The sequence below is a fragment of the Phyllobacterium sp. CCNWLW109 genome (assembly GCF_037203905.1).
In the GTDB taxonomy this organism is placed as follows: domain Bacteria; phylum Pseudomonadota; class Alphaproteobacteria; order Rhizobiales; family Rhizobiaceae; genus Phyllobacterium; species Phyllobacterium ifriqiyense.
Window position 1 is genome coordinate 854,545 of sequence record NZ_JBBCBK010000002.1, and the last position, 115,343, is coordinate 969,887.

The following is a 115,343-nucleotide window of genomic DNA, read 5'->3' on the forward strand; positions in this document are numbered from 1 at the left end:
CAGCGCAACGGCCACGATCGCCATGATGATGATCCGCAGGCGAAACAACGGGCTGGGGTTGTGAATGAACAGCAGCAGCGCCATCCCGGCAATGATGAGCAGCGCCATGCCCCACGCCGCCCGTGAAAATGAGAGAAAGATTGCCAGTGTCAAAATCAGAATTGGTACGAGGCGCAAGGGCAGGGCGCGCAAACTTCCCGCCAGTATGCCGTGCAATAACCAGGCAAAGGGCAGCATGAGAAATGGCCCGAAAACATTCGGATCCTGAAAAGCACCCATCGCCCGTCCGTAGCGCGTAAAGAGCTCTGAACCGGGAAAGGCATTGAAATAGCCGAGAATGCCGAGCAGCGAGGTACATATCGCTGCCAGCACATAACCGCCAAAGATGATGTTGAGCACGCGGTAGTCGTTTTTAACGATGGCAGCGAAGAAGACGGACGTCAGCGACAAGAACAGCGATACGGCGAGATACATGGGTGCGGTTTTCAGATCGGACATCTGTCCCATCGAGATAACGCCGCCAATATTGAAGATCACCAATATGGCAAGAAGCGCGCCGCTAACCTGCGAGAGCCTGAGGCCGAACAAGGCCCAAATCGCGATCAGGCCCGCCATGTAAAGTTCGTATGGAGCAGGTTCGTCGATGACGAAACCACTCAGGAATACACCGAAACCCACCGCAAAATTCGAAATGAGCCGGATGAGCGCGCGGTTCTTGGTGGCGCGATCTATCCCGCTTGGTAAGTCGCGATGCGTAACAGTGCTCAATAGGCGTTGTCCGTATTCAGCAGGCGGATAGGGGTAAGCAGCAGAATTTTCAAATCAAACCAAAGCGACCAGTTTTCGATATAATAAAGATCGAACTCCGTGCGCATCTTGATCTTGTCGTCCGAGTCGATCTCTCCGCGCCAGCCGTTGATTTGGGCCCACCCTGTCACGCCTGGTTTAACCCGGTGCCGGGCAAAGTAGCCATCCACCACATCATTGTAGAGAAGATTGTGGGAGTGGGCCGCTATGGCGTGAGGACGAGGCCCGACAAGCGACAGGGTCCCCATCAGCGAGTTGAAAAATTGGGGCAGTTCATCGATGGAAGTCTTGCGGATGAAACGGCCCACACGAGTGACACGCGGATCATTTTTGACAACTGCGTTGCGCGCCGTCGGGTCGCACATTTCCGTATACATGGAACGGAATTTCCAGACCTCGATGATCTCATTATTGAAGCCGTGGCGCTGTTGCTTGAAAATGACAGAACCCTTGCTTTCCAGTCTGATCGCAAGCGCTGTAGCCAGCATGATCGGGCTGAAAACGAGAATGCCGAAGAGACTGAAGAAGATGTCAAAAGCGCGTTTGGCGACCGAGTCCCAATCATTGATCGGCTTGTCAAACAGATCGATCATCGCCACTGAGCCGATATAGGAATAAGCGCGTGGACGGAATTGCAAATGGTTGTTGTGGGCCGATAGTCTAATGTCGACCGGCAGCACCCAGAGCTTCTTCAAAAGCGAGAGTACGCGCTCTTCAGCCGTTATAGGCAGGCAAACGATGAGCATATCGATATGCGCTATCCGCGCAAACTCGATGAGCTCTGAAATATTGCCAAGCTTCGGGTAACCAGCAACAATAGGCGGTGAACGTTTTGCGTCGCGATCGTCAAAGACCCCGCAAATGCGAATATCATTATAGGGTTGCTGCTCGATGGAACGGATGAGGTCTTCGGCGGGTTTGCCGCCACCGACGAGAACGGCCCGCCGCTCCATCTTGCCATTACGTGCCCAGCGCCGGATCAACCGGGACATGATGAGCCGAAATGCAACAAACAAAACCAGTCCGCAAAGAAACCAGGCGCCAAACCAGACACGCGAATAGTCTTCGGATATTTTGAGGAAGAAGGCTGCCAGCGACATCATCGCGAAAACGCCCGACCATATGATGACAAGCCGCCCGAACTTGCTGAAAGGATCGCGCATCGTAGCAAGCTGGTAACTGTCGCTCAGCTCCAACATGAAAACAGTCGCGGTTGCGGTGACCACGACTGCCAGCAAATAGTGCAGAAACAAGCTCGGCGATGCGCCCACATAGAAAATATAGATCGCGATGCCCGTAACCGCCACGATCATGAACTCGATGATCCGCATGATGCCGCTGATCATTACCGGCGAGTTGGTTGATTGCGCATATTGTGACGCAATCGTGTAGGCGACAGGGCTCAGGCTGCTTTTGCCCGTTGAAGCTTCTTCATCGGACACCAGATTACGAACGGACTCGCGAGTGAGCTTCGGTTTTGCGTTGTTATCTCTCATAATACTACCTTAGGTAGCATATAGGCACTAAGAAAGGTTTGATAATTAGTGACCAAGTGAAACGAAATATTCGGTTTCCAACCGGGCTGCCATACTGCTGGCGCTGAAGTTCTTTTTCAGATCGTCCATATCCGGCAGGACGGTGCGATAGGCTGCAACATCGCCAATGGCAGTCAGTATTTTCTGGGCAAGTTCGGTTGCGTCGGGCCTGACCAGTGCCAGCGATTGATCGCCCAGAATTTCTGGAATTCCACCCACCCGGCTGGCGATCAAAGCCTTTCCAGCTGCCAATGCCTCCAGAACAATATAGGGCAAGGCTTCAGCGCGCGAAGGCACCACCACAATTTTTGCAAGGCGGAAAGCGTCTCTGGCCTTCATGGGAGGCAGGAACCTTATATCGGTCTGCTCCCGTATCAATACGGCCTGTTCCACCAGTGATGCGCGGTCTCTCCCATCACCAACAATAACGGCAGTAAACTTCCGCGCGCTTGCTTTGCTGGCCTTTGCAAGAGCCTCAATGAAAATATCGGGCCCTTTCAGCGCGCGTAATTCTCCGATGAAGAGAAAATCTGCGGCATTGTCGTTCTCGACGACCGGATCAAACTCTTGTGCGGACAGCCCATTATGGATCAAAGCATTGGGGCAGTGGGGCTCTCCAACTTTCCGCACATAGGTTTCGCGCTCGAACTTTGAAACAAATATAATGCGATCCGTCATTCGCTCCATCAGCCGCTCGATCCGGAAAATCAGTTTTCCGGAAAGTTTCGTCGGATCGTAATGGAGACTACCGCCATGCGGCGAATAAAAACGGGCAACGCTTGCACCAGATACCCGTAACAGCGAGCCGAATATTCTTGCATAGGTGCCGCCTTTGGCGCCGTGCCCATGCAGAATCTCAGGCTTCAATTTCTTGATTGTCTTGTATGTCCTGAATGCCGCTACGGCATCGCGTAACCCAATCTGCCTTTGCATTGGAATACGCGTTAGTCCCAAAGCCAGCCCGACGCCAAGTTCGGCGAGGAGTTGTTCCTCGAGTTCGCTTCCAATTGTTGCGTCGCAGATTACGCCAACTTGATGCCCCGCGGCATTCTGCGCAGCAACCAGATCGCGGACATGCCGAAAGACGCCACCTACGGGAGCCCTGAAGCAATGAACAATACGGAGTGACCGGCTGGTCTTCATGTGCGCCGATCAGAAAAAGCGTTCGCGCACGTAGATCGTGTCGCCGGGCAATACCTGATCTGAGATAGTCACACGCCCTGTGAGGCTTTCACCATTAAATTGCCGCGTAATATCGACGTCGCCTTGATTGGCGCGAGCGCTAAATCCACCCGCGGCAGCAATGGCTTTCTGGGCGGTCATGCCCGGAACATAAGAATATTGGCCTGCAGCGCCCACTTCGCCCATGATGAAGATGGGCCGATAGCGATCAATCTCGACGGCAACATCGGGCTCGCGCAAATATCCCTGCTTGAGCTTGGCTGCCACTGCTGCCTCGATCTGCTGGATGGTCTTGCCGCGCGCTGGCACGCTGCCAATCAGCGGAATGGAAATATAGCCGGCCTGATCGACACTATAGGTGTTGGTAATGCCGTCCTGCTCAAAGACCGTCAGGCGGATTCGGTCACCCGCATCGAGCATATATGGCTTGTTGATCGCCTCGTTAAATGCAGGCGGCGCTGGGCGATAACTGGCGCAACCACCAAGCGTCATGCAGGCAATGCCGATTGATACCAGAAATATCTGCTTGCTGAACACGATTCGGACCCTAACTTGGCAACGCGCTTGTCGATTCTCTGGGTGCATTATCAATTCATTAGGGTTAATGGCTGGTAAAGCTCGCGATATGAGAAGGCTGTTCTGGGCGCAAAAGTCTTAACTTGGTGGTTACCATAAGTCTTTACCCTTAAGGCATATGGTATGGGGTGATCGCATGGCTCAGGCCAAATCCACAGGCACTGATGTAGACATCGATATGGGTGCGCTGTTTGCCAGTCTATGGCAAAACAAGCGTCGCATCATCATTGGTACATTGCTTGTCACCGTTCTGACCTTCATCGCTCTCTCTATGGTCTCGCCGAAATATCGTGCTGAAACACGTATCCTTATCGAAGCGCGTGAATCCGTATTCACTCGTCCGGCCAATCAGCAGACTGATGATCGTCCTGTGGTTGATCAGGAAGCGATCAAAAGCCAGGTTGAATTGATCGGTTCATCCGATGTTTTGCGCAACGTCATCACCAAGCTTGATCTGGCAAAAAATGCCGAGCTGACCGCAAGCGCCGAACCCTCAATGTTGTCCAGGCTTCTGGATAGTGTGGGGCTGGGCCGTAACTTGAGCGATGAAACGCGTGCAGACTATATTCTTCAGGCACTGCGCGACCGCCTGCTGGTTTACAGTGTTCAGGCGTCCCGCGTTATTGTCGTCCAATTTTCGTCGAAAGATGCGGATTTGTCTGCCTCGGTCGCCAATGCTATCGCAGATGAATACATGGCTATGCAGCAGGCGGCGAAGTCCGAAATAAATACGGATGCCACGGGCTGGCTACAGCCAGAGATCGCGGACTTGAGCAAGCGGGTCAAGGATGCGGAGGCCAAGGTTGCGGCCTATCGCAGTTCGTCCGATCTCTTGATTGGGCAGAATAATGCGGTGCTGGCGACCCAGCAGCTTTCGGAACTTTCCAGTGAATTGTCACGCGTTCGCGCCAACAGGGCCGCAAGCGAAGCGCGCGCAGCAAGCGTACGGGCAGCATTGCAAAGTGGCGCGCAGGCGGAAACCCTGCCGGATGTCATTGCTTCGCCTTTGATCCAGCGGCTGCGCGAACGCCAGGTCCAGCTTAACAACGACATTGCTGACCTGTCAGCTTCACTGCTTAGCGGACATCCCAGAATAAGGGCATTGCGCTCGCAGCTTGCCGACTTGAACAATCAGATACGCCTCGAAGCGCGCAAGGTGCTGGCAAGCCTTGAAAACGAAGCAGAAACTGCGCGCTTGCGTGAGGCAGAGCTGAATCGTTCCCTGAACCAGCTCAAGGCGCAGTCATCGCGGGCCGGTGAGGAAGAAGTGGAGTTGCGGGCGCTGGAACGCGAAGCGACGGCCCAGCGCCAACTGCTCGAATCCTATCTTACGCGTTACCGCGAGGCATCGTCGCGCACAGATCGAGGCTACATGCCTGCTGATGCTCGCATTTTCTCTCGCGCCGATCGCCCAATCGAACCTTACTTCCCCAAAAAGGTTCCGATGACGCTCGCTGCCTTCGTGGCTTCATTGTTGATCTTGAGCATTGGGACCCTTCTCCACGCGCTGTTCAGTGGCCGGGCCTTGCGTCCTGTATCGGGCGCTTATGAAGTGCCGGCGCGGCCCATCGATCAGCCCGCAACCATGTCCCCACCTGTAGCGGCAGTGGCTGCTGTACCGGCCACAGAAGAGATTCAATCTGCATCAGACAAGTCTGCTCCGCTGCCGATCATGCCGGAGACGCTTCAGTCGATAGAAACCGATCATACCAGTGTCGCCATTGTCGCTGATCGAATCATGGCAAGTGGCGCGGCGAGGGCTGTCATCGTCTCGCCAGAGGGCGATGAAGCGTCCGCCTTGACGATCCTGCTGGTGCGCGAACTGGCGGACAGGGGCGTACGCGTGATTCTCGTTGATATGACCGGTTCACCGGAGATCGGGCGTTCCATGCTGGATAATGGTAGCTTACCCGGCATCACCGATCTGCTCGTCTCTGAAAAACACTTCAGCGATGTTATTCATCTCGATCACTACTCACAGGCCGAAATTATTCCGCTCGGCAATCATGATCCGGTAAAGGCTATGCAATCGGTCGGGCGTCTGCCAATGATTCTGACCGCCTTGCAGTCTGCCTATGATCTGGTTGTCGTCGATAGCGGCCCGTCTACCGTTTCCGAGCTGAAGCATTTGCTGGCTGAGGGCACAGAGCTTATTCTCGGCGTGGTCAATCCGGATGATCCGGACGTGACTGCCACTGCAAAAGCCGTTTATGATGCGCGCTTTCTTGAGCCAAATCTGCTGACGCCCTTCCATCCTGGCGAGTTGTGGCTGGAAGCTGGCAGACTCGTGCGCCGGGCTTAACTTCGGCGCGCGCCGCGCAACATTGAGCGCAATTTTTTCACCTTTGCCCAGACAAATTCATTCTGCTTCATCATGCGCACCAGCTTGCGGCGAACCTGAAGCCATACCTGGAAAATCCTGCCCTTTGCCGTAAGGCTGATATCGGTATCATAGGTCGGCAGCTCAATATCACACCAGCTGCGCTTATAGGGTTCATCCCCGATGCCAAAACTATAAATATCCAAATCGGTCTGGCAGCTTGCAGCAATATCTTCAAAGAATAGAAACTTGCCCGGACTTGCGCTAATCAGGTCGTCTTCAGCAATTCCGACGAAATCGATGAAAGTCTGACGTGCAGCATAAGATTTTCCAAGGACTGCACGATATTGCCCGGCAACCTTCAAGGCTTTCAGCTGAAAACGCGGCGAGGGCGCGGCGGCTTCCTCCGCAAAAAGCTGCTTGAAGAAGTCCTTCACGCCCGCTGGTTCATAAGTGTTTTTAATCCCCGCCTGTGCCAACCGCGTTGCTTTATGCTCGAAATAATTATCGAGCATCGCATTGGTCTCTTCCGGCGTTGTCGCAGTGATGATGCTGAAGCCCCCTGCATCCTCAAACCGGCGCATATCGTGCCCGTGTTTTTTCTTTTTGCGCTTCGCATTGCCCCTGGCGAGAACCGTCTCGAAATTTCTATTCAGCGTGATGGCAAGGCTTATATTTGCGTTAACCCTGCTTGGAATTTGCATCAGGGGATTTGCAACGCCGCCAAGTTCGCCCATCTGACGGGTCAGCGACACAAGGTCGATATCGGGACGCGCATGATGCAGGGCGTCGAAGAGCGAACGAAGCGCGTCCACCGTGATGTTTTGCCCTGGCGACATAGCGGGAAAATTGCAATTCGCATGAGGACCGCCAGCATATATCGCGATACGTAGCGGCCCGGTTTGCCGGATTTCCAGCGGCAGGATAAGGACTGGTTGCTCCTCGCGATAAAGCGCCGCGACAAGGCAATCGCGATTGACCAGAGATTGCCAGAGCGTGAGCCAACGCGCCGTTTGCGAGGCTCCCGAGATGAGATCCGCACCAAGTTTAAACCAGGCAGCCTCGACATCACGGCCATCGATCAGTATTTTTGCTTCAAGCTGCCGATGGTTCATTCTTGCGTTCCACGAAAAGACGATTTACGACGAAGGTATTCGATATATCATCAGCATTCACTATGCTCTATTGGAGCAATAACTATCCTGTTGCTTCTACATAAATCAAAGTTGGTGAAGGAATGGTCCACGCGGCCGATTTAATACGCAAGGCCGTGATGAGGCTGGCTTGGCATAGCGGCTTTGCATCGCGGTCACGCGCGCGTCTTGGCGGTCTCGGTTCAATCATCATGCTGCACAGGGTGCGGCCGGACTGCACAAGTCCGCTCGGCGTCAATCGTTCGCTCTCAATCTCTCCAGCCTTTCTCGATACAATACTGGTATCCCTCAAATCGGAAGATACTGAGCTGGTTTCCATGGATGAAGCCGTCGCCCGCATTGCATCCGGCTCAAAGGGCGAGCGCCGTTTTGCGGCGGTTACGCTTGATGATGGCTATAGTGATAATCTCCATCATGCCTATCCGGTCTTTCAAAAACACCGTGCGCCTTTCACGGTTTATGCAACGCCCGGTCTTATAGAAGGCGCGGCTGTTTTGTGGTGGGAGGTGCTGGAACTTCTCGTCGCCAAGGCTAGCTTCATCAAGGCACCGAACGGCCAGGAATGGCGTTGCGCAACAATGTTCCAGAAGCGCGCGACATTTCACGCCTTGATGCGCTATTTCACCGAAACACTGACCGAACTCCAGCAAATGCCTGTCTTGCGGGAAATGTGTGACGCCCAGAACATGATTTGCGGTGTCGCTGCCGATCGCGATGTTATGAACTGGAAGGAATTGCGTCAGATCGCCACCGATCCGCTATGCACAATCGGCGCGCATTCCGTTCATCACTACAATCTCAAGCGATTGACACCTGAGATGGTTTCTTTCGAAATGCGGCAATCCGCAGATATGCTGGAAGAAAAATTGGGCAAACGACCGCAGCATTTCGCCTATCCTTATGGCTCGGTGAGAGCGGCGGGTGATCGTGAGGCATCATTGGCGGCGCAGGAAGGTTTTGTTTCGGCAGTGACAACCCGTCACGGCACCATCCAAGCCGAACATCGGGCTCACATGCATATATTGCCGCGCATTTCGATCAATGGGCGTTTCCAGAAGTTGGTTTATGCGAAAACCATGATGAGTGGTGCGACCACACCTATCGCCAATGCGGGCAGGCGGATTATTCAGGCTTGAGTGCCTAGATTTTGGTCTTGGGCGCCTTCTCCATCCAGCTGATGATGAACATCGCCGGGACCACCCACAATATGCCTGTGCCGAAGAAGTAGAGCAGGTGGATCCACGGGCTGGCATTGCCAAGGAGAGCCACAGCAAAAATTGTCGCGACAATGGCGTAGACGCAGACCAGCGCGACCAGGAAAAATGTTCCGATGAGTTTCTTCAGCCTTACGGGCATTTTGCTATCCAATTGAGCGTTAGGTTGATCTATCTGTTAAATCCTCACTCGAAAAGCGAAAAAGCCACGCGAGGCTTGCAAACGCGACGGCGTGTCGCGTAAGCGCCGCTTGTCATGCACCGCAAGATGCTTCACCTATCCGGCTCTAAGGAGTTTTTGCATGGCCGCCCATATTACGTCCGAAGACGCGCTTGTCTTGGTGCAGGATCGCGAAGCGAGAAATCGCCAGCATATCCGTATCTGGTTGTATGTGGTGCTGGTGGTGCTGGCGACCATCGTGTTCGTGGGTGGTGCCACGCGTATGACGGGTTCGGGCCTCTCCATCACCGAATGGAAGCCGATCCACGGTATTATTCCGCCTATTGGATATGACCAGTGGATGGAAGAGTTTGATAAATACAGGCAGATTCCGCAGTATCAACAATTGAACAAAGGCATGAGCCTGTTTGAGTTCAAGCAGATTTTCTGGTGGGAGTGGTCTCATAGGTTCCTTGCTCGGGGCGTTGGTTTTCTTGTTGCCCTGCCGCTGGCTTTCTTCTGGCTTACGGGCCGACTCGAGCGACGCCTCAGATGGCCCATGATTGGTATTTTGGCGCTAGGCGGTCTGCAAGGTGCCGTAGGCTGGTGGATGGTCGCCTCAGGGCTGGCTGTTCGGGTCGATGTCAGCCAATACCGTCTCGCTACACATTTGACTTTGGCTTGCATTATTTTCGCAGCCGTCATGTACGTGGCAAGAGGTTTGGCGGTCTATACTGAAAAACCGGCAGATCGCCCCATTCAGCGCTTTTCCGGCTGGCTGGTCGTGCTTGTATTCATTCAGATTTATCTTGGCGCCCTCGTTGCTGGCCTTGATGCGGGGCTGTCCTATAATACCTGGCCGCTAATGGATGGCTCAATCATCCCGGGCGACATGTTTCCTATTCAGCCGATTTGGCACAATTTCTTTGAAAACCCGAAGACTGTGCAATTCGTCCATCGCATCTTTGCTTATTTCGTCTTTGCCATGGCGATCTGGCATGCTTTCTCAACCACGCGCATGGCGCCTGAGACGACGCATGCCCGACGTGCAGTTTTCTTCGCGCTGCTGGTCGCTGCTCAGGCCGCAATCGGCATTACCACGTTGCTTATGCAAGTGCCGATCGGGCTCGGATTGCTTCACCAGCTTTTTGCAATTGTTCTGCTTGGCTTTGCTGTGGCGCATTGGCGCGCAACAAAAGGCGCATATCCGCTTGAAACGAAGATTGTACAAGGAAACTGACTGCTTACAGTGAGAGACTCAGTTAGTTTGCAGGTCCTGACGCTAACCCTGTTAAGCATGCATATCGGAAACTAAAATTATGATCATCAGTGCGAGGCGGTCGCTGGCTACGGTAGTTGGCCTCGGTATCACGCAGATCATCGGTTATGGTACGCTTTTCTATAGTTTCAGTATTCTGGCTCCGGTTGTAGGGCAGGAGTTTGCTCAGACCCGAGAATGGCTGTTTGCGGCGTTTTCCGGAACGCTGTTGATTGGCGGCATTGTATCGCCATGGTCAGGTCGCTGGGCAGACAGGTTTGGGGCAGGGCGCGTCATGACCCTCGGCTCACTGGCTGCGGCGCTCTCCCTTGTTTTTTGCGCTGTCTCAACCAATTGGTGGATGTTTGCGGCCGCTTTGGTCACAACAGGCATAGCCACGCCTTTCATCCTTTATAACACTGCCTTTGCCGTACTGGTACAAGTAGACCCACAGCTCGCGCCGCGCCGGATAACCTATTTGACGTTGATGGGCGGTTTCTCGTCGACACTGTTCTGGCCGCTTGCCACAGCACTTTTGGACACCTTCACCTGGCGCGAAATCTTCCTGTTTTACGCCGTTTTGCAAGTCGCAGTCTGCTTCCCCATCCACTTCTGGCTGTCACAAATGACACGGCGCTCGGCGAAGATGACGCACAATGCTTCGCCTCAACCGCCCCATGCGATGGAGGCTGGCGGCTCGCTACAATATGATGATCGCAAAACTGCTCTTGTTCTTTTGGCAATGGGTTTTTCGCTGACGAGCTTCTCGCTTTCATCAATGCTTATTCATTTTGTTCCAGTGCTCGGCGCGGTTGGGCTAGGCGCTTCCTCCGCAGTCTTCGTCGGGACGATGTTTGGACCGGCGCAATTTGCAAGCCGCCTCATCAATATGCTTATGGGTGGCCGGTTCTCTGCGATGACCATCGCAATCGTTTCCACGGTAATGATCCCACTCGCATTCATGATGTTGCTGCTGCCAGCACCCATACCTTTAGTTGCCGGAGCGGTCATGTTCGCTATTCTGTTTGGCATGGGATCGGGATTGAACAGCATCGTGCAGGGCACATTGCCGTTAGCGTTGTTCGGTCATCAGGGCTATGGCGAAATTCTCGGCAAAATCACCTCGTCTCGCCTGATCGTTTCTTCGGTGGCGCCTTTCATTTTTGCATTTCTGCTTGAGCATTTCGGGCCGACGGCAGCGCTCGTTGTCGTCGCCATTATCGCTATGCTGGGGGTCATGACATTCGTCGTGGTGGCAAGACTCGTAAAACGTTCAGGCGGCTGAGGCGAGCACCTCGCGGATAGTCGTCGCCACGGCAAGGCTGCGATCTCGCTCTTCGTGGTTCTTGTCTTCATCATGCCATGAAGCAGATAGGCATGCATGCGCCATGCCGAATTCCAGATAGTCTTTGCGATCACGCCTGAACACGTCTTCGAAAATCTTCGCCATGGTGGCCACGCGTTTCGGATCAGTACGCAGGTCGGTCCGTTCCACCGGATTGTAAAACATATTGGCGGCATCATAGGCCGGGTCGCCCAGCAATGCCTGCGGATCGATAACCAACCAGCCACGTTTGCCAAAAAGAATGTTCTCATGGTGTATGTCACCATGCAGCGGCTGAATATCACGTTGGTTGTCGAGCAACCGGTCTGCAATTGCGGCCACGTCTACAAATATACTTCGCTCACCGGCCTTGCGGTCCTTCTCTGCCTTCTTGAAAAGGCTGGAAAATTGTTTCCGCAATGGCACGAAATCCGGTGAAACCGGTTTCTGACTGCGAAAGGTTTCCTGCAATCGCTGGAATAGATCAGTGAAGATCAATGTTGCCGATGAATCGCCATGTTCATTCAGATGATCGAGCAGGGTGCGCGAGCCGCCATATTCCAGCAGGAGATTATTGTCTTGTTGCTTGAGCACGCGCACGCACCCATGGCCATCGTGCCATTCAAGATAGTGCGCGCCACGTAACTCATTTTCCATGCCGGTGGCATTCAACTGCTTAACCACAGCCTGCTCACCATTTTCCAACCGCACCATAATGATGCGGCTGGTATGGGTTTCTGTGAACAGTTCGGGTTCAGAAAGATACCATTCGGCTGGCAGGCTTTGCAGAAGATTGTCAGCCATGACCCAACATGAGATCAAGGTTCTGCACTGCCGCGCCCGAAGCGCCTTTGCCGAGATTGTCCAAAAGGGCTACAAGATTGACCTGTCCGGAGCCTTCCGTGCCAAATACGTAAAGCTTCATGATGTCCGTATCGCGCAGTTCTTCAGGGTCGAGACGGGGCAGGGTGGCGCTTGTTTCAAGCGATACGACCTGAACAATATTCTGGCCGTTATAATGAGCGGTCAGCGCAGCGTGGATATCCGCCATCGAAGCATTGCCGTTAAGATCGCTCGTATAGATAGGCACCTGAACAATCATGCCTTGGGCAAAGCGGCCAACGCTCGGGCTGAAGATCGGCTTGCGGTCAAGGCGACCATGCAGCTGCAGTTCCGGAACATGCTTGTGCTTGAGTGGCATTGCATAGAGGAAATGATTGGACGCGATATGGTCTGGTGCGTCAGGGTTTTCCATCTGCGCGATCATCTGCTTGCCACCGCCCGTATAGCCCGAAACCGCATTGACCGAAATTGGATAATCGGCCGGCAATATGCCAGCATCACGCAATGGGCGGATCAGCGAAATCGCGCCGGTGGGATAGCAGCCCGGATTGGCGACAAGCCGCGCTTTGGCGATCTTTTCGCGCTGCGCATTGTCGAGTTCCGCAAAGCCATAGGCCCAGTCAGGGTGAACGCGGTGCGCTGTCGCCGTGTCGATAATCTTGGTGGAATTGTTTCCTTCGAGAATAGCAACGGCTTCCTTTGAAGCTTCATCCGGCAGGCAAAGAATCGCCACATCCGCAGCCTTCAGAAACTCCTCGCGCAAATCCTTGTTACGCCGTTCGGCTTCAGGAATGGAGATGACTTCTAGATCATCGCGCCCCGCAAGCCGGGTGCGAATTTGCAAACCTGTGGTGCCGTGTTCGCCGTCGATAAATATTTTAGGTTTCATCAAAATACCCTTGGAAGCTTTGAATTCAGATAGTTAGCGAGAAAAGCGGATTCAATGTGGGAGGTTGCCGAAAATCAAATTTAAACTGATGAGTTAGCTGGGGTGATTTTCGAGAACCGGAGCGCAGTGGACGTTCTTGTCCATGAGCACCGGAAGCACAGAAAATCGCATCAGATAGCCATCAGGTTGGATTTGATCGGTTGGCCTTCTGTTCGGCCAATATACCTAAATAATACATCGCTATTGTGGCACCTGCGATTGCCGTCACATCCGCATGATCATAGGCAGGGGCGACCTCCACCACATCCGCACCGATAATATTTAGATCGGTCAGATGGCGCAGAACCGACAGAATCTTTGCCGATGACGGGCCGCCTGCGACGGGCGTTCCGGTTCCCGGTGCAAAGGCCGGATCAAGACAATCAATGTCAAAGGTCAGGTAGACCGGCTTGCCAGCGGTGCGAGCGATGATCTGCCTGGCAATTTCCGCCGCCGAAAGCTCCTCAACCTCGTAGCCATAAACGATCTTCAGTCCGCAATCATCCGGCGCATGCGTACGGATACCGACCTGAATCGAATGGGCAGGATCGATAACACCATCGCGTGCCGCACGGCCAACAAATGAACCATGATCAATACGCTTGCCATCATCGAACCAAGTGTCCTGATGCGCGTCGAACTGCACGAGAGCAACCGGTCCATGTTTTGCCGCATGCGCCTTCAGGATCGGCCATGTGACGAAATGATCGCCGCCAAGCGAAAGCAGGAACGCCCCGGATTTGATTATTTTGGCCGCTTCCCGTTCAATCGTGGCCGGTGTCTTTTGATGATTGCCATAGTCGAGCAGGCAATCGCCATAATCAATCACGGCCAGATCTTCGAACAGATCGCGCTGGAAGGGATATTGCGGGTCATTGTCAAAGATTGCCGAGGCCCGGCGGATTGCCTGCGGACCAAACCTTGCGCCAGGGCGATTGGAAACTGCAGCATCAAATGGAATGCCCCAGACAACAGCCTCTGCCCCATTGAGATTCTTGGTATAGCGCCTGCGCATGAATGAGAGCGCGCCCGCATGTGTGGGATCAGTCGCTGCGCTGGTCAGCGTGCGAGCTGTAAAGGCATGATCGATGGATTTCGAGGGCATTGGTTTTCCAACTCCGGGAGTTCTGGCATTTCTGTTGTACGTGGTTCGACAAGCTCACCATGAGGAAGGGAGACGCCTGAACCGGCGATCTTGTAGGATATCCCGAAGAGTTCCCATCAGATGAAGGCAACCCAGATTCCTCATGGTGAGCTTGACGAACCACGCACAGCGGCGAAGCTATCTCAAGTATATCTCAGCGCAACAAAAAAGCGGACCCGAGGGCCCGCTTTCTGTTCTGTCCGTATAAAGCGATATTAGCGCTTCGAGAACTGGAACGAACGACGGGCTTTCGCCTTGCCGTACTTTTTGCGTTCTACAACGCGGCTGTCGCGTGTAAGGAAGCCGCCCTTTTTCAGAACGCCGCGCAGTGCAGGTTCGAAATAGGTGAGGGCCTTGGAAATGCCGTGACGAACAGCACCGGCCTGACCGGAAAGACCACCACCGGCAACGGTAGCGATGATGTCATACTGGCCAGCGCGGTTAGCAGCAACGATTGGCTGCTGCAGGATCATCTGCAGAACCGGACGAGCGAAATATGCGCCATATTCCTTGTCGTTGACAACGATCTTGCCGGAACCTGGCTTGATCCAGACGCGGGCAACCGCATCCTTACGCTTGCCGGTTGCATATGCACGGCCCTTGGCATCGAGCTTCTGGACATGAACAGGTGCAGCAGCCTGCGTCGATGCAGCAGCTGTACCGAGTTCTGCGAGCGAGTTGAGCTCAGCCATTCTTATGCGCTCCTTTTGTTCTTGGAATTCAGCGCGCCAACGTCGAGGACTTCAGGTGCCTGCGCTTCATGTGGGTGGTTGGAACCGGCATAAACGCGCAGGTTCTTCATCTGGCGACGGCCGAGCGGTCCACGTGGAACCATGCGCTCAACTGCCTTTTCGACAACACGCTCAGGAAAACGGCCGGAAAGCAGCTGACCAGCTGTACGTTCCTTGATGCCGCCTGGGTGGCCGGTGTGCCAGTAATAAATCTTGTCCGAAAGCTTCTTGCCTGTGAAGGCAACCTTGTCGGCATTGATGATGATGACATTGTCGCCATCGTCAACATGCGGGGTAAAGGTAGCTTTGTGCTTGCCGCGCAGGATGTTTGCGACGATGGTGGCGAGACGGCCGACGACGAGATCCGTCGCGTCGATCAGGATCCACTTTTTCGTCACATCTGCCGGCTTCTGTGTGAAGGTAGCCATTTGTGTTGTCCTTGAGATCATCCTTCATAAAAGAAGGCTTTTCTTGTTGCTTGGGTTGTGAAGATCATAAAATCCGCACAACAATGAAAAACGGCGGGAAGCCCCACCGCAGTCATGGGTCTCAATAAAGGCTCAAATGGAGAGCGTCAAGTCGTTAATTTCGACATATAATATAAATAAATAAGCAAAATCAATAGTTTGTGAGAAAGGTATTATATTACCACATCTTGGCGCATTGTTTTTGCAGCTTGCAACCAGACGTTGGTTGCGATATGTGATCTATTACATCACATTCGAGGAATGATCAGAAGTTTTCGCCATAAGGGACTTGAGGTTTTCTTTGAAACGGGTTCCGCCCGGGGATCAATGCTGCACATGTGAAGCGATTGTCTCGAATACTGGCCTTTCTCGACCGCGCTTCCGTACCTGAGGATCTTTCTATTCCAGGCTGGAGACTTCACCGGCTTCAAGGGGTCTCTGGAAGGTTTTTGGTCGATTTCCGTCAGTGGAAATTGGCGGATCATTTTCCGGTTTAATGATGTCGAACTCGTCGATTATCTGGATTATCATTGAGGAATAACGACATGGGACAGTTTAATGCCCCGCATCCCGGTCAAACCCTCCTGGAGGATGTTTTACCAGCGCTTGCCATATCGGTGACCGAGCTTGCGCGCAGGCTAGGGTTTGCGCGTGAAACCCTGTCCCGCATTATGCATGGTCATGCGCCCATAAGCCCAGACCTTGCTGTACGCTTGGAGCGTGCAGGTATTGGCAGGGCAAAGGTCTGGCTTGGCGTGCAGGCTGATTACGATTTATGGCAAGCGGAGCATCGTGAGCAACCGCCTATCGAACGTTTCACCAATCTGTCGTTAAAGCGGCACCCCTAAAGTTCGCCAATCTCTCCCTTGAAGGGAGCGATTGGTGGTTTTCATGAGCCATCCAGCCCGTCAAATAGCGCTGTTGAAAGATAGCGTTCGGCAAAGGAGGGGATGATCACAACAATATTCTTGCCCTTGTTTTCCGGGCGCTTGCCAACCTCGATCGCTGCTGTCAGCGCCGCGCCTGAGGAAATGCCAACGGGCACGCCTTCAATACGCGCGACCAGTCTTGCATTGGCAAAGGAATCCTCATTGGAAACCTGGACCACCTCATCGTAAATATGTGTGTCGAGCACGCTCGGCGCAAAACCGGCGCCGATTCCTTGAATCTTGTGCGGTCCGGGATTGCCGCCTGAAAGCACGGGCGAATCTCTAGGTTCGACTGCAATGATCTGCACACTTGGTTTACGCTGCTTCAGCACCTGACCGACGCCGGTGATCGTGCCGCCCGTGCCGATGCCGGAAATGAGAATATCGACCGCACCGTCCGTATCGTTCCAGATTTCCTCGGCTGTCGTCTTGCGATGAATTTCAGGATTGGCCGGATTGTCGAACTGGCCGGGAATGATTGCGCCCGGCGTTGTTTCAACGAGTTCATTGGCTTTGGCGATAGCGCCCTTCATGCCCTTTGCGCCTTCCGTTAGCACCAATTCGGCACCAAGCAGCTTGAGCATCTTGCGGCGCTCGACGGACATGGTTTCCGGCATGGTAAGGATAAGGCGATAGCCCTTTGCTGCGGCGGCAAAGGCGAGTGCAATGCCTGTATTGCCGGATGTCGGTTCCACAAAAACCGTCTTTCCCGGCACAGCTTTGCCCTGATCTTCCAATGATTGGATCAGCGCAACACCGATACGATCCTTGACGCTGGAAATCGGATTGAAAAATTCAAGCTTAGCCAGAAGATTTGCAACGACGCCGTTTTCCTTGGCGAATTTGTCGAGACGCACAAGCGGCGTGTCGCCAATAGTATCGACAATAGAGTTGTAGATACGGCCACGGCCCGGCTTGCGTAGCGTGTCGCTGCTCATGATATTCTCCCGAATTGAAATTGTTCTGGCTGCGATCTTATGGCTCTTGGCAGAAAATTCATAGTCGGGTACGTGCACAAAGGCGGGGAGGAATGGAAAATTAAACTAATAATCCATCCCTGTTAGAATATGAATCCAAGTCAGCCAGCGCGACCAGCGATAGCCAATGCCGCGCCAGCCATAAAAGCGGCTGCTGTACGATTAAGACGCTTGAGAGCGCGGGGAGAGGCGAGCAGACCGCGTGCCTTGGCGGCCAGCGCAAGATAGGGCACGAGCACAATCATCAGCACAATCACCGTTAAGACAGCGAGAATGGAATAGTCAGCCAGAGTAATGGATTTCAGATCAACCAGCGTCGGTGTCAGCGCGATGTAGAAAAGCATGGTTTTTGGATTGCCTAGTGTCAGCGTCAGTCCAGCTAGAATAGCTGAAATATTGCCGCTGCGGCTTTTACTCGCTTCGATTCTCTCGGTCGAAATGCCAGTCGTCCACAGCTTCCAGGCCAGATAGGTGAGGTAGGCAACGCCAGCCCACTTTATGATCAGGAACAACGTACCGAACGTTTGCGCCACAACTGCAAGGCCCAGTACGACCGCGGTAAGATAGGTAAGATCACCAAGGACAAGCCCGATGGACATGAACAGGGAAGAGCGGAAGCCAGAGCCCAGCGCGCGGGCGACAAGGGCAGTTACGCCCGGTCCAGGAATGGCTGCGGCAATAGCGAGTGCGCCCGAATAGGCGATAAAACCTGTAAGTGTCATGAAGAAATCCGGCACTGGTAATTGAATGGTGCGCAACATACTCCCGCGCCTGCACCGTGTCTATCGGGCCTTTTCAACAGTGTTTATCAATTTTATTGATGATTGTGGTCAAGTTAATCGGCACACTGCGGTTGTACGGCTACCCAACTCTTACCTTGAAATTTTTGATCAAACGCTCTAGTTTAGAATTATTCTAATTTAGGAATATCCCATGTTTAGCCGTTTTTTTGGTCACCGCCGTTACGACCTTGCTTCCTTGTCGGAACAGCAGATTTTAGCCCTCGCCATTTCCTCCGAAGAGGATGATGCGCGCATCTATCTCTCCTATGCGGATGGTTTACGGGAGGATTTTCCGCAAAGCGCCAAGGTGTTTGAAGACATGGCGGAGGAGGAGAACAGCCATCGCCAGGCGCTGATTGATCTTCATGTTCAGCGGTTCGGCAACCGCATTCCTTTGATCCGCCGCGAACATGTGCGGGGCTATATCGAGCGTAAACCTGACTGGCTCCTGCGCCCACTCGGAATCGATAAGGTCCGTGAGATGGCGGAAAAAATGGAGGAGCAGGCCTATCGCTTCTATATGGAGTCGGTAAAACTCGTTAGCGATGCTTCAACCCGCAAGCTGCTTGGTGATCTGGCCGTCGCCGAAAAAGTCCATGAATCGTTGGCGCATCGCCTTGGTGTGCAACATACGCCGTACGATGTGCAGCAGGAAGAGAAGCAGACGGAGCGCCGCCAGTTTCTGTTGACCTATATCCAGCCTGGTCTGGCGGGTCTTATGGATGGTTCCGTTTCCACGCTCGCGCCAATTTTCGCAGCCGCCTTTGCAACGCAGGACACTTGGCAAACTTTTCTCGTCGGCCTGTCCGCATCGCTTGGTGCGGGTATTTCCATGGGCTTTACCGAGGCTGCGCATGATGATGGCAAGCTGTCCGGACGCGGGTCACCGCTCAAGCGCGGCCTTGCCAATGGTCTGATGACAACAATCGGCGGGCTCGGCCACGCCTTACCTTATCTGATCACCAATTTTTGGACCGCAACAACAATTGCTGCGCTGGTAGTTTTCGTCGAGCTTTGGGCGATTGCATTCATCCAGCACAAATATATGGAAACGCCCTTCTTCCGCGCTGCCATACAGGTTGTGCTTGGTGGCGGATTGGTGCTGGCGACAGGCATTTTGATCGGCAATGCCTGACGCTTATACGTTGGCATGAACGCTTTGCGCGCTTCGACAAGCTCAGCATGAGGGACGTGGATTGATCGCATGGAGGTGTTATTCCGTTGCGTGGAGGTAATGCAATCATTACCCCCACTCATACTGAGCTTGTCGAAGCACGCAGAGAAGAAATGCAATCTGCTTTGCGGCGAATATCAGCTTCTTGGCGGGATGGAATAGGTTGCTGTTGCATGGGCAACCAGTTCGCTGCTGGCCCCGCTGGTAATGGCAATGTCCACCACGGCAAGACGCTTGCCAAGTTTTAAAAGCGTAGCCCTTGCCTCCAGGGGACCAATTTCAGGCTTGCGCAGGAAATTGATGTTCAGATTGGTTGTAACAGCCAGCGCGACAGGGCCGATTTGAGCAAGAATGGCCATATAGGCAGTAATGTCCGCCAATGCGAACAGGGTTGGCCCTGACACCGTGCCTCCGGGGCGCAAATGTTTCACAGTCGGCTCCAGACGCATCACAGCATAGCCAGCGCCGGCATCAACAACAGTGTAAGCAATGCCGTCTGCGTTAACCTGCGGAAACTCCTCTTCAAGAAACGCTGTCAGGGCTTTTGCGCTCATTAATGCAGCCATTATCGCTGTTCCCTTGCTGTTTTGTTTACACTTAGACTGTTACTATTGACGCTGCTTGGTCTTTACAAGGATGGGGCCGTTTTATGAAACCGCCAGGAATAGTTGTCACCTCTGTTTTGCTCACCGTTGGGTATGCGGGTTTTTTCGCCACGCGGCCCGCGCCGCCCTTGGCGCCTGTTATAGAACGCTACCAAATGCCGGATCGGGCCGTGGCTTTGAATGAAGAGATCGTGACGCGTTTCCTTTATGGCTATGCGCCAGTCGCCGCCGCACAGCGCGAACTTGATGAGGACGATGAAGCATCCGTCCGGACCGCTATACTTGACGCGAAGGCGCGGGAATTCGGCTTTGCCAGCTATGCCGATTGGCTCGATACAAACAACACGATCATGGTCACCTATCATTGGGCCACCCATCCACAACCCCAACAGGAAGTGGAAAAAGCCATCGCCTCGGTTCCCACAATGGTTGCTCTCTCGCCCGAGCAAAAAGCAGAAGCAATCAACGGCTTGAAAAGCGGTCTGGCCCAGATTCAAAATGCCAGACCGTCGCTGGAAAATATCGTAATCGTAGAGCGTCATTTGCGCTCATTGAAGCCATTCTATAATCAGTGGGTACGGCAGCAATAAGCAACGAGGCCACATAAGTACGAGGAATGCCATGGGAGAAGTTCACGCCATCCGCAAGGAAGGGCAGGTTAGCCCTATTGTCGGTCATGAGCTGTTGGACGGCATATTGCGTCTGACATTGCAAAACGCTCCGGCCAACGCTTTGTCGATTGCGATGATGCAATTGCTATTGGAACACCTTCGATCGGCAAGAGAAGACAAGGCAGTTCGCGTTATCATTATCGATTCATCGCTGAAATTGTTTTCGGCAGGCCATGACCTCAAGGAATTGTCGAGCCATCGCTCCGACGAAGATCGTGGCCGTGCCTTTTTCGAACAAACCATGCGCTTATGCGCGGAATTGATGCAGGCTATCGTCAGCCATCCAAAACCTGTGATTGCTGGCGTTGACGGGCTTGCAACCGCCGCCGGATGTCAACTGGTTGCCTCTTGCGATCTGGCAGTTTGTTCAGACAAATCCACCTTCTGTACGCCGGGCGTAAATATCGGTCTTTTTTGCTCGACGCCGATGGTCGCGCTGTCGCGCAATGTGTCGCGCAAACAGGCTATGGAAATGCTGCTGACCGGCGAAACCATTGATGCTTCAACTGCGCGCGAGTTTGGACTGGTAAACCGGGTTGTGCCACAGGAGTATCTGAATCAGATTGTCAGAAAATATGCTCAAGCCATTGCAGCCAAATCACCTTTGGTACTGAAAATCGGCAAGGAAGCATTCTACAAACAGGTAGAAATGGACCTTGCCAGCGCCTATGATTACACGGCGCAGGTTATGGTTGAAAATATGCTGGCCCGGGATGCCGAAGAGGGCATCGGTGCCTTTATGGAAAAACGCAAACCCGAATGGACGGGCGAGTGAGCGGCATGGATCACGACCACTACCCCGACGATTATATTCGCGACATTCTCTCGTCTGTTAAAATTATCGCCATGGTTGGCGCTTCGGCCAATGAGGTGAGGCCGAGTTTCTTTGTGATGAAATATCTCCTTGCAAAAGGCTATCAGGTTATCCCCGTCAATCCGGGACAAGCCGGGAAAAACATTCTCGGGCAACTGACTTATGCACGTTTGGCGGATATTCCGGAGCCCATCGATATGGTCGATGTGTTTCGCGCTTCCGATGCTGTCCCTGCCATTGTCGATGAAGTTCTGGCGCTCAACCCTTTGCCGAAAGTCATCTGGACCCAACTTACGGTACGCAATGATGAGGCTGCGCGAAAAGCGGAGGCGGCGGGAATTCAGGTGGTCATGAACCGCTGCCCGAAAATTGAATATGCGCGTCTTTGTGGCGAAATCGGATGGAGCGGAGTGAACTCGCGGGTTCTTTCTTCCAAAAAGCCAATTCTTGGAAAAGGCTTTCAGAGTTTCGGATTGAACCGTCTGAAGTAAGCCGAGGCTTGAATCAAATTCATCGATATTCGGACCGCATTTCAACGAAACCACGCTAATTTCCTGCAAAGCACAGCAATCTTACCCAAAAACTGCCGAAAATTGCTCTAAATTTGAAATCTGGAGATGCAATTTAATTGTGGCCGGTTGAGTCTGGCAAACTTTGCCGATTGAAAAATCTTTCCTTGGCGGGGGCTCAACTATCCCCTAGCTTGCCTCCATCACTTGCTTTGGAGGAATTGGAATATGGCAAATCGTGCACCCGGAATTGAAACATTGGCAGTTCACGCCGGAGCACAGCCAGACCCGGCGACCGGGGCGCGGGCAACTCCAATCTACCAGACGACCGCGTTCGTCTTCGACGATGCCGACCATGCCGCTTCTCTTTTTGGTCTCAAGGCTTTCGGCAACATTTATACGAGAATTACAAATCCAACCAATGCGGTACTGGAAGAACGTGTTGCAGCGCTTGAAGGCGGTACGGCCGCATTGGCGGTTGCATCGGGTCATGCAGCGCAACTTCTGGTGTTTCATACGTTGATGCAGCCTGGCGATAATTTTGTCGCTTCCAACAAGCTGTATGGCGGTTCGATCAATCAATTCGGCCAGTCGTTCAAATCTTTTGACTGGCGTGTTCGCTGGGCTGACGGCACTGATCCCACGGCTTTTGAAGCGCAGATCGATGAAAGCACCAGAGCCATTTTCATCGAGAGCATTGCCAACCCCGGCGGTATCATTTCTGATATCTCTGCCATTGCGGAAATTGCCCATAGGCATGGAATTCCGCTCATTGTGGATAACACTTTGGCATCACCCTATCTCATCCGGCCAATCGAGCATGGTGCTGATATTGTTATACATTCTGCTACGAAGTTTCTGGGCGGCCATGGCAATTCCATGGGCGGGATCATTGTCGATGGCGGCACGTTTGACTGGTCGAAATCCGGTAATTACCCGCTGCTTTCCGAGCCTCGTTCGGAATATAACGGCATTGTTCTCCACGAAACTTTTGGCAATTTCGCCTTTGCCATTGCAGCGCGCGTTCTTGGTCTTCGCGATCTTGGCCCGGCTCTTTCGCCGTTCAATGCATTCCTGATTGCCACCGGTATCGAGACCTTGCCGCTGCGTATGCAGCGTCATGTGGACAATACGCTCGAAGTCGCGAAGTGGTTGAAATCTCACGCGAAAGTCAGCTGGGTCAGTTATGCCGGTCTCCCGGACGATCCCTATAATGCGCTTCAGAAGAAATACTCCCCTCACGGCGGTGGTGCTGTTTTTACATTCGGTCTGAAGGGCGGCTATGATGCTGGAGTGAAGCTCGTTGAAAACCTTGAGCTTTTTTCCCATCTGGCAAATATCGGCGATACCAAGTCACTGGTTATTCATCCGGCTTCAACCACCCACCGTCAGTTAGGTGATGCGCAGAAGATTGCTGCCGGTGCGGGCCCTGATGTTGTGCGCCTGTCTATTGGCATTGAGAACGTCGCCGATATTATTGCTGACCTCGATCAGGCCTTGGCGAAAGTGTAAGCCTATGACAAACCTAGTGAAAATAGACTTTGGCGATATTGATCCGGAACATGGAGCACCCAATCCAGACCGCATTATTGCCGGAGATCCGCAATTCCGGACTTGGAACTGTGACGAATCTGATGGCGGCATCTATGCCGGAATCTGGGAAGCAACGCCCGGTAAATGGCGCATTGCTTATGATGAATGGGAGTATTGCCACATCCTTTCGGGCCGCTCGATTATTACCGAGGATGGTGGGGACGAGCGTCATATTCAGGCTGGTGACAGTTTCGTGTTGCGTCCGGGTTTTCGGGGAACATGGGAAGTGATCGAAACTACAAGAAAAGAATATGTGATAAGACTTTGACGAATGATGACATGTTCGTTAGCCTTGCAGAAGGTCAGTAAAAACAGAGTCTTATCATGAAAATCATTATTGTTGGGGCTGGTATTGGCGGCCTGTCTTCGGCTTGGTCTTTGACGAAGGCGGGGCATTCCGTCACGCTTATCGAACAGGGAGCCATTCCCAATCCACTGGCAGCTTCAGGCGATCATCACCGTATCATAAGACGCGCCTACGGTGCTGCGGGCGGATATGCCAATGCTATCTCCGAAGCTTATGAGGCATGGGGGGAACTTTGGGCGGACATTGGTGCTATTCATCTGGATTCGCGTGGTTTTATCGCTGTATCGCGCGAGGCTGCAGACGAAGCGGACGAATATCGGGAAGGCCTCGAGAATGGTGGCTATCCCCTTGAAATTTATGATTCTATTGAAGCCCTAAAGCGCTATCCATACCTTGAAGAAGGAAGCTTTCGATATGCGTTCTTCTCGCCGGAAGGTGGTGCTTTGCATTGTAAGAAAATTGCGACCGATATGCTGCGCTGGCTGCGCGAAAATGGTGCAGAAGTCCTTGAAAATACCCAAGTTATTGCCGTCGATACTGAAAATGGTTCGGTTACCATTGCTGATGGCACAAAGTTGACGGCGGACAAGGTCGTCGTGACTGCCGGCGCTTGGGTTACAAAGCTTTTTCCGGACATCACTAAAGATTTGACAACCTATCGCACTGCCGTTGTTTATCTCGATCCACCGGCAGATTTGAAGGCCGCATGGGATGCGTCACCTGTGGTTCTTGATGTGGGTGGGCGTACAGACGGCTATATTCTCCCGCCTAGCGGTGGCGGTGGTTTGAAGTTTGGTTCCGGCCTCCACAAGCGCAAAACACCCAGTGCCGATCTTGATCGCGTCCCGGTCGAGGGGGAAGGTGAAACCATCCGCGATCTTTTCGCTCCACCTTTAAAGCGCATCAACGAATATCGCGTCACGAATGTTGTGACTTGCGCTTATACTTTCACCTCCGATGAACGTTTTTTTGCGACAGAAATGGGTAAATGCATCATCGTTTCGGCCTGTTCGGGCCATGGGTATAAATTTGGCGCTGCCGTTGGCCGCCGTGTCGCACAAACCGTCGAAAACGGTGATGTTCCGCTATTAAAGCGTTGGCTGAGGGCAGAGACTTATTAATCTCGGGCCATTCACCTTCATATTGAACCGGCATCCTGACGCGAACATCTTGCGGAAACGGGTGCCAACACCCTATGTAACGAATCCTTGTTCCACGAATCTGAGGCGCTTCCAACCTCACATTCTCTTAAAAGCTGAGGCCCACCGATGAGAGATCCAATCGAAACAGCTATGAATCTTGTTCCAATGGTCGTCGAGCAGACCAATCGGGGCGAGCGGGCCTATGATATATTTTCGCGCCTGCTGAAAGAACGCATTATTTTCATTACCGGACCAATCGAAGATGGAATGGCGACGCTGATCTGCGCGCAGTTGCTGTTCCTTGAGTCGGAAAATCCGAAGAAAGAAATTAACCTGTACATCAACTCGCCTGGCGGTGTGGTAACATCGGGCATGGCGATTTACGATACGATGCAGTTCATTCGTCCTGCCGTATCAACCCTTTGTTTCGGTCAGGCCGCATCCATGGGTTCGCTGCTGCTGACTGCTGGCGAAAAAGATATGCGTTTCGTCCTCCCAAATGCCCGCATCATGCTTCATCAGCCATCGGGCGGCTTCCAGGGGCAGGCTTCCGATATTGAGCGTCACGCGCAGGATATCATCAAGATGAAGCGCCGCCTCAACGAGATTTATGTTAAACATACAGGCCAGGATTACGAGACAATCGAGCGTACTCTGGACCGCGATCACTTTATGACGGCACAGGAATCACTTGATTTCGGATTGGTCGACAAGATGTTTGAATCGCGTGCTGCGGTCGAAGGCGACGCAAAGTAACCGGCTAAATTGCCCGCATGGGTCGAAAATGAACTTTTTTTGACCCATGTGGGGACTTTCTGCCACATAAGCGGCTTGCATAGAGACGAGCAGACGCTACGTTAAGTTATTGGTGAGTTTGCAGAGCTTATTCTACCAATAATTGATCGAATCACTTCCAACTAACGGAAGTGGCGGCCCCCGCAAGAGGAGGGGCCGATACTGAAAGGAAACTGCAATGAGCAAAGTCAGCAACGGCGGCGGCGATTCAAAGAATACGCTTTATTGCTCGTTTTGCGGGAAGAGCCAGCACGAAGTTCGCAAGTTGATTGCGGGCCCGACTGTTTTCATCTGTGATGAATGCGTCGAATTGTGCATGGACATCATCCGCGAGGAAAACAAATCCTCGATGGTGAAATCTCGTGAAGGCGTCCCGACGCCGCAGGAAATCATGGCTGTTCTGGATGATTATGTCATTGGCCAGAACCATGCCAAGCGTGTTCTATCTGTCGCGGTCCATAACCACTACAAGCGGTTGGCCCACGCATCGAAAAACAATGAAGTCGAATTGGCGAAGTCCAACATTCTTTTGGTTGGTCCAACTGGTTGCGGCAAAACCTATCTGGCGCAATCGCTCGCCCGCATCATTGATGTGCCGTTTACGATGGCAGACGCGACGACGCTGACAGAAGCCGGCTATGTCGGTGAAGATGTTGAGAACATTATCCTGAAGCTGCTTCAGTCCGCCGACTACAATGTCGAACGGGCGCAGCGCGGTATTGTTTACATCGATGAAGTCGACAAGATCAGCCGCAAGTCGGACAATCCTTCGATCACGCGCGACGTATCGGGTGAGGGTGTTCAACAAGCTTTGTTGAAGATCATGGAAGGCACTGTCGCTTCCGTGCCGCCGCAGGGTGGTCGCAAACATCCCCAGCAGGAGTTCCTGCAGGTGGATACGACGAACATCCTCTTCATCTGTGGTGGTGCATTTGCCGGGCTCGACAAGATCATTTCCGCTCGTGGTGAAAAGACGTCGATTGGCTTCAGCGCGGCAGTCAAGGCACCGGATGATCGCCGTGTTGGCGCAATCTTCCGCGAACTTGAGCCGGAAGATCTGCTGAAATTTGGTCTTATCCCCGAATTTGTTGGTCGTCTGCCTGTTATCGCAACGTTGGAGGATCTCGACGAGGTTGCTCTGGTGCAGATTTTGTCCGAACCAAAGAACGCCTTGGTAAAGCAATATCAGCGTCTGTTCGACATGGAGAATGTCGAGCTGACCTTCCATGAGGATGCATTGAAGGCAATTGCAAAGCGCGCGATCGCACGCAAGACCGGTGCTCGCGGCTTGCGCTCGATCATGGAGAAAATCCTGCTTGATACGATGTACGAACTGCCGACGTTGGATGGCGTTCAGGAAGTCGTCATCTCGGGCGATGTGGTAGAGGGCAATTCACGTCCGCTCTATATCTATGCTGAACGCAAGGAAGAAAAAGGCAATGTTTCCGCGTAATCCTTCGGAAATAGCGCAAAATAACGAGGAGCTCCGCGTTGTGCGGAGCTTTTCTGTTTTCAAAGCTGTGTACGGCGTCGCAAAAGATTGCGCTCCACCCATCCGGAGCGCAGGATAGATTACGATTCTGTGAAGACGCTTGGAGCCCGGTGACTTGAAACAGGAGGGTTGCCACTCCAAGTAATAGGTAAGCCGCATAACTGGTAGTACGCCGCTCTAGCATGGCTCCGGGATTGGAGTTTTCTCCCATCCATTTTCGGAAACTCATGCAACCAAAAGGGTGCCCGGACGCGGTGATCTGACCGAATGGTCTGAGAAAGGACATTGAAATGACGGTTGCAAGCAAGAAGACTCCGGCGGGTGGCGAGAACGGGCTTTATGCCGTTTTGCCGTTGCGCGATATCGTTGTCTTCCCTCACATGATCGTCCCGCTCTTCGTTGGACGCGAAAAGTCAATTCGCGCCCTTGAAGAAGTAATGGGCGTCGACAAGCAGATACTGCTTGCCACACAAAAAAACGCGGCGGATGACGATCCCCAAGCCGACGCAATCTACACGGTGGGCACAATCGCTAATGTCTTGCAATTGCTGAAATTGCCAGACGGAACGGTGAAAGTACTTGTCGAAGGCATTGCGCGAGCTGAAATTACGAGTTTCAACGATCGTACCGACTATCACGAAGCCAATGCAACAACGCTGGCTGAACCGGAGGAAGATCCGGTTGAGGTCGAGGCGCTTGCCCGCTCGGTGGTGTCGGATTTTGAGAATTACGTAAAGCTCAATAAGAAGATTTCGCCTGAAGTTGTTGGTGCTGCGGGTCAGATCGAGGACTATTCGAAGCTGGCGGATACCGTTGCATCGCATCTGGCAATCAAGATTCCTGAGAAGCAGGATATGTTGTCCATTCTGTCCGTGCGTGCACGGCTGGAAAAGGCGATGTCGTTCATGGAATCCGAAATTTCGGTTCTTCAGGTGGAAAAGCGTATCCGCTCGCGCGTTAAGCGCCAGATGGAAAAGACCCAGCGCGAATACTATCTGAACGAGCAGATGAAGGCCATTCAGAAGGAACTCGGTGACGGCGAAGATGGCCGTGACGAGGCCGCTGAACTGGAAGATCGCATCAAAAAGACGAAGCTTTCGAAAGAGGCCCGTGAAAAGGCCAATGCCGAGCTCAAGAAGCTGCGTCAGATGAGCCCGATGTCCGCTGAGGCGACGGTTGTTCGCAACTATCTCGACTGGTTGCTGTCCATTCCATGGGGCAAAAAATCTAAGGTCAAGAACGATCTCAACCTTGCCGATGAAGTGCTGGATGCCGAACATTATGGTTTGGATAAGGTCAAGGACCGAATTGTCGAGTATTTGGCGGTGCAGGCACGTTCGACCAAGATCAAGGGCCCTATCCTCTGCCTCGTTGGTCCTCCCGGCGTCGGCAAGACGTCACTGGCTCGTTCGATCGCCAAGGCAACTGGACGCGAATATGTCCGTATGTCACTGGGCGGCGTGCGTGACGAGGCCGAAATCCGCGGCCATCGCCGCACTTATATCGGCTCTATGCCCGGCAAGGTCATTCAGTCGATGAAGAAGGCGAAGAAGTCAAACCCGCTGTTCTTGCTCGACGAAATCGACAAGATGGGGCAGGATTTCCGCGGCGATCCGTCTTCCGCATTGCTCGAGGTGCTCGATCCGGAACAGAACTCAACCTTCATGGATCACTATCTTGAGGTCGAATATGATCTCTCGAACGTGATGTTTGTGACGACCGCTAATACGTTGAACATTCCGGGTCCTTTGATGGATCGTATGGAAATCATTCGTATTGCCGGCTACACCGAAGATGAGAAGCTGGAAATCGCCAAACGGCACCTGTTGCCCAAGGCAATTCGGGATCATGCGTTGCAGCCTAAGGAGTTCTCGGTCTCTGAGGATGCTATCCGCGCCATTATCCGCAGCTATACGCGGGAAGCGGGCGTGCGTAGTCTTGAGCGCGAGTTGATGAAGCTTGCTCGTAAGGCGGTTACGGAAATTCTGAAGTCCAAGAAGAAATCGGTGAAGGTGACGGCAGCCAACATTGATGATTATCTTGGTGTCGAGAAGTTCCGCTTCGGCCAAATCGACGGTGAAGATCAGGTTGGTGTCGTTACCGGGCTTGCCTGGACTGAGGTGGGCGGCGAATTGCTGACCATTGAAGGTGTCATGATGCCCGGCAAGGGCCGCATGACCGTTACAGGTAATCTCCGTGATGTGATGAAGGAATCAATTTCGGCGGCGGCATCCTATGTCCGTTCGCGCGCCATTGATTTTGGAGTTGAGCCACCATTATTCGATCGCCGCGATATCCACGTGCATGTGCCGGAAGGTGCTACGCCTAAGGATGGACCGTCGGCCGGTATTGCGATGGTGACTGCCATTGTGTCGATATTGACCGGTATTCCGGTTCGCAAAGATATCGCTATGACTGGTGAGATTACCTTGCGGGGCAGGGTGCTGCCTATCGGTGGGCTGAAAGAGAAACTGTTGGCTGCTCTGCGTGGTGGTATCAAGACGGTTCTGATTCCGGAGGAGAATGCCAAGGATCTGGCAGAGATTCCGGATAATGTGAAGAATGGCCTTGAGATCATACCTGTCTCACATGCCAATGAAGTTCTCAAACACGCCTTGATTCGCCAGCCGGAACCTATCGAGTGGACTGAACCCGCTCATGTTCCAACTCCGGCTGTCGAAGATGACGCCGCTGCGCAGATCGCCCATTAGCATCTGACACGTTCAAAGATGGCCGGGTAAGCGATTACCCGGCCATTTTGATTCCATAGCCCCTCTCTAAGCTTGATGCTTGCTGACGGTCTTGCTTCGCATTCCGTTAAAGATGGTCATAGGGGTGGAAGTGATATGATTCTGGTGATCGCAACACAAAATACCCGACCAGCGCTATAAGGGGTGCGCATCGCCGGTTAAAGGGCACTGTCCGGTAGATGATTGCTTCAAGAAGGCAGAATACTGCCAGAACACACATGCGATCAGGCCGGTAGGCCGTGTGCAACATTTCTTATCTTGGAAAGGAATGGTGGGCGATGAGAGACTCGAACTCCCGACATCTTCGGTGTAAACGAAGCGCTCTACCAACTGAGCTAATCGCCCCTCACAGGGTGTGTTCCGGAGCGTTTAGGCGTTTCGAACGACATTGGCAAGAGGGGATGTAGCACTTTTATGAATTGTTTGAAGAGTTTTTCACAATCGCATTTTTCATGGCTACTTGCGCTTGACACTCTCCCGCGAACCCCTTAAACGACCGCTCACGCCGGACAAATTGTTCGGTACGAAAGTGCGCGGGTGTAGCTCAGTTGGTTAGAGTGCCGGCCTGTCACGCCGGAGGTCGCGGGTTCGAGCCCCGTCACTCGCGCCACTTTTCCCTTAGACAAATCAAATATTGTTTGACTACTGGAAAAGTGGCGGGCCCCGCCGCATTCGATACTTCCCGGACTTCTAAAACACCAATTTGAAAAATGGCTGATCGCGTGGCCGGCGTCGATTCCCGCTCGTGCTCAATATATTTTAGCTGGGCCGCAAGCAGTCTTGCTTTAGAAGCTCCTCAAGCCAATCCGCAAAAACCTTTAATCGCCGCGAGAGGTGTTGGCGATGGGGATAGAGCAAGGTCATGGGCATGGGAGCTGCTCGATATTCGGGTAAAACTTCGACAAGATCACCAGCATTAATATGGGCACGGACATCATAGGCTGGTATCTGAATGAGTCCGAGGCTTGCTAAACAACAGGCTATGTAGGCCTCAGCGCTGTTTACGGTGACGCGGCTGGGCATTTGCAAAGCAAATTGCTCGCCATTTTCAGTCCATTCCCACTCCGTCGTACGCCCGGAGGACGGAGATGCGTAATTTACGGCCCAGTGAGAATGTAGTTCGGCTGGAGAATCAGGAATGCCAAACCGCTTCAGGTATTCCGGGGTTGCAACATTTATCAGCGGCAATGCGCCGATGGTCCGGCCTATCAAGCTTGAGTCTGAAAGCGGTCCAACGCGGAGCACACAATCGATATTATCTTCTACAAGATTGACCGCGCGATCCGTAACACCGAGATCAATGTGGATTTGTGGATATCGATCAAGAAAGTCCGGAAGTGCAGGCGCGATAATCAATCGCCCAATCCGACCTGGCACATCGATTCTGAGCTTTCCCGACGGCTGAGCTGCTGTTTGTTTGAAAAGGTTTTCGGCGTCTTCTACGTCGGAAATGAGCCTTTGACAGCGATCATAGAAAACAGTGCCGTCCTGAGTAGGGGATACCTTGCGCGTGGTCCTATTGAGGAGGCGGGCGCCGACTCGTCCCTCAAGTTCTGCGATCGCCGCTGAAACCGAAGATCGCGGAACGCCAAGCGTGTCTGCCGCGCGTGTGAAGCTTGAGCATTCTACGACCCGAGAAAAGATACGGAAGAGGTCAATACGATCCAAATTGCTGTCGCCCCATTGTGTGGAAATTCTGACAGGTGATGTCCAATTCTCCAGCTTTATCCAGAAAACCTAGCCTATATTCTGGTTACCTGAAAGCGCCCGCATGATGTGAGCGCACCAAAAGGAGCCGACACATGCCTGATCACGGGATCAAAGGAAAAACTATCATCATCGCAGGTGGCGCAAAGAACCTCGGTGGGTTGATCGCTCGCGATCTGGCTGCACATGGAGCCAAATCAATCGCTGTGCACTATAACAGCTTGGCGACGAAGACAGATGCGGAGGCAACCTTGGCTGCAATCAAGGCTGCGGGTTCGACAGGGGTGGCGTTTCAAGCCGACTTGACGACTGCAGGCGCCATGGAAAAGCTTTTCGATGATGTGGTCAATGCGATAGGGCGTCCAGATATTGCTATTAACACCGTGGGCAAGGTGTTGAAGAAGCCTATCGCAGAGATTTCAGAATCTGAGTATGATGAGATGAGCGCAGTTAACGCCAAGACCGCTTTTTTCTTCCTCAAGGAAGCAGGCAAAAATCTCAACGATAACGGAAAGATTTGTACGCTTGTCACTTCGCTGCTGGGAGCGTTTACGCCATTTTACGCAGCCTATGCGGGGACTAAGGCGCCCGTTGAGCAATTCACGCGGGCAGCCTCAAAGGAATTTGGTGAGCGAGGCATTTCGGTGACGGCGATTGGTCCAGGCCCAATGGACACGCCGTTTTTCTATCCCGCTGAAGGTGAAGATGCTGTCGCTTATCACAAAACGGCTGCTGCGCTCTCAAAGTTCTCCAAGACAGGACTCACCGACATTGAAGATATCGTGCCCTATATCCGCTTCATGGTGTCGGAGGGCTGGTGGATGACCGGACAGACTATTCTCGTAAATGGCGGCTATACGACGAAATAAAGCCCGCTTGGTTTCGGCGTATGCAGGCCGACCTGATTATTCCTCCGGAATCCGATGGATGCCGGAGGATTTGCCAAGCGCAACCATTTCAGCAGCGAATTTTAATTAGATTTAATCATGCGCAGTAAAGGCCGATTAAGCAATAAAATCAGATAGTTTTTGGTAACCATCTCCATTAATGCGTGCTCAATTCCTGTCACCCTATGTTCACGACGGTTCAACGAAACCAATTATATTTTAAAACAGGACAGGCACATGACAACTCTCATCACACGTTTCCTCAAGGACGAATCCGGCGCGACTGCAATTGAATACGGTCTTATTGCAGCTCTAATCTCCGTCGCCATCATCGGCGCAGCAACAACATTGGGTGGCAATATTTCAAAAACCTTTGGTTTTGTTAGCGACGAATTGGGTAAGGCACCGGTAAAAGCCCCATAATAATCTGAAGGCCTGAAGTTCGCCTTTTACCAAAATGTTCTAAGTTAGAGCCAGACCACCTCCGGGTGGTCTGGCTTTTAAGTTTTTTGATAGACCGCCATCCCCCGTTTCGTGATGAGATGAACGAGCGTCTCATCACAATGATCTCTCGACCGTGGTTCCGTTTAGGTGTATAGCGCACGCCCATTGCAGCTATTTTTAACCGGACCCAAAAATATGGAAGAATTTCATAAAGTTCGCCGCCTCCCGCCTTATGTTTTCGAGCAGGTTAATCGCCTGAAGGCCAGTGCGCGAGCCGCGGGTGCGGACATTGTTGATCTTGGTATGGGCAATCCCGATCTTCCAACTCCTCAGAGTGTTGTAGATAAATTGTGCGAGGCTGTTCAGGATCCGCGCACGCATCGATATTCGTCATCAAAGGGTATTCCAGGTTTGCGCCGCGCACAGGCCGCCTATTATGAGCGCCGTTTCGGAGTAAAGCTTAATCCGGACACGCAGATCGTAGCGACCCTCGGCTCGAAGGAAGGTTTCGCAAATATGGCGCAAGCCATTACTGCGCCCGGTGATGTCGTTCTTTGCCCAGATCCCACTTATCCAATCCATGCATTCGGTTTCATCATGTCCGGCGGTGTTATTCGCTCGATTCCTGCAATGCCGGACGATCATTTCATCCCGGCTCTGGAACGCGGTATCCGCCATTCCATTCCAAAGCCGCTGGCATTGATCCTGAACTATCCGTCCAATCCTACGGCTCACGTTGCTTCGCTTGATTTCTACAAGGACGTGGTAGCTTTTGCCCGGAAGAACGAAATCATCATTCTTTCGGATTTGGCATATTCGGAAATTTACTTTGACGATGCGCCACCGCCATCCGTATTGCAGATTCCAGGCGCTATTGATGTCGCCGTTGAATTTACTTCGATGTCGAAGACATTTTCCATGCCCGGTTGGCGTATGGGATTCGCGGTTGGTAATGAGCGGCTGATTTCAGCGCTGACGCGGGTCAAATCATATCTCGATTATGGTGCTTTCACCCCTATTCAGGTCGCAGCCGCCGCTGCGCTGAACGGTGATGGCTCAGATATTGCTGAGGTTCGCGCCATCTACAAACATCGCCGCGATGTTCTGGTGGAAAGTTTCAGCCGCGCTGGTTGGCCCATACCAGCTCCTGCAGCGACAATGTTTGCTTGGGCACCAATACCGGAGAAGTTCCGCAGCCTTGGTTCGTTGGAGTTTTCCAAACTTCTGATTGAGCATGCGGATGTAGCCGTCGCGCCTGGTATCGGCTTTGGCGAACACGGGGATGATTACATCCGCATCGCCCTGGTGGAGAACGAGCATCGTATTCGTCAGGCCGCCCGTAATCTGAAGCGTTTCCTCAGCACAGCTGACGAAAAACTACATAATGTTATTCCGCTGAATGCGCGCCGTTAAGTTGGCGTAGACCGAAGCGGAATCAGCGGCGCTGTCTGGCGCCGCTTTAATGAAAATCCAAGGAAGTGAACGATGAGTGAAGCACTGCGCGTAGGAATCGCCGGATTGGGTACTGTTGGTGCCTCGGTTCTGAAAATTTTGCGGGACAAGGGTGAAATGCTCACCCGTCAGTGCGGGAAGCAGATTATCGTCACGGCAGTATCAGCGCGTGATGCCAAGCGTGATCGTGGTGTGGATTTCTCAGCGGCGACCTGGTTCGATGATCCGGTTGAGCTGGCCAAATCGAATGAGATTGATGTCTTTATCGAGTTGATCGGCGGCGACGAGGGGCCGGCTCGGGCAGCTGTTGAAGCAGCCCTTAAATCGGGACGGCACGTCGTCACTGCAAACAAAGCGCTATTAGCAAAGCATGGTGTCTATCTCGCCAAGATCGCTGAAGAAAAAGGCGTGCTGTTAAACTTTGAAGCTGCCGTAGCAGGCGGTATCCCGGTCATTAAAGCGCTTCGCGAATCATTGACGGGCAATACGGTTTCGCGCGTTTACGGCATCATGAACGGCACCTGCAACTATATCCTTACAAGGATGTGGGACGAGGGTATCTCTTTTGAGGACTGTCTCGCCGATGCACAACGCCTTGGCTATGCGGAAGCTGATCCGACATTCGACATCGAAGGAAATGACACAGCACACAAGCTCGCAATCCTGACGAGCCTCGCGTTTGGAACGCAGATCGCAGCAGATGACATTTATCTGGAAGGTATCAGCAATATATCATTGGCAGATATCAAGGCTGCCGATGAACTTGGTTATCGCATCAAGTTGCTTGGCGTTGCGTTGAAGACTGAAAGCGGCATTGAACAGCGTGTGCATCCCACGATGGTGCCGGTTGAATCGGTTATCGCACAGGTCCACGGCGTTACCAACGCCGTCGCTATCGAAACAGATCTCCTGGGTGAACTGTTGCTATCCGGCCCTGGGGCTGGTGGAGCGGCAACGGCATCTGCGGTTATCGGCGATTTAGCTGATATCGCGAAAAGCCGACCTGGTTTTCAGCATGGCCCTGTTTTTGGCACACCTGCGAAAGCGCTAGCACCCTATAAGCGTGCTAAAATGCGTGCCCATGAGGGGGGGTATTTTATCCGCCTGACTGTCCATGACCGGGCAGGTGTGTTCGCTGCGATCGCAAAACGCATGGCAGATAATGATATTTCGCTTGAATCGATTGTGCAGCGGCAAAGTGCCAATAGCCAGGCAGAGGCGACCAAGACAGTCATTCTGGTAACACACGAAACGACGGAAGCCGCGGTTAAAAAAGCTCTCGAAGGAATCGTCAAGGATGGTCACGCAACCGATAAACCCCAGATGATTCGTATTGAAAGAGCGGGTTAAAAACCGGCATAGTGTGTTTAATCGATTAGCTTTTTCGGCAAGTGGCTTTTCTTCGGCTCAAGCCCTTGCCGCGTGGTTGCGACTTTGACAAAAGATTTGCATAGCGATGCTACTAAAGCCGCATTGCTGATCTTGAAATGCGGCCATATCCACAAAAGCAGGAAAAACTATGCCGAAAACTTCCGACCAGACTGATGTAGGCCTCGATCGTATTTTGACCCTTGAGCTGGTTCGTGTAACCGAGCGTGCAGCCGTTGCCGCCGCTCGCCTGCGCGGGCGCGGTGATGAAATGGCAGCCGATCAGGCTGCTGTAGATGCAATGCGTCAGGAATTGAATCGCCTGCCCATCGCGGGAACTGTTGTTATCGGCGAAGGCGAGCGCGATGAAGCACCAATGCTGTACATTGGTGAGGAAGTTGGAACACGCAGTGGGCCTGAGGTTGATATTGCGCTCGATCCACTGGAAGGCACGACTATCTGCGCCAAGAACTTGCCGAATTCCCTGGCAGTTATCGCGATCGCCGAAAAAGGCAACCTGCTCTATGCACCGGATGTGTACATGGAGAAGATTGCCGTTGGACCGGGTTATCCAGCCGGAATCATCAATCTCGACGCGCCTGCCATTGAGAATATTATGGCAGTTGCCAAAGCGAAGGGCGTGCCCGTCAGTGAGATAACAGCCTGCATTATGGACCGTCCACGCCATGCACGTTTGATTGAGGAAGTCCGCGCCACGGGCGCTTCCATTCGTCTGATCGGCGATGGTGATGTCGCTGGCGTTATCCATACAACTGACCCCGACGAAACTGGCATTGATATTTATATTGGCATTGGTGGCGCGCCTGAAGGTGTTCTGGCTGCTGCTGCGCTTCGCTGCATTGGCGGGCAGATGCAAGGGCGGCTCCAACTCAACAGCGATGACAAAATCGCCCGGGCAGCCAAAATGGGCATCAGCGACCCCAAGAAAATCTATACGATGGAAGAAATGGCCAAAGGTGACGTGCTTTTTGCCGCAACCGGCGTGACCGATGGCAATATGCTTTCCGGCGTCAAGTTCGCCCGCGACTATATTCAGACCCACACGGTGGTGATGCGCTCACATTCTCAGACAGTTCGCGAAATCAAAGCGAAGCATCAGGATATGAGCAAGTTCCAATAATAGAATGAACTTTCGGGGCATTGCATTCCGGGCCGCCGAGTGATTGAACGCTCAGATGACATCTGAACGGCTTTTTCTCGGCGTTGGACAATCGGCAACCGGTCTGAAGTGGGTCGATCGACTCGGCCAGCGCGAGGCAAATATTGCGCTGGCCATGGCGCAAAATCATGGCTTCCCCGATATCGTCACTCGCGTCCTGGCTGGGAGGGGCGTTGGTTTGGATGACGCGGCGGCTTTTATGGAGCCGACTCTGAAAAGTTTGATGCCAGACCCGACGTCGTTGACGGATATGGCACCGGCAGCAGCGCGCATCGCCAAAGCTATTATTGCTCGTGAGACAGTTGCTATTTTCGGCGATTATGACGTTGATGGCGCTTGTTCTTCAGCCATTCTATCACGCTTTCTCGCCCATTATGGCATCGCAAATCAAATCTACATTCCAGACAGGATATTTGAGGGCTATGGCCCAAACCCCGCTGCTATGCAGGAATTGGCAAAACAAGCCTCGCTGATAGTCACAGTTGATTGCGGAACAAATAGTGCCGCCGCAATTGATGCGGCCAAAGCCGCTGGTGCCGACGTTGTCGTTCTGGATCACCATCAAGTGGGTGGTAATCTGCCCGAGGCCGCACTCGCTATCGTTAATCCCAACCGTGAGGACGATTTGTCCGGCCAGGGACATCTCTGCGCTGCGGGCGTAGTTTTTCTGACGTTGGTGCAAACCTCGCGAATCCTGCGGGAGCAGGGGGTAAAACTTAATACCAATCCACCAGATCTGCTGTCTTTACTCGATCTCGTTGCTTTGGCCACGATCTGCGACGTTGTCCCATTAAAAGAATTGAACCGTGCTTTTGTGGTGAAGGGGCTTCTTGTCGCGCGCACCCAGCAGAATGTCGGACTTGCGGCATTGGCGCGCGTCTCGCGGATTGGAGAGCCGCTTAATGCGTTTCACTTCGCTTATCTGATCGGTCCGCGAATCAATGCCGGTGGGCGGATCGGCGATGCGGGTCTCGGCGCGCGGCTTTTAACGCTCGACGACCCGGATGAAGCCATGCGCATTGCGCAGGAGCTTGATCGGCTTAATCAAGAGCGTCAGGCGATGGAAACGATCATGCTTGAACAGGCAGAAGCCGAGGCTATGGCCGAGCTTTCCTCCTCATCTGGTCCGGCTATTCTCATTACAGCCAATGACGACTGGCATCCCGGTATCGTCGGGTTGATCGCCGCGCGATTAAAGGAGCGAGCACGTCGGCCTGCTTTTGCCATCGCGTTCAACGCAAACGGAACCGGCAGCGGCTCCGGGAGGTCTATTAACGGCTTTGATTTGGGGAAGCTTGTCAGAGGCGCGGTAGAGCAGGGTCTGTTGGTTAAGGGTGGCGGCCATGCAATGGCTGCCGGAATTACCGTTGAACGTGGGAAAATGGGTGCTTTGCGCGCATTTTTCGAAGAGCAATCCGCAGAGATGGTGGGACAATTGCGTGGAAATGCCTCACTGGCAATTGACGGAGCTTTGAGCGCTGCAGGTGCGACCGTTCCCCTTTACGAAACGATGGAAAAAGCTGGTCCGTTTGGGTCGGGTCATCCTCAACCGGTTCTTGTCCTTCCCCACCACAGGCTGATTGACGCTCGGTCAGTCGGCATCAACCACATCAAGGTGACGCTTGCTGGTGCAGACGGTAAGCGTATCAATGCAATTGCCTTTCGTGCGGTGGGAAGTGACCTCGGCGACTTCCTTTTCAGGCAATTAGGTCAATCTGTGCATGTCGCAGGCAATCTGGCTCTTAATCATTGGAACGGCTCAACGACGACACAATTTCGCATTCTTGATGCGGCAAAGGCTGTCTGAGTCAATATTGTGCTTGCATTTGCAGGGTAGCTATGTTCTTTTTTTGTTCTCATGTGGGAACATTGAAAATGCGCAAGCCGACACATGCTGAGAAGCTTTATCTGGATTTTGACAGCTTTTTTGCCAGCGCTGAACAACAGTTGAATTCTGCGCTGCGGGACAGGCCCGTCGCCGTAGTGCCGCTAGACTCCCCGCACACAAGTGTTATTGCTGCTAGTCGCCAAGCCAAACCCTATGGCATCAAGACGGGTACATCGGTGCGGGAAGCACGCGAGAAATGCCCGGATATCGTGTTTGTGTCAGCGAGACCGGATGTCTATGTAAAGCTGCATAACCGCATTCTGGAAACAATCGAAAGATGTGTTCCAATTGCTGCGGTGCGTTCAATTGATGAGGTCGCCTGCCATTTGCTGGAGTCCGAGGCACGCCAAGCGCAAGCTCTTGCAGTGAGAATAAAACGCGTGCTGCGCGATGAAATTGGGCCAGTTCTTACCTGCTCGATAGGCATCTCTCTCAACGAGCTTTTGGCAAAGATTGCAGCGGAGATGGACAAGCCGGATGGATTTGTCTTGCTTGATCACGAAGACCTGCCAGGCAGGCTGTTTGATCTGGAGTTGCGCGACCTGCCTGGTATCTCCAAGGGTATGGAGGCGAGGTTGGACCAAGCCGGGATCATTGACATCAAAGGTTTGTGGAGCCTTGCCCCCAAGCACGCTCGGGCTATCTGGAACAGCGTTGAAGGTGAGCGGTTTGTTTCAGCGCTGCACGGTTATGCGATTGAAAAGCCTGAGACCGTAAAACGCATGTTCGGACATGGTCGCAACTTGCCTGCCGATTGGAGGGCGCCTGAAAAGGTACTGCAATGCGCAAGGCTGCTAACGTTGAGCGCTGCGCGGCGTTTGCGTCGTTCCCATTATCGAGCGGCAGCAATGAGCTATACGGTTGGCGTCAGACGCGATAACCGCGTGACGCTGGAGGGACAATTTCGACCCGCGCGTGATGATCGCAGTTTTTTGGATTGCCTTAACAATCTGCACCAAAAAATGGTTGAGGCAGGGGAAATGCGAAATATAAGCTCGGTCACTGTCGTTCTTCACGACCTTTCGGCCGAACAAGAAGGCACTCACGATTTGTTCGATACGGGCGAGAGCGTGAAACAACGGGCTCAGTGGGAAAGCGTTTCTGATTTGATAGACAAGATTCGTGTCCGCCACGGGTCGAAAGCACTCAGCCTGGGATCCACTCAGGGCCCCGGTGATTATATAGGCTCAAAAATTGCATTCGGGCGTATTCCTGAACCCGAAGATTTTTAGCTGCCCCAAGGTGAAGTGGGGCAGCTAAAAAATTAGTAAGCCGCGGTAAAACGTTGCTGCTTGTGCTTTGGACTATGAACTTCATCGACAATCGCAACTGCAAGATCGCTTGCGCTGATTGCACTTTTACCTTCAGCGTCAAAAACCGGGTTTTCCTTACCCAGACGGTATTTTCCGGTGCGAGGACCAGGTACGAGATGGAACGGGGGTGAAATGAAGCTCCAGTCAAGTTCGGTTTCAGTGCGAAGATCATTCAGTGCCTGACGTGCGCCAAGTGCACCTTCCTTATACTCCGCGGGAAAATGTTCGCCGTCTACGAATTGTGTGCCGTCCTCAGCATACAGGCTTCCTGCGCCGCCAATAACGATCAGACGTTTTATGCCTGCCGATTTGGTCGCTTCGGTAATTGATTTGCTTGCTTTGATGTGGACAGCCTGAATGTTTGGATCTGTCCAGCCTGGATTATAAGCAGAAACCACGATGTCATGCCCTTTGAGCTTCTCCGATAAAGCTGCTGTATCCAAGGCATCCGCCTCGATGGCGGTCACGCCATCCAATTTTTCAACCTTTGCGGGATTACGCACCAAAGCAGTAACGCTGTCTCCGCGAGAAATAGCCTCTTTCAAAATTTCCTGGCCGACAAAACCGGTGGCACCGATCAATGCAATTTTCATCATATGCTCCTTGATGCAGGTACGCATCGTTTTCTGGTTACTAACAATAACTATCTATGCTAGATGCGTGGGTCTGAAAAGAACGCACTTTTTCCGTTTTAAGGCACACCTAGGTAACCGCCCGGGTGATATCCAAATTTGGTGATGAAGCTATGACGATACACGCAAATACCAGTCGAAACGTCCCCTTGCTCGAATCAATGCCCGCTATGAAGGCGGAAGAGGGTGGTTTGTGCCCCATGCGTGAGGTGCTTGATCTTGTCGGTGATTCCTGGAGTCTTTTGACGATCATCAATCTGCAGTCCGGACCACGGCGCTTCAATGTATTGCGACGTATGATCCAAGGCATTTCGCAACGTATGCTGACCGTGACCCTGCGTTCGCTGGAACGCGACGGACTTGTGTTGCGCACCGTAAAGCCGACATCTCCTCCGGAAGTCACTTACGCACTCACGGATATTGGACATTCAATAGCGGTGCCAGTGGGAGCCTTGGGTGAATGGGCGGTGGCCAATCGCGATCACCTGCGAAAGGCGCGCGCTGAGTTTGATGCGGCAAAGTCAGAATAACGGAACCCTCCCAAGTGCATTGCGTTTCTCCACCTCAAGGAATGTTTAAAGGGAGAACGAAAATGCCGGCAAAATCCCAGGCTCAACAGAAAGCAGCAGGTGCAGCGCTTTCAGCAAAACGAGGCGACACCAAGAAGAGCGAGCTCAAAGGCGCATCAAAGGGCATGTATGAGTCCATGAGCGAGAAACAGCTCGAGGAGTTCGCTGAAACTGATCGCAAGGATCTGCCCAAGAAGAAAACCAAGCATTGATCCCTGCGAGCGCGCATTACTGGCAGATGCGCGCCTCGCAGCTCTTTCCGTGGCACCCTTGATCAAGATGCAGGTTACCCTGATGTGCGGCGTCCCCGTCCGGGCCGATAACCGTCATGAATCGCTCGCAGCTAAGCTTGTGCAGTGATGACCAGAACGCCTGCTCTTCCGGTTTGCCTTTCCAGCCTGATCCGAGTTCTGTCGTTTTTCCGTTCTTGAACTTGAACGAGATAATGTCCAGCGCATTGGCAAAGGCATGCTCTGAAACGCGTCCCTTATGACCATTATTGACCTTTCGGCACTGATAGTCGGAACCGGTCGCAATGCTTTCTATCTCGGCACCGAAGTTTTTCTGTGCCTCTTTTTGAATTTCGACAACCCAATTGGCCAACGATCCAGCCATTGCGCAATTCGTTATGATCGGCGCGGCAAATTTCACGGGATTGTCTTTGCCAATCGCCGTCACCTTCAATGGCGAACGCTCGCCGCAAACCCCTTCCGAAAGGGGAGGTATCAATTCGCCTTGGATATCGCCATTCATGATTGCGGGGCACGCATTTTGGTAAATCCGATCCGGTGAAGTTGCGGCGTCATTTGTTTCAGTGGCTTCGTCCGGCTTCTTGTTGTCTTCTGTTTGATCCGGCTTAGGACCTTGTTGCTCCGCCTTGGGCGCAACAATTGGCTTTTCATCAGGTTTTGCAGCAGGTTCAGCTTCCATCGCCGGTTTTTGGTCCGGTACGGGCGTTTCAGCCTTTTGCTCCGGCGCGACGGTTGCTCGCGGATTATCCAGCGGAAGCGGGGGAATAGTAGGCAAGGCAGGCTTCGCGATTCTGGTTTGGTGGTTGCGCCGGGATCGCGCATCCGCATCGCTGGTGGAACTCACCAATGTCAAGCTTGAAATAGATGCTGCAAGAGATAAAAGGATGAATAGATGAAAACGCGTTGGACGCGAGAATAGGGTCATTATCGGCTCTACTCCTGTTTGAGCGTCTACCCTAACGTGCGAATACCAATATCGGTTTCAATTTATATGAGCCGCTGAAACATCGCCTGCGCTTGACATGTTAAGACCTTCGCACTAGAAGCCACAACAGCGCAGGGCCTAACAGCTCTGCGTTTCATTTGACGTGTCCCGTGGGTGATCTCGCAAAGCGTGCGTGGGTCGCTCTGTCAGTCTTCGAAAACGGAAGGCAGAGGAGGGCGCGTTTCCTTGAACCAGGGTATTTAGTCTTGGTTTGGTTTTGTTGAAAGGAAATGCGATGAGCAAGCGCGAATCGTCCAAATATAAAATTGACCGCCGTCTTGGCGAAAACATCTGGGGCCGCCCGAAGTCCCCTGTAAATCGTCGTGAATATGGCCCAGGCCAGCACGGTCAGCGCCGCAAGAGCAAGCTGTCCGACTTCGGTGTTCAGCTGCGCGCAAAGCAGAAGCTCAAAGGCTTCTACGGCGACATTTCGGAAAAGCAGTTCCGCAAGACCTATGAAGAAGCATCACGTCGCAAGGGCGATACTGGTGAGCAGCTCATTGGTCTGCTTGAGTCGCGTCTGGATGCGATTGTGTACCGCGCAAAGTTCGTTCCAACGATCTTCGCAGCGCGTCAGTTCGTCAACCACGGCCACGTAAATGTTAATGGCCGTCGCACCAACATCCAGTCCTATATCTGCAAGGCTGGTGATGTGATTGAAGTTCGTGAAAAGTCAAAGCAGCTTGTGATTGTTTTGGAGGCCGTTCAGCTCGCTGAGCGTGATGTTCCGGAATACATCGAAGTTGATCACACCAAGATGGTTGCCAAGTACAATCGCGTTCCGGCCTTCTCCGATGTGCCATATGCTGTACAGATGGAACCAAATCTGGTCGTCGAATTCTATTCGCGTTAATCGGGTTTTGAAGTTTTTGAAGAAGCCGCCTGGAGCAATCCTGGCGGCTTTTTTGTTCCAGAATCATAGAGGATGCGGGAATGACTGACCTAAAATCCATTGTTGATAGTGTTTATCACGATCTTTCAGATAGGATCGGGGAAGGCAAGCTTGCTGATTATATTCCCGAGTTGGCGACAGTGGATCCAAGGCAGTTTGGCATAGCTTTGGTCACGACCGATGGAAAACTCTACTCTGCCGGCGATGCGGCTACAGCCTTTTCGATCCAGAGTATCTCAAAGGTTTTCACGCTCACTTTGGCGCTCGGCAAGATTGGCGATGGGCTGTGGAAAAGAGTTGGCCGTGAGCCATCAGGCAATTCGTTTAATTCCATTGTGCAGCTTGAGCAAGAAAAGGGAAAGCCGCGTAATCCCTTTATCAATGCTGGCGCAATTGCGGTGGCAGATGTAGTTTTGGCGGGGCATGTGCCTAAAGAAGCCATCGGCGAGATCGTGCAATTTATTCGTCAGTTGGCCGACGATGATACAATAGCGATTGATCACAATGTCGCGCGTTCGGAGACAAATACCGGGTATCGCAATGTTGCGCTCGCAAATTTTATGAGATCGTTCGGCAATCTCAATCACCCCGCTGAGCACGTGCTCGGCGTTTATTTCCATCACTGCGCGGTGGCGATGTCTTGCCACCAACTTGCCCATGCCGGACTCTATCTTGCGTCGGCTGGTCGCAATCCTTTGAGTGGTGGAAGTGTGGTTTCCCCCAGCCGCGCACGCCGGATCAATGCTCTGATGCTCATGTGTGGTCATTATGATGGTTCTGGCGATTTTGCTTATCGCGTAGGTCTTCCCGGCAAGAGCGGCGTTGGTGGAGGAATTCTGGCCATTGCACCCGGTAAGGCTTCGATAGCAGTATGGTCTCCGGGGTTGAACGAAAACGGCAATTCGCAGTTGGGTTCGGCAGCGCTAGAACTTTTGGCACAACGGACCGGCTGGTCGGTATTCGGACAATAACAAGGTCTGCATCGCCTGCATTTATGGGCAATGAAGGTGAAATGAGGTGTTCCCATGACTGTTCATGATCTGGATATTGCCCAAGATTCCGGCTGCCATCCTATGTTCCTGAATGCGCCGCCCGGAGTTGAGTTCAACAAATTGCGCAAGCGTCTGCTGCGCAATACACGACAGGCGCTTGAAGATTTTGCCATGATCAATCCGGGCGAACGTTGGCTTGTTGGGCTTTCGGGCGGTAAGGATTCCTATGGGCTTCTAGCACTGTTGCTTGATTTGAAGTGGCGCGGACTGCTACCGGTCGAGCTTGTTGCTTGCAATTTGGATCAGGGCCAGCCTAATTTTCCAAAACATATTTTGCCGGATTTTCTGACACGAAACGGAATTGAACATCGTATTGAGTATAAAGACACCTATTCAATCGTCACAGAAAAGGTTGCAGAAAACCAGACCTATTGCTCGCTGTGTTCACGGTTACGGCGCGGCCATCTTTATCGGGTAGCGCGGGAGGAAGGTTGTTCGGCATTGGTTCTCGGGCATCATCGGGAAGACATTCTCGAAACGTTTCTAATGAATCTCTTCCACGGCGGCAGGCTCGCGGCAATGCCGCCGAAATTGTTGAATGATGATGGTGATCTGATGCTGCTTCGGCCTTTAAGCTATTGTGCTGAGGACGATCTGGAAAAATTTGCACAGGCGATGCAATTTCCCATCATACCTTGCGACCTGTGCGGAAGTCAGGACGGACTTCAGCGAAACATGATGAAGGCAATGCTTTCCGAAATTGAAAAACGCATGCCAGGGCGCAAGGAGATTATGATCCGCGCCCTTGCCAACACACGTCCAAGCCATCTGCTGGACCGCAAGATTTTCGATTTTACAGGATTGTCTCTGATGGCAAACCCCGGCGAATGAACATGCCCGGGTTTGCTAAGACCTTAAACGGGTTGATTGTGTGGCTTGAATAATTTGCCCCGCTCGGCAATCAGAACAAACACCAGCCCGATCAATGAAAGCACGAAGAAGCCTGCTACCAGCGGCGTTGTCGTGCCATCGAAAGCCTGTCCAATTAATGCGCCAATTGCACCGCCACCGGCTGTTCCCATAAAGCCAAGGACCGACGAGGCTGTGCCCGCTACATGTCCCAGCGGTTCCATGGCAAGCGAATTGAAGTTGGAACCGATCCAGCCGAACTGGAACATGGCCACAGCGAAAAACAGGAAATAGAGCACAAACGGCGTTGGGTGTGGTCCAAACAATGTAACCAGCAGCCAGAGGCCGTTGACCGTCAGAAAGGCCAGGAGCGCCCCGTGAGAGAGGCGGCGCATGCCAAAACGACCGACGAAACGCGAATTGACGAATGACGAGAATGCCATAGTTACAGCGACACCCGCAAACGCTACCGGAAACCATACGCCGAGCTCATAAATGCCGACGTAAATTTGCTGGGCAGAATTGATGAAGCCGAAAAGAGCGCCGAAAATGAATGCGCTCGCTAGTGTATAGCAAAGAGCCACACGGTTCGTTAGAACGATGATGAAGCCCCGGCTGACCGATCGCAATGTAAACGGCCGCACGTCGGCTGGATCAAGTGTTTCTGGGAGACGGATATAGAACCAGCACATCACGGCAGCTGCGATAATTGCCATGAAAATGAAGATGAGATGCCAGTTTCCAAACAGCATGACTGCTTGCCCCGTGCCCGGGGCGATGACTGGAACCACCATAAACACCATCATGATGAGAGACATGACCTCTGCCATCATCCGGCCGCCATAAACGTCACGAACTATCGAAATCGTGATGACGCGTGTGGCTGCCGATCCGATGCCTTGAAGCAAGCGAAAAAATAGCAAGGAGGCGAAACTCGGCACAAATACGCATGCTAGCGCGGACAGAATGTAAATCACCAAACCAACGAACATAGGTTTGCGGCGACCAAAACGATCAGAAATTGGACCATAGAATAATTGCGAAACCGCGAAGCCCATGAGATAGGCCGAAATTACATATTGACGATGATTTTCGCTGGCAACGCCAAGGCTGGCACCGATTTCCTGCAATCCTGGCAGCATAATATCAATTGCAAGGGCATTAAGCGCCATGAGCGCTGCCATCATTGCGATAAACTCAATCTTGGTCATTGCGCCAAGTTTAGGAGTTAATCCTGTAGAGGGGGTTTTCATTTTCGAACCTGCAACATCATCTATAAAATGCCCAAGCGATGACCGCCGGGTCGCTCTTGCAATCGGTTAACGGGCCTGACGCTCGTTTCATTAACCGCTCAAAACACACCATCGTGCTGTCATCTCTTGAATTCCTACGGAACCTGAAACAACGACAAAGGCGTCGGTATATCCGACGCCTTTAGAATATAATTCCGCTAAACCGCGGAACTGACTGATTTATTTGCGTAATCAGGCTGCCTTGGTGGCAACACCTTTTTCGCTAAAGAGGGATTGCAGTTCGCCAGCCTGAAACATTTCGCGGATAATATCACAGCCGCCAACAAACTCGCCCTTAACATAAAGTTGCGGGATGGTCGGCCAATTAGAATATTCCTTGATGCCCTGACGCAATTCGTCGGAGGTCAGTATATTCACGCCTTTATAATCCACGCCAACATAATCAAGTATCTGCACAACCTGACCGGAAAAGCCGCACTGGGGAAACCCTGGGGTGCCCTTCATGAACAGAACAACATCGTTGCTCTTCACTTCGTTATCGATAAATTCGCTAATACCGCTCATTTCGGCAAACCTTCCTACCAAACACGACGAATCGTCATCGCTGGTCAAAATTGAACTTTCCTAACAAATAGCGCTTCAATTCTGGCAAAACAAGGCTCGGTGTTCCCGAATTGGTTTATTCCGGTGCGCTGGTCTGCAGGGCGAGGGCATGCAGCACACCGCCCATATTGCCCTTCAATGCATCATAGACCATCTGGTGCTGCTGAACTCGTGACTTGCCCCGAAAGCTCTCAGCGACAACCTCAGCAGCATAGTGGTCTCCGTCACCCGCCAGATCGCGGATGGTAATCTTCGCATCGGGAATGGCGTCTTGAATCATTTTTTCGATATCACGCGCGTCCATTGCCATGTGTCGTTCTCCTCAGGCGGCCTGATCTTTTTGGTTCGCCGGACCGTTCATATAGTCAGGGAACCACGATTCGTGGGCATTTGTCAGGTCTGCTACTGATATGGAGACCAACTCTCCGATCGTCAATGCATTGCCCTCTACGACGCCAAGCTTGCGGAACGGAATGCCCGAGCCCTCAGCATTGAGCGTTACGAAGTTTGCCATATCGGCGGGCACGGCGATAATATACCGAGCCTGATCCTCACCAAAGAGCAGGGCATGCGGGGCATCTTCACCAACCGAAACAGATGCACCTTTGCCAGAGGCCATGCACATTTCAGCCAGAGCGATGCCAAGTCCGCCATCCGATAAGTCATGGCAGGCAGTAACCTGGCCATTGCGTATTGCGGAGCGGACGAAATCGCCATTCCTCTTCTCGACTGCGAGATCGACATTGGGAGCCGGTCCATCTGAGCGACCATGAAGATCGCGCAAATAAATCGACTGCCCAAGATGGCTGCCGTCTGTGCCGATGAGGATCAAGATATTTCCGTTTGCCATGCCGCCTATCTTGGCAATCTTGGACCAATCAGGGATCAGTCCGACGCCAGCAATGGTCGGGGTTGGCAAAATGGCTTGTCCATTTGTTTCATTATAGAGTGAGACATTGCCCGAAACGATCGGGAAGGCGAGCGCACGGCAAGCGTCGCCTATGCCGCCAATAGCTTTAACCAACTGGCCCATGATCTCCGGTCGTTCCGGATTACCAAAATTGAGATTATCGGTGGCGGCGAGAGGTTCGGCGCCAACAGCTGTAAGATTGCGCCAGCATTCAGCGACAGCCTGCTTGCCACCTTCATATGGATCAGCCTCGCAATAACGCGGCGTGACGTCTGATGAAAATGCGAGTGCTTTGGTAAGATGACCTTCGACGCGAACCACGCCAGCATCGCCACCCGGTAATTGTAGTGAGTTGCCTTGAATGAGCGTGTCATATTGCTCGTACACCCAGCGGCGCGATGACAAATCTGGCGAATTAAGCATCTGCAATAATGCTGCGTTATAATCTTCAACCTGTGGAACGTTTGAAGCTGGCAGCGGAGCGTGCTTGCCCGGTTCCATCCATGGGCGGTCATATTCCGGAGCCTGATCGCCGAGATCCTTGATGGGGAGGTTGGCAACTTCCTCGCCCTGATGAATGACGCGAAAGCGAAGGTCGTCGGTCGTATACCCTACGATGGCGAAATCCAGCCCCCATTTCTTGAAAATGGCCTGGGCTTCTTCTTCTTTTTCCGGGCGCAAAACCATAAGCATGCGCTCCTGGCTTTCGGACAGCATCATCTCATAAGCGGTCATACGCTCTTCACGTACGGGAACTTTGTCCAGAATGAGTTCGATACCGAGGTTGCCCTTGGCACCCATTTCAACAGCAGAGCAGGTCAGACCCGCAGCGCCCATGTCCTGAATAGCGATAACAGCGCCCGAAGCCATCAATTCAAGTGAAGCTTCCAGCAGACACTTTTCAGTAAAGGGGTCACCAACCTGAACGGTAGGGCGCTTCTCTTCGATTGACTCGTCAAATTCGGCAGAAGCCATCGTTGCGCCGCCAACGCCGTCGCGTCCGGTTTTAGCTCCGAGATAAACGACAGGAAGGCCAACCCCCTTGGCTTCCGACAGGAAAATCGCATCGGTTTTGGCCAAACCGGCAGCAAAAGCGTTTACAAGAATATTGCCATTATAGCGCGCATCGAAATTGACCTCGCCGCCTACGGTCGGCACTCCGAAGGAATTGCCGTATCCGCCAACGCCTTCAACCACGCCCGATACAAGATGACGGGTCTTGGGATGTGCAGGTTCGCCGAAGCGCAATGCATTCATGGCAGCAATCGGGCGGGCACCCATGGTGAATACATCACGCAAGATACCGCCAACGCCTGTTGCAGCGCCTTGATAGGGTTCAATATAGGAGGGGTGGTTATGGCTTTCCATTTTGAAAACCACGCAATCGCCGTCACCAATGTCTACGACGCCAGCATTTTCGCCGGGACCTTGGATAACCTGGGGACCGGTGGTCGGCAATGTACGAAGCCATTTCTTGGACGACTTGTAGGAACAATGCTCGTTCCACATGGCGGAGAAAATACCAAGCTCTGTAAAGCTGGGCTCGCGTCCGATCAGATCGAGAATGCGTTGATATTCATCCGGCTTCAGCCCGTGCGAGGCAATTAGTTCCGGTGTGATCTGAACAGTGTTGGAAAGACCCATGAGCAATATCAGTTCCGTTGTGTGTTAAGCGGTTCTCTTAGAGCAATTTGCAACGGGAATACACCGTGTTCGAGAGAAAAAAGAACAGGGAACCACTGAAAAATGCCCGATCAAGCCTGGTACGTGACGCTGTGAGGGCTGGCGGCAGTTTTCCGCCACCAGCCCTCAGCTTCAGCGATTGTCGAGTTCCGACCGGACCAGTTGCAGGCCCCGTCGCGTTACCCGATAAGGTCCACCGCCCGAAGAGGCTATGGCCTTTTTTTGTTTCAGTTTGCGAAACAGCCTTAAATTGCAGGCAGTATAGCGGGCACCATCGCGTGTAAGGCAGATGATATCCCGAATGGTTTTGTCCTCGTCCTTTTCAAGCAGAATTTTACCGCCTTGAGCGAGCAAGTGAAGAATGCGCTGTTCATCGCGCGAAATGTCCATTTGTTGAGTCCTGGAAAACGGGCAAATGCCCATGAGAACACATCCGCAGCCGGTTTAAATTGGCTCGGGGCTCCTATTTTCATGCCCCTGACTTCAGAGAAGTCGGGGCTTTAGCGGGACTCAGACTGATTGAACATAAAAACTCCATCGTGGATGGCGTTTATATAATGGTGTGCAGAGTGGCTGTCAAAGAGTGCAACCTTGTTAGACAGCGTTCAGCTTCCCATAGGCCAGAATAAACGCAATTAACGATCCTGTGCTGGCAAAGGTGCGTACATGATTCCATGGTACCCACTCTGCAAAATAACGTGTCCACAGTGCCGTGCCTTCCGGACTCGCCGGTAAGATGGCTTGAAGTGCATCATTGAGTGGAACATTAAACACTACGGTAATAGCGATGACGCCGATCAGGTAAAGCAAACTACCTATGAGCAACCACGCAGATCCTGGCTGCGACCAAAGCACGATGCTGGCAATGCCCAGCACAATACAAAGTAGGGCTGTACCGAAGAAGGCCATGCCAAATGTAGCATTTAGGATTGTCACGTTGATTGAATTCATTGCCGCAATGCCCTGTTCGGGCGGAAGTTTTGAAAATGCCGTCATGATGAAGCTGGAGAATGCGAAGAAAAGGCCAGCCATGATGCCGCTTCCCAGGGCAGCAAGCATCGTTAGAACGGGCAAAAGCATGATCATATCTCTTCTCCCAAATTCCCGTCGCTATGATTGTGGTGGTACTGGTCGTTGAACGTTTCGAGCGTATAACTATATGCGGGGTGATGGAAGATACGAACATCCCGACCGAAAACGTCAGAATCACTTGCCTCATAAGCCGGATTGCACTAGCCAGTATTCAGATATTTTCAGCCAGGAACGACAGACCAGCATGACTCTTGTTGATACCCGCACGCCCGAACCCAAGCGTTTTGTCTCAGGTGCCACAGGCGATTGGGAAATCGTCATCGGTATGGAAGTCCATGCCCAGGTAACGTCTAATTCAAAGCTGTTTTCCGGTGCGTCCACGACATTCGGTGCAGGCCCCAATGAGAACGTATCGCTGGTAGATGCTGCTATGCCCGGCATGCTTCCGGTTATCAATGAATGGTGTGTGCGCCAGGCTATTCGCACCGGTCTTGGCCTGAAAGCGCAAATCAACCTGAAATCCGTATTCGACCGTAAGAATTACTTTTATCCTGATTTGCCGCAAGGCTATCAGATTTCACAGTTCAAGCAGCCAATCGTCGGCGAAGGCACGATGATCATTTCGGTCGGTCCCGATAAGAAAGGCGAGTTTGAAGATATAGAAATCGGTATTGAGCGCCTGCATTTGGAACAGGATGCTGGCAAGTCGCTCCATGATCAGAACCCCACAATGTCTTATGTGGATCTAAACCGCTCTGGCGTTGCGTTGATGGAAATCGTATCCAAACCCGATATGCGCTCGTCGGACGAGGCCAAAGCCTATCTGACCAAGTTGCGTACTATCGTGCGATATCTGGGCACTTGCGATGGAAACATGGATGAAGGTTCCATGCGGGCCGACGTTAACGTTTCTGTCCGTAAGCCAGGCGGGGAATTTGGCACGCGCTGCGAGATCAAGAATGTGAACTCCATCCGCTTCGTCGGTCAAGCGATCGAATATGAGGCCCGCCGCCAGATAGCTATTCTCGAAGATGGCGGTTCCATCGATCAGGAAACTCGACTGTTTGATCCGTCCAAGGGCGAAACACGTTCGATGCGTTCGAAAGAAGAGGCGCATGATTATCGCTACTTCCCCGATCCAGATTTGCTGCCGCTCGAATTCACGCAGGCCTATGTTGACGAGTTGAAGGCTGATCTGCCGGAATTACCTGATGACAAGAAGGCGCGGCTGGTATCCAGTCTTGGGCTATCCGTTTACGACGCTTCTATTCTTGTTACTGAAAAGGCGATTGCCGATTATTATGAAGCGGTTGCCAAAGGTCGTGATGGCAAGTTATCAGCCAACTGGGTAATTAATGATCTTCTCGGAGCCTTGAACAAGGCAGGAAAAGGCATTGAAGAATCGCCAGTTTCACCGGATCAGCTCGGGGCGATAATTGACCTCATCAAGGAAGGCGTGATTTCCGGTAAGATTGCCAAGGATCTGTTCGAGATTATCTGGAACGAAGGCGGCGATCCAAGAGAAGTGGTCGAAAGCCGAGGCATGAAACAGGTCACGGATACCGGAGCCATAGAACGGGCCGTTGATGAAATCATCGCTGCAAATCCTGATAAAGTCGAACAGGCAAAGGCTAAGCCCAGCCTTGCAGGCTGGTTCGTCGGGCAGGTGATGAAATCGACGGGCGGCAAAGCCAACCCGCAGGTTCTCAGCGATCTAGTCAAAGCCAAGCTTGGGATGACAGAATAAATGTGGGTTCGCAGCGCAACCAAGGAAGATCTGAACGCTGTTCACGACTTGCTGGTCGAAACTTGGCATGCGACCTATGACGATGTCTACGGCGTTGAAAGGGTCAACGAGATCACATCTCGCTATCACTCGTTGGAGGCGCTCAAAAAACAATTGGCCAAGCCTTACTCGGAATTCATTATTGCGGATGATGGCGCCGACATTCTCGGTATGGCCTATGCTTCGCAAAAAGATCACAAGCTTTCGATCCTGAATCAGCTTTATGTTCATCCCGAGCATCAGAAAAAAGGTGTCGGCTCTCTGTTGCTCGCCGAGGTTGAAAGTGCATTTCCCGGTGTATTCGCTTTACAGCTGGAAGTAATCGACAAGAATCGGAATGCTGTTGAGTTTTATGAGAGCAGAGGGTTTGAGAAAACCAGCACCAAGATCGATGATTGGGGCCAACCCAATTCGGGTATTTCGGTAATCGTTCTCGAAAAGTCTTTGACTGGGTATGAACTGGCGCCATGAACATCGAAAGTGGTTTGAGCTTTCGGGAAGCAACGATTGAGGATTTGCCTGCGCTTGTTGCATTGTTTGCAGATGATGTCGTTGGCGGCCATAATGACACCACGGATATTGCCGCTCTTCCCATCTATGAGAGTGCCTTTGCCGCAATTCAAAATAGCCCGAATGATCTGATTTTTGTTGGAATCATGAGCGGTGAAATTGTTGCAACGGCACAAGTGACATTCGTAACGTCACTTGTTGGGCGTGGGAGCACACGCATGATAATCGAAGCGGTCCAGACCCGTGCTGATATGCGCGGCAAGGGCATTGGAGCGCTATTAATTACACATTGTCTTCAGATCGGGTGTCAACGGGGTGCTGCTTCAGCACAATTGACATCGAACAATCAACGGCAGGACGCCCATCGTTTTTATGAAAGGCTGGGTTTCAAGAAATCTCATGCGGGCTTCAAGTTGAAACTACAAGCAGGTCCAGCGTCAACTTGACCCTTGCTATCAGCCAATGATACGGCCATAAACCCGGTAACAAAATGACTTCGTTGCAAGCAGGATTGCCATGAAAAACCTCATTACCCAGATTTTCACATGGTGGAACGGCCAGACCATCGGCACGCGTTTCTTTACGTGGCGCAAGGGCACGAAGGTTGGCGAAGACCAGTTTGGTAATGTTTACTATGAAGGTACCTTCGATTCAGAGGGCCGTAAGCGCCGCTGGGTGATTTATAATGGATATGCAGAGGCGTCGGCCATTCCTGCCGGATGGCATGGATGGATGCATCACCGCGTTGCGACAGCGCCTTCTCAGGAAGATTACCAGCCACATCCGTGGGAAAAGAATCATCAGCAGAATTTGACGGGCTCTTCTGCGGCATACCGGCCAAAGGGTTCGATCGCCCATGGCGATAATCGACCGACTGTTACTGGCGATTACGATGCTTGGACACCAGGCAGCTAGGCTGATTTTTTGTCGCCACAATTAATCTTTATCGACGAGGGGGAAATGCCCCCTTTGTCGTCCCGCTAAACCGGAAGTGAAATGATCCGTCTGACCCAGTTCTTTCCCTTCTCTCAAATTGTCAGCGTACTGTTTGCGGGTATCGCCATGGTTGCGAGCTATCCTACTGTGGGGTTGGCTCAGGAAAAGATTGCTAACCCAATTGCCGTATTTTCCGGCCTTGACAAGATCACCGGGCGGATCACAACCTTTGATGTCTACATCAACGAGACGGTGCAGTTTGGCGCATTACAATTGACGCCCCGCGTTTGTTACACGCGTCCCGACACGGAAGCACCAAAAACTGACACCTTCGTGGAAGTGGATGAGATCACGCTAGACCGGAAAATTCGCAAGATTTTTTCTGGTTGGATGTTCGCGGATAGCCCGGGGCTGAACGCTGTCGAGCACCCGGTCTATGACGTCTGGCTAAAATCTTGTAAGCTAAAGTCGGACATACCCGCGCCCGACAAAAGCTAGATTCATTTCATGCTGTGTGCATTGGTTTTGCGCAATTAACGATCCACGGTGTACCAAAGCGATCCGTAAACATTGCAAACTGCTGAGCCCATGATGTCTCACCAAGAGGCATCATCACGCCCTCTGCATCTTTTGAAAGATCTGCAAACAAACGTTTTGCTTCATCAGGCGTGTCAACATTGATCGCGACCGTCATGCCTTGTGCTTTTTGGAAATAGGGCGGCGGTGCGTCCGATCCCATCAATACATTGTCGCCTATCGTCAATAAGGCGTGCATGACGTTCTTTGCCGATTCAGGTGGGAAGTCTCCGCCCTCCGGCATTTCATCATAGCGGATAATCGCTTCTATCTTACCGCCCAGAGCGCTTTCATAAAACTTGAAAGCCTCTTCGCATTTTCCATCGAAATTGAGATAAGCATTGATTTTCATCAGAGTTCTCCTGTTGGGTTTATTCCCGGTCAAAGGACGAATGAAAAACTATAAATCCTACTCCGTGACGAAAATATTTTTAGGTCAAAACTCAGCAGGCTGGGTGAGCGCGTTCTCCAGCATCTTCTGGTACTGGCGGCGGGGTACTTCAACAGCGCCAAACGTCTCAAGATGATTGGTGGTAAACTGTGTATCCAGCAGCGTGAAGTTCTTTTCGATCAAATGGCTAACCAGATGAACGAGACAGACCTTTGAAGCATCACGCTCTCGTGAAAACATGCTTTCGCCAAAGAAGGCAGAACCAAGAGATATTCCGTAAAGTCCACCCACGAGCCGGCCATCGCGCCAGGCTTCGACCGTATGACAATAGCCAAGCTTGAACAGCTTGCCATAGGCTTCGCGAATTGGCTGGTTTATCCACGTGCGAGCACGCTCGCCGCTACCACTTGCGCAACCATCAATTACGCCGGCGAAATCCGTATCATAGCGAATATCAAAAAGTGCCTTACGCACCGTTTTGCGCAGACTACGCGAGACGTGGAAGTTTTCGAACGGGATAATACCGCGCTTTTCGGGGCGAACCCAGAAGATTTCCGGATTGTCCGCCTCTTCTGCCATAGGAAAGACCCCGGTTGCATATGCACGAAGCAGCAATTCGGGGTCCAGTATCAATGATTTTTCCGGGTTGTTACCCGCCATGCTTACGCCTTGAATTATTCTTCGGCCGTAACTGGAGCATCACCAGCCAAATATTTTTCAAGCCAGTGAATATCATAGTCGCCATTGGCAATGTCAGGGTTGTTAATCAAATCCTGAAATAGGGGCAGGGTTGTCTTAACCCCATCGACGACAAATTCATCGAGCGCACGGCGTAGACGCATCATACATTCGACGCGATTGCGGCCGTGCACGATGAGCTTGCCGATGAGGCTATCATAATATGGCGGGATTTTATAACCCGTATAGACACCCGAATCGACACGGATACCAAGCCCGCCCGGCGTGTGCCAATGCGTGATCTTGCCTGGAGACGGCGTGAACGTCCGAGGATCTTCTGCGTTGATCCGGCATTCAATCGCATGGCCAGAAAAACGGATATCTTCCTGCTTGACTGAAAGGCCGCCGCCAGAGGCAACACGTATCTGCTCGTGAACAAGATCAATGCCGGTTATGGCTTCGGTCACTGGATGCTCAACCTGAAGGCGTGTGTTCATTTCGATGAAATAGAACTCGCCATTTTCATAAAGAAACTCGATCGTACCCGCACCGCGATAGCCCATATCGGCCATGGCATTGGCGCAGATCATACCGATCTTTTCGCGTGCATCGGAATTCAGGGCAGGAGAGTTTGCTTCTTCCCATACCTTCTGGTGGCGGCGCTGTAGCGAACAGTCGCGTTCACCGAGATGCACGGCATTACCGAAGCCGTCGCCCATGATCTGAACTTCGATGTGGCGTGGCTTCTGTAGGTATTTTTCAATATAGACCGCATCATCGCCAAAAGCTGCGCCAGCTTCAGAACGTGCAGTCGACAGAGCAACTGAAAGCTCGTCCTCGTTGAGCGCGACCTTCATGCCGCGCCCACCGCCACCAGCCGAAGCTTTGATGATGACCGGATAACCGATCTCGGCGCAAATACGCGCTGCTTCAGCGTCATCCGTCACGCCGCCATCAGAGCCAGGGACGACGGGAATGCCAAGACGTTTTGCAGTCCGCTTGGCTTCGATTTTGTCGCCCATGATACGGATATGAGCTGCGGTCGGTCCAATGAAGGTAATATTATGCGCTTCAAGAATTTCTGCGAACTTTGCATTCTCCGAAAGAAAGCCATAACCGGGATGAATTGCATCTGCCCCGGTGATTTCGCATGCAGCAACGATCTGATGAATATTCAGATAGCTATCACGTGAAGGCGGCGGTCCAATACAGACGCTTTCGTCGGCGAGACGTACATGCATGGCATCTGCGTCGGCGGTGGAATGGACGGCAACCGTTTGAATGCCAAGCTCTTTGCATGCGCGAAGCACGCGCAGGGCAATTTCACCGCGATTGGCTATGAGTATTTTCTGAAACATTGCGCTCTCGATCTAATAACGGTTCCGTCTATTCGATAACGACCAGAAACTCGCCATACTCAACCGGTTGGCTGTCTGAAACGAGGATCGAGGTAACCGTGCCAGCGCGAGGTGAGGCGATCTGGTTCATCGTCTTCATGGCTTCGATGATCAGGAGTGTCTGACCTTCCTTGACCTGAGTGCCAACCTCGATAAATGCGCGAGCGCCAGGGGCAGGAGACAAATACACTGTGCCAACCATGGGCGAAGGAACCGCATTCTTCCATGGGTCACTGGCTGGAGTAGCAGGCGCAGCCACGGAAGCCGGGGGCGCAACCGCCGCCGGTGCCTGAGCCTGTGCGTAAACAGGAGCACTCGCCTGCATCGTTATTTGCCGCGATACGCGAATGCGAAGATCGCCCTGTTCAATTTCGATATCTGTAAGGTCTGTCTCGTTCAGGATTTCCGCAAGATCGCGGATCATGACCTTATCGATCCCGTTAGTTTTGGTAGCCATGCTTGTTCAAGCCCCTTATTACTGTTTGGCGAATGCCGATTACTGCGGCGCCAGCTTGATGAGTGCGCGTAAACCCATGACATAGCCATCAACTCCAAAGCCACATAGCACCCCTTTGGCCAAAGAGGAAACGTAAGAGTGATGGCGGAATGACTCGCGCGCGTGAATGTTTGAAATATGAACTTCCACCAGGATAACACCAGCAGCACGAATGGCATCATGCAGCGCAATGGAAGTATGCGTGTAGGCCGCGGGATTTATCAGCACCAGAGCACGGCGCTCTCCCGCTTCCTGAATCCAGTTTACCAGGTCACCTTCATGATTGGATTGGCGAAACTCGATGTCCACACCGAGAACCTCGCCCTCGGCCCGACACATAGCTTCGATATCGCTCAATGTCGTTGCACCATAAATCCCGGGTTCACGCTTTCCCAGCATGTTGAGATTCGGGCCGTTGAGGATGAAGACTTGCTTTTTCATGTTTACCGGGCAGGTTAAAGGTTCTGGTCCCATATAGACGGCTTACGGCCACGCGGAAAGCCTGCAAATACGCCTTATTGCTTGTCCACAATTCGTTTTGGCAAGAAGCAACAATTATTTGTTGCGAATGTGGCTGATTTTCTCCGCCAATGCATCTGCTCCTAGTGCCCCGGGGACAACTTCATTGCCTATAATATAAGAGGGCGTGCCGGTAATGCTCAGGCTTTGCGCCAATTCGAAATTGGTGCGGAAAGCATTGGCAATCTCGGGCTGCTTCATTGTTTCGCGCATCTTGGCCTCATCGGCTCCCAATTTAACGGCGATTGCCATCGCAGATTCTTCTGTTGCGCGCCCCTCCGCGCCAAGAAGGTCCCGGTGAAATTCAAGATATTTTTCAGGCATCAGAGTTTTAAAGGACTTCGCAACAAGATGAGCGCGTGTGGAATCCGGACCAAGAATTGGAAACTCTTTCATGACAAATCGGAGATTGGGATCGCTTTTAAGGAGCGCGTCCATATCTGGCAGGGCCTTTTTGCAGTAGCCGCAATTATAATCGAAAAACTCCACTATCGTAACGTCGCCCTTCGGATTTCCGAAAACAGCATCCATCGGCGATTGAAAAATCTTGTTGTTATTCTCACTGATTATTTCTGTAGAAGCTGCTTGCTGAGCCGCTTCCTGTTTTTCATTAAGTGCTGTTTGAACTTCGATCATAACCTCCGGGTTGTTGATCAGATAGTTCCTGACAATACCCTCAACCTCCGCGCGGTCGATTGCGGGCGCTGCGATAGCTACTGGTTCAGGCGCAGCAAGCGCGATTTCCGAGCGGCCCGCTTGATAACCCAATACCAAAGCGCCGATACCAATAAGCCCGGCGGCAATGCCGATGAGTGGGGCTTTTGTCATGTTATTCGTCCCTTTCATTCCGTAGGCAGATTGCCTGCCCTTGGCAGATCACTTGCTCTTACCGCGCTTGGCATTGATTATGTCTTGCGCTTGTATCCACTCGGGCGAGCCCTTTTGCAAGGCGCGTTGGGCGCGGATCGCAAAGATTTGAGCGTCTTGAATTTTCCCGGAATAGTATTTTTCCTCGGCGCTCGCTAAATCGGAGCGTGCCGCATCCCCAAGCTGTCCATAAGCTTGCGCCAGATAAGCATAGCCTGTGGGTGATTCGCGGTCGCGGCCAATACTTGCCTTCAACTCGCTCACCGCGATTTTCAAATTATCGGGCTTCCCGGTAAGCATCAATGTTCGCCCGTAATTCATCCTGATCAGACTCGACTTTCTCGGATCCAGATCGCTCGCCCTCTGGAAAGCTTTCGCGGCTTGATCAAGCTTGCTCTGTTTCAATAATATTTCGCCGCGAATTTCTTCGAAATAGGGATTTTTGGGTTGCTGTTTAATCAACGCATTGATCTTGCTGAGCGCCGACTCTGTAGAGCCATTGAGAAAAGTCGCAATTGCGTCTCCGTAACGCGCGCCAATGTTGGTTGGGTCTTTGCGGAATGTTTGAAGGACTCTCGCTCCTCCGGCGGTATAGGCGGCAATTTTGCCCCGCATAAGATCATGTCGCTGTTGCAGCGCCGGGCTGTCCTTTTTATCGAAATTCGGACTTCCCCGCGCCAATGTCTCTAGATTGGCAATGCGTTCACGTGGCATGGGATGGCTGATACGGTATGGATCAACCCGCGTTCCTGTAAGGGACAAGGCATTCGAGAAACGTTCGAATGTCGTCAACATGCCTTTGGCAGACTGACCAGTATTTGCCAGATAGGTAATCGCGGAACGATCAGCAGCCACTTCTTCGGTGCGCTGATAGTTTAGAAGATTGCGCATTGCAGCTTCGGGAGCGCCCATGGCAATACCACCGCCAGCCTGAGCCAAACCACTTTGCTTGCTGGCAGCACCGGCAATTGCAGCCCCAATGCCTAATAAGCCGGCAACAACGGCCATTGTCTTTGCTGCTGCAAGCTGTTCGCGCAGTTTGAACTGATGACCTCCGGCCAGATGACCTGTCTCGTGGGCCAATACACCGATGATTTCATTGGGTGTTTCGGCTTCAAGAAGCGCACCGGTATTGATAAATATGCGTCGGCCATCGACAAACGCGTTAAAGCTGGGACTATTGACCAGAACGATTTTAATCGACTGTTTGCCGAGGCCAGCCGTCTTGATAATCGGTGCGGCATAGTCTGTGACCAGTGCCTCGATTTCAGCGTCGCGAACAATGGGTACAGAGGATGACTGGGCGAATGCATTGCCAGTCTGAATTATACCAACCACACTGGCTGTGACGACGGCAACGGCTCCGCGCATAAAACTCGCGATGGACCCAAACAAAACTGTCTTTTGTAATACGATCATATCTATTCGTACCCAAATCAATCTTTGAAAGAAAGAGCGCTCTCAAAAGCTCCTTGAAATATCAAAACTAGGTTTATTTAGGTAAAGTTTGATTTTTTTATGAAATATTTGCCAAAAAGAAAAACCGGCTATTTGCCGGTTTCTCTTCATTCTAAGAATTTTTTGGGTTTCTAAAAGAAGCCCTTCTTTTGCCACCAGCCTTTTTTGGGAGCTGGTTCGTTATCAGCATTCTTATCTTTTCCAGTAGAGGTGACGACAGGCGTGCTGTCCTCAACTTTTTTGGGTGCAGCAGCCTCAACTGCGGGTTCGGGTGTCGGCTCGCTCTTCGGTTCCGGCGCTGCGGCAATAGGTTCCGTAACAACAGCATCGTCGACAACAGTGGTCTCAGCCTTTTTTCTAGGTTTGCGTGGCGCACGCTTCGGCTTCGCCGGAGTCTCTGCATCCGCTTCGTTTGCAGGCACTTCAGAAGTAACAGTCTCAACCTTTTCAGGGCTCGCTTTGGCACGCGAACGACGCTTGGTGGGTGCTTTTACTGGCGTTTCCTCAGCAGCAATTGCTTCAGCGGCCACCGTTTCCGAGTTTTCGGGGGCAACTACCGGCGCTTCTGCGATTACAACAGAAACATCCGCAAGCTTGGCCTTGGAGAAATCTGGAAGAGGGATCGAGACAAAAACAGGCTCGGCGTCCGGCACCGCATTTACAAGGGGACGATTTGCATTGTCACCCTCATCAAAGCGCTTGTTCTTGCGCCCGCCGCGACGTCCACGACGACGTTTCTTGCGACGCTCATTTTCTTCTTCACGGGCTGCTGCCTGAGCAGCGTTTTCACCCTCTACAGGTGGCTGCTCGGCATCATCGGAGTCGTCTTCGCCGATTGGCTGATCACTTTGTTCAGAACCGCCGTTTTCATGGCGATCACGACCGCCGCGCCGCCGCCGCTTACGCTTACGCTTACGCGATGCGTCATCGTCTGAACGCGAAGTTTCAGTCGAAACGGTTTCGGTTTCGTCGTCAACTTCTTCGATGACCGGGTCACTCTCGTCAAAATCTTCAGCGATATTAAGTGCCTGCATTTCTGAGAGGGGTACAATTGGACCGACCGCCAAGGAACCCTTGTCGATGGCGAAATGCTGGGCACCGACGCTATCATCGGCCTCAATACTGATAGTCAAACCAAAGCGAGCTTCAAGATCTGCAAGATTTTGACGCTTCTGATTCAACACATAAAGTGCCGTTGCAACTGTTGTGCGGACAATGATGTTGTTCTGCGAATGACGCAGCAAGTATTCCTCAATTGAACGCATAACATGTAACGCTATTGATGAAGCGGAACGAACATGGCCCGTGCCACCACACATGGCGCAAACCTGTGTCGTGCTTTCCAGAACACTGGCGCGGATGCGCTGTCGAGACATTTCGAGCAATCCGAAATGCGAGATGCGTCCAACCTGGATGCGGGCGCGATCATCTTTAAGACAATCCTTCATCCGCTTTTCAACCGCACGATTATTGCGGTTCTCTTCCATATCGATGAAGTCGATAACGATGAGGCCGGCGAGATCGCGCAGACGCAATTGGCGCGCTATTTCATCCGCTGCTTCAAGATTTGTCTGGAGCGCTGTGTCTTCAATTGAATGTTCTCGGGTCGAGCGACCGGAATTGACATCAATCGCGACCAGAGCTTCCGTCTGATTGATGATAATATAGCCACCCGATTTCAGCGTGACTTGCGGCTGCAGCATGCGGTCGAGTTGCGCCTCAATCCCATTGCGGGCAAAGATTGGCGTCATGTCACGATAAGGCTGCACAACCTTTGCATGGCTCGGCATGAGCATGCGCATGAAATCCTTGGCTTCGCGATAGCCATTCTCGCCAGCCACCTGAATCTCGGTGATGTCTTTATTGTAAAGATCCCGGATTGAGCGCTTAATCAAGCTGCCTTCCTCGTAAACGAGGGTAGGTGCACTGGATGCTAAAGTAAGACTGCGCACATTTTCCCAAAGGCGCATCAAATATTCATAATCGCGTTTGACTTCAGGCTTCGTGCGCATGGCGCCCGCAGTGCGTAGGATAACACCCATACCTTTCGGTACTTCAAGATCCTTGACTATATCCTTGAGGCGCTTGCGGTCCTGAATGCTGGTAATCTTGCGTGAAATACCACCGCCGCGGGCAGTATTTGGCATAAGCACAGAATAGCGCCCGGCTAGAGAGAGATAGGTTGTAAGGGCAGCACCCTTGTTGCCGCGCTCCTCCTTAACGACCTGAACCAGCAATATCTGACGACGCTTGATAACGTCCTGAATATTATACTGACGGCGCTGAAAGCGCTGATGCGTTGGAACCTCTTCCATGGCATCTTCGGCTCCAACGGACTCGACTTCGTCGAGCTCATCATGTGCTTCTTCTTTATCGTCGTTCGAACGGTGGCGTGAACGCCTGGAGCGTGTTTGACCACCTTCCGATTCCACGATCTTGTCGTCATCGTGGGACACGTCATCCAAATCAGACTGGATTGCCTCTGAAATAACGTCCGTCTCAATGGCTGCAGCCATGGTCTGACCGTTGCCGTTATCAGATGAATCACTATCTTCCAGATCGACGTGGGGCTGTTCAGATGTTTCAGAAACATCGCTGACTTCACCGGCCACAGTGTTATCATCCGAATCGCCGGACTCTAGTTTTGCAGCATCGTCGCCCTGACGCGAACCGCGGCGTCCGCGCCGCCGATTACGCGAGCCACGATCATTACGATCACGTGTGCGTTGTTCGCTGGCGTTTTCGTCATGATCTTCATCTTGGCTGGCTGCTTCCGCTTCCGCTTCGATTAAAGCCTGACGATCTGCAACCGGGATCTGATAGTAATCCGGGTGAATTTCGCTAAAGGCCAGGAAACCATGGCGGTTGCCGCCATATTCCACAAAAGCTGCCTGAAGAGACGGCTCTACGCGCGTTACTCGCGCAAGATAAATATTACCTTTGATTTGTTTCTTGTGTTCTGATTCGAAATCAAATTCTTCAATTCGATTGCCGCGAACCACGACAACGCGTGTTTCCTCCTGGTGGGAGGCGTCGATTAGCATTTTGTCCGACATTATATCTGTTCTCCCCGGCTAAAACGCTGGCAACCCTCAACAGCCAGGATGCCCGTGGGGCTCCTGGCGCGGGGAGTTCACATTTGCCGGATTTATTAAAGTTCGCAGGAACAGACAAAACTGGCGTCGCGCGAAGCTGCCCTGAGGCAACCGCGGCTTGCAAGCCGGTTATGATACTGTCTGTTACAAACATTCCTGTTCCTGACGAAACGACCTCATGAATGGCACGCTTTTCACGCTGTGCCGACCCGTTACTGCGTCGTGCGTCCTTAAACGCACTAAGGACGCAGTAACAAACTTAAGATTCTGCATGATTCAAAAATCGTAGATTTCTGGACCATGCGGTAACACCCTTGATAGGGCTGGCGTGATGCGCCTTGTCCGGGCGATCTGCCGTTCACAAAAAGCGCTACAGACATTCCCTGTCCGCTCGCGCCAAATTCTTTTTCGGTTAGCCACAGCGAAATCGCTCTCGCCACTCCAGATCATGTACTTTTGTCATCCGGTCTTAGCCGTGACATTAAAGTTCCTGATTCCAAGGGGCATGAAACTAACCCACCTTTGCTTTTAGGAGGTGTGCTGCATTATGACAAGGGCTTCTTCATAATCGTGTCATTCTAGTGTCTTTCTTGTTTAAATAGGATCGTTCTTTGGAAGAGAATTTGGATCGAATGTTCGGTTTAGCTTCGCACCATGGACGGTCGTCTGTCTTGCCATCCGCGAGTTGGAACTCATCCTGTTTAAATTCTATTTGAACAACGAAGGATTCAATGTGCGGGATGCGGCCCATAAGACAATATTAACCATAGCTCTCTACCTAATATTGTAGGATATGGCCCCTGCGGGGTGCAGGCACCTGCCTGATCTGATACAGAAGAGGCGCCCGCGGGGATATTCGCCCCAGTTGGTCTCGATCGGTAAAGAGATGAATGTGATCTGTCGGATAGTTGTAGCCGCATTTGCAGGCTTACTCATTTTTATATCGGCGACTGGAAGTTCTTATGCGTCCGATGGATTGGCTGCTCTGACCTACCAGGCGGCTGGTGATGAGTTGCGCACACGCGTTGTTATCAATTTTGACCGTGAACCCGATATCTCAACCATGTTGCTTGACCATCCGCACAGGCTTGTCGTGGACATGCCAAAGACCGTTTTTGCCTTCGATAAAAAATCCGTTGAATCACGGGGGCTTGTAGATGATGTGCGTTATGGAATGCTCGATTCGGAGCGTTCCAGGCTCATTTTCTCCCTAAAGGGTCCCTTCGCCGTAGAGCGTATTGATGTCATCAAGAACGACAATAGTCCTGGCTACCGGCTGGTTGCCGATCTCGTCGCGTCTTCAGATAGAAAATTTGCTGAAGATCTGAGAACACAGAACGCTACCACCGCGTCTACTGAAAGCACCCCAACGCGGGATAGAGTCGTCGCTGCTACGCCGGACGAAACGAACAAAACTGCCAAGCCTTTTACCGTGGTCATTGATCCGGGGCATGGCGGCATCGATAGTGGCGCGGAAAGCGCGGGCGGCATCATGGAAAAGAATGTTACGCTGATGTTTGCCCAGCAATTGCGCGACGAGCTTGCCAAAATACCCGGTATGCGCATCGAAATGACCAGAACGGACGATACATTCCTGCGGCTTACCGAGAGGGTTCGTGTTGCGCGCCAATATGAGGCGGATCTGTTTATTTCGCTGCATGCGGATACGATCAATCGGGGCAATATTCGCGGTGCCACGGTTTATACTGTTTCCGACAAGGCTTCTGACGCCGAATCTCGCGCTATGGCGGATCGAGAAAATCGAGCCGATGCAGTGGCAGGTATTACATTTGACGGTGAGGCGCCGGAGATTGCCGACATCCTTATGGATCTGACGCGGCGTGAAACCCATAATTTTTCGCTGAGGTTTGCCAAAAACGTGGTGGATTCGCTCAGAAAAGAAGTGAACATGATCAATAATCCGCACAGATTTGCAGGATTTCAGGTCTTGCGCGCCCCCGATGTGCCTTCCGTGCTGGTTGAAATCGGCTACTTGTCGAACGCTGAAGATGAAAAACTCATGCTTGATCCGGCGTGGCGCGCCCATGTAGCAACTAGACTTGCAACGGCAGTCGCTGCATTTTCCGGATTAAAGACTGCTGGCGCGCAGAATTAGGCCGTGTGAGTTCATCCATGCGTGCGTTGCCGAAACTCCACAATTAGTATTTAAATTGTGAACGCAGATGGGTTGTCCTTGCCTTTGTCACATTTGTCGCCCAATTGCGTCAGCAACATCCGGCGTCTCCAATGTGATACCGGATATGGAAAACCCTTCGGGGGTTGGTGTTTTCCGCAACACGACCTGCATAAATTCAAATGCAGCAATGTTAAATGCCAACTGGGTAAATTGGATTCCGGATACAGATGATACGCTTGATCGGATATTTTTTCGGAATCGGCACGGTGATGGCACTGCTGGGTGCCGCAGGCGTGGCACTTTACGTTGTCAGTATTTCCAAGGATTTGCCGGACTACGAGGTTTTGGCGAAATACGAACCGCCAGTTATGACGCGGGTTCACTCATCGGACGGGCAACTGATGGCAGAGTTTGCCCGGGAACGCCGGCTATATCTGCCAATTCAGGCAGTTCCGGACCGGGTGAAGGCCGCCTTTATCTCAGCCGAAGACAAGAATTTCTATCAGCATCCAGGTGTCGACATCAGCGGTTTGGCGCGCGCCATTGTCGTAAATATCCAGAACTGGGGTGCACGGCGTCCTGTAGGCGCTTCGACCATCACGCAACAGGTCGCCAAGAATTTTCTTCTCAGTAACGATCAGACCATTGGCCGGAAGGTCAAGGAAGCCATTCTTTCATTCCGTATTGAGCAAGCCTATTCAAAGGACCGTATTCTTGAGCTTTATCTCAATGAGATTTTCTTCGGTTTGAACTCATACGGTATCGCCGGAGCGGCGCTCACCTACTACAACAAGTCAGTCAATGAACTGACTATCGCGCAGGCAGCCTATCTTGCCGCGCTGCCAAAGGGCCCTTCGAACTATCATCCCTTCCGCCAGCCAGATCGTGCAATTGAGCGCCGAAACTGGGTTATCGATCGCATGGCTGAAAATGGCTATGTGACGATGGAAGAAGCTAAGGAAGCAAAGACTGAGCCTTTGGGTGTAACACCGCGTCACACGGGCAATTACCTCTTTGCGTCGGAGTATTTCACTGAAGAAGTGCGCCGCCAGATCATTCAACGTTATGGCGAGAATGCATTGTATGAGGGCGGACTGTCTGTCCGCACCACCCTCGATCCCAAAATGCAGGTTCAGGCACGCGCCGCATTGCAGCATGGTCTCTTCAAGTTTGACGAAGGCAAAGGCTATCGCGGCGCATATAAAACCATTTCGACAGCAGGTGATTGGGGTATTCCACTTTCCGAAATCAAAGAGTTTTCGGACGTCCCGGATTGGAAGCTAGCCGTTATTCTGGAAGTTACACCGCAGCAGGCGGTAATCGGATTGCGACCGGAACTGGATGCATCTGGCAAAGTTGTGCAGGAACGCACACAGGGCACAATCGCTGCTGATGATGTCAAATGGGCGTTCCGCATCATAGACGGTGACAAGCGCACCACTGCCAAATCGCTGGAGGGTGTGTTCAAAGTCGGCGATGTCGTATTTGTTCAGAAAAAAGAAGGCAGCGAGGCTGAATTCGATCTGCACCAAATTCCCAAGATTGAAGGTGGTGCTGTTGCGATGGATCCACATACAGGACGTGTCCTCGCAATGGTTGGCGGTTTCTCCTTCGCTCAATCTGAGTTCAATCGCGCAACGCAGGCCATGCGCCAGCCAGGTTCTTCCTTCAAGCCGTTTGTTTACTCAGCAGCGCTCGATAATGGATATACACCGGCGTCCGTGGTTCTCGACGGACCAATCTCGGTTGACCAAGGTGGAAGCCTCGGCGTTTGGGCACCGAAGAACTACAGCGGCAAATTTGCTGGACCATCGACTCTGCGCTACGGAATTGAACAGTCCCGCAATTTGATGACTGTTCGCCTTGCCCAGGACATGGGCATGAAGCTCGTTGCGGAATACGCCGAACGCTTTGGCATTTATGACAAAATGCTGCCAGTTCTGGCAATGTCACTTGGATCGGGCGAAACGACGGTCTTGCGTATGGTAACTGGCTATTCAATCATCGCCAATGGCGGTCGCAAGATCACGCCTTCCATGGTTGACCGCATTCAGGACCGCTACGGCAAGACTGTGTTCAAGCACGACGAACGCAAGTGCGAAAAGTGCTCCGCTGAACAATGGAATGGTCAGGACGAACCGGAACTGATCGATGATCGGGATCAGGTGCTCGATCCGATGACTGCTTATCAGATTACTTCCATGATGGAGGGCGTGGTCCAGCGCGGCACTGCCACTATTCTTAAGAGTCTGAACCGTCCGATTGCTGGAAAGACCGGAACGACGAATGATGAAAAAGACGCCTGGTTCATAGGCTTTACGCCTGATCTCGTTTTCGGCGTTTATCTCGGGTACGACAATCCTCAACCCATGGGACACGGTTTTACAGGTAGCGGTCTTGCTGCTCCCGTATTTAAGGCCTTTGCTGAAGCTGCCTTGAAAGATCAAAGGTCAGTTGATTTCCGGGTACCCGACGGGATGACGGTTCTGCCTATTGATCGTAAAACTGGTATGCAGGCGTCCGAAGGTGGTGCCAATGTCATAATGGAGGCTTTCAAGCCGGGTACTGGCCCAGCAGGCAGCTATTCAGTTATCGGCATGGATACTTTCTCCGAAGGTTCACCTGTTGAAGTTCAGTCACCTAACGTCAACCGGGCAATACAGGGCGGCGGCGGCGGACTCTTCTGATCCTCAATCCTTGTGTCTTGGTCGAAGTTTTCAAGACTTTACATCGCGCGGACCAGTCAATATGGTCCGCCGAAATTTGAATGAACTTTAAGGAATAATACCCCATGCGCGCCGAAATCGAGACGCTGGTCGATGAGATCAAGCAGGCCATAAGCCTGCTGAGGAGGCATCTTTGACTGGGATACTTCAATCAAACGTTTGGGTTATCTGAACCAGCTTGCAGAAGATCCTGCGCTATGGAACGACGCGCAGGAAGCACAAAAATTGATGCGTGAGCGTCAACAGGTCGAAGACAGCATCAATTCCATTCGTACATTGTCGCAAACGCTCGAAGACAATATCGAGTTGATCGCCATGGGCGAAGAGGAAGGCGACAAGTCCATTGTCGACGAAGCTGAGGCCGCTATCCGCGACATTAAAACCGAAGTCGACAGGCGTCAGATTGATACACTCCTGTCAGGCGAGGCCGATGCCAACGATACCTATGTCGAAGTGCATTCCGGTGCCGGTGGTACCGAAAGCCAGGACTGGGCTAATATGCTTTTGCGCATGTATACGCGCTGGGCGGAACGCAAGGGCTATAAGGTGGAATTGCTGGAAGTTCATTACGGGGAAGAAGCAGGTATTAAATCTGCGACAATTCTCGTTAAGGGACACAATGCCTATGGTCTCATGAAGACAGAGTCGGGTGTGCACCGGCTGGTCCGTATTTCGCCTTACGATTCGAATGCACGTCGGCATACTTCGTTCTCCAGCATTTGGGTCTACCCCGTTGTTGACGATAATATCGACATCGCGGTTACGGAAGCAGATGTGCGCATCGACACATATCGTGCGTCTGGTGCCGGAGGCCAGCACGTAAACACCACTGATTCCGCAGTGCGTATCACGCATATTGCCACTGGAATCGTTGTGCAGTGTCAGGCTGAACGTTCGCAGCATAAGAACCGCGCAACCGCATGGTCAATGTTGCGCGCGCGGCTCTATGAAGCTGAATTGGAGAAGCGCGAACAAGCAGCTGACGCCATTTCCGCTTCGAAAACCGATATTGGTTGGGGGCATCAAATTCGCTCATACGTTCTTCAGCCTTATCAATTGGTGAAGGATCTGCGCACAGGCGTTGAAAGCACCAGTCCTCAGGATGTGCTAGACGGCGAAGTCGATATGTTCATGGAAGCCGCACTTGCGCACCGGGTGCATGGTACCGATGTCGAAGTGGAAGATATCGCCTAAGGATTACTATAGATCGGCTGCAATCTGGCGGCCGATGCTGAGAAAGCTGGCTGGGTTTACAGCATTACCGCTTTTGCGGACTTCGTAGTGAAGGTGAGGGCCAGTCGATCGCCCGGTGCTGCCAGCTTTGCCAATGACATCGCCGATATTGACTTGTTGCCCAGGTGCTACAAGAATCTGGCTCAAGTGGCCATAGCGCGTCGAAAGACCATTATCGTGGTCGAGATCAATCATGTTACCATAACTGCTATTATAATCGGCAGCAGTAACTGTTCCCTTGGCCGTGGCATAGACAGAACTTCCACTTGCCGCTCGAAAATCCATGCCGGAATGGAATGCCAATAGCCCGAGCAGGGGGTCTCTGCGGATACCGAATGAGCTGGAAACCGGCATGCCTGGTACAGGATGAGCGATGGGAGTTGAGTTCGCCAGTGTTTTAGCTTGCTCGAGCTCTACAAGCGCAGCATCAAGATCAGAAATATTTGACTCAAAATCGGTAGCCTGGCTCGCATTTGCCAGGATCAACGGCCCTCCGGTGCCAGCCCGCTCGCCGAGCGCAGGAGAGGTTATACCTGCATTTGCAAGTGCGCCTTTAATTGAATTCGCGCGTTCATAAGCCTTAATTGATAATGCCTGCACCCGCTTGGCTTGAAGTGTTTCAAGTTTACCAAGTGAATAATCAACACGGTCGAATAACAGCTCAGCCTTATCAACGCCAAGCTTTGACGGCTTATCTTGAGTCGGGACGATCTTCCGGCTCGTTGTCGTTGGACCTGTAATAATGGGATCAATTCCATAATATCCATCGGATTCTTCTGAATCAATGCCAGGAACAGTGTTGTCGGCCCGAAGTTGTAAGGGTAGGCTTTCGCTCGCGCGTTGGAGCACAGGTGCCAAACGATTATTCTGTTCGCTCAATATTTTCTGGCGATCAATGAGTTCGCTTATTTTGCCTTCCATAAGCTTCTGATCGAGCATTTGGCGGCTTGTTACCCGATCCAGCTGCGTTCGAAGCGCAGCGATGCGATCCTCATAAGCCTGTTGCAGACGTGCTTGGCGTGCAACACTGCCGTGGATCAGGTCGTCACGAAAGACCAGATAGGATGTGGCCAACAGATAGCAAGCAGCCAGTCCGATCGCGAGGGTCCCCACCGCAATCGTCATCCAAGGTTTCAAAGTGAAATGGCGAATGGTATCGCCCCGCGCGACAATAATCGTGTGGGGCTCATTTGCACCGTTGAAGATACGTTGATTTTGAAGTTTCTTCACTGCGGCTACACCATTGTTAGCAGCTTCAATCTTTCAATTATTAGACTTCAGTAAGGTTAATAAACTCTAATAAAGTGCAAGATATCAATGCTTTCGATGGCTGTCAGGCAATGAGAGCCTTGGTTTCTTGCAATACTTCGGCTGCGTGACCAGGAACTTTGACCTTGTTCCAAATTTTTGCGATTTTGCCGTCGGCACCAATGAGAATTGTTGTACGTTCGACTCCCATATATTTGCGGCCATACATGCTTTTCTCAACCCAGAGGCCATATGCATCAACAATCTTTTTGTCTTCATCCGCGACCAGAGCGATTTTCAGATCGTGCTTGGCGATAAACTTGTCGTGTTTTTTAACGGGGTCAGGCGACATGCCGATGACCTTTGCTCCCAACTTTTCAAATTCGGTTTTCAGTCCAGAAAATTCAATGGCTTCTTGTGTACAGCCGCTGGTATCATCCTTGGGATAAAAGTACAGAACCACAGGGCCGCCGCGTAGAGCTGACAATGTGATCGCGCCACCACCATCTTTCGGCAACGTAAAATCCGGAGGTGTGTTACCAATTTCGAGAATTGTCATAGGAATGCCTTTCTTTGATTCTTGTGTGCAGTCTTCAATTACGCAACTATAGCGAGGTACGGGAATCATCTACGGTTTCCCAATTGATTCCTCAATTGGCTTGGGAATTTGACAGAGAAACCGGAAAAAGTCCGCTTTACAAAGCGTGATTTCACTAAGCTGCACAAGCACCCGTCTGCCAGCACTCAAGCTCAGGCGCCTGTTGCCACTTTGCGCCGGCGATCGCTTCTGCACAAGCTCACAAGTGCTTGTATTTCCTTTATTATTCTTTTCGCTGTGCTTGCTGGGATAGCATTTGCAGTGCTGCTTGCCGGTATAGGCGGAGAAGCCCTGACACAGCGTGCCGAACAAGCTCTGAAATCGGTCGCAGGTCCCGACGCGTATGCGACAATCCAGTCAGCGCAAATCTCACTTGATCAGCGCCGGCATGTGGCTTTGGAAGCTCGCAATGTCAATATTACCGATAACAAGCGCGGGATCGCGATCAGTAATGTGCGCGCGGTGCGTATTGGTCTGGCGACCTTGCCCTTGCTTCAGGGCAAGGTGCGCGTGCAACGTTTGGAGCTCGAAGGCGCTCAAATAAAGGTAACGTCACACGCGCCGTTCGATTTCATGAGCCTTGTTCCCAAGGATGAACGCGGACTTATTGATCTGGACGGAGCAGCGGCGGCGATTTTTACCGGTCTGGAAAGCGCAGTATCATTGCTTGATCAACGTGAGACGCGGGATATTTCCATCTTGGATACTGCGTTTGACTTCACTTTAGCCGGTGAATCAAAGCGCTTGCGCATAGTAAAGCTTGATCTGTCAGAGACCGGAGGCCCTGTGTCCATCGAGGGAATTGTCGAGTGGGAAGGCAAAGAGATTGAAGTATCTGCGCAGGCGAAGAGGTCAGCTACCGGTGGAAAAATCGAGGCTTTCTCACTGGCAATCAACAAGATCCCGCTGGCCGCAAAGCTCGGAACCGCGCCCGTCCCGGATATTGATGGGATCAAGCCGGACGGAGCTTACCTTTCTTACGACAATGTTTCCGATCTGAAGCTTGATGGTATCGCAGCAAATGCCACCGGGTCAGCAAGACTCTGGGGAACTGTCAATATTGGAGAAGGACCTGTCACTATAGGCAATGTTGATGACATGACCGTTGCCTCTGTCATTGCGTTTGAACACGTCTCCGGTTCGGATAAAATCGAGATAAAACCTTCGAGACTTCATTTTGGTGCTTTTGACGGCGTGCTCGAAGGAGCGATCGGACCAGAGCCAGCTAAAATAGACGGCAGTGCCGCCTCGAACCCCGGTTACCGGTTCGAGCTTGTAACAGAACGGGCCAAATCCGCACCACAGGATTCGACCGAACAACCACTGATCTTCAATGCCAGGGTCGCTGGCCGATATGATCCCACAGTGAAACGGCTGGATGTTTCCGAAATTGCTGTTCGCAGTAATGATGAAAGCGAACTTTACGGACAGGCAGGAGCAACGTTCGGGCAGGGGTCGCCTGCCATGAATTTAAATTTGCGAATTCCCCAAATGCCCGTTTCGCAGGTTAAGCAATTATGGCCGATTTGGGCGGCTACCGGAGCACGGCGTTGGGTTCTCGACAACCTTTTCGGCGGCACAGCGAAAGATGGTCGTATTGATGTCGCATTCCAGGCAGGGCACTTTGACGGTCCTGGAAAACCTCCACCTTTAACCAAAGATGAGGTTCAGGTTGATTTTGCTGTTGAGCATTCGCGGTTTGATATTGTCGGCGACTTGCCGCCGGTGCGCGATGCCAATGGAAAGATTAGCGTGCGTGGTGCCTATACAACCATCACGCTTGAAAAGGGATCGTCCTTCACGCCGAATAATCGAGAGGCGCGGATCATTAATGGCAAGCTTATCATTCCGTGGGGTCCGCAAAGGCCAGTATTGTCAGAGCTTGATCTTAATCTGGAGGGGGATGCCTCTGCTGTTGCCGAAATTATTGGTTTCAAGCCAATAAATGGTTTGAAAAGTCTGCCTTTTGGTCCGGACGACATCAAAGGCAATGTGAAGTCACATGTATTGGTAACATTTCCAGTCACCAGGCATTCGCCGCCAGGTAGTCTTAAATGGTCCGCGGATATGCAACTGTCCGATATCTCGATCGGAAAGAAAATCGATGGCCAAAAGGTAGATAATGCCAATGGCAGCTTGTTTGTTACCCAGTCGGAAGCGCGTATAGATGCAGAGGCGGAGCTCAACGGTGTGCCAGCTGAAATCGAGCTTTTCGAGCCTTTGGGCGATAACACCGCCCAACGTGAACAGAAAGTTACGCTTAAGCTCGACGATAAAACCCGCAACACTCTTTTCCCGGCGCTCACCCCGCTTCTGTCTGGGCCAATTTCTGTAGATATTGAAAAAGCGCCTAATGGCTCAAAGCTCGCGGTGGCAGATTTGAGCAAGGCCGAGATCAGATTGGCGCAACTCGGCTGGACGAAGGGAGCTGGCGTCAAAGCGAGTGCAAAGTTTGCTATCAAACAGGACGGCGACAATGTGGAAATCAGCAATCTCGATGTGGCTGGAGACACATTCCGCCTCCGAGGTGATGTGAGCGTCGTCAATGGTGATCTGACAACTGCGGAATTCAGTACAGCTAAACTCAATCGCGGCGATGATGTTGCAGTGAAAGTTACGCGGACCCAGTATGGTTATCGTGTCGATGTGAAAGGCGATACATTCGACGCAAGACCTCTGCTCAATCAGATTACCGAGCGAAAACAGCGTGGCGAAAGCGCCAATGCGGGCGGTAAACAACGTATTCTGGTCAATGCAGACATAGGTTCTGTTACCGGATTTTATTCAGAAGATCTCAGCAACGTGTCGCTGTCTTATGAGGGGGTGGGGACCGCTGTTTCCGGCCTCGCGTTCAACGCATCGACGAAGGCCGGTCGAAAGATATTTGCGGCTGACAGCTCCGAAAGCGGTTCCCGCTCCATAAGTCTGCAGTCGAAGGATGCCGGTGCCGTGCTCCGTTTCTTTGGCTTTTACGACAAGATGCAGGGTGGCGATATCAATGTAACGCTGGATTCTAAAGGCGATGGGCCGTTGCGCGGTCAAATTGATGCGCGAAATTTCACGCTGGTCAACGAGCCAAGACTGGCAAGCCTTGTGTCGTCTTCTCCTAACGGAGCAAGTCTCAATGAGGCAGTGAAAAAGAATATCGATGTTTCGACAGTTACATTCGAGCGCGGTTTCTCCCAAATCGAAAAGGGAGAAAACTATATTAACTTGGCAAACGGGGTTATCCGCGGCTCCACTATCGGAACGACTTTTCAAGGTGTATTAAGCGATCCCAGCGGAAATATGGCTCTCACGGGTACCTTCATGCCAGCCTATGGCCTTAATCGTATATTTGGCGACTTGCCCGTATTGGGTTTGTTTCTAGGGAATGGTCGTGATCGGGGCTTGATAGGCATCACCTACAAATTGGTGGGGCCTCTGAAGCAACCTCAGATCATCGTCAACCCGATTTCGGTAATTGCACCGGGTATTTTCCGCTCAATATTCGAGTTTCAATAGTTTTCCTCGAAGTTTGTGCGTGACTTTGAACACGCACAAACATCGGCATTTTACTTACGCTGGGCGAACCAGAATATGCTTCTTCTTGCCGAGCGATAATTTGATTACGCCATCAGTCGTCACTTCGGATGCTCCGACTTGGAGTTTTTCGTCTGAGACGCTCACATCATTCACACGTACGGCACCGCCTTGAACATGGCGGCGCGCTTCACCGTTTGATGCTGCGAGGCCAGCTTTAACCAGAAGGGTGAGAATGCCCACTCCAGTTTCCAAGTCGCTGGCAGCGACTTCGACAGTCGGCAGATTGGTTGCCAGCGCACCTTCTTCGAAAGTTTTGCGAGCAGTCTCAGCCGCATCTTGGGCTGCTTGTCTGCCATGCAACAAAGCCGTAATTTCCGTTGCAAGAACTTTCTTAGTTTCGTTGATTTCCGCACCACCCAACGCCCCGAGCCGTTCAATTTCATCAAGTGGTAAGGTCGTGTAAAGCTTGAGAAAGCGGGTTACGTCGGCGTCTTCTGTGTTACGCCAATACTGCCAGAAATCGTATGGGCTAAGCAGGTCCGCGTTCAGCCAGATCGCACCATTCATCGATTTGCCCATTTTGGCACCCGAAGAAGTGGTCAACAAAGGTGAGGTCAAGGCATATAGCTGCGGCGTGCCAAGGCGATGGCCCAGATCAATGCCATTGACAATATTTCCCCACTGATCCGAGCCGCCCATCTGTAATCGAAGTCCGTACCGCTTGTTAAGCTCGACAAAGTCATAGGCTTGCAAAATCATGTAGTTGAATTCGAGGAATGAAAGCGATTGTTCACGATCAAGCCGCTGTTTGACAGAGTCGAACGACAACATGCGGTTGACGGAAAAATGCTGACCCACATCACGCAGGAACTCAAGGTAGTTGAGAGGCATCAGCCATTCAGCATTATTGACCATAAGGGCATCCTGCGGGCCGTCGCCAAAATTCAGGTAATTGGTAAAAACCTGTTTGATGCCGTTAATATTGTTTTGGATAATTTCAGGCGTCATCAGTTTGCGCGCTTCATCCTTAAACGAAGGGTCGCCAACCATACCTGTGCCACCACCCATCAGCGCGACAGGTCTGTGCCCCGTCTTCTGCATCCAATGCAGCATCATGATCTGAATCAAACCGCCCGCATGCAGGCTGGAAGCTGTAGGATCAAAGCCGATATAAGCCGATACAGTTTCCTTGGTGAACAGTGCATCCAGACCCGCATCATCGGAGGTCTGATGGATGAACCCACGCGTGGAAAGCGTATGCAAGAATTCGGATTTGAAGGCAGACATAGATTTATTCCTGATTAGATCGGCGCTGCGAAAGAAGCGCTACGAGGCGTCTGTGCTTTTTGGGCAATGTGTGACGCGCCCGAATTTTCAGGGCGCGTCATCTAGTGGCTTAACGTAGACGTTTAGGCTTGGCTTCGACCAATTCCCCATTGAGGCGACGGTCGAGATAGTCAGAGCATTCAGCAATAACTTCATCAGTCATGCCGGAAAAGAAGTGGTTTGCTCCAACCATCGTTTTCTGAGTGATGGTTATGCCTTTTTGCGTCTTCAGCTTGTCAACCAGCCCTTGTACATCCTTGGGTGGTGCGACCTTGTCCTGATCGCCATGGAGAATCAGACCGGATGAGGGGCAGGGCGCCAGGAACGAGAAGTCATAGGTATTGGGTTGCGGCGCAACGGAGATAAAACCTTCGATTTCAGGACGGCGCATAAGTAACTGCATGCCAATCCAGGCGCCGAAAGAATAACCCGCAACCCAGCATGTTTTTGAGTCCGGATGTAGGGATTGCACCCAATCAAGCGCTCCTGCAGCGTCAGACAGTTCGCCAGAACCATGATCGAATTCACCTTGGCTGCGCCCAATGCCACGAAAGTTAAACCGCAGTGTCGTAAAACCGCGCTGCTGAAACATGTAGAAAAGATCATAGACGATCTTATTATTCATCGTGCCGCCAAACTGCGGATGCGGATGCAGGATGATGGCTATAGGAGCATTTTTTTCCATAGAAGGCTGATAGCGGCCCTCAAGGCGTCCCGCAGGTCCATTGAAAATTACTTCAGGCATGTATACTCCAGTCTTCGCCAACGGATGCTTCTTGACCAGCCGGGCTTGACGGCAATCAATAGCGCCCATAAAACCAGTTTAGAACCGTTCAAAACTGGTGTAGAAACTATATCGAAGCGGCTTAATAGGCTGGTCTGAGGTGCAATTTCAAGAAAATTGCGCTTTAAGACCACATTGATCGCAAAAGAACAGGATTTGACCGCGTATGGCCCGCAACCGCGCCTATTTCGACTACAATGCTAGCGCCCCGCTGATAACAGCTGCGCGCGATGCAATTGTCGATGCGCTGGCATTGCCGGGTAACCCTTCATCGGTACATATGGAGGGCCGTGCCGCTAAAGCAACTCTGCAAGCTGCCCGACACGACGTGGCAGGACTCGTAAACGCCAAACCTGATCATGTATTCTTTACATCGGGGGCAACCGAGGCAGCTTCAACCCTTCTAACACCGCAATATTTGATGGGACGTGCAGAAATGCGCCTGTCCAAACTATATGTCAGTGCGAGCGAGCATCCTTGCATACTTGCTGGTGGTCGGTTTGCAGCGGAACAGATTGAAATTATCCCCGTTGACGGCAGGGGCTTGTTGAATCGTGATCGGTTGCGGGAACTTTTGGCACTTCATGATCGCAACGAAGGCTTGCCTTTAGTGGCCGTACAAGCAGCCAATAATGAAACCGGTGTTTTGCAACCAATTGCAGAAATCGGCGCTCTGGTAAAGCAGTTCGGCGGTGTATTTGTCGTGGATGCCGTCCAGGCTGCTGGTCGAATTGCATTAGATATTACAACGAGTTCCGTGGATTACTTCATTTTGTCAGCGCACAAGATTGGTGGTCCTAAAGGAATTGGGGCAATTATCGCCGTGTCAGACTTGATCATGCCCAAGCCGCTGATACGTGGTGGAGGGCAAGAAAAAGGGCATCGTGCCGGAACTGAAGCCTTGACGTTGATTGTTGGCTTTGCAGCTGCTGCGCGAATTGCGCGCGAGCGCCTTGAGCAGGGCGGTTGGCCCGTTTTACAGCGGGATAAGATTGAGCGTGGTATTCGTGTCATTGCTCCAAATGCAATAATCTACGGTTCGGATGTAGAACGGCTCCCGAATACGACCTTCTTTTCCTTGCCACACGCCAAAGCAGAAACGGTGCAAATAGCTTTTGATCTGGCAGGGATCGCCTTATCTGCGGGCTCTGCGTGCTCATCCGGTAAAGTTGGCCCTAGTCACGTTCTGGCAGCCATGGGGCATGGCGACGGTACCGGAGGGATTCGTGTGTCTACCGCGCCGGACACGGATGATGATGACATCGAATTATTTCTCGACGCGCTGAAGAAAATCGTTATTCGAAGCGACCGTTCGGGAACCGCCGCTGCTGATGCAGCATAAAAATTTCAATTATTGACGTTTTTCGTCGATAGTTGCAAAAAATCCGGTAAATGCCGGTGTTAAATCGTGCGAATGCACATTACATAAAGGCAAATATTCAAGACGACATACTGCCTTGACGTTTGCAACTGCGGGACCTTGAACCCCGCGAGGATGGAGAACGCCAATGCCTGCAGTGCAGGAAACCATTGATCGGGTCCGTACGCTTGACGTGGACCAATATAAGTATGGCTTTGAAACGCTTATCGAAATGGATAAAGCGCCAAAGGGTCTGAACGCGGACATTATCCGGTTCATCTCAGCCAAGAAAAATGAGCCAGAATGGATGCTGGAATGGCGCCTTAAAGCCTATGAGCGTTGGTTGACGATGGAAGAGCCCACATGGGCCCGGGTCAACTATCCCAAGATCGATTTTCAGGACATGGTTTACTACGCCGGTCCGAAGAATCAGACAGGCCCCACCTCGCTTGCTGAAGTCGACCCGGAGCTTCTGCGTACCTATGAAAAATTAGGTATTCCGCTGAAGGAGCAGGAAATCCTAGCCGGTGTCCGCAAGGTCGGTGAACCAAGCCCAAGCGATGAAGACGAAGAAGCCAGTGACAACGTTTATAAATCAGGCCGCGTTGCAGTTGATGCCGTGTTCGACAGCGTCTCTGTTGTAACGACATTTAAGGCCGAGCTGGCAAAAGCGGGTGTCATCTTCTGTTCCATTTCCGAAGCCATTCGTGAGCATCCGGAACTGGTAAAGAAGTATCTTGCCACGGTCGTACCTGTCTCGGATAATTTTTATGCGACGCTGAATTCGGCGGTCTTCACGGATGGTTCGTTTGTCTATGTACCCAAGGGTGTGCGTTGCCCGATGGAACTTTCCACTTATTTCCGTATTAACGAACGCGATACAGGCCAGTTCGAACGTACATTGATCATCGCCGAGGAAGGCGCATACGTGTCCTATCTGGAAGGATGCACCGCACCGCAACGTGACGAAAACCAGTTGCATGCCGCAGTTGTCGAACTGATTGCACTGGACGATGCCGAGATCAAATACTCAACCGTCCAGAATTGGTTTCCGGGCGATGCGGAAGGCAAGGGTGGCATTTACAACTTCGTCACCAAGCGTGGTGATTGCCGCGGTGTCAATTCCAAGATTTCCTGGACGCAGGTTGAGACGGGCTCAGCGATCACTTGGAAATATCCGTCAGTTATTCTACGCGGTGATAATTCTCGCGGCGAATTCTATTCGATTGCGGTTTCCAATGGCCATCAGCAGATCGATAGCGGCACCAAGATGTTGCATCTTGGTAAAAACACATCAAGCCGCATCATCTCTAAAGGCATTTCCGCAGGTAAGTCTAACAATACCTATCGCGGTCAAGTTTCCGCCCATCGCAAGGCTGAAAACGCGCGTAACTTTACCCAGTGTGACTCGCTGCTGATCGGCAATGATTGCGGTGCGCATACGGTGCCATATATCGAAGCGAAAAATGCGACGGCTCAGTTCGAGCATGAAGCCACAACGTCGAAAATTTCCGAAGATGCGTTGTTCTATGTGATGCAACGCGGCATTCCCGAGGAAGAGGCGATTGCCTTGATCGTTAATGGTTTTGTCAAGGAAGTCATTCAGGAATTGCCGATGGAGTTCGCCGTTGAGGCCCAAAAACTGATCGGTATCAGTCTCGAGGGGAGCGTCGGATAATGGCCGTAACCGTCACGAAGGAAGAACTGGATCGGCTACGCAAGCGCTATAAAGAGCTTGGCGATGTCATCGATGAACTGACCGATACGCTCGGTCGGGCTTCCACCGCGACGGAACGTGTCCTCGAACCGGAACTGATGAGAGCTCGCAAGGAGCTTGTTTCGGTGGTCGAGCGCCTCAAAAGCTTAAGTGGCGAAAGTTCGTCATAGCTCGGCGCCGACTACCATAAAATTTAACTGGGATCATGAGTGTGGATCCACGGAATATCAAAGGGTACTAAAATGCTGGAAATCAGAAATCTCCATGCGAAGATCGCAGACACAGATACCGAAATCATTCGCGGTCTTAATTTGACGGTGAAGGCTGGTGAAGTTGCGGCCATCATGGGACCGAACGGGTCGGGTAAGTCAACTTTGTCCTATATTCTTGCTGGCCGTGACGATTATGAAGTTACTGAAGGCGATATTCTTTATAATGGCGAGTCCATTCTGGAACTTGATCCAGCCGAGCGTGCCGCAAAAGGCATCTTTCTGGCATTCCAGTATCCGATGGAAATACCTGGCGTAGCAACGATGGAATTCCTGAAAGTTGCTCTGAACTCGCAGCGCAAGGCGCGCGGTGAAGAGCCTTTGAAGATTCCTGAATTCATTTCACGTGTTAAAACAGCAGCTGGATCGCTCGACATGGATCTGGCAATGCTCAAGCGTCCCCTGAATGTTGGTTTTTCGGGCGGTGAGAAAAAGCGTGCTGAAATCCTGCAGATGAAACTGTTGGAGCCAAAGCTTTGCGTGCTCGATGAAACAGACTCTGGGCTTGACATTGATGCACTGAAGATCGTGTCCGACGGCGTGAATGCACTACGCTCGCCTGATCGGGCCGTGATAGTTATTACCCACTATCAGCGTCTGCTCGACTATATCGTGCCAGACAGCGTGCACGTGCTTTACAAAGGCCAGGTCATCAAGTCTGGCGACAAGAATCTTGCACTTCATCTCGAAGAGAATGGCTACGCCGATATCATCGGTGAGGCCGCTTGAGGATTGATGTCATGAATGTTCACACAGGGCGTCAGCCCACTGCAGCGGAATCGGCTTTGGTCGACGCTTTTGTTGATCGCATGGGTGAGTTGCCTGGCGATGCCGAGGTTGTTAGTGCTCGCGATAACGCAATCGAGGCTTTGAAGACGCAAGGATTGCCATCAAGGCGCGTCGAAGCTTGGCATTATACCGATCTTCGCACTTTGTTACGCGGCATACCTGACTATGATTCATCCGCGGGTAGCGCGGCCCTACCTTCGGTTATCGCAGGATCATTAGTAGCAACCGTTTCAAACGGTACTGCGTTGAACGCCCCGAAGATTGATTCTGTCACGTTCACGAAGTTCAGCGAGTTACTCGCCAATGGTTCCGCGATACGGCATCTGGCTATTCGGGATGGCGATGACGCTATTGGTCAGATCAACGCAGCTTATGTCACTGACGGTTGGAACATCATTGTTGACGATGGCGTGGAACTCGAAGCGCCATTAGAGATACAAAATGCGCAGCTTCGCGGGCAGGGCCATGTTCGTTTTCCGGTTCAATTCGGAAAAGGCGTCAAGGCTACAGTCATAGAGCGCCAGACCGGCGGCGATGGCGAAGGATTTTCGACAAGCGTCAGTAATTTGACTGTTGCTGATGATGCGGAAGTAAACTGGATCATTTTGCGTGAACAGGGTGCCAATGCAACGCAGTTGGCGCAATTAACGGCGACGCTTGGCAGCAATTCAAAGCTTACACTCTATGTTGTTAATGCAGGTGGTAAGCTCGTACGCCAGGAAGTGCATGTGCTGGTAAAAGGCGAAGGCTCTGATTTCCAGTTGCGCGGCGTAAACCTCCTTGCCGGCGATACGCACACCGACGTTACTATGACGCTGGGTCATTTGGTTGAAAATACGACTTCGGTGCAGGTTGTTCGCAACGTTGTTACGGATCGTGCTCGCGGTGTGTTTCAGGGTCAGATTAAAGTGAACAGGATCGCCCAGAAGACCGATGCACGCATGGCGTGCAATACCCTTCTGTTATCCGATGACGGCGAGTTTGATGCAAAGCCTGAACTTGAAATCTTCGCTGATGATGTCGCTTGCGGTCATGGTGCAACTGTCACTGAAATCGATGGTAATCATCTGTTCTATCTAAAAGCGCGCGGAATACCTGAAAATGAAGCGCGTGGACTTTTGATCAAAGCTTTCGTTGCTGAGATTATTGAAGAACTTGAAAGCGAAGCATTGGTAGAAGCGCTTGAAGCAATTCTCGACAAATGGCTGAGCGCGCATATCTGATCGATAACGCGACAATCCCAAGGACAAGTGCAGCGATCATGGATACGAAGATCATCAATAGCGGGTATGATGTAGACGCGATCCGTAGGGATTTTCCGATCCTATCGCGTGAAGTCTATGGCAAGCCACTCGTCTATCTTGACAATGGCGCTTCGGCACAAAAACCGCGGGCCGTTATCGATACGATCTCACAGACCTACTCCAATGAATATTCTAACGTGCATCGGGGGCTGCATTTTCTCTCTAACGCTACCACCGACGCATATGAAAAAGCACGGGAAAGTGTCCGGCGTTTTATAAATGCCGCATCGGTTGACGAGATCATCTTCACGAAGTCAGCCACTGAAGCCATCAACACAGTGTCTTATGGTTACGGTATGCCAAATATCGGCGAGGGCGACGAGATCGTTCTGTCGATAATGGAGCATCATTCGAATATTGTTCCTTGGCATTTCATTCGTGAGCGGCAAGGCGCCAAACTTGTGTGGGTACCGGTCGATGAACAGGGCGCGTTTCACGTCGAAGAATTTGAGAAGCGTCTGACGGATCGTACCAAGCTGGTCGCTATTACGCATATGTCGAATGTGCTGGGAACCGTAACGCCGATCAAAGATATTGTGCGTATCGCCCACGCGCGAGGCATTCCGGTTCTTGTCGACGGTAGTCAGGGCGCCGTGCATTTGCCGGTCGACGTCCAGGAGCTCGGTTGCGATTGGTATATTTTCACAGGCCATAAGATTTATGGTCCGTCCGGTATCGGCGTGCTTTACGGCCGCAAACAGATACTCGAATCGATGCGACCGTTTCAGGGCGGAGGCGAAATGATTGAGGAGGTGACTGAGGATTATGTCACCTATAATCATCCGCCGCACCGTTTTGAGGCCGGTACGCCACCGATAGCGCAGGCGATCGGGCTTGGCGCGGCAATTGAATATGTCGAGAAAATTGGACGCCATGCCATTTTGGCACATGAAGAAGATCTGCGCGACTATGCCCACCAACGGCTGCGCGAGATCAATTCGCTGCGTATTTTTGGCGATGCCAAAGACAAAGGTGCCATTATCTCATTTGAGCTTCAGGGCATTCACGCGCACGATGTGTCGATGGTTATTGACCGTGCCGGTGTGGCTGTCCGTGCGGGAACGCATTGCGCGCAGCCGCTCTTGAAACGCTTCGGCGTAACCTCCACATGCCGTGCATCGTTTGCAATGTACAATACCAGAGACGAGATCGATGTTCTCGCCGATGCGCTTGAAAAAGCGCGAAAGTTTTTTGGGTGATGATCATGACCGATAAAGTCGAAACAGAAAATGTGGCCCTCGAAGCCGCGCCGATAGTCGACTCGGAACCAGTCTCTGCCATTCCTGCCGACGAATTGGCGCGCATGACAGATGATGTTATTGGCGCCTTAAAAACTGTCTACGATCCGGAAATTCCCGCCGATATTTATGAACTCGGCCTCGTCTATAAGATTGATATCGAAGATGATCGTTCGGTGAAAATTGAGATGACGCTTACCGCGCCGGGCTGCCCGGTTGCCGGTGAAATGCCTGGCTGGGTACAAGATGCAGTCAGCGCCGTAGAGGGCGTGAGTTTTGTCGACGTAACGATGACGTTCGATCCACCATGGACGCCAGATCGGATGTCTGAAGAAGCCCAAGTCGCCGTTGGTTGGTATTAATAAGCAGTCTTTATTTTTCAACGAGTTAGACTAAAGTCTGGCTGGAATCAGCTTATTCTTTTCGATACATTACATTATTCCCGGAACAGAAATTTTCGTTCTGATTTATCCATTTTTGCTGCTTATTTTACAGTGGAATAAGAATGTTTGATGGTGTGTCTGTGGCTCGGATCCTTTTGGTCTCCGTTAGCCTCTCATTCATAATAAAAGCGTGTTGGCACAGCCACGAATTATCTGAGATATTAAATGCGGCAGATATTGCGGGCCTGTCGGACGGGCGCTGCACGTTGACCCTTTTGGCCGACGTGGCAAAGGAGCGGAAAAAACTGTTGCGCGAGACCTTGGTTTCAATGGGTTTGGCTAGCGCCGCTGTCATTACAGCAACAATATTATACTGTTATTTCGATTGATGGGCGCGATTATACCGCGCCAATGGCCCCGATCTGTGGCACTCTCTCCTATAAATTTCTGAACTTTCAACGAATTCATAAATCGTTTTAATGAGCCGCGTGCAGGGTATTAGACTATAGGCGTACGACTAAGGTACGGATTGTTACTGCAAATATTCCATTCTATTGCAACCAGCAGATGAGAGCGAATGTCATGCAAGGACATTTCTCTTTTAAGAGCTGCACTGTTTGTGGTTGTTGGAGCGATAGTGATGACCAGTTATGTAACCTTAGCGAATATCAATTTTTTGATCACAATTTTCTTCGGTTGCTTCGTGCTGCAAGCGCTGTGGTATCGCCGAACTCTCGCTAGAAATGGCTGGGTCGGTGCTTCGGGCGCTCATGGCATCCAGCGTTTGATCATGGTGAATAGTAGCCGTGCAGTGATGAAGGACAGAAAAAATCGCACCATCGACCTGCTTAGTATTGCTGCGATTATCGGAGCGGTAATCTGCTTCATCTAATCCACGAAAAAGAGTGCCGGAATTCAAGGGGCTTCACAACCTTCCGGCACACTTTCTTCCATGCTTTTTTCGGACTTTTGCAGCGTGCCGTCTATCAATGAAAGCGGCACGAATGGAACGCCCTGTATGGCAGGGTTCGCAAGCTTTAGTCGATAGCAACCGTAAAAGACTTTGATTGAGCCGTCTTTCTCTTCGGATTTTACCGCAATCGGTTGGCTCCAATAGGCTGATCCTGCAGCACCTTCGCCTTCCACCTTTCCAAACTGAACCGTCACCGATTTGGTATTTTCATATCCAGCCTGAAACTGTGGAAATGGCTGGGGAGGGCTTTCAGGTAAGTAATAGCTGTACGCTCTCGCATATTCTTGTCGATTGATAGCATTGTAGTAGGATTTGATGAGAGTTTCCGGCGTGCTTCGATTATCCAGGTATTCGGAGGGCGTCTGAGTTGGACTCAGTGCCGTTTCGATTTTGGAAGGTGTGTCAGACACCGCAGGTGTTTCGCTGCTTGCGGCAGGTGCTTTTGGTTCCTGTGCAATAACTGGAGCCGTGTGGAGAGCCAGCATTGCAATGCCGATAAGGACACAATAACGATTTTTCATGGTCATTGCCTTCCGTTTGTCTGTTTTCGAGCCCATGCCTATTGTGAACACTTGCAGTGACGTCCGTGTAACACTAATTATAGTGGCAGGTGATTGTTGCACCGTCTGAACAAGAAAGCTGATAAATGGGTCGTTTTTCTGTCATAACATTGACTGACGCTGCTGCGAGCCGCGTCGACGAAATTACATCGTCGCGTGAAGATGCGCTGGGTATCCGCGTCGGAATCAAGAAGGGCGGTTGTGCAGGTATGGAATATACAATCGATCTCGTCACTGAGGCCAAGCCGGGCGATGACGTTATCGAGAAAAATGGCTCCAAGGTCTTTGTTGCGCCTGAAGCAGTGCTTTACTTGCTTGGCACCGAAATGGACTTCGAAATTACCAAACTGCGCACTGGTTTTGTATTCAATAACCCAAATCAAACGTCAGCTTGCGGCTGCGGCGAATCGGTTGAATTGACACCGGCTCGCCCTGAAGCTTTGACGCCTGCCATTTCTTGATAGTCGTCACGTGGATAATGATGCGATCCACGATTTGTTTGCGGGATTGGGCGGCGTTAGCATCCGGCGGATGTTTGGTGGTAAGGGCATCTATTTCGAGGGGGTAATTATCGCCCTTGAACTTTCAACCGGAAATGTCCTTCTTAAAGCCGATGAGGTATCAATTCCGGAATTTGAAGCGGCAGGCTGTGAGCAATGGACCTACACAGGTAAGTCCAAGCAGGTAAAAATGCCCTACTGGTCCGTTCCGGAGGAGGCTTTTGATGACCCGGATATCATGACCGAATGGGCCAAGCGGGCTTATGAAGCCGCTCTGCGCGTGGCCAAATAGTCTCAGATCAAGCCGCGCTGCTCGAGAAAGCCGAGAGCATGCCTTGTGGGCAAGGTCAATAAATTTGGCAATTGTTGAAACGGGAACCAGCCTACTCCCGCATGCTTTTCGGGTTCCAGCAATTGCACTTCACCTGAAAAATTTTCAGCAAGAAACAACACTCCCAGCCAGTGTTGCTGTTCATCATGAAATAGCTGTTCGCTGATGCCGAGCAAACTCATGGTGCTGGCGTAAAGCCCGGTTTCTTCGAGTGCTTCGCGATGCACAGCCTGTTCGGCGGTTTCAAGAAAATCTACTTTACCGCCTGGTATGCCCCAACAACCTATTTCCGGGCTCTTCTTGCGCTGCAGAAGAAGAATATGCCCCTCTTTCAGAAATACGATGCCGCACCCAACGCCCGGACTATTCATGCTCAGATTTTAGTATCAATCAGCATAAACGCAGGAATTTCGTCGCCAAAGCCAATGGGGGCTGTCCCCATATCATCACGGTCTCTGCGATGGTCGCGGCGTGGTTCCGGCCGTTGCTCGGGCCGAGCTGCAGCGGGGCGAGCGCGACGTTGTTCATTCTCAGTTTTAATCGCAACCTTGTTGGGCTTATCAGCTGTACGAATAACAGGCTGATCGTCCAAAGGCTCGACTTCAATGTCTTTTGCCTTCTCAGCAGCCGCTATGATGTCAATTTCGGACTGTGGGCGCTCGCGCTCACGACCTTCATTGCGGCGACGCTTTGGTGCTGGCTTGTCACGGCCACCGCGTCCACGACGAGGGGCCTCATCCGGCTCGTTCGATACGGGCAGTGTCGACAGATCACCATCGTACCAGACGATATCTTCGCCGATCAGTTTTTCTATGGATGCCAGATATTTGACGTCTGCTTGTGTTACGAGCGTAAACGCCTTTCCGGAGCGTCCTGCGCGTCCCGTGCGTCCAATACGATGAACATAATCCTCGGAATGAATTGGTACATCGAAATTGAACACGTGACTCACATCGGGTATATCGAGCCCGCGCGCGGCGACATCGGATGCAACAAGTATTTTAAGCTTGTTATCCTTAAAATTCGCCAACATTGTCGTGCGCGCACGTTGATCCATATCACCGTGGAGTGCGCCAGCGTCGAACTCATGTTTAACGAGCGAGCGGAAGAGCTCCGATACATCTTTCTTGCGGTTGCAGAAGATGATTGCGTTTTTAAGTCCATCGGCCTCAGCGCGGATAAGATCGCGCAATATTGCCCGTTTCTCCCAATCCTTCTTGCCGGACTTTACTAGCTTCTGTTCAACCGTCTTTGCAGTCGTTGCAGCCTTCGCCACTTCGATGCGTACTGGCGAGTGCAAAAACTGTTCCGTCAGCTTGGTGATCTCAGGTGGCATGGTAGCCGAGAAAAACAGTGTCTGCCGTGTGAAGGGAATGAGTTTACAAATGCGCTCAATATCCGGGATAAAGCCCATGTCGAGCATCCGGTCAGCTTCATCGATCACGAGAATGTCTACTGCGCTCAGCAGCAGTTTACCGCGCTCGAAATGATCAAGCAAACGGCCTGGCGTAGCGATCAGTACGTCTGCGCCACGTTCAAGCTTGCGCAATTGGTCGTCGAAAGAAACGCCGCCGATGAGCAACGCAACATTCAAGCGGTGGTTTTTTCCATATTTAACAAAATTTTCCTCGACCTGCGCTGCGAGTTCGCGCGTGGGTTCGAGAATGAGCGTGCGGGGCATGCGGGCACGGGCGCGCCCCTGCTCGAGCAGTGTCAGCATAGGCAATACAAATGAAGCGGTTTTGCCGGTTCCCGTCTGGGCAATGCCGAGGACATCCTTGCGTTGCAGCGCATGTGGAATTGCGCCTGCCTGGATGGGTGTCGGGATCGTATATCCTGCTGCTTCTACAGCATCGAGCACTTTCGGTGAAAGGCCCAGATCAGCAAAGGTGGTCAATGGAGATTTAACTTTCTATCTGCAGTCGGTACCATACATGCCTGTTAGTGGCGTAAAGCTGCATTTGCCAGAAGCATCTGACGCTTGATTGCATAGCGTTTGCTGTAATTGCGTTACGGCGCATACCAGCAAAAGTCAACTCTTTGGTATGGTCACATTTAAGCGTTTGTTACAATTGTCCGTCATTTTATTCTAATGTTGTCAATAAAGGAACTGTTCCTTTAGAATTCGTTCGTTCCACGAATGGTTTTTATCAAAGAGAATGGTAGCTCGCAGCTGGGAAGCTTCTTCAATGGTGACCGATAAAACCGACTTTACTTCCGTATGATCTGCAACGGCGTTGACAGGTCGTTTCTCCGGCTCAAGAATATCGAAACGCACAGTCACCTTATTGGGCAGGAGCGCGCCACGCCAGCGCCGCGGCCGGAAAGCCGAAACAGGTGTAAGCGCAAGAAGGCGCGCATCAAGCGGCAGGATGGGCCCTTGAGCTGAAAGATTGTAAGCCGTCGAACCTGCAGGCGTGGCAACCATGACACCATCGCAAATGAGTTCTTCCAGCCGGATTTGATCGTCAACGCTGATGCGGATTTTCGCTGCCTGGTATGATTGGCGAAGCAAGGAGATTTCATTGAGGGCGAAGGCCGTGACAGTGCCTTCTTCCACCGATTCCGCTACCATCTTCAGTGGCCGGATCGTCTCGGATTGCGCAGCCTCAATTCGATCCTTCAGGCCAACGCTGCTGAACTCGTTCATTAGAAAGCCAACGGATCCGCGGTTCATGCCGTAGATCATTTTTCCTTGGTTCATGTAGTGCTGCAATGTCTGCAGCATGAAACCGTCGCCACCGAGCGCAACGATCACATCAGCATCGCGAGCGTCGGACTGACCGTAGAATTTGATGAGTTCTTGAGCAGCTTCATCCGAATCCGGCGTGCCGGAGGAAAGAAAAGCAAATGTTTCAATTTTCCGGTTCATGACTGCCTGCGAAATGTAAAGGAATAAGGATATATCGCCTAGCACGCTGGGCGTGATCTGGCAAAACGCGAAAGTGATATTGGTAAAGAAACAACGCCGCTGCAGCGCTTGGACAACTAGCCGGCGAAAAGATCTGGAGCGTGCATCATGCGCGAAGCAGGTAAAGAATTACCAGCGTGCTCGCGTGCAAATATTAAAGGAAAAGGTGGTGCCCCCAGAGAGACTCGAACTCCCGACCCTCTGATTACAAATCAGATGCTCTACCAACTGAGCTATAAGGGCAGCGGCGTTCGATTAGCACAAAGCTCCGAAGTGTAAAACGGAAAATGTGGTTTATACGAAATAATTTTACGAAAAGCCCGAAAACCGGGCCGATACTGTCTTTCAGGGTTAGTCGAATAGGGCAGTCTGGCCAAGCATGTCTCGATATCATCGGAAACGCGCGTAAGCGCCACGATAATCAGGCGCTCAAAGAATCGACGTGCGTAATAACGTTGACGTAAAGGTTATCTGTAGTTCAATGTTGCTTAAGGGGGAGATCTCAGAGATGACATATGATGCTGATGCTATTGTGATTGGGGCGGGGCTGGCGGGGTTGGTAGCTGCCACGGAACTGACCGATGCGGGCAAGCGGGTAATCATTGTTGATCAGGAACCCGAGCAGACATTGGGCGGACAGGCGTGGCGCTCTTTTGGCGGATTGTTTTTTGTAAATAGTCCCGAGCAGCGTCGACTGCGAATTAAAGATTCTTACGAGTTGGCATTGCAGGATTGGATGGGATCTGCGGGCTTTGATCGCGAGGAGGACCATTGGCCGCGAAAATGGGCTGAGGCCTATGTCGATTTTGCTGCCGGCGAAAAACGTTCATGGCTGCATGCGCAAGGGATGCGCTGGTTTCCTATCGTCGGTTGGGCGGAGCGGGGCGGTTCATTGGCGACGGGCCACGGAAATTCTGTGCCACGCTTTCATATTACGTGGGGAACGGGGTTGGGCGTAGTCGAGCCCTTTGTCCGGCGGGCCCGTGAGGCTGAACAAAAAGGACTTTTAAGTTTCCGATTTCGCCACAGGGTCACGTCGCTCGGCACGAATGGCGGCATTGTGGACAGCGTGGAGGGTGAGGTGCTTGAGCCTAGCAATGTCAAGCGCAGTGAGCCCAGTTCACGTGTGGTTGCCAGCTCGTTCATTTTAAGGGCGCAGGTAATTGTTGTTTGCAGTGGAGGCATGGGAGCCAATCACGATCTTGTGCGCAAAAATTGGCCAAAACGCTTGGGTGAAGCTCCTAAACGCCTCATCAGCGGGGTGCCGGATCATGTTGATGGATTGATGCTGGGCATAAGCGAACAAAGCGGCGCGCATCTAATCAACTGCGATCGCATGTGGCACTATGTCGAAGGCGTGCACAATTGGAACCCGATTTGGTCTAGGCATGCTATCCGTATTCTGCCGGGGCCATCATCCTTATGGTTTGATGCCAATGGAAATCGCTTGCCTGCACCATGCTTGCCGGGCTTCGACACATTGGCCACGCTCAGTCACATCATGAAAACGGGACATGATTATTCTTGGTTCATACTCAACGAGACCATTGTGAAAAAAGAATTCACGCTATCAGGCTCAGAACAAAACCCTGATTTCACCAGCAAGAGTTGGCGGCAGGTATTGAAGCGAGCCACCGGTGGCATTCCCTCACCTGTTAAAGCGTTTCTCGATAAGGGCGAAGATTTCATCGTTGAAAATAATCTGACTGATCTGGTGCGGCGAATGAACGCTCTGAGCGGGGATAATTTGATTGATGAGCAAAAACTTCACGCACAAATTGCTGCACGCGATCGCGAAGTCGAGAACACCTACACGAAGGACGCACAAATCACGGCGATAAGGGGCGCGCGCAATTATATCGGCGACAAGCTCGTTCGCGTCGTGCCTCCCCACAAGATACTGGACCCAAAACATGGGCGCCTGATAGCGGTGAGACTCAATATTCTGACGCGCAAGTCATTGGGCGGCATAGAGACTGATCTGAATGCACGTGTTCTGAAACAAGGCGGCGAGCCGCTACCGGGAGTTTACGCGGCGGGCGAGGCGGCTGGCTTTGGCGGTGGAGGAGTTCACGGATATAACTCGCTTGAAGGAACTTTTCTTGGCGGTTGCATATTTTCCGGCCGTATTGCTGGTCGGGCAGCCGCCAAGGTTGTTTAGATCACGCCAATACCGTGGTGGGCAGTTCCTTCATCGCGTCAGATAGCGTTGGGCTGCATAAAGTGAGATTGCAGCCGCGTTGGACACATTCAATGATTTGATAGCGCCGGGCATATCAAGACGGGCGAGGTGGGTAACTGTCTCGCGCGTCTTCTGACGTAAGCCTTTGCCTTCTGCGCCGAGGACCAAGGCAATGCGTCCTGGCTTCATCGTTTTTTCGAGTTCGAGCGGCCCTTCCGAATCAAGCCCAATTGTTGTGAAGCCGAGCTCGTGTAATTCACTGATCGCATCAGCAAGATTGCGAACTTCTATATGGGGAATAAGTTCAAGCGCGCCAGAAGCGGCTTTTGCAAGGACGCCTGATTCTTGTGGGCTGTGCCTTGCCGTTGTGATGATAGCTCCAGCGCCGAAGGCCACTGCGGACCGCATGATTGCGCCGACATTGTGTGGATCAGTAACCTGATCAAGAATCAGCAGGAGATCGCTTTCTTGAAGCACTTTCAAAGATTGGGCTTTTAAAGGCTTTGCTTCGATCATCACGCCTTGATGCACGGCATCAGAGCCGGTTTCCTTATCGATTGCGCGGGGCTCAACAATTTCAACGTCGAATCCCAGGGCGTCTGGATCAGCGATTTCCAGTCGATCGAGAGCATTCTTCGTGACCAGCATGCGTTTGATCTGGCGGGCAGGGTTATCCAGTGCTGCGCGGACCGTATGCAAACCATAGAGCCGGACAAGCCCTTCCGGTGCTTGTGTGCCGGCGACTTGAGGACGCGAAGCTCGTTCAGCCTGTTGCGGTGTACCGCCAGCCTTCTGATCGCGGTACTGGCGGCGCAATGTCGCGTAATGGGAATCTTTTTGCGTATGTGTGGGTTTTTGTGTCGTCATAACGCGACCATATACGCTTTCACTTCGTTCAGCGATACGACTATTCGTTGAATTTATTGGCTTCGGTCGGTTGAACCGCATAATTTGTCAGGCAATTTCCACAACTCATTCATTTTCTGCCAGTAAGTGTTGACACCACGTGACCTAGTCGGCATAAGGCCCTCCGCAAGCAGCAGCCTGATGAACTGTCCGGCGGTTGTTTGCGAAGTGCCAAATGGCGCGGTTCCATCGGCAGTGACCGGAGGAGTGCCCGAGTGGTTAAAGGGGACGGACTGTAAATCCGTTAGCTTGGCTTACGTTGGTTCGAATCCAACCTCCTCCACCACTGCCGGAACCGCCCGCCTGGCGCATAATCCCAAGACGAATTGGTCTTGGTGGAGATTATGTGCCAATTTGAGTGTTGTGCGGGTATAGCTCAGTGGTAGAGCAGCAGCCTTCCAAGCTGAATATGCGGGTTCGATTCCCGCTACCCGCTCCAGTTTCGACAGAGAGCACCGCGTACACGCGAGAGCGCGTATGGTGCTCTTCGATTTTGTCTTGAGCTTGTACGCCGCTCATGTGTCCCCATATGAACGAGCATATCCCAAGACGAACCCAACCCGGATCGGTCGTGTTTGGCCGGGCGGGTGACTGTGCTGACGGACGGCTCGCTGTCTCGTCTGACTACAAACATGGTACCGGCCTCTAGACCGGTTGTGATGACGAGAGAACGACGATTATGGCTAAGAGCAAGTTTGAACGTAATAAGCCGCACGTAAACATCGGCACGATTGGTCACGTTGACCATGGCAAGACGTCGTTGACGGCAGCGATTACGAAGTATTTTGGTGAGTACAAGGCGTATGACCAGATTGACGCTGCACCGGAAGAGAAGGCACGCGGCATCACCATTTCGACGGCACACGTTGAGTATGAGACGCCTGCGCGTCACTATGCACACGTTGATTGCCCTGGCCACGCCGACTATGTGAAGAACATGATCACCGGCGCTGCGCAGATGGATGGCGCTATTCTGGTTGTGTCTGCCGCTGACGGCCCGATGCCCCAGACCCGCGAGCACATTCTGCTTGCCCGTCAGGTTGGCGTTCCAGCGATCGTCGTGTTCCTGAACAAGGTTGATCAGGTTGACGATGCTGAATTGCTCGAACTGGTTGAGCTTGAAGTTCGTGAGCTTCTTTCCAAGTATGATTTCCCGGGCGACGATGTACCGATCGTCAAGGGTTCGGCTTTGGCTGCACTTGAAGACAGCAACAAGGAAATCGGCGAAGACGCAGTTCGCGCGCTGATGGCTGAAGTTGACAAGTACATTCCAACGCCAGAGCGTCCTATTGACCAGCCATTCCTGATGCCGATCGAAGACGTTTTCTCGATCTCGGGTCGTGGTACGGTTGTGACTGGCCGTGTTGAACGCGGTATCGTCAAGGTTGGTGAAGAAGTTGAAATCATCGGCATCAAGCCGACGACAAAGACAACAGTTACCGGCGTTGAAATGTTCCGCAAGCTGCTCGATCAGGGCCAGGCAGGCGACAACATCGGTGCACTGGTTCGCGGTGTTGGCCGTGAAGACGTTGAGCGCGGTCAGATCCTTGCCAAGCCAGGTTCGGTCAAGCCGCACACGAAGTTCAAGGCAGAAGCCTATATTCTGACGAAGGACGAAGGTGGCCGTCATACGCCATTCTTCTCCAACTACCGTCCACAGTTCTACTTCCGCACGACTGACGTGACGGGTGTAGTGACTTTGCCGGAAGGTACGGAAATGGTCATGCCTGGCGACAACATCTCGGTTGATGTGACGCTGATCGTGCCAATCGCCATGGAAGAGAAGCTCCGCTTCGCTATCCGTGAAGGTGGCCGCACCGTCGGTGCTGGCATCGTCGCTTCTATCATTGAGTAAGACTGTCGCCTGACAGTTCGAATCGGGAAGGGCGGTCCATTGGATCGCCCTTTTTGTTTGCAAAGAATTTGGTTCCGAATCGGAAATGGACGCAGTCAGGCGCAATTGTTGGCAAGCTAAACAGATAATTTTTCAGCAAGGCGCAAGAAGTCGCGTATTGGCCCTTGAAAAGGCCACGGCTTTGTGGAATGTACGCCCCGAAGATAGGGGAGTAGCTCAGTTGGTAGAGCGGCGGTCTCCAAAACCGTAGGTCGCAGGTTCGAATCCTGTCTCCCCTGCCATCTATATAGTCTGCTGGGTACACGATTGGATGGTGTAACTGCAGATGTTGAGAAGGAATTGACTCCGGGGCCTTGTGTTTTACCGGAATCGGTTCTATGTAACGTCAACAGACACGCGGTGCGTGGAGCTGAATAATCAGCTTTACGGGCCGTAATGGTGTGAACAGTCGGCATTTAAATATTAATGCAGTGTGTTTGCAGCGAAATGACACGCACGAGCGGTAAATGGCATCCAAAACGAATCCAATAACTTTTTTTCAGCAAGTGCGCGCTGAAACCGCAAAGGTCACATGGCCTTCGCGTCGCGAAACGCTCATTTCCACTGCGATGGTGATGATAATGGCGTTCTTTGCTGCGATCTTTTTTTTCGCAGCTGATCAGTTGATGGCATACGGGATTGATCTCATTCTCGGTCTTGGTCGTTAACGCAGGCTGACAAGAAAATCGGGATTGGGAATTCAACAATGACCGCGCGCTGGTATATCGTTCACGCCTATTCGAATTTTGAGAAGAAGGTCGCCGAGTCGATCGAAGAAAAGGCGCGACAGAAGGGTCTGTCGCATCTTTTTGAAAAGATCCTCGTTCCGACCGAAAAAGTGGTTGAAGTGCGCCGTGGCCGTAAGGTTGATGCTGAGCGTAAATTCTTCCCGGGCTATGTCATGGTTCGTGCTGATTTGACGGATGATGCATATCATTTGATCAAGAACACGCCGAAGGTAACCGGTTTTTTGGGTTCGGATAATAAGCCGATCGCAATTTCCGACAAGGAAGCAGAGCGCATCCTGACCCAAGTTCAGGAGGGTGTTGAGCGTCCTAAGGCATCGATCTCGTTTGAGATTGGTGAAAGCGTTCGTGTTGCTGATGGACCCTTTGCGTCGTTCAACGGTACGGTACAGGAAGTTGATGAGGAGCGTTCGCGCCTCAAGGTCGAGGTTTCGATCTTTGGTCGTGCAACTCCTGTCGATCTGGAATTTGGTCAGGTGGAAAAAGTCTGATCATAAGGGTGGCTCTCGAAGTTGTCCTGTCACTCCGGTGACGAAGAGGTGGGAGGTGAGAAACCTTAGCCGGGTTTTAAACCGAACCACCAAACTGCAACCGCTGGTTTTTCAGCATAATGTAAAGGTGCCGGTTTATCCGGCATAACCATAAGGCAGAGTATAATGGCTAAGAAAATAGCAGGCCAGCTCAAGCTGCAGGTTTCGGCAGGATCGGCAACGCCATCCCCGCCAATCGGACCGGCACTTGGTCAGCGCGGCATCAACATCATGGAATTCTGCAAGGCCTTCAATGCGGCTACGCAGGAAATGGAAAAGGGCTCGCCCGTTCCAGTCGTGATCACATATTATCAGGACAAGTCCTTCACTTTTGCAATGAAGACCGCTCCGGTTTCCTACTTCCTCAAGAAGGCTGCAAATCTGAAGTCCGGTTCCAAAGAACCAGGTAAGGTAGTTGCCGGTAAGGTTACGCGCGAGAAAGTCCGCGAAATCGCTGAAGCGAAGATGAAAGACCTGAACGCAGCAGATGTTGAATCTGCAATGCGCATGGTCGAAGGTTCTGCCCGTTCGATGGGCCTGGAAGTGGTGGGCTGATCCGATGGCAAAAGTAGCAAAGCGCGTAGCGAAGGTTCGTGAAGGCATTGACCGCAACAAGCTCTATGATCTGACTTCGGCAATTGCCATGGTCAAGGAGCGTGCAGTCGCCAAGTTCGACGAAACTATCGAAGTTGCAATGAATCTCGGCGTTGATCCTCGTCATGCGGACCAGATGGTTCGTGGTGTTGTCAATCTGCCAAACGGCACTGGCCGTACAGTTCGTGTTGCCGTGTTTGCACGCGGTGCCAAGGCTGATGAAGCCACGGCTGCCGGCGCAGATATCGTTGGTGCAGAAGATTTGTTCGAGATCGTCAATGGCGGCAAGATCGATTTCGATCGCTGCATTGCAACACCGGACATGATGCCGCTCGTTGGCCGTCTCGGTAAGGTTCTAGGACCTCGCGGCATGATGCCAAACCCAAAGGTTGGCACGGTTACGACTGACGTTACAGCTGCAGTTAAGGCTTCGAAGGGCGGCGCTGTTGAGTTCCGCGTTGAGAAGGCCGGTATTATTCATGCTGGCGTCGGTAAGGCTTCTTTTGATGCCAAGGCGCTTGAAGAGAATATCAAGGCTTTCGCTGATGCGGTAACCAAGGCCAAGCCTGCTGGTTCCAAGGGCGAATATGTCAAGCGCGTCGCGATTTCCTCGACAATGGGCGCTGGCGTAAAGATCGACCCGGCAACAGTACGCATTGCGTAACTGTTGATTGAGTTTTCAAGCTTAACCGCTTGATTGAAAAGAATTCCAGGCCTTTCGGGGCCTGGATAACCGGATGAAAATCCGGTTATCCTGTCCGAGATTGCGGGTGGTTCGCCTTAATTCGTAAGAACCTGCATGAGACGTGGAAAAACTTTGATTTGAGGGCTCTGCCCAAAGAACAAGGTTCGAACCGTAGTTGCCTTTCGCTTGCAGCCAATCCGGCGAAGCAGGGGGGACAGGATCCTCAACTGTTGTTTGGTTTCAGTTTTCGGACTGAAGGCTTGCAACAAAAGGCAACCCGGCAGGAATGCAATATCGCATTACTGTCAAATGGAGAGAGACAGTGGAAAAAGCGGAAAAGCGCGAATTTGTCACTTGGCTGAATGGGGTCTTCAAGGATTCCGGTTCAGTTGTCGTGGCCCACTATACCGGTCTCACCGTTGCGCAGCTGAGCGATCTTCGCTCCAAGATGCGTGATGCTGGTGGCACTGTTAAAGTCGCGAAGAACCGCCTTGCCAAGATCGCTCTTCAAGGCACGGAATCGGAAGGCATTTCTGATCTATTCGTAGGTCAGACACTTGTTGCCTATTCCAATGATCCGATTACGGCACCAAAGATCGCCATTGAATTTGCCAAGGGCAACGAAAAGCTCGTTATCCTCGGTGGCTCAATGGGAGCAACAACTCTTGATGCAGATGGCGTGAAGGCTCTGGCCGCACTTCCATCACTCGACGAGTTGCGCGCAAAGCTGGTTGGTATGATCCAGACACCAGCTTCTCGCATCGCTCAGGTCGTAAACGCACCGGCAGCTCAGCTTGCCCGCGTTTTTGGCGCCTATGCCCGGAAGGACGAAGCGGCATAAGGCCGTTCTCGCTGTCAATATATCGAACCTTGTAAAGGAATATCACAATGACTGATCTCGCAAAGATCGTAGAAGACCTGTCCAACCTTACAGTTCTTGAAGCTGCGGAACTTTCCAAGCTTCTTGAAGAGAAGTGGGGCGTTTCTGCTGCCGCTCCTGTTGCTGTTGCCGCTGCTGGCGGTGGTGCAGTTGCAGCTGCTGTTGAAGAAAAGACTGAATTCGACGTCGTTCTGACCGATGCCGGCGCTAACAAGATCAACGTGATCAAGGAAGTCCGCGCAATCACCGGTCTTGGCCTGAAAGAAGCCAAGGACCTCGTTGAAGCTGCTCCTAAGGCAGTTAAAGAAGCAGCGACTAAGGACGAAGCTGACAAGATCAAGGCACAGCTCGAAGCAGCTGGCGCCAAGGTTGAACTCAAGTAATCCTTGCGTTATTGGCGGGCAGGGTGACCTGTCCGCCGACTACCCTCTCCGGAGGGCCCGGTACTCAACCCTTTTCCTGATGGCAATTTGGTGCTTTCAGGAAACGGGTTTTGTCCCGTTCACGGGGCCGCATACGCGGTTTTAAGAAACAGGCCAGTTTCTGGCATAAAGACGAGGAGCGACGATGGCTCAGACCCATTCTTTCAATGGTCGTAGGCGCGTACGCAAGTTTTTCGGTAAGATTCCGGAAGTCGCAGAGATGCCGAACCTCATCGAGGTTCAAAAGGCTTCCTACGATCAGTTTCTGATGGTGGAAGAGCCCAAGGGCGGACGTTTGGACGAAGGTTTGCAGGCTGTATTCAAGTCTGTTTTCCCGATCCAGGATTTCTCTGGTGCTTCCATGCTCGAATTCGTCAAGTACGAGTTCGAAGCTCCAAAATTCGACGTTGACGAATGCCGTCAGCGCGATCTGACATATGCTGCGCCGCTTAAGGTGACGCTGCGCCTTATCGTGTTCGATATCGATGAAGATACCGGCGCGAAGTCGATCAAGGACATCAAGGAACAGGACGTTTACATGGGCGATATGCCGCTCATGACCGATAATGGTACGTTCATTGTAAACGGCACCGAGCGCGTGATCGTTTCGCAGATGCACCGTTCACCGGGCGTCTTCTTTGATCACGACAAGGGCAAAACCCATTCGTCCGGCAAGCTTCTGTTTGCTGCGCGCGTCATTCCGTATCGCGGCTCATGGCTCGATATTGAATTCGATGCAAAGGACGTTGTGTATGCGCGTATCGACCGCCGCCGCAAAATTCCGGCGACATCGCTGTTGATGGCGCTCGGCATGGATCCAGAAGAGATTCTGTCGACTTTCTACAACTCGCTCACATTCAACCGTGACGGCGAGACATGGCGTATTCCATTCTCAGTCGACCGTTTCCGCGGCTTCAAGGCGACCACTGACGTTATCGATGCTGATACTGGCGAGGTTATCCTCGAAACCGGTAAGAAGCTGACTGCGCGTAGTGCCAAGCAGCTTGCTGAAAAAGGCTTGAAGTTCATCAAGGCGACCGAAGACGATCTGCTCGGCTCCTATCTAGCCGAAGATATCGTCAACATGGAAACTGGTGAAGTTTATCTCGAAGCAGGCGACGAGCTTGACGAGAAGACCCTCAAGGTTCTGCTCGACACGGGCGTTTCGGAAATCAACGTTCTCGATATTGATCATGTCAATATCGGACCATACATCCGTAACACGCTCGCCGTGGACAAGAACGAGAGCCGCCAGGACGCATTGTTTGACATTTACCGTGTCATGCGCCCGGGTGAGCCACCGACAATTGACTCGGCTGAAGCCATGTTCAAGTCGCTGTTCTTCGACAGCGAACGTTATGATCTGTCGGCTGTTGGTCGCGTCAAAATGAACATGCGCCTTGATCTGGATGCGGAAGACACTGTCCGTATCCTGCGCAAGGAAGACATTCTTGCCGTGGTCAAGATGCTGGTTGATCTGCGCGATGGCCGTGGTGAAATCGACGACATCGACAATCTCGGCAATCGCCGTGTGCGTTCGGTCGGCGAATTGATGGAAAACCAGTATCGTGTTGGTCTGCTTCGCATGGAGCGTGCCATCAAGGAACGTATGTCATCCATCGAAATTGACACTGTCATGCCGCAGGATCTGATTAACGCAAAGCCAGCAGCAGCTGCGGTTCGTGAGTTCTTCGGTTCTTCGCAGCTTTCGCAGTTCATGGATCAGACCAACCCGCTGTCCGAGATTACGCATAAGCGTCGTCTTTCGGCTTTGGGACCTGGCGGTTTGACTCGCGAACGTGCAGGCTTTGAAGTTCGCGACGTTCATCCGACACATTACGGCCGTATCTGCCCGATTGAAACGCCGGAAGGCCCGAATATCGGTCTGATCAACTCGCTCGCAACCTTTGCCCGGGTCAACAAGTACGGCTTTATCGAAAGCCCGTATCGCAAGATCATTGATGGTAAGGTTACCGACGACGTTGTTTATCTGTCGGCAATGGAAGAAGCCAAGTATCACGTGGCGCAGGCCAATGTGGAGCTCGACTCTTCCGGCGGATTCACAGATGAATTCGTTGTCTGCCGTCATGCGGGTGAAGTCTTGATGGCCCCACGTGAAAACGTGGATTTGATGGACGTTTCACCAAAGCAGCTTGTATCGGTTGCCGCCGCACTTATTCCGTTCCTTGAAAACGACGACGCCAACCGCGCTCTGATGGGCTCGAACATGCAGCGTCAGGCCGTTCCTCTGGTTCGTGCTGAGGCGCCATTCGTCGGAACAGGTATGGAGCCGGTTGTTGCTCGCGACTCCGGTGCTGCTATTGGTGCCCGCCGTACAGGTATCGTCGATCAGGTTGATGCAACCCGTATCGTTATCCGTGCGACGGAAGATCTCGTACCGGGCAAGTCTGGCGTTGATATTTATCGCCTGATGAAGTTCCAGCGCTCGAACCAGAACACCTGCATCAATCAGCGTCCGCTGGTACGTGTAGGCGACCGGATCGAAAAGGGCGATATCATTGCTGACGGTCCTTCGACGGATCTGGGTGATTTGGCTCTTGGCCGTAACGTGCTGGTCGCGTTCATGCCTTGGAATGGCTACAACTACGAAGATTCCATCCTGCTTTCTGAAAAGATCGTTTCGGATGACGTCTTCACCTCGATCCATATCGAGGAGTTCGAAGTCATGGCTCGCGACACGAAGCTTGGACCGGAAGAAATCACGCGTGACATTCCGAATGTTTCGGAAGAAGCGCTGAAGAATCTGGACGAAGCCGGTATCGTGTATATCGGTGCCGAAGTTCAGCCGGGCGATATTCTTGTCGGCAAGATCACTCCGAAGGGCGAAAGCCCAATGACGCCGGAAGAGAAGCTTCTTCGCGCCATTTTCGGTGAAAAGGCTTCGGACGTTCGTGACACCTCGATGCGCATGCCGCCCGGGACTTACGGTACGGTAGTGGAAGTTCGCGTTTTCAATCGCCACGGCGTTGAAAAGGACGAACGTGCCATGGCTATCGAGCGTGAGGAAATCGAACGCCTGGCCAAGGACCGCGACGACGAACAGGCTATCCTGGACCGCAACGTCTATGGCCGTCTTGCTGATGTTCTCAACGGCAAATCTGCTGTTGCCGGACCGAAAGCGTTCAAGAAGGGCACAGTCGTTACACAGGACATCATGGGTGAATACCCACGTTCGCAGTGGTGGCAGTTTGCTGTCGAAGACGAAAAGATCCAGGGCGAAATCGAAGCTCTGCGCAACCAGTATGACGACTCCAAGAAGCTGCTTGAACAGCGCTTCATGGACAAGGTCGAAAAGGTCCAGCGCGGCGATGAGATGCCTCCAGGGGTCATGAAGATGGTCAAGGTCTTTGTCGCTGTGAAGCGCAAGATCCAGCCAGGCGACAAGATGGCTGGCCGTCACGGCAACAAGGGTGTTGTTTCGCGTATTGCTGCTGTTGAGGATATGCCGTTCCTTGAAGATGGAACGCATGTTGACATCGTTCTCAATCCGCTTGGCGTGCCAAGCCGAATGAACGTTGGTCAGATCCTTGAGACGCATTTGGGCTGGGCTTGCGCCGGAATGGGCAAGAAGATCGGGGAACTGATCGAAGCCTATAAGGCACAGCACGCACTAGGCGAGCAGGGCGACATTGCTCCGCTTCGGGCGACGATTGAGTCGATCATCCCGGACAATGACCGCAACGAACCGGTTCGCAACTATGATGATGAAAGCATCATTCGTCTTGGCGAACAGATGAAGCGCGGTGTGTCGATTGCAACGCCGGTATTTGACGGTGCGCATGAACCAGACATCAATGTGATGCTGGAGCAGGCAGGCCTAAAATCCTCCGGTCAGTCGACACTGTACGACGGACGTACGGGTGAAACTTTTGATCGTCAGGTGACTGTCGGCTACATCTATATGTTGAAGCTGCACCATCTGGTTGATGACAAGATCCACGCTCGTTCGATCGGACCTTACTCGCTCGTTACGCAGCAGCCTCTGGGTGGTAAAGCCCAGTTCGGCGGTCAGCGCTTCGGTGAAATGGAGGTCTGGGCACTGGAAGCATATGGTGCGGCTTACACGCTGCAGGAAATGCTTACGGTCAAGTCCGATGACGTTGCCGGTCGTACCAAGGTCTATGAGGCGATTGTCCGCGGCGACGATACGTTCGAAGCAGGCATTCCCGAGAGCTTCAACGTTCTCGTCAAGGAAATGCGTTCGCTCGGACTTAATGTCGAGCTGGACGATACACGCCAGCAGGAACAGCAACAGGCATTGCCTGACGCTGCAGAGTAAAAAACGTCAGGGTGCGCGATTAGTTTCCGCGCACCCCGGCATTCGTTTCGAGCCGCTGAAGAAGCGGCATTTGATCTAGATGGACCGCGGTGGCGGATATTCATCGCAAGGAGAGGGCACTTTTTGCCCCATGGAGAAACGGCATGAACCAAGAGGTCATGAATCTTTTCAATCCTCAGGCGCCTGTGCAGGCATTCGATTCCATCAGGATTTCGATCGCCAGCCCTGAGAAGATTCTGTCCTGGTCATACGGTGAGATCAAGAAGCCGGAGACGATCAACTACCGCACCTTTAAGCCGGAGCGGGATGGTCTTTTCTGTGCTCGGATCTTCGGGCCGATCAAGGACTACGAATGCTTGTGCGGCAAGTACAAGCGCATGAAATACAAGGGCATCATCTGCGAAAAGTGCGGTGTGGAAGTCACGCTGTCACGCGTTCGTCGTGAGCGCATGGGCCATATTGAACTTGCTGCGCCGGTTGCGCACATCTGGTTCCTGAAGTCCCTGCCAAGCCGTATCGGCACATTGCTTGATATGACCCTTAAGGGCATCGAGCGCGTTCTCTATTTCGAGAACTACATTGTGACCGAGCCAGGCCTGACTGCACTGAAGGAGCACCAGCTTCTTTCGGAAGAAGAATACATGATTGCTGTCGATGAGTATGGTGAAGATTCCTTCACTGCGCTGATCGGTGCGGAAGCAATTCATGAGCTGCTCGCTTCCATGGATCTGGAAAAGATTGCTGGCGATCTGCGGGAAGATCTGGCGACAACTACGTCTGATCTGAAGCAGAAGAAGCTGATGAAGCGTCTGAAGATCGTCGAAAACTTCCTGGAGTCGGGTAACCGTCCGGAATGGATGATCATGAAGATCGTTCCGGTCATTCCTCCGGATCTTCGTCCTCTGGTTCCGCTGGATGGCGGACGTTTCGCTACATCCGATCTTAATGATCTGTATCGTCGCGTAATCAACCGTAACAACCGCTTGAAGCGCCTGATCGAACTGCGTGCTCCTGGCATCATCATCCGCAACGAGAAGCGCATGCTTCAGGAATCGGTCGATGCGTTGTTCGACAACGGCCGTCGTGGCCGTGTTATCACCGGTGCCAACAAGCGTCCGCTGAAGTCGCTGTCCGATATGCTCAAGGGCAAGCAGGGCCGCTTCCGTCAGAACCTCCTAGGCAAGCGCGTCGATTATTCCGGCCGTTCGGTTATCGTGACTGGTCCTGAACTCAAGCTTCACCAGTGCGGTCTGCCAAAGAAGATGGCGCTCGAACTATTCAAGCCATTCATCTACGCCCGTCTTGACGCAAAGGGTTATTCCTCAACCGTCAAGCAGGCCAAGAAGCTGGTTGAAAAGGAAAAGCCAGAAGTCTGGGATATTCTTGATGAGGTCATTCGCGAGCATCCGGTTCTGTTGAACCGCGCTCCGACGTTGCACCGTCTTGGTATTCAGGCATTCGAACCCACTCTGATCGAAGGCAAGGCTATCCAGCTGCACCCGCTCGTCTGTACCGCTTTCAACGCGGACTTTGACGGTGACCAGATGGCTGTCCACGTACCGCTTTCGCTGGAAGCGCAGCTCGAAGCCCGCGTTCTGATGATGTCGACGAACAATATCCTGCACCCTGCAAATGGTCTGCCGGTTATCGTACCATCTCAGGACATGGTTCTTGGCCTGTACTATCTGTCGATCGTTGCGGTTAAAGAGCCGGGCGAAGGCATGGCGTTTGCCGATATGGGCGAACTTCATCATGCTATCGGCAATGGTTCGGTCACTCTTCACACGAAGATCAAGGGCCGCTTCAAGAGCATCGACGCTGACGGCAAGCCAACGTCGAAGATTTTCGACACGACGCCTGGCCGCATGATCATCGGTGAGCTTCTGCCGAAACACCACAATGTGCCTTTCGATATCTGCAATCAGGAAATGACCAAGAAGAACATCTCCAAGATGATCGACACGGTTTATCGCCATTGCGGACAGAAAGAGACGGTCATTTTCTGCGATCGCATCATGCAGCTCGGCTTCAGCCATGCTTGCCGCGCCGGTATCTCGTTCGGCAAGGACGACATGGTTATTCCGGAAACCAAGGCGAAGCTGGTTGCTGAAACCGAAGCTTTGGCGACCGAATACGAACAGCAGTACAATGACGGCCTGATCACTCAGGGCGAGAAGTACAACAAGGTTGTTGACGCTTGGGGCAAGTGCACCGAGAAGGTCGCCGACGAAATGATGGCTCGCATTAAGGCCGTTGAGTTTGATCCTGTTACTGGTCGCCAGAAGCAGATGAACTCGATCTATATGATGTCGCACTCCGGCGCTCGTGGTTCTCCGAACCAGATGCGTCAGCTGGGCGGTATGCGCGGTCTGATGGCCAAGCCTTCGGGCGAAATCATCGAAACGCCAATCATTTCGAACTTCAAGGAAGGTCTGACTGTGAACGAGTACTTCAACTCGACCCACGGTGCCCGTAAGGGACTTGCAGATACTGCATTGAAGACGGCTAACTCCGGCTATCTGACACGCCGTCTGGTTGACGTCGCTCAGGATTGCATCGTCATCTCTGTTGATTGTGGCACCACAACCGGTCTCACAATGCAGCCGATCGTTGATGCGGGTCAGGTCGTTGCGACAATTGGCCAGCGCGTTCTCGGTCGTACCGCGCTTGAAGATATCTTGCACCCGATTTCAGGCGACGTGCTTGTAACTGGTGGCAATATCATCGACGAGTTCGATATCGATGCCATTGAGAAGGCTGGTGTTCAGTCGATCCGCATTCGCTCGGCTCTCACCTGTGAGACGCGCGGCGGTATCTGCGCCAAGTGCTACGGCCGCGATCTTGCCCGTGGTACGCCGGTCAACCAGGGTGAGGCGGTCGGTGTTATCGCTGCTCAGTCCATTGGTGAGCCAGGCACGCAGTTGACCATGCGTACGTTCCATCTTGGTGGTACAGCGCAGGTTGTCGATCAGTCGTTCCTCGAAGCCAGTTATGAAGGCACCGTACAAATCCGCAACCGCAACGTGGTGCGTAACTCCGATGGCCATCTGGTTGTCATGGGCCGCAACATGGCAGTTGTCATCCTGGATGCAACGGGCAAGGAACGCGCAACACACCGCGTTACCTATGGTTCGCGCATCTATGTTGATGACGGCGACACGGTTAAGCGCGGTCAGCGCGTTGCCGAGTGGGATCCTTATACCCGCCCGGTCATGACGGAAGTCGAAGGTCACGTCGAATTCGAAGACATGGTCGACGGTCTCTCGGTTACGGAAACGACGGATGAGTCCACCGGTATCACCAAGCGTGTGGTTATCGACTGGCGCTCAACACCGCGTGGTTCGGATCTGAAACCGTCAATCGTGGTCAAGGACAAGGCAGGCAAGGTTCTGAAACTGGCAAAGGGCGGCGACGCACGCTTCCAGCTGTCAGTGGAATCCATCCTTTCGGTCGAGCCAGGCTCGCACGTTAAGGCTGGTGACGTTCTTGCGCGTATTCCGATGGAAAGCGCCAAGACCAAGGACATCACCGGTGGTCTTCCACGCGTTGCCGAACTGTTCGAAGCCCGTCGTCCGAAGGACCACGCTATCATCGCTGAGATTGATGGTACGGTTCGTTTTGGCCGCGACTACAAGAACAAGCGCCGCATTGTCATCGAACCGAACGACGAGACACTAGAGCCTGTTGAGTATCTGATCCCCAAGGGCAAGCCTTTCCATCTTCAGGATGGCGATGCGATCGAAAAGGGCGATTATATCCTCGACGGCAACCCGGCACCGCACGACATTCTGGCGATCAAGGGCGTGGAAGCTTTGGCTTCATATCTCGTCAATGAAATTCAGGAAGTCTATCGCTTGCAGGGCGTTCTGATCAACGACAAGCACATCGAAGTGATTGTCCGTCAGATGCTGCAGAAGGTCGAAATCACCGAGTCTGGTGACACCGGCTTTATTGCTGGCGATCACGTTGACCGGATCGAGCTGGACGAAATTAACGAGCGTCTTGAAGAAGATGGCAAGAAGCCAGGCTACGGCACTCCGGTGCTGCTCGGCATCACCAAGGCTTCTTTGCAGACACCGTCGTTCATCTCGGCAGCGTCCTTCCAGGAAACAACACGCGTCCTCACGGAAGCTGCTGTTGCCGGCAAGATGGATGCTCTGCAGGGCCTGAAGGAGAACGTCATTGTTGGACGTTTGATCCCGGCAGGTACAGGCGGAACGGTCAAGCAGATCCGCCGCATTGCCGGAGCTCGCGACGAGTTGATCATCGACGAGCGCCGCAAGGAAGCTGGAGCAAGCGCCGCGAAAGCTGGCCCGATGCTGACAGACATGACAGGCCAGCCAGCCGAGTAAGCTGGTTAGCTGCACCAAATCAAACGGCCGCCCCGGAGAAATCCGAGGCGGCCTTTTTCATGGGTTTTTCAACCAACCACAACCAAACTACTACTCACGATGGAAAATCTTCAGCAAAAATCGGCGGTTTTTCGGCAAAAATGCTTCAAATCTCTCAGAGACGTTGCCGATGTTTGAGATAATGAAGGAATATGTCGGAAAGGGCAGGGAGGCGATCTGAAGGATTGTCCCGAAACGCCCATGAGCTCGCAATCAATAAAAGTGTCCAGTTGTATTGTTCGGCAGTACCTGCGTTGTCGGAAGCAAACACCCACTGTGGTGCTCTGGTGCGAATTTCAAAAAATCTGTAGATCGGCCGGTGACAGCTATTCGTTGAACTCTATCATCGCGATCTGCCCAGTCAGGGCATTCTTGTAGGCTGACAGATGGGGCTCTTCAGTTGGCTCTTCGGTGAGGGTGCCGATCTCGAGTAGCTCTGCTTCATCATAGCCTTCATTGGCGAGAATCTGCAGGGCGAAGTCGACCAGCCCTTCAGAATCGTCCCGCATAAGAAGTAGATGAACCTGTCGCGGCTCATCCTGCTTCTCTTTCCATACATCGGCAACGACGAGATGGACGATTTTCGGTTCAGGCTTGTCTGATGGCATTGGTTTGTTTCCCGATTCTTCGATTCTACGGTCAGAATAGACGTAACGAGTCGGTCTGGCATGCGAGTCGGCAAGAATCCCTGTGAAGAAGACGAAATTTAACTTGAATTAACGATTGTTCAACGAAACTATCGGTCGTCGGGATGCAAAAGCGCCAGCAAATGCTGTGCGCTCAAAGAATATTGGGGGTTCAGGCTTGACGAAAGGCTGAAACACCAGTATCAGCAGCCCATCTGAGCCGATGTGAGATTGGCCATTTCGGAGCGACACGCTCTGGAGTTCATCTCAAACAGGGTTCGTTTTACGAACGAAATGCAATTTGCCGCTCGCATGAGGCCTTATGGCTTCCTCTGCTTTTATTCGGGCAACCACCCTTGGGGTGGTTTAGTTGCCCGAATTCGTGCATGAGCATGGCGCTGAAACGGCCCTGACGGGCGAAGATACGAGATTTGTGCCGAAGCGCTAGCGCTTTGATACGCATTACAAAGAGGGAAGGTTGAATGCCTACCGTAAACCAGTTGATCCGCAAGCCGCGCACTGCGCCGGTAAAGCGCAATAAAGTCCCTGCATTGCAGGAAAACCCGCAAAAGCGCGGCGTTTGCACTCGCGTCTATACGACGACACCGAAGAAGCCAAACTCGGCTCTCCGTAAAGTCGCCAAGGTGCGTTTGACCAACGGCTTCGAAGTTATCGGGTATATTCCGGGTGAGGGTCACAACCTTCAAGAGCACTCTGTCGTGATGATCCGCGGCGGCCGTGTAAAGGATTTGCCAGGTGTTCGTTACCACATCATCCGTGGTGTTCTGGATACTCAGGGCGTCAAGAATCGTAAGCAGCGCCGTTCCAAGTACGGTGCAAAGCGTCCGAAGTAAGATTTTCCGGGAATTTGGCCACCAGGTAGGTCAACCCGATGCAGATAAGAGACAGAGAATATGTCCAGACGCCATAGTGCAGAAAAGCGTGAGATTAACCCGGATCCAAAGTTCGGCGATCTCGTTCTGACAAAGTTCATGAATGCAGTCATGCATCATGGCAAGAAGTCGATTGCTGAGCGTATCGTTTACGGTGCGCTTGAGTCAGTCGAAGCCAAGAGCAAGCAGGAGCCAGTTGCCCTGTTCCATCAGGCTCTCGACAATGTAGCGCCACACGTAGAAGTACGTTCGCGCCGCGTTGGTGGTGCGACTTACCAGGTTCCGGTCGATGTTCGTCCGGAGCGCCGTCAGGCTCTTGCAATCCGTTGGCTGATCAATGCAGCCCGTGGCCGCAACGAGACGACAATGGTTGATCGCCTGTCGGGTGAACTTCTGGATGCTGCAAACAACCGTGGCTCAGCTGTGAAGAAGCGTGAAGACACGCATCGCATGGCAGAAGCCAACCGCGCATTCTCGCATTACCGCTGGTAATCGTCGAAACCCTATTCTTAGAGGCACCAGATCATGGCCCGCGAATATAAAATCGAAGACTACCGTAACTTCGGTATCATGGCGCACATCGACGCCGGCAAGACAACGACGACCGAGCGTATTCTTTATTACACCGGTAAGTCGCACAAAATCGGTGAAGTCCATGACGGCGCCGCTACGATGGACTGGATGGAGCAGGAGCAGGAGCGTGGTATCACGATCACTTCCGCTGCAACCACGACTTACTGGACTGGCCGTGATGGCAAGAAGCGTCGCTTCAACATCATTGATACGCCTGGTCACGTTGACTTCACGATTGAAGTAGAGCGCTCACTGCGCGTGCTCGATGGTGCGATTGCACTTCTCGATGCAAACGCCGGTGTAGAGCCACAGACTGAAACCGTATGGCGTCAGGCTGAGAAGTATCACGTTCCACGCATGATCTTCGTCAACAAGATGGACAAGACCGGCGCCGATTTCTATCGCTGCGTTGATATGGTCAAGACACGTCTTGGTGCCAAGGCACTCGTCATGCAGCTGCCAATCGGCGCTGAGACAGAGTTCAAGGGCGTTATCGATCTGATCGAGATGAAGGCACTTGTATGGCGCGACGAACAGCTCGGTGCTGAATGGGATGTCGTTGAAATTCCTGCCGATCTTAAGGATCGTGCTGAAGAATTCCGCGAAAAGCTCATCGAAACCGCTGTTGAAGTCGACGAAGCTGCTACCGAGGCTTACCTCGAAGGCAATATGCCAGACAATGACAAGCTGCGTGAACTGATCCGTATCGGTACATGCCGCGTTGAATTCCATCCGGTATTCTGTGGTTCGGCATTCAAGAACAAGGGCGTACAGCCTCTGCTCGACGGTGTTGTTGACTTCTTGCCTTCGCCTGTTGATGTTCCTTCGATCAAGGGCATCGACCCGAAGACCGATGCGGAAACAGTTCGCAAGTCCTCGGACGAAGAGCCACTGTCAATGCTCGCGTTCAAGATCATGAACGATCCGTTCGTTGGTTCGCTGACATTCTGCCGCATCTATTCCGGCAAGCTGACCAAGGGCATTTCGCTTGACAATACTGTTAAGCTGAAGCGTGAGCGTATCGGCCGTATGTTGCAGATGCACTCCAATTCCCGCGAAGACATCGAAGAAGCCTTTGCTGGCGATATCGTTGCTCTTGCTGGCCTCAAGGAAACGACAACAGGTGATACGCTTTGCGATCCTCTGAAGCCGGTTATTCTTGAACGCATGATCTTCCCGGATCCGGTTATCGAGATTTCGATCGAACCAAAGACCAAGGCCGACCAGGAAAAGATGGGCCTCGCGCTCAACCGCCTGGCAGCTGAAGATCCTTCATTCCGCGTCAAGACGGATGAAGAATCCGGTCAGACAATCATCGCCGGCATGGGCGAGCTTCATCTCGACATTCTCGTTGACCGTATGCGTCGCGAGTTCAAGGTAGAAGCAAACATTGGTAACCCACAGGTTGCTTATCGTGAATCGATCACCCGCAAGGCTGAAATCGACTACACGCATAAGAAGCAGTCCGGTGGTTCGGGCCAGTTCGCTCGCATCAAGGTTATCTTCGAGCCGCATGAAGGTGATGATTTCATCTTCGAATCGAAGATCGTCGGTGGTGCTGTACCAAAGGAATACATTCCAGGCGTACAGAAGGGCATTGAAAGTGTTATGGGTGCGGGTCCGCTCGCAGGCTTCCCGATGCTCGGCGTGAAAGCCACGCTGATCGACGGTGCCTACCATGATGTCGACTCTTCGGTTCTCGCCTTCGAAATCGCAGCTCGCGCTGCATTCCGCGAAGGTGCACAGAAAGCTGGTGCCCAGCTTCTTGAGCCGATCATGAAGGTCGAGGTTGTTACGCCTGAAGATTACGTCGGTGACGTAATTGGCGATCTGAATTCACGTCGTGGTCAGATCTCGGGTACCGAAGCGCGTGGTATTGCCACTGTAGTCAATGCAAACGTCCCACTGGCCAACATGTTTGGTTATGTGAGCAATCTGCGTTCGATGAGCCAGGGCCGTGCACAGTACACCATGCAGTTCGACCACTACGAACCTGTCCCGGCAGCAGTCGCGCAGGAAATTCAGAAGAAGTTTGCGTAACCATAAGGTTGCGCGTGACAGTTGAAGTTAAGCCTGAGCAGGCGAACATATAACGGAGAGCTCAGATGGCTAAGAGCAAGTTTGAACGTAATAAGCCGCACGTAAACATCGGCACGATTGGTCACGTTGACCATGGCAAGACGTCGTTGACGGCAGCGATTACGAAGTATTTTGGTGAGTACAAGGCGTATGACCAGATCGACGCTGCACCGGAAGAGAAGGCACGCGGCATCACCATTTCGACGGCACACGTTGAGTATGAGACGCCTGCGCGTCACTATGCACACGTTGATTGCCCTGGCCACGCCGACTATGTGAAGAACATGATCACCGGCGCTGCGCAGATGGATGGCGCTATTCTGGTTGTGTCTGCCGCTGACGGCCCGATGCCCCAGACCCGCGAGCACATTCTGCTTGCCCGTCAGGTTGGCGTTCCAGCGATCGTCGTGTTCCTGAACAAGGTTGATCAGGTTGACGATGCTGAATTGCTCGAACTGGTTGAGCTTGAAGTTCGTGAGCTTCTTTCCAAGTATGATTTCCCGGGCGACGATGTACCGATCGTCAAGGGTTCGGCTTTGGCTGCACTTGAAGACAGCAACAAGGAAATCGGCGAAGACGCAGTTCGCGCGCTGATGGCTGAAGTTGACAAGTACATTCCAACGCCAGAGCGTCCTATTGACCAGCCATTCCTGATGCCGATCGAAGACGTTTTCTCGATCTCGGGTCGTGGTACGGTTGTGACTGGCCGTGTTGAACGCGGTATCGTCAAGGTTGGTGAAGAAGTTGAAATCATCGGCATCAAGCCGACGACAAAGACAACAGTTACCGGCGTTGAAATGTTCCGCAAGCTGCTCGATCAGGGCCAGGCAGGCGACAACATCGGTGCACTGGTTCGCGGTGTTGGCCGTGAAGACGTTGAGCGCGGTCAGATCCTTGCCAAGCCAGGTTCGGTCAAGCCGCACACGAAGTTCAAGGCAGAAGCCTATATTCTGACGAAGGACGAAGGTGGCCGTCATACGCCATTCTTCTCCAACTACCGTCCACAGTTCTACTTCCGCACGACTGACGTGACGGGTGTAGTGACTTTGCCGGAAGGTACGGAAATGGTCATGCCTGGCGACAACATCTCGGTTGATGTGACGCTGATCGTGCCAATCGCCATGGAAGAGAAGCTCCGCTTCGCTATCCGTGAAGGTGGCCGCACCGTCGGTGCTGGCATCGTCGCTTCTATCATTGAGTAAATTAAGGTTTTATGCGGAAGACGCCTGTTACAGGGCGTCTCCGCTAAACAAGGAAAAGATGAAATGAACGGTCAAAACATCCGCATTCGCCTCAAGGCGTTTGATCATCGGATCCTTGACGATTCGACGCGGGAAATCGTGTCGACTGCCAAGCGTACCGGTGCCAATGTGCGCGGACCGATCCCGCTACCTACACGGATCGAGAAGTTCACGGTTAACCGCTCGCCGCACATCGACAAGAAGAGCCGCGAGCAGTTCGAGATGCGCACACATAAGCGTCTTCTCGATATCGTAGACCCGACCCCCCAGACTGTGGACGCGCTGATGAAGCTCGATCTGTCTGCTGGTGTTGATGTCGAGATCAAGCTGTAAGGCTTGAGGACGGAAGGATGAACCGATGCGTTCAGGTGTAATTGCACAGAAACTGGGTATGACTCGCGTCTACAACGACGCTGGCGAGCATGTGCCGGTAACAGTTCTTCGCATGGAGAACTGCCAGGTTGTGGCTCAGCGTACAGTCGAGAAGAATGGCTACACTGCCGTTCAGCTCGGTGTTGGTCTGGCCAAGGTAAAGAATACGACGAAGAGCTTGCGCGGTCATTTCGCGACAGCTTCGGTCGAACCAAAGGCGAAAGTAGCGGAATTCCGCGTCTCTGCTGACAATCTTCTAGATGTCGGCGTCGAGATCACCGCCGAACATTATGTTGCAGGCCAGAAGGTCGATGTGACTGGTACTTCAATCGGTAAAGGTTTTGCCGGTTCAATGAAGCGCCATAACTTCGGCGGTCACCGCGCAACACACGGTAACTCGGTTACTCACCGCGCTCACGGTTCTACCGGTCAGCGTCAGGACCCGGGTAAAGTGTTCAAGGGCAAGAAGATGGCCGGTCATATGGGTTCAACCCGTATCACCACCCAGAACATCGAAGTTGTTTCGACTGATCTGGATCGCGGCCTTATTCTGGTTCGTGGTGCTGTTCCTGGTTCGAAGGGTGCATGGATCCTCGTGCGTGATGCCGTCAAGGTAGCGCTGCCCGAGAATGCTCCGAAGCCAGCTGGCCTTCGCGCATTGATCGACGATGCCGCAAACGCCGCAGCAGCTGTGTCTGATGCAGAAGTAGCGCAGACAACTGAGGGGGCCGAATAATGGATCTCACGATTACAACACTTGAAGGCGCGGACGCCGGCAAGCTGAAACTCTCCGAAGAGATTTTCGGTCTGGAGCCACGCGACGACATCCTTCAGCGCATGGTCCGCTATCAGCTTGCACGCAAGCAGCAGGGCACGCACAAGGCAAAGACCCGTTCGGAAATCGCACGGACCGGCGCCAAGATGTACAAGCAGAAGGGTACGGGCCGCGCTCGTCACCATTCAGCACGTGCACCGCAGTTCCGCGGCGGTGGTAAGGCTCATGGACCGGTTGTTCACAGCCATGCCCATGACCTGCCAAAGAAGGTTCGCGCTCTTGCACTTCGTCATGCCCTGTCCGCCAAGGTCAAGGCATCCGATCTGATCATCATCGATGATCTGCTCGCGACAGAAGCCAAGACAAAGACACTTGTTTCGCAGTTCGCCAAGCTTGGCTTGCAGAATGCGCTCCTGATCGGCGGTGCCGAGATTGATGCGAACTTTGCTCGCGCTGCTTCGAACATCCCGAACATCGATGTTCTACCAATTCAGGGCATCAATGTTTATGACATTCTGCGTCGCGGCAAGCTCGTGCTTTCCAAAGCTGCAGTTGAAGCACTCGAGGAGCGTTTCAAATGACCGATCTTCGCCATTATGACGTGATCGTCAGCCCGGTAATTACTGAAAAGTCGACCATGGTTTCCGAAAACAACCAGGTTGTCTTCAATGTAGCCAAGAAGGCGACGAAGCCGGAAATCAAGGCCGCAGTCGAAGCGCTGTTCCGCGTGAAGGTTACTGCAGTCAATACTTCTGTGCGCAAAGGCAAGGTGAAGCGTTTTCGCGGCATCGTCGGACGCCAGAGTGATGTCAAGAAAGCAGTCGTGACGTTGGCCGAAGGCCAGTCAATCGACATTTCGACTGGTCTCTGAGGGGCCGTGGAGTAAAGACAATGGCACTCAAACATTATAATCCAACCACGCCAAGCCAGCGCCAGCTGGTCATCGTGGACCGTTCGGAGCTTTACAAGGGCAAGCCTGTCAAGGCATTGACCGAAGGTCTGTCGTCGAAGGGTGGTCGCAACAACACTGGTCGCATTACCGTGCGTTTCCAGGGTGGCGGTCACAAGCGTACATACCGCTTCGTTGATTTCAAGCGCCGCAAGCATGACGTGGCTGCAAAGGTTGAACGGCTTGAATACGATCCGAACCGGACCGCATTCATTGCGCTGATCCGCTATGAAGATGGTGAGCTGAGCTACATCCTTGCTCCGCAGCGTCTTGCAGTTGGCGACAGTGTTATTGCCGGCGCACAGACAGACGTGAAGCCAGGCAATGCGATGCCATTGTCAGCCATGCCAGTCGGCACCATCATCCACAATGTGGAGATGAAGCCAGGCAAGGGCGGTCAGATTGCCCGTTCGGCTGGAACTTATGCGCAGCTCGTTGGCCGCGACCAGGGAATGGCGATCCTTCGCCTGAACTCGGGCGAACAGCGTCTTGTACATGGTTCTTGCTTTGCAACGGTTGGTGCAGTATCGAACCCCGACCATGGCAACATC

At 52.3% G+C, this 115,343-nt stretch carries 107 protein-coding genes and 6 tRNA genes (2 of these 113 only partly in view); 70 read left to right on the top strand and 43 right to left on the bottom strand.

Annotation, left to right across the window (positions count from 1 at the left end; all coding sequences use genetic code 11):
* The 4 genes in view from V9K92_RS09470 to V9K92_RS09485 are tightly spaced (at most 45 nt apart) and all read right to left on the bottom strand, a layout consistent with a single transcriptional unit that may run on beyond the window.
* Nucleotides 1-768, bottom strand: partial view of an O-antigen ligase family protein gene (locus V9K92_RS09470; protein ID WP_337353841.1) — the 5' portion only. 474 nt of this gene lie to the left of the window's left edge; only the first 768 of its 1,242 coding nucleotides appear in the window; the start codon lies at nucleotides 766-768; its stop codon lies beyond the left edge, outside the window.
* The gene (locus V9K92_RS09475) at nucleotides 765-2,303 is read right to left on the bottom strand and encodes an undecaprenyl-phosphate glucose phosphotransferase (RefSeq protein ID WP_337353842.1); all 1,539 of its coding nucleotides are present in this window, start codon (nucleotides 2,301-2,303) and stop codon (nucleotides 765-767) included. The genes V9K92_RS09470 and V9K92_RS09475 overlap by 4 nt, the downstream gene beginning before the upstream one ends.
* 45 nt (nucleotides 2,304-2,348) lie before the next feature.
* Nucleotides 2,349-3,485 carry a glycosyltransferase gene (locus V9K92_RS09480; RefSeq protein WP_337353843.1) on the bottom strand — a complete coding sequence of 379 codons (1,137 nt, stop codon included), beginning with the start codon at nucleotides 3,483-3,485 and terminating at the stop codon, nucleotides 2,349-2,351.
* 9 nt (nucleotides 3,486-3,494) lie between these two features.
* Nucleotides 3,495-4,016, bottom strand: a complete 522-nt coding sequence (locus V9K92_RS09485) for a polysaccharide biosynthesis/export family protein (RefSeq protein ID WP_336441926.1) — start codon at nucleotides 4,014-4,016, stop codon at nucleotides 3,495-3,497.
* Nucleotides 4,017-4,236: 220 nt separating this feature from the next.
* Here V9K92_RS09485 and V9K92_RS09490 point away from each other — a divergent pair, with 220 nt between their 5' ends.
* Nucleotides 4,237-6,402: a GumC family protein gene (locus V9K92_RS09490; RefSeq protein WP_337353844.1), complete on the top strand. Its 2,166-nt coding sequence runs from the start codon at nucleotides 4,237-4,239 to the stop codon at nucleotides 6,400-6,402.
* Here the strand turns inward: V9K92_RS09490 and V9K92_RS09495 are convergent.
* Entirely contained in the window at nucleotides 6,399-7,535 is a 1,137-nt protein-coding gene (locus V9K92_RS09495; RefSeq protein ID WP_337353845.1) for a GNAT family N-acetyltransferase, read from the bottom strand. The two genes, V9K92_RS09490 and V9K92_RS09495, sit on opposite strands and share 4 nt — an antisense overlap.
* Nucleotides 7,536-7,657: 122 nt before the next feature.
* Between V9K92_RS09495 and V9K92_RS09500 the strand changes: the two genes are divergently transcribed.
* Complete coding sequence (locus V9K92_RS09500; protein ID WP_337353846.1) at nucleotides 7,658-8,710, top strand: polysaccharide deacetylase family protein; 1,053 nt, start codon at nucleotides 7,658-7,660, stop codon at nucleotides 8,708-8,710.
* Between the two features lie 4 nt (nucleotides 8,711-8,714).
* On the opposite strand, the gene V9K92_RS09505 is transcribed toward V9K92_RS09500, so the two are convergent.
* The gene (locus V9K92_RS09505) at nucleotides 8,715-8,930 is read right to left on the bottom strand and encodes a DUF2842 domain-containing protein (RefSeq protein ID WP_115051702.1); all 216 of its coding nucleotides are present in this window, start codon (nucleotides 8,928-8,930) and stop codon (nucleotides 8,715-8,717) included.
* A gap of 160 nt (nucleotides 8,931-9,090) precedes the next feature.
* Here V9K92_RS09505 and V9K92_RS09510 point away from each other — a divergent pair, with 160 nt between their 5' ends.
* Both V9K92_RS09510 and arsK read left to right on the top strand, forming a co-directional pair.
* Nucleotides 9,091-10,188, top strand: coding sequence for a COX15/CtaA family protein (locus tag V9K92_RS09510; RefSeq protein WP_115051701.1), 1,098 nt, complete (start codon nucleotides 9,091-9,093; stop codon nucleotides 10,186-10,188).
* 79 nt (nucleotides 10,189-10,267) lie between these two features.
* Nucleotides 10,268-11,491 (top strand): arsenite efflux MFS transporter ArsK, encoded by a 1,224-nt coding sequence (arsK, locus tag V9K92_RS09515; RefSeq protein WP_337353847.1) that lies wholly within the window; start codon nucleotides 10,268-10,270, stop codon nucleotides 11,489-11,491.
* Here arsK and V9K92_RS09520 read toward each other — a convergent pair.
* From V9K92_RS09520 to rplM, 5 genes are all read right to left on the bottom strand, one after another.
* Nucleotides 11,480-12,334 carry an aminoglycoside phosphotransferase family protein gene (locus V9K92_RS09520; protein ID WP_307284244.1) on the bottom strand — a complete coding sequence of 285 codons (855 nt, stop codon included), beginning with the start codon at nucleotides 12,332-12,334 and terminating at the stop codon, nucleotides 11,480-11,482. The two genes, arsK and V9K92_RS09520, sit on opposite strands and share 12 nt — an antisense overlap.
* Nucleotides 12,327-13,262 (bottom strand): N-acetyl-gamma-glutamyl-phosphate reductase, encoded by a 936-nt coding sequence (gene argC, locus V9K92_RS09525; protein ID WP_337353848.1) that lies wholly within the window; start codon nucleotides 13,260-13,262, stop codon nucleotides 12,327-12,329. The genes V9K92_RS09520 and argC overlap by 8 nt, the downstream gene beginning before the upstream one ends.
* Nucleotides 13,263-13,443: 181 nt before the next feature.
* The gene (gene speB / locus V9K92_RS09530; protein ID WP_115051697.1) at nucleotides 13,444-14,406 is read right to left on the bottom strand and encodes an agmatinase; all 963 of its coding nucleotides are present in this window, start codon (nucleotides 14,404-14,406) and stop codon (nucleotides 13,444-13,446) included.
* Between the two features lie 254 nt (nucleotides 14,407-14,660).
* The gene (gene rpsI / locus V9K92_RS09535; RefSeq protein ID WP_122084539.1) at nucleotides 14,661-15,137 is read right to left on the bottom strand and encodes a 30S ribosomal protein S9; all 477 of its coding nucleotides are present in this window, start codon (nucleotides 15,135-15,137) and stop codon (nucleotides 14,661-14,663) included.
* Between the two features lie 2 nt (nucleotides 15,138-15,139).
* Nucleotides 15,140-15,604 (bottom strand): 50S ribosomal protein L13, encoded by a 465-nt coding sequence (rplM, locus tag V9K92_RS09540; protein WP_115051695.1) that lies wholly within the window; start codon nucleotides 15,602-15,604, stop codon nucleotides 15,140-15,142.
* A gap of 432 nt (nucleotides 15,605-16,036) precedes the next feature.
* Between rplM and V9K92_RS22850 the strand changes: the two genes are divergently transcribed.
* Both V9K92_RS22850 and V9K92_RS09545 read left to right on the top strand, forming a co-directional pair.
* Complete coding sequence (locus V9K92_RS22850) at nucleotides 16,037-16,177, top strand: type II toxin-antitoxin system RelE/ParE family toxin (protein ID WP_443094454.1); 141 nt, start codon at nucleotides 16,037-16,039, stop codon at nucleotides 16,175-16,177.
* Between the two features lie 11 nt (nucleotides 16,178-16,188).
* Nucleotides 16,189-16,491 carry a HigA family addiction module antitoxin gene (locus tag V9K92_RS09545; protein ID WP_337353849.1) on the top strand — a complete coding sequence of 101 codons (303 nt, stop codon included), beginning with the start codon at nucleotides 16,189-16,191 and terminating at the stop codon, nucleotides 16,489-16,491.
* Nucleotides 16,492-16,532: 41 nt separating this feature from the next.
* On the opposite strand, the gene cysK is transcribed toward V9K92_RS09545, so the two are convergent.
* Together cysK and V9K92_RS09555 are read right to left on the bottom strand one after the other, a co-directional pair.
* Nucleotides 16,533-17,510 (bottom strand): cysteine synthase A, encoded by a 978-nt coding sequence (cysK, locus tag V9K92_RS09550; protein ID WP_115051693.1) that lies wholly within the window; start codon nucleotides 17,508-17,510, stop codon nucleotides 16,533-16,535.
* Between the two features lie 140 nt (nucleotides 17,511-17,650).
* The gene (locus tag V9K92_RS09555) at nucleotides 17,651-18,271 is read right to left on the bottom strand and encodes a LysE family translocator (protein WP_115052179.1); all 621 of its coding nucleotides are present in this window, start codon (nucleotides 18,269-18,271) and stop codon (nucleotides 17,651-17,653) included.
* Nucleotides 18,272-18,482: 211 nt separating this feature from the next.
* Here V9K92_RS09555 and mbfA point away from each other — a divergent pair, with 211 nt between their 5' ends.
* Nucleotides 18,483-19,466 carry an iron exporter MbfA gene (gene mbfA, locus V9K92_RS09560; protein WP_337353850.1) on the top strand — a complete coding sequence of 328 codons (984 nt, stop codon included), beginning with the start codon at nucleotides 18,483-18,485 and terminating at the stop codon, nucleotides 19,464-19,466.
* Between the two features lie 176 nt (nucleotides 19,467-19,642).
* Here mbfA and V9K92_RS09565 read toward each other — a convergent pair whose 3' ends face one another.
* Nucleotides 19,643-20,071, bottom strand: coding sequence for a PaaI family thioesterase (locus tag V9K92_RS09565; protein ID WP_115051691.1), 429 nt, complete (start codon nucleotides 20,069-20,071; stop codon nucleotides 19,643-19,645).
* 83 nt (nucleotides 20,072-20,154) lie between these two features.
* On the opposite strand from V9K92_RS09565, the gene V9K92_RS09570 reads away from it, so the two are divergent.
* From V9K92_RS09570 to lon, 9 genes are all read left to right on the top strand, one after another.
* Entirely contained in the window at nucleotides 20,155-20,700 is a 546-nt protein-coding gene (locus tag V9K92_RS09570) for a hypothetical protein (RefSeq protein ID WP_307284270.1), read from the top strand.
* 31 nt (nucleotides 20,701-20,731) lie between these two features.
* Nucleotides 20,732-21,556, top strand: coding sequence for an enoyl-CoA hydratase (locus tag V9K92_RS09575; protein ID WP_337353851.1), 825 nt, complete (start codon nucleotides 20,732-20,734; stop codon nucleotides 21,554-21,556).
* 5 nt (nucleotides 21,557-21,561) lie between these two features.
* Nucleotides 21,562-22,086 carry a CoA-binding protein gene (locus V9K92_RS09580; RefSeq protein ID WP_337353950.1) on the top strand — a complete coding sequence of 175 codons (525 nt, stop codon included), beginning with the start codon at nucleotides 21,562-21,564 and terminating at the stop codon, nucleotides 22,084-22,086.
* A gap of 246 nt (nucleotides 22,087-22,332) precedes the next feature.
* A complete protein-coding gene (locus tag V9K92_RS09585) occupies nucleotides 22,333-23,616 on the top strand; it encodes an O-acetylhomoserine aminocarboxypropyltransferase (RefSeq protein WP_337353852.1) in 1,284 nt (427 codons plus the stop codon).
* 4 nt (nucleotides 23,617-23,620) lie between these two features.
* Nucleotides 23,621-23,965, top strand: a complete 345-nt coding sequence (locus V9K92_RS09590) for a cupin domain-containing protein (protein WP_115051686.1) — start codon at nucleotides 23,621-23,623, stop codon at nucleotides 23,963-23,965.
* A gap of 56 nt (nucleotides 23,966-24,021) precedes the next feature.
* Nucleotides 24,022-25,125: an NAD(P)/FAD-dependent oxidoreductase gene (locus V9K92_RS09595; RefSeq protein ID WP_337353853.1), complete on the top strand. Its 1,104-nt coding sequence runs from the start codon at nucleotides 24,022-24,024 to the stop codon at nucleotides 25,123-25,125.
* A 147-nt stretch (nucleotides 25,126-25,272) separates the two neighbouring features.
* Nucleotides 25,273-25,902 (top strand): ATP-dependent Clp protease proteolytic subunit, encoded by a 630-nt coding sequence (locus tag V9K92_RS09600; protein ID WP_115051684.1) that lies wholly within the window; start codon nucleotides 25,273-25,275, stop codon nucleotides 25,900-25,902.
* 217 nt (nucleotides 25,903-26,119) lie between these two features.
* Entirely contained in the window at nucleotides 26,120-27,394 is a 1,275-nt protein-coding gene (clpX, locus tag V9K92_RS09605; protein WP_008120789.1) for an ATP-dependent Clp protease ATP-binding subunit ClpX, read from the top strand.
* Between the two features lie 329 nt (nucleotides 27,395-27,723).
* Nucleotides 27,724-30,144, top strand: a complete 2,421-nt coding sequence (gene lon / locus V9K92_RS09610) for an endopeptidase La (protein WP_115051683.1) — start codon at nucleotides 27,724-27,726, stop codon at nucleotides 30,142-30,144.
* 308 nt (nucleotides 30,145-30,452) lie between these two features.
* On the opposite strand, the gene V9K92_RS09615 is transcribed toward lon, so the two are convergent.
* Nucleotides 30,453-30,528, bottom strand: a tRNA-Val gene (locus V9K92_RS09615).
* 188 nt (nucleotides 30,529-30,716) lie between these two features.
* Between V9K92_RS09615 and V9K92_RS09620 the strand changes: the two genes are divergently transcribed.
* A tRNA-Asp gene (locus tag V9K92_RS09620) sits at nucleotides 30,717-30,793 on the top strand.
* A 149-nt stretch (nucleotides 30,794-30,942) separates the two neighbouring features.
* On the opposite strand, the gene V9K92_RS09625 is transcribed toward V9K92_RS09620, so the two are convergent.
* Nucleotides 30,943-31,851 carry a LysR family transcriptional regulator gene (locus V9K92_RS09625; RefSeq protein WP_337353854.1) on the bottom strand — a complete coding sequence of 303 codons (909 nt, stop codon included), beginning with the start codon at nucleotides 31,849-31,851 and terminating at the stop codon, nucleotides 30,943-30,945.
* 134 nt (nucleotides 31,852-31,985) lie between these two features.
* Between V9K92_RS09625 and V9K92_RS09630 the strand changes: the two genes are divergently transcribed.
* From V9K92_RS09630 to V9K92_RS09660, 7 genes are all read left to right on the top strand, one after another.
* Entirely contained in the window at nucleotides 31,986-32,759 is a 774-nt protein-coding gene (locus V9K92_RS09630) for an SDR family oxidoreductase (protein ID WP_115051681.1), read from the top strand.
* A 255-nt stretch (nucleotides 32,760-33,014) separates the two neighbouring features.
* A complete protein-coding gene (locus tag V9K92_RS09635; protein WP_115051680.1) occupies nucleotides 33,015-33,200 on the top strand; it encodes a Flp family type IVb pilin in 186 nt (61 codons plus the stop codon).
* 216 nt (nucleotides 33,201-33,416) lie between these two features.
* Entirely contained in the window at nucleotides 33,417-34,634 is a 1,218-nt protein-coding gene (locus V9K92_RS09640) for an LL-diaminopimelate aminotransferase (protein WP_337353855.1), read from the top strand.
* A 72-nt stretch (nucleotides 34,635-34,706) separates the two neighbouring features.
* Nucleotides 34,707-36,023 (top strand): homoserine dehydrogenase, encoded by a 1,317-nt coding sequence (locus tag V9K92_RS09645; RefSeq protein ID WP_115051678.1) that lies wholly within the window; start codon nucleotides 34,707-34,709, stop codon nucleotides 36,021-36,023.
* 169 nt (nucleotides 36,024-36,192) lie between these two features.
* Nucleotides 36,193-37,182: a class II fructose-bisphosphatase gene (gene glpX / locus V9K92_RS09650; protein ID WP_115051677.1), complete on the top strand. Its 990-nt coding sequence runs from the start codon at nucleotides 36,193-36,195 to the stop codon at nucleotides 37,180-37,182.
* Nucleotides 37,183-37,237: 55 nt separating this feature from the next.
* The gene (gene recJ / locus V9K92_RS09655; RefSeq protein ID WP_337353856.1) at nucleotides 37,238-39,028 is read left to right on the top strand and encodes a single-stranded-DNA-specific exonuclease RecJ; all 1,791 of its coding nucleotides are present in this window, start codon (nucleotides 37,238-37,240) and stop codon (nucleotides 39,026-39,028) included.
* Between the two features lie 68 nt (nucleotides 39,029-39,096).
* Nucleotides 39,097-40,341 carry a Y-family DNA polymerase gene (locus tag V9K92_RS09660; protein WP_337353857.1) on the top strand — a complete coding sequence of 415 codons (1,245 nt, stop codon included), beginning with the start codon at nucleotides 39,097-39,099 and terminating at the stop codon, nucleotides 40,339-40,341.
* Between the two features lie 32 nt (nucleotides 40,342-40,373).
* Here V9K92_RS09660 and V9K92_RS09665 read toward each other — a convergent pair whose 3' ends face one another.
* Nucleotides 40,374-41,018, bottom strand: coding sequence for an NAD(P)-dependent oxidoreductase (locus V9K92_RS09665; RefSeq protein WP_337353858.1), 645 nt, complete (start codon nucleotides 41,016-41,018; stop codon nucleotides 40,374-40,376).
* Nucleotides 41,019-41,167: 149 nt separating this feature from the next.
* On the opposite strand from V9K92_RS09665, the gene V9K92_RS09670 reads away from it, so the two are divergent.
* Both V9K92_RS09670 and V9K92_RS09675 read left to right on the top strand, forming a co-directional pair.
* Nucleotides 41,168-41,584 (top strand): winged helix-turn-helix transcriptional regulator, encoded by a 417-nt coding sequence (locus V9K92_RS09670; protein ID WP_337353859.1) that lies wholly within the window; start codon nucleotides 41,168-41,170, stop codon nucleotides 41,582-41,584.
* 62 nt (nucleotides 41,585-41,646) lie between these two features.
* Nucleotides 41,647-41,835 (top strand): DUF3008 family protein, encoded by a 189-nt coding sequence (locus tag V9K92_RS09675; RefSeq protein WP_115051672.1) that lies wholly within the window; start codon nucleotides 41,647-41,649, stop codon nucleotides 41,833-41,835.
* Between the two features lie 16 nt (nucleotides 41,836-41,851).
* On the opposite strand, the gene V9K92_RS09680 is transcribed toward V9K92_RS09675, so the two are convergent.
* Nucleotides 41,852-42,799: an extensin family protein gene (locus V9K92_RS09680; protein ID WP_307284332.1), complete on the bottom strand. Its 948-nt coding sequence runs from the start codon at nucleotides 42,797-42,799 to the stop codon at nucleotides 41,852-41,854.
* A gap of 295 nt (nucleotides 42,800-43,094) precedes the next feature.
* On the opposite strand from V9K92_RS09680, the gene rpsD reads away from it, so the two are divergent.
* From rpsD to ttcA, 3 genes are all read left to right on the top strand, one after another.
* Complete coding sequence (gene rpsD / locus V9K92_RS09685) at nucleotides 43,095-43,712, top strand: 30S ribosomal protein S4 (protein WP_008120815.1); 618 nt, start codon at nucleotides 43,095-43,097, stop codon at nucleotides 43,710-43,712.
* An 80-nt stretch (nucleotides 43,713-43,792) separates the two neighbouring features.
* Nucleotides 43,793-44,722, top strand: coding sequence for a glutaminase (locus V9K92_RS09690; RefSeq protein ID WP_115051670.1), 930 nt, complete (start codon nucleotides 43,793-43,795; stop codon nucleotides 44,720-44,722).
* Between the two features lie 54 nt (nucleotides 44,723-44,776).
* On the top strand, nucleotides 44,777-45,634 hold the full coding sequence (gene ttcA / locus V9K92_RS09695; protein ID WP_337353860.1) for a tRNA 2-thiocytidine(32) synthetase TtcA: 858 nt from the start codon (nucleotides 44,777-44,779) through the stop codon (nucleotides 45,632-45,634).
* A 23-nt stretch (nucleotides 45,635-45,657) separates the two neighbouring features.
* Here ttcA and V9K92_RS09700 read toward each other — a convergent pair whose 3' ends face one another.
* The 6 genes from V9K92_RS09700 to V9K92_RS09725 all read right to left on the bottom strand — a co-directional run bounded on the left by V9K92_RS09700 (nucleotide 45,658) and on the right by V9K92_RS09725 (nucleotide 51,187).
* Nucleotides 45,658-46,863 carry a multidrug effflux MFS transporter gene (locus V9K92_RS09700; RefSeq protein WP_337353951.1) on the bottom strand — a complete coding sequence of 402 codons (1,206 nt, stop codon included), beginning with the start codon at nucleotides 46,861-46,863 and terminating at the stop codon, nucleotides 45,658-45,660.
* Nucleotides 46,864-47,136: 273 nt separating this feature from the next.
* Nucleotides 47,137-47,469 (bottom strand): Grx4 family monothiol glutaredoxin, encoded by a 333-nt coding sequence (grxD, locus tag V9K92_RS09705; protein ID WP_115051668.1) that lies wholly within the window; start codon nucleotides 47,467-47,469, stop codon nucleotides 47,137-47,139.
* 115 nt (nucleotides 47,470-47,584) lie between these two features.
* Nucleotides 47,585-47,818, bottom strand: coding sequence for a BolA/IbaG family iron-sulfur metabolism protein (locus tag V9K92_RS09710; RefSeq protein WP_008120822.1), 234 nt, complete (start codon nucleotides 47,816-47,818; stop codon nucleotides 47,585-47,587).
* A gap of 12 nt (nucleotides 47,819-47,830) precedes the next feature.
* Complete coding sequence (gene purL / locus V9K92_RS09715; protein WP_337353861.1) at nucleotides 47,831-50,062, bottom strand: phosphoribosylformylglycinamidine synthase subunit PurL; 2,232 nt, start codon at nucleotides 50,060-50,062, stop codon at nucleotides 47,831-47,833.
* A 171-nt stretch (nucleotides 50,063-50,233) separates the two neighbouring features.
* Nucleotides 50,234-50,491, bottom strand: a complete 258-nt coding sequence (locus tag V9K92_RS09720; protein ID WP_115051666.1) for a YjhX family toxin — start codon at nucleotides 50,489-50,491, stop codon at nucleotides 50,234-50,236.
* 204 nt (nucleotides 50,492-50,695) lie between these two features.
* The gene (locus tag V9K92_RS09725; RefSeq protein WP_337353862.1) at nucleotides 50,696-51,187 is read right to left on the bottom strand and encodes an anthrone oxygenase family protein; all 492 of its coding nucleotides are present in this window, start codon (nucleotides 51,185-51,187) and stop codon (nucleotides 50,696-50,698) included.
* A gap of 190 nt (nucleotides 51,188-51,377) precedes the next feature.
* On the opposite strand from V9K92_RS09725, the gene gatB reads away from it, so the two are divergent.
* From gatB to V9K92_RS09750, 5 genes are all read left to right on the top strand, one after another.
* Nucleotides 51,378-52,880: an Asp-tRNA(Asn)/Glu-tRNA(Gln) amidotransferase subunit GatB gene (gene gatB / locus V9K92_RS09730; RefSeq protein WP_337353863.1), complete on the top strand. Its 1,503-nt coding sequence runs from the start codon at nucleotides 51,378-51,380 to the stop codon at nucleotides 52,878-52,880.
* A complete protein-coding gene (locus tag V9K92_RS09735) occupies nucleotides 52,881-53,390 on the top strand; it encodes a GNAT family N-acetyltransferase (protein WP_115051663.1) in 510 nt (169 codons plus the stop codon).
* Nucleotides 53,387-53,875, top strand: a complete 489-nt coding sequence (locus V9K92_RS09740) for a GNAT family N-acetyltransferase (RefSeq protein ID WP_337353864.1) — start codon at nucleotides 53,387-53,389, stop codon at nucleotides 53,873-53,875. The genes V9K92_RS09735 and V9K92_RS09740 overlap by 4 nt, the downstream gene beginning before the upstream one ends.
* Before the next feature lie 70 nt (nucleotides 53,876-53,945).
* Entirely contained in the window at nucleotides 53,946-54,344 is a 399-nt protein-coding gene (locus tag V9K92_RS09745) for an NADH:ubiquinone oxidoreductase subunit NDUFA12 (protein WP_337353865.1), read from the top strand.
* A 147-nt stretch (nucleotides 54,345-54,491) separates the two neighbouring features.
* On the top strand, nucleotides 54,492-54,863 hold the full coding sequence (locus V9K92_RS09750) for a DUF2155 domain-containing protein (RefSeq protein WP_307286496.1): 372 nt from the start codon (nucleotides 54,492-54,494) through the stop codon (nucleotides 54,861-54,863).
* A 7-nt stretch (nucleotides 54,864-54,870) separates the two neighbouring features.
* Here V9K92_RS09750 and V9K92_RS09755 read toward each other — a convergent pair whose 3' ends face one another.
* The 8 genes from V9K92_RS09755 to V9K92_RS09790 form a co-directional block, all read right to left on the bottom strand.
* On the bottom strand, nucleotides 54,871-55,293 hold the full coding sequence (locus V9K92_RS09755) for a VOC family protein (RefSeq protein ID WP_337353866.1): 423 nt from the start codon (nucleotides 55,291-55,293) through the stop codon (nucleotides 54,871-54,873).
* An 84-nt stretch (nucleotides 55,294-55,377) separates the two neighbouring features.
* Nucleotides 55,378-55,992: a leucyl/phenylalanyl-tRNA--protein transferase gene (gene aat / locus V9K92_RS09760; protein WP_336441857.1), complete on the bottom strand. Its 615-nt coding sequence runs from the start codon at nucleotides 55,990-55,992 to the stop codon at nucleotides 55,378-55,380.
* 14 nt (nucleotides 55,993-56,006) lie between these two features.
* Nucleotides 56,007-57,368: an acetyl-CoA carboxylase biotin carboxylase subunit gene (gene accC, locus V9K92_RS09765; RefSeq protein WP_115051658.1), complete on the bottom strand. Its 1,362-nt coding sequence runs from the start codon at nucleotides 57,366-57,368 to the stop codon at nucleotides 56,007-56,009.
* A gap of 28 nt (nucleotides 57,369-57,396) precedes the next feature.
* Complete coding sequence (gene accB / locus V9K92_RS09770; protein ID WP_337353867.1) at nucleotides 57,397-57,864, bottom strand: acetyl-CoA carboxylase biotin carboxyl carrier protein; 468 nt, start codon at nucleotides 57,862-57,864, stop codon at nucleotides 57,397-57,399.
* 39 nt (nucleotides 57,865-57,903) lie between these two features.
* Nucleotides 57,904-58,344, bottom strand: a complete 441-nt coding sequence (aroQ, locus tag V9K92_RS09775; protein WP_337353868.1) for a type II 3-dehydroquinate dehydratase — start codon at nucleotides 58,342-58,344, stop codon at nucleotides 57,904-57,906.
* A 114-nt stretch (nucleotides 58,345-58,458) separates the two neighbouring features.
* Complete coding sequence (locus V9K92_RS09780; RefSeq protein WP_115052176.1) at nucleotides 58,459-59,250, bottom strand: DsbA family protein; 792 nt, start codon at nucleotides 59,248-59,250, stop codon at nucleotides 58,459-58,461.
* Between the two features lie 48 nt (nucleotides 59,251-59,298).
* Entirely contained in the window at nucleotides 59,299-60,708 is a 1,410-nt protein-coding gene (locus V9K92_RS09785; RefSeq protein ID WP_337353869.1) for a M48 family metalloprotease, read from the bottom strand.
* 170 nt (nucleotides 60,709-60,878) lie between these two features.
* Nucleotides 60,879-63,803 (bottom strand): Rne/Rng family ribonuclease, encoded by a 2,925-nt coding sequence (locus tag V9K92_RS09790; protein ID WP_337353870.1) that lies wholly within the window; start codon nucleotides 63,801-63,803, stop codon nucleotides 60,879-60,881.
* A 925-nt stretch (nucleotides 63,804-64,728) separates the two neighbouring features.
* Between V9K92_RS09790 and V9K92_RS09795 the strand changes: the two genes are divergently transcribed.
* From V9K92_RS09795 to prfB, 3 genes are all read left to right on the top strand, one after another.
* Nucleotides 64,729-65,958 carry an N-acetylmuramoyl-L-alanine amidase gene (locus tag V9K92_RS09795; RefSeq protein WP_307284385.1) on the top strand — a complete coding sequence of 410 codons (1,230 nt, stop codon included), beginning with the start codon at nucleotides 64,729-64,731 and terminating at the stop codon, nucleotides 65,956-65,958.
* A gap of 248 nt (nucleotides 65,959-66,206) precedes the next feature.
* Entirely contained in the window at nucleotides 66,207-68,666 is a 2,460-nt protein-coding gene (locus V9K92_RS09800; RefSeq protein WP_115051652.1) for a penicillin-binding protein 1A, read from the top strand.
* 104 nt (nucleotides 68,667-68,770) lie between these two features.
* Nucleotides 68,771-69,899 (top strand): peptide chain release factor 2 gene (prfB, locus tag V9K92_RS09805; protein ID WP_337353871.1). Its coding sequence is split into 2 segments (ribosomal slippage): nucleotides 68,771-68,839 and nucleotides 68,841-69,899, totalling 1,128 coding nucleotides; the frame shifts between segments, so codons are not numbered across the junction.
* A gap of 6 nt (nucleotides 69,900-69,905) precedes the next feature.
* Here the strand turns inward: prfB and V9K92_RS09810 are convergent.
* Both V9K92_RS09810 and V9K92_RS09815 read right to left on the bottom strand, forming a co-directional pair.
* Nucleotides 69,906-71,168: a M23 family metallopeptidase gene (locus tag V9K92_RS09810; protein ID WP_337353872.1), complete on the bottom strand. Its 1,263-nt coding sequence runs from the start codon at nucleotides 71,166-71,168 to the stop codon at nucleotides 69,906-69,908.
* Nucleotides 71,169-71,271: 103 nt separating this feature from the next.
* The gene (locus V9K92_RS09815; RefSeq protein ID WP_115052174.1) at nucleotides 71,272-71,745 is read right to left on the bottom strand and encodes a peroxiredoxin; all 474 of its coding nucleotides are present in this window, start codon (nucleotides 71,743-71,745) and stop codon (nucleotides 71,272-71,274) included.
* Nucleotides 71,746-71,853: 108 nt separating this feature from the next.
* Here V9K92_RS09815 and V9K92_RS09820 point away from each other — a divergent pair, with 108 nt between their 5' ends.
* A complete protein-coding gene (locus tag V9K92_RS09820; RefSeq protein ID WP_337353873.1) occupies nucleotides 71,854-75,288 on the top strand; it encodes a YhdP family protein in 3,435 nt (1,144 codons plus the stop codon).
* Nucleotides 75,289-75,342: 54 nt separating this feature from the next.
* Here V9K92_RS09820 and tyrS read toward each other — a convergent pair whose 3' ends face one another.
* Both tyrS and V9K92_RS09830 read right to left on the bottom strand, forming a co-directional pair.
* The gene (tyrS, locus tag V9K92_RS09825; protein ID WP_115051649.1) at nucleotides 75,343-76,596 is read right to left on the bottom strand and encodes a tyrosine--tRNA ligase; all 1,254 of its coding nucleotides are present in this window, start codon (nucleotides 76,594-76,596) and stop codon (nucleotides 75,343-75,345) included.
* 109 nt (nucleotides 76,597-76,705) lie between these two features.
* Nucleotides 76,706-77,380 carry an alpha/beta hydrolase gene (locus tag V9K92_RS09830; protein ID WP_008120868.1) on the bottom strand — a complete coding sequence of 225 codons (675 nt, stop codon included), beginning with the start codon at nucleotides 77,378-77,380 and terminating at the stop codon, nucleotides 76,706-76,708.
* 205 nt (nucleotides 77,381-77,585) lie between these two features.
* On the opposite strand from V9K92_RS09830, the gene V9K92_RS09835 reads away from it, so the two are divergent.
* From V9K92_RS09835 to V9K92_RS09870, 8 genes are all read left to right on the top strand, one after another.
* Entirely contained in the window at nucleotides 77,586-78,761 is a 1,176-nt protein-coding gene (locus tag V9K92_RS09835; RefSeq protein WP_336441851.1) for a cysteine desulfurase family protein, read from the top strand.
* Between the two features lie 166 nt (nucleotides 78,762-78,927).
* Nucleotides 78,928-80,457 carry a Fe-S cluster assembly protein SufB gene (gene sufB, locus V9K92_RS09840; RefSeq protein WP_115051647.1) on the top strand — a complete coding sequence of 510 codons (1,530 nt, stop codon included), beginning with the start codon at nucleotides 78,928-78,930 and terminating at the stop codon, nucleotides 80,455-80,457.
* Nucleotides 80,457-80,666 (top strand): hypothetical protein, encoded by a 210-nt coding sequence (locus V9K92_RS09845; protein ID WP_307284406.1) that lies wholly within the window; start codon nucleotides 80,457-80,459, stop codon nucleotides 80,664-80,666. The genes sufB and V9K92_RS09845 overlap by 1 nt, the downstream gene beginning before the upstream one ends.
* Before the next feature lie 72 nt (nucleotides 80,667-80,738).
* A complete protein-coding gene (gene sufC / locus V9K92_RS09850) occupies nucleotides 80,739-81,494 on the top strand; it encodes a Fe-S cluster assembly ATPase SufC (RefSeq protein WP_115051645.1) in 756 nt (251 codons plus the stop codon).
* A 2-nt stretch (nucleotides 81,495-81,496) separates the two neighbouring features.
* On the top strand, nucleotides 81,497-82,777 hold the full coding sequence (sufD, locus tag V9K92_RS09855; protein WP_443094455.1) for a Fe-S cluster assembly protein SufD: 1,281 nt from the start codon (nucleotides 81,497-81,499) through the stop codon (nucleotides 82,775-82,777).
* A 38-nt stretch (nucleotides 82,778-82,815) separates the two neighbouring features.
* The gene (locus tag V9K92_RS09860; protein ID WP_307286499.1) at nucleotides 82,816-84,057 is read left to right on the top strand and encodes a cysteine desulfurase; all 1,242 of its coding nucleotides are present in this window, start codon (nucleotides 82,816-82,818) and stop codon (nucleotides 84,055-84,057) included.
* Entirely contained in the window at nucleotides 84,057-84,458 is a 402-nt protein-coding gene (locus V9K92_RS09865; RefSeq protein WP_370878865.1) for an SUF system Fe-S cluster assembly protein, read from the top strand. Before V9K92_RS09860 ends, V9K92_RS09865 begins: the two co-directional genes overlap by 1 nt.
* Nucleotides 84,459-85,119: 661 nt before the next feature.
* Entirely contained in the window at nucleotides 85,120-85,371 is a 252-nt protein-coding gene (locus V9K92_RS09870; RefSeq protein ID WP_307284414.1) for a hypothetical protein, read from the top strand.
* A 23-nt stretch (nucleotides 85,372-85,394) separates the two neighbouring features.
* Here V9K92_RS09870 and V9K92_RS09875 read toward each other — a convergent pair whose 3' ends face one another.
* Nucleotides 85,395-85,973 (bottom strand): hypothetical protein, encoded by a 579-nt coding sequence (locus V9K92_RS09875; RefSeq protein WP_307284418.1) that lies wholly within the window; start codon nucleotides 85,971-85,973, stop codon nucleotides 85,395-85,397.
* A gap of 125 nt (nucleotides 85,974-86,098) precedes the next feature.
* Here V9K92_RS09875 and sufA point away from each other — a divergent pair, with 125 nt between their 5' ends.
* Nucleotides 86,099-86,473: a Fe-S cluster assembly scaffold SufA gene (sufA, locus tag V9K92_RS09880; RefSeq protein ID WP_115051640.1), complete on the top strand. Its 375-nt coding sequence runs from the start codon at nucleotides 86,099-86,101 to the stop codon at nucleotides 86,471-86,473.
* 10 nt (nucleotides 86,474-86,483) lie between these two features.
* A complete protein-coding gene (locus V9K92_RS09885) occupies nucleotides 86,484-86,804 on the top strand; it encodes a TfoX/Sxy family protein (RefSeq protein WP_115051639.1) in 321 nt (106 codons plus the stop codon).
* Between the two features lie 2 nt (nucleotides 86,805-86,806).
* On the opposite strand, the gene V9K92_RS09890 is transcribed toward V9K92_RS09885, so the two are convergent.
* The 4 genes from V9K92_RS09890 to V9K92_RS09905 form a co-directional block, all read right to left on the bottom strand.
* Complete coding sequence (locus V9K92_RS09890; protein ID WP_115051638.1) at nucleotides 86,807-87,214, bottom strand: NUDIX domain-containing protein; 408 nt, start codon at nucleotides 87,212-87,214, stop codon at nucleotides 86,807-86,809.
* 2 nt (nucleotides 87,215-87,216) lie between these two features.
* Entirely contained in the window at nucleotides 87,217-88,740 is a 1,524-nt protein-coding gene (locus V9K92_RS09895; protein ID WP_307284428.1) for a DEAD/DEAH box helicase, read from the bottom strand.
* A 201-nt stretch (nucleotides 88,741-88,941) separates the two neighbouring features.
* Complete coding sequence (locus V9K92_RS09900; RefSeq protein WP_336441924.1) at nucleotides 88,942-89,748, bottom strand: NAD kinase; 807 nt, start codon at nucleotides 89,746-89,748, stop codon at nucleotides 88,942-88,944.
* A 173-nt stretch (nucleotides 89,749-89,921) separates the two neighbouring features.
* A tRNA-Thr gene (locus V9K92_RS09905) sits at nucleotides 89,922-89,997 on the bottom strand.
* Between the two features lie 265 nt (nucleotides 89,998-90,262).
* On the opposite strand from V9K92_RS09905, the gene V9K92_RS09910 reads away from it, so the two are divergent.
* Entirely contained in the window at nucleotides 90,263-91,915 is a 1,653-nt protein-coding gene (locus tag V9K92_RS09910) for an FAD-binding dehydrogenase (protein ID WP_336441847.1), read from the top strand.
* Between the two features lie 30 nt (nucleotides 91,916-91,945).
* Here V9K92_RS09910 and rlmB read toward each other — a convergent pair whose 3' ends face one another.
* Complete coding sequence (rlmB, locus tag V9K92_RS09915) at nucleotides 91,946-92,803, bottom strand: 23S rRNA (guanosine(2251)-2'-O)-methyltransferase RlmB (protein WP_307284438.1); 858 nt, start codon at nucleotides 92,801-92,803, stop codon at nucleotides 91,946-91,948.
* 240 nt (nucleotides 92,804-93,043) lie between these two features.
* On the opposite strand from rlmB, the gene V9K92_RS09920 reads away from it, so the two are divergent.
* The 12 genes from V9K92_RS09920 to rpoC all read left to right on the top strand — a co-directional run bounded on the left by V9K92_RS09920 (nucleotide 93,044) and on the right by rpoC (nucleotide 107,245).
* A tRNA-Tyr gene (locus tag V9K92_RS09920) sits at nucleotides 93,044-93,128 on the top strand.
* A 79-nt stretch (nucleotides 93,129-93,207) separates the two neighbouring features.
* Nucleotides 93,208-93,281, top strand: a tRNA-Gly gene (locus tag V9K92_RS09925).
* A gap of 240 nt (nucleotides 93,282-93,521) precedes the next feature.
* Nucleotides 93,522-94,697, top strand: a complete 1,176-nt coding sequence (gene tuf / locus V9K92_RS09930; RefSeq protein ID WP_115055874.1) for an elongation factor Tu — start codon at nucleotides 93,522-93,524, stop codon at nucleotides 94,695-94,697.
* A 205-nt stretch (nucleotides 94,698-94,902) separates the two neighbouring features.
* A tRNA-Trp gene (locus V9K92_RS09935) sits at nucleotides 94,903-94,978 on the top strand.
* A 225-nt stretch (nucleotides 94,979-95,203) separates the two neighbouring features.
* Nucleotides 95,204-95,404 (top strand): preprotein translocase subunit SecE, encoded by a 201-nt coding sequence (secE, locus tag V9K92_RS09940; RefSeq protein WP_008121726.1) that lies wholly within the window; start codon nucleotides 95,204-95,206, stop codon nucleotides 95,402-95,404.
* Between the two features lie 38 nt (nucleotides 95,405-95,442).
* Nucleotides 95,443-95,973, top strand: a complete 531-nt coding sequence (nusG, locus tag V9K92_RS09945; RefSeq protein ID WP_008121728.1) for a transcription termination/antitermination protein NusG — start codon at nucleotides 95,443-95,445, stop codon at nucleotides 95,971-95,973.
* A gap of 165 nt (nucleotides 95,974-96,138) precedes the next feature.
* The gene (gene rplK, locus V9K92_RS09950; RefSeq protein ID WP_115055815.1) at nucleotides 96,139-96,567 is read left to right on the top strand and encodes a 50S ribosomal protein L11; all 429 of its coding nucleotides are present in this window, start codon (nucleotides 96,139-96,141) and stop codon (nucleotides 96,565-96,567) included.
* Nucleotides 96,568-96,571: 4 nt separating this feature from the next.
* A complete protein-coding gene (rplA, locus tag V9K92_RS09955) occupies nucleotides 96,572-97,270 on the top strand; it encodes a 50S ribosomal protein L1 (RefSeq protein ID WP_115055813.1) in 699 nt (232 codons plus the stop codon).
* Between the two features lie 343 nt (nucleotides 97,271-97,613).
* On the top strand, nucleotides 97,614-98,132 hold the full coding sequence (rplJ, locus tag V9K92_RS09960) for a 50S ribosomal protein L10 (protein ID WP_115055811.1): 519 nt from the start codon (nucleotides 97,614-97,616) through the stop codon (nucleotides 98,130-98,132).
* A 47-nt stretch (nucleotides 98,133-98,179) separates the two neighbouring features.
* A complete protein-coding gene (gene rplL / locus V9K92_RS09965; protein ID WP_115055809.1) occupies nucleotides 98,180-98,554 on the top strand; it encodes a 50S ribosomal protein L7/L12 in 375 nt (124 codons plus the stop codon).
* Between the two features lie 184 nt (nucleotides 98,555-98,738).
* Entirely contained in the window at nucleotides 98,739-102,893 is a 4,155-nt protein-coding gene (rpoB, locus tag V9K92_RS09970) for a DNA-directed RNA polymerase subunit beta (protein ID WP_115055807.1), read from the top strand.
* Nucleotides 102,894-103,036: 143 nt separating this feature from the next.
* Nucleotides 103,037-107,245 (top strand): DNA-directed RNA polymerase subunit beta', encoded by a 4,209-nt coding sequence (rpoC, locus tag V9K92_RS09975; RefSeq protein WP_115055805.1) that lies wholly within the window; start codon nucleotides 103,037-103,039, stop codon nucleotides 107,243-107,245.
* A gap of 365 nt (nucleotides 107,246-107,610) precedes the next feature.
* Here the strand turns inward: rpoC and V9K92_RS09980 are convergent, their stop codons facing one another.
* Nucleotides 107,611-107,892, bottom strand: coding sequence for a hypothetical protein (locus tag V9K92_RS09980; protein ID WP_337353875.1), 282 nt, complete (start codon nucleotides 107,890-107,892; stop codon nucleotides 107,611-107,613).
* 500 nt (nucleotides 107,893-108,392) lie between these two features.
* Here V9K92_RS09980 and rpsL point away from each other — a divergent pair, with 500 nt between their 5' ends.
* The 9 genes from rpsL to rplB form a co-directional block, all read left to right on the top strand.
* Nucleotides 108,393-108,764, top strand: a complete 372-nt coding sequence (rpsL, locus tag V9K92_RS09990) for a 30S ribosomal protein S12 (RefSeq protein WP_008121760.1) — start codon at nucleotides 108,393-108,395, stop codon at nucleotides 108,762-108,764.
* Between the two features lie 60 nt (nucleotides 108,765-108,824).
* Nucleotides 108,825-109,295: a 30S ribosomal protein S7 gene (gene rpsG / locus V9K92_RS09995; RefSeq protein ID WP_008121762.1), complete on the top strand. Its 471-nt coding sequence runs from the start codon at nucleotides 108,825-108,827 to the stop codon at nucleotides 109,293-109,295.
* Nucleotides 109,296-109,328: 33 nt separating this feature from the next.
* Nucleotides 109,329-111,416 (top strand): elongation factor G, encoded by a 2,088-nt coding sequence (gene fusA, locus V9K92_RS10000; protein WP_307284497.1) that lies wholly within the window; start codon nucleotides 109,329-109,331, stop codon nucleotides 111,414-111,416.
* Nucleotides 111,417-111,481: 65 nt separating this feature from the next.
* Nucleotides 111,482-112,657, top strand: coding sequence for an elongation factor Tu (gene tuf / locus V9K92_RS10005; RefSeq protein ID WP_115055874.1), 1,176 nt, complete (start codon nucleotides 111,482-111,484; stop codon nucleotides 112,655-112,657).
* Between the two features lie 63 nt (nucleotides 112,658-112,720).
* Nucleotides 112,721-113,029, top strand: coding sequence for a 30S ribosomal protein S10 (gene rpsJ / locus V9K92_RS10010; protein WP_008124902.1), 309 nt, complete (start codon nucleotides 112,721-112,723; stop codon nucleotides 113,027-113,029).
* Between the two features lie 25 nt (nucleotides 113,030-113,054).
* Nucleotides 113,055-113,804, top strand: a complete 750-nt coding sequence (gene rplC / locus V9K92_RS10015; protein WP_115055397.1) for a 50S ribosomal protein L3 — start codon at nucleotides 113,055-113,057, stop codon at nucleotides 113,802-113,804.
* Complete coding sequence (gene rplD, locus V9K92_RS10020; RefSeq protein ID WP_115055395.1) at nucleotides 113,804-114,424, top strand: 50S ribosomal protein L4; 621 nt, start codon at nucleotides 113,804-113,806, stop codon at nucleotides 114,422-114,424. Before rplC ends, rplD begins: the two co-directional genes overlap by 1 nt.
* Entirely contained in the window at nucleotides 114,421-114,714 is a 294-nt protein-coding gene (locus V9K92_RS10025) for a 50S ribosomal protein L23 (RefSeq protein WP_008124907.1), read from the top strand. The genes rplD and V9K92_RS10025 overlap by 4 nt, the downstream gene beginning before the upstream one ends.
* A 20-nt stretch (nucleotides 114,715-114,734) precedes the next feature.
* A protein-coding gene (gene rplB / locus V9K92_RS10030) for a 50S ribosomal protein L2 (protein ID WP_008124910.1) crosses the window boundary here: on the top strand, nucleotides 114,735-115,343 show its 5' portion. 225 nt of this gene lie beyond the right edge of the window; 609 of the gene's 834 nt are visible here — the first part of the coding sequence; it begins with the start codon at nucleotides 114,735-114,737; its stop codon lies beyond the right edge, outside the window.

Coding starts and splice junctions, on each gene's coding strand:
- V9K92_RS09475 (WP_337353842.1), bottom strand. CDS start 2,303: ATGAGAGATAACAACGCAAAACCGAAGCTCACTCGCGAGTCCGTTCGT.
- V9K92_RS09480 (WP_337353843.1), bottom strand. CDS start 3,485: ATGAAGACCAGCCGGTCACTCCGTATTGTTCATTGCTTCAGGGCTCCC.
- V9K92_RS09485 (WP_336441926.1), bottom strand. CDS start 4,016: ATGACGCTTGGTGGTTGCGCCAGTTATCGCCCAGCGCCGCCTGCATTT.
- V9K92_RS09490 (WP_337353844.1), top strand. CDS start 4,237: ATGGCTCAGGCCAAATCCACAGGCACTGATGTAGACATCGATATGGGT.
- V9K92_RS09495 (WP_337353845.1), bottom strand. CDS start 7,535: ATGAACCATCGGCAGCTTGAAGCAAAAATACTGATCGATGGCCGTGAT.
- V9K92_RS09500 (WP_337353846.1), top strand. CDS start 7,658: ATGGTCCACGCGGCCGATTTAATACGCAAGGCCGTGATGAGGCTGGCT.
- V9K92_RS09505 (WP_115051702.1), bottom strand. CDS start 8,930: ATGCCCGTAAGGCTGAAGAAACTCATCGGAACATTTTTCCTGGTCGCG.
- V9K92_RS09510 (WP_115051701.1), top strand. CDS start 9,091: ATGGCCGCCCATATTACGTCCGAAGACGCGCTTGTCTTGGTGCAGGAT.
- arsK (WP_337353847.1), top strand. CDS start 10,268: ATGATCATCAGTGCGAGGCGGTCGCTGGCTACGGTAGTTGGCCTCGGT.
- V9K92_RS09520 (WP_307284244.1), bottom strand. CDS start 12,334: ATGGCTGACAATCTTCTGCAAAGCCTGCCAGCCGAATGGTATCTTTCT.
- argC (WP_337353848.1), bottom strand. CDS start 13,262: ATGAAACCTAAAATATTTATCGACGGCGAACACGGCACCACAGGTTTG.
- speB (WP_115051697.1), bottom strand. CDS start 14,406: ATGCCCTCGAAATCCATCGATCATGCCTTTACAGCTCGCACGCTGACC.
- rpsI (WP_122084539.1), bottom strand. CDS start 15,137: ATGGCTGAGCTCAACTCGCTCGCAGAACTCGGTACAGCTGCTGCATCG.
- rplM (WP_115051695.1), bottom strand. CDS start 15,604: ATGGCTACCTTCACACAGAAGCCGGCAGATGTGACGAAAAAGTGGATC.
- V9K92_RS09545 (WP_337353849.1), top strand. CDS start 16,189: ATGGGACAGTTTAATGCCCCGCATCCCGGTCAAACCCTCCTGGAGGAT.
- cysK (WP_115051693.1), bottom strand. CDS start 17,510: ATGAGCAGCGACACGCTACGCAAGCCGGGCCGTGGCCGTATCTACAAC.
- V9K92_RS09555 (WP_115052179.1), bottom strand. CDS start 18,271: ATGACACTTACAGGTTTTATCGCCTATTCGGGCGCACTCGCTATTGCC.
- mbfA (WP_337353850.1), top strand. CDS start 18,483: ATGTTTAGCCGTTTTTTTGGTCACCGCCGTTACGACCTTGCTTCCTTG.
- V9K92_RS09565 (WP_115051691.1), bottom strand. CDS start 20,071: ATGGCTGCATTAATGAGCGCAAAAGCCCTGACAGCGTTTCTTGAAGAG.
- V9K92_RS09570 (WP_307284270.1), top strand. CDS start 20,155: ATGAAACCGCCAGGAATAGTTGTCACCTCTGTTTTGCTCACCGTTGGG.
- V9K92_RS09575 (WP_337353851.1), top strand. CDS start 20,732: ATGGGAGAAGTTCACGCCATCCGCAAGGAAGGGCAGGTTAGCCCTATT.
- V9K92_RS09580 (WP_337353950.1), top strand. CDS start 21,562: ATGGATCACGACCACTACCCCGACGATTATATTCGCGACATTCTCTCG.
- V9K92_RS09585 (WP_337353852.1), top strand. CDS start 22,333: ATGGCAAATCGTGCACCCGGAATTGAAACATTGGCAGTTCACGCCGGA.
- V9K92_RS09590 (WP_115051686.1), top strand. CDS start 23,621: ATGACAAACCTAGTGAAAATAGACTTTGGCGATATTGATCCGGAACAT.
- V9K92_RS09595 (WP_337353853.1), top strand. CDS start 24,022: ATGAAAATCATTATTGTTGGGGCTGGTATTGGCGGCCTGTCTTCGGCT.
- V9K92_RS09600 (WP_115051684.1), top strand. CDS start 25,273: ATGAGAGATCCAATCGAAACAGCTATGAATCTTGTTCCAATGGTCGTC.
- clpX (WP_008120789.1), top strand. CDS start 26,120: ATGAGCAAAGTCAGCAACGGCGGCGGCGATTCAAAGAATACGCTTTAT.
- lon (WP_115051683.1), top strand. CDS start 27,724: ATGACGGTTGCAAGCAAGAAGACTCCGGCGGGTGGCGAGAACGGGCTT.
- V9K92_RS09630 (WP_115051681.1), top strand. CDS start 31,986: ATGCCTGATCACGGGATCAAAGGAAAAACTATCATCATCGCAGGTGGC.
- V9K92_RS09635 (WP_115051680.1), top strand. CDS start 33,015: ATGACAACTCTCATCACACGTTTCCTCAAGGACGAATCCGGCGCGACT.
- V9K92_RS09640 (WP_337353855.1), top strand. CDS start 33,417: ATGGAAGAATTTCATAAAGTTCGCCGCCTCCCGCCTTATGTTTTCGAG.
- V9K92_RS09645 (WP_115051678.1), top strand. CDS start 34,707: ATGAGTGAAGCACTGCGCGTAGGAATCGCCGGATTGGGTACTGTTGGT.
- glpX (WP_115051677.1), top strand. CDS start 36,193: ATGCCGAAAACTTCCGACCAGACTGATGTAGGCCTCGATCGTATTTTG.
- recJ (WP_337353856.1), top strand. CDS start 37,238: ATGACATCTGAACGGCTTTTTCTCGGCGTTGGACAATCGGCAACCGGT.
- V9K92_RS09660 (WP_337353857.1), top strand. CDS start 39,097: ATGCGCAAGCCGACACATGCTGAGAAGCTTTATCTGGATTTTGACAGC.
- V9K92_RS09665 (WP_337353858.1), bottom strand. CDS start 41,018: ATGATGAAAATTGCATTGATCGGTGCCACCGGTTTTGTCGGCCAGGAA.
- V9K92_RS09670 (WP_337353859.1), top strand. CDS start 41,168: ATGACGATACACGCAAATACCAGTCGAAACGTCCCCTTGCTCGAATCA.
- V9K92_RS09675 (WP_115051672.1), top strand. CDS start 41,647: ATGCCGGCAAAATCCCAGGCTCAACAGAAAGCAGCAGGTGCAGCGCTT.
- V9K92_RS09680 (WP_307284332.1), bottom strand. CDS start 42,799: ATGACCCTATTCTCGCGTCCAACGCGTTTTCATCTATTCATCCTTTTA.
- rpsD (WP_008120815.1), top strand. CDS start 43,095: ATGAGCAAGCGCGAATCGTCCAAATATAAAATTGACCGCCGTCTTGGC.
- V9K92_RS09690 (WP_115051670.1), top strand. CDS start 43,793: ATGACTGACCTAAAATCCATTGTTGATAGTGTTTATCACGATCTTTCA.
- ttcA (WP_337353860.1), top strand. CDS start 44,777: ATGACTGTTCATGATCTGGATATTGCCCAAGATTCCGGCTGCCATCCT.
- V9K92_RS09700 (WP_337353951.1), bottom strand. CDS start 46,863: ATGACCAAGATTGAGTTTATCGCAATGATGGCAGCGCTCATGGCGCTT.
- grxD (WP_115051668.1), bottom strand. CDS start 47,469: ATGAGCGGTATTAGCGAATTTATCGATAACGAAGTGAAGAGCAACGAT.
- V9K92_RS09710 (WP_008120822.1), bottom strand. CDS start 47,818: ATGGCAATGGACGCGCGTGATATCGAAAAAATGATTCAAGACGCCATT.
- purL (WP_337353861.1), bottom strand. CDS start 50,062: ATGGGTCTTTCCAACACTGTTCAGATCACACCGGAACTAATTGCCTCG.
- V9K92_RS09720 (WP_115051666.1), bottom strand. CDS start 50,491: ATGGACATTTCGCGCGATGAACAGCGCATTCTTCACTTGCTCGCTCAA.
- V9K92_RS09725 (WP_337353862.1), bottom strand. CDS start 51,187: ATGATCATGCTTTTGCCCGTTCTAACGATGCTTGCTGCCCTGGGAAGC.
- gatB (WP_337353863.1), top strand. CDS start 51,378: ATGACTCTTGTTGATACCCGCACGCCCGAACCCAAGCGTTTTGTCTCA.
- V9K92_RS09735 (WP_115051663.1), top strand. CDS start 52,881: ATGTGGGTTCGCAGCGCAACCAAGGAAGATCTGAACGCTGTTCACGAC.
- V9K92_RS09740 (WP_337353864.1), top strand. CDS start 53,387: ATGAACATCGAAAGTGGTTTGAGCTTTCGGGAAGCAACGATTGAGGAT.
- V9K92_RS09745 (WP_337353865.1), top strand. CDS start 53,946: ATGAAAAACCTCATTACCCAGATTTTCACATGGTGGAACGGCCAGACC.
- V9K92_RS09750 (WP_307286496.1), top strand. CDS start 54,492: ATGGTTGCGAGCTATCCTACTGTGGGGTTGGCTCAGGAAAAGATTGCT.
- V9K92_RS09755 (WP_337353866.1), bottom strand. CDS start 55,293: ATGAAAATCAATGCTTATCTCAATTTCGATGGAAAATGCGAAGAGGCT.
- aat (WP_336441857.1), bottom strand. CDS start 55,992: ATGGCGGGTAACAACCCGGAAAAATCATTGATACTGGACCCCGAATTG.
- accC (WP_115051658.1), bottom strand. CDS start 57,368: ATGTTTCAGAAAATACTCATAGCCAATCGCGGTGAAATTGCCCTGCGC.
- accB (WP_337353867.1), bottom strand. CDS start 57,864: ATGGCTACCAAAACTAACGGGATCGATAAGGTCATGATCCGCGATCTT.
- aroQ (WP_337353868.1), bottom strand. CDS start 58,344: ATGAAAAAGCAAGTCTTCATCCTCAACGGCCCGAATCTCAACATGCTG.
- V9K92_RS09780 (WP_115052176.1), bottom strand. CDS start 59,250: ATGACAAAAGCCCCACTCATCGGCATTGCCGCCGGGCTTATTGGTATC.
- V9K92_RS09785 (WP_337353869.1), bottom strand. CDS start 60,708: ATGATCGTATTACAAAAGACAGTTTTGTTTGGGTCCATCGCGAGTTTT.
- V9K92_RS09790 (WP_337353870.1), bottom strand. CDS start 63,803: ATGTCGGACAAAATGCTAATCGACGCCTCCCACCAGGAGGAAACACGC.
- V9K92_RS09795 (WP_307284385.1), top strand. CDS start 64,729: ATGAATGTGATCTGTCGGATAGTTGTAGCCGCATTTGCAGGCTTACTC.
- V9K92_RS09800 (WP_115051652.1), top strand. CDS start 66,207: ATGATACGCTTGATCGGATATTTTTTCGGAATCGGCACGGTGATGGCA.
- V9K92_RS09815 (WP_115052174.1), bottom strand. CDS start 71,745: ATGACAATTCTCGAAATTGGTAACACACCTCCGGATTTTACGTTGCCG.
- tyrS (WP_115051649.1), bottom strand. CDS start 76,596: ATGTCTGCCTTCAAATCCGAATTCTTGCATACGCTTTCCACGCGTGGG.
- V9K92_RS09830 (WP_008120868.1), bottom strand. CDS start 77,380: ATGCCTGAAGTAATTTTCAATGGACCTGCGGGACGCCTTGAGGGCCGC.
- V9K92_RS09835 (WP_336441851.1), top strand. CDS start 77,586: ATGGCCCGCAACCGCGCCTATTTCGACTACAATGCTAGCGCCCCGCTG.
- sufB (WP_115051647.1), top strand. CDS start 78,928: ATGCCTGCAGTGCAGGAAACCATTGATCGGGTCCGTACGCTTGACGTG.
- V9K92_RS09845 (WP_307284406.1), top strand. CDS start 80,457: ATGGCCGTAACCGTCACGAAGGAAGAACTGGATCGGCTACGCAAGCGC.
- sufC (WP_115051645.1), top strand. CDS start 80,739: ATGCTGGAAATCAGAAATCTCCATGCGAAGATCGCAGACACAGATACC.
- V9K92_RS09860 (WP_307286499.1), top strand. CDS start 82,816: ATGGATACGAAGATCATCAATAGCGGGTATGATGTAGACGCGATCCGT.
- V9K92_RS09865 (WP_370878865.1), top strand. CDS start 84,057: ATGATCATGACCGATAAAGTCGAAACAGAAAATGTGGCCCTCGAAGCC.
- V9K92_RS09870 (WP_307284414.1), top strand. CDS start 85,120: ATGACCAGTTATGTAACCTTAGCGAATATCAATTTTTTGATCACAATT.
- V9K92_RS09875 (WP_307284418.1), bottom strand. CDS start 85,973: ATGAAAAATCGTTATTGTGTCCTTATCGGCATTGCAATGCTGGCTCTC.
- sufA (WP_115051640.1), top strand. CDS start 86,099: ATGGGTCGTTTTTCTGTCATAACATTGACTGACGCTGCTGCGAGCCGC.
- V9K92_RS09890 (WP_115051638.1), bottom strand. CDS start 87,214: ATGAATAGTCCGGGCGTTGGGTGCGGCATCGTATTTCTGAAAGAGGGG.
- V9K92_RS09910 (WP_336441847.1), top strand. CDS start 90,263: ATGACATATGATGCTGATGCTATTGTGATTGGGGCGGGGCTGGCGGGG.
- rlmB (WP_307284438.1), bottom strand. CDS start 92,803: ATGACGACACAAAAACCCACACATACGCAAAAAGATTCCCATTACGCG.
- tuf (WP_115055874.1), top strand. CDS start 93,522: ATGGCTAAGAGCAAGTTTGAACGTAATAAGCCGCACGTAAACATCGGC.
- secE (WP_008121726.1), top strand. CDS start 95,204: ATGGCATCCAAAACGAATCCAATAACTTTTTTTCAGCAAGTGCGCGCT.
- nusG (WP_008121728.1), top strand. CDS start 95,443: ATGACCGCGCGCTGGTATATCGTTCACGCCTATTCGAATTTTGAGAAG.
- rplK (WP_115055815.1), top strand. CDS start 96,139: ATGGCTAAGAAAATAGCAGGCCAGCTCAAGCTGCAGGTTTCGGCAGGA.
- rplA (WP_115055813.1), top strand. CDS start 96,572: ATGGCAAAAGTAGCAAAGCGCGTAGCGAAGGTTCGTGAAGGCATTGAC.
- rplL (WP_115055809.1), top strand. CDS start 98,180: ATGACTGATCTCGCAAAGATCGTAGAAGACCTGTCCAACCTTACAGTT.
- rpoB (WP_115055807.1), top strand. CDS start 98,739: ATGGCTCAGACCCATTCTTTCAATGGTCGTAGGCGCGTACGCAAGTTT.
- rpoC (WP_115055805.1), top strand. CDS start 103,037: ATGAACCAAGAGGTCATGAATCTTTTCAATCCTCAGGCGCCTGTGCAG.
- V9K92_RS09980 (WP_337353875.1), bottom strand. CDS start 107,892: ATGCCATCAGACAAGCCTGAACCGAAAATCGTCCATCTCGTCGTTGCC.
- rpsL (WP_008121760.1), top strand. CDS start 108,393: ATGCCTACCGTAAACCAGTTGATCCGCAAGCCGCGCACTGCGCCGGTA.
- rpsG (WP_008121762.1), top strand. CDS start 108,825: ATGTCCAGACGCCATAGTGCAGAAAAGCGTGAGATTAACCCGGATCCA.
- fusA (WP_307284497.1), top strand. CDS start 109,329: ATGGCCCGCGAATATAAAATCGAAGACTACCGTAACTTCGGTATCATG.
- tuf (WP_115055874.1), top strand. CDS start 111,482: ATGGCTAAGAGCAAGTTTGAACGTAATAAGCCGCACGTAAACATCGGC.
- rpsJ (WP_008124902.1), top strand. CDS start 112,721: ATGAACGGTCAAAACATCCGCATTCGCCTCAAGGCGTTTGATCATCGG.
- rplC (WP_115055397.1), top strand. CDS start 113,055: ATGCGTTCAGGTGTAATTGCACAGAAACTGGGTATGACTCGCGTCTAC.
- rplD (WP_115055395.1), top strand. CDS start 113,804: ATGGATCTCACGATTACAACACTTGAAGGCGCGGACGCCGGCAAGCTG.
- V9K92_RS10025 (WP_008124907.1), top strand. CDS start 114,421: ATGACCGATCTTCGCCATTATGACGTGATCGTCAGCCCGGTAATTACT.